The sequence below is a fragment of the Lysinibacillus sp. KU-BSD001 genome (assembly GCF_042920265.1).
GTDB lineage: Bacteria > Bacillota > Bacilli > Bacillales_A > Planococcaceae > Lysinibacillus_B.
Window position 1 is genome coordinate 1 of record NZ_JBDQZI010000015.1, and the last position, 102,370, is coordinate 102,370.

General features: G+C 36.0%; 95 protein-coding genes and 3 pseudogenes. 37 read left to right on the forward strand and 61 right to left on the reverse strand.

What is annotated here, in order from left to right; genetic code table 11:
• Positions 1-364 precede the first annotated feature (364 nt).
• Entirely contained in the window at positions 365-976 is a 612-nt protein-coding gene (locus AAGS61_RS17440; protein ID WP_391374825.1) for a hypothetical protein, read from the reverse strand.
• 154 nt (positions 977-1,130) lie between these two features.
• Between AAGS61_RS17440 and AAGS61_RS17445 the strand changes: the two genes are divergently transcribed.
• Positions 1,131-1,253, forward strand: coding sequence for a hypothetical protein (locus tag AAGS61_RS17445; protein ID WP_391374827.1), 123 nt, complete (start codon positions 1,131-1,133; stop codon positions 1,251-1,253).
• A 228-nt stretch (positions 1,254-1,481) separates the two neighbouring features.
• Here the strand turns inward: AAGS61_RS17445 and AAGS61_RS17450 are convergent, their stop codons facing one another.
• The 16 genes from AAGS61_RS17450 to AAGS61_RS17525 all read right to left on the reverse strand — a co-directional run bounded on the left by AAGS61_RS17450 (position 1,482) and on the right by AAGS61_RS17525 (position 16,355).
• Positions 1,482-1,991, reverse strand: a complete 510-nt coding sequence (locus tag AAGS61_RS17450) for a hypothetical protein (protein WP_391374830.1) — start codon at positions 1,989-1,991, stop codon at positions 1,482-1,484.
• Positions 1,975-3,084 (reverse strand): hypothetical protein, encoded by a 1,110-nt coding sequence (locus tag AAGS61_RS17455; RefSeq protein WP_391374833.1) that lies wholly within the window; start codon positions 3,082-3,084, stop codon positions 1,975-1,977. The genes AAGS61_RS17450 and AAGS61_RS17455 overlap by 17 nt, the downstream gene beginning before the upstream one ends.
• 211 nt (positions 3,085-3,295) lie before the next feature.
• Positions 3,296-3,850 (reverse strand): hypothetical protein, encoded by a 555-nt coding sequence (locus AAGS61_RS17460; RefSeq protein WP_391374836.1) that lies wholly within the window; start codon positions 3,848-3,850, stop codon positions 3,296-3,298.
• 174 nt (positions 3,851-4,024) lie between these two features.
• The gene (locus tag AAGS61_RS17465; RefSeq protein WP_391374839.1) at positions 4,025-5,113 is read right to left on the reverse strand and encodes a peptidoglycan DD-metalloendopeptidase family protein; all 1,089 of its coding nucleotides are present in this window, start codon (positions 5,111-5,113) and stop codon (positions 4,025-4,027) included.
• A complete protein-coding gene (locus AAGS61_RS17470) occupies positions 5,110-5,796 on the reverse strand; it encodes a hypothetical protein (protein ID WP_391374841.1) in 687 nt (228 codons plus the stop codon). Before AAGS61_RS17470 ends, AAGS61_RS17465 begins: the two co-directional genes overlap by 4 nt.
• A 65-nt stretch (positions 5,797-5,861) precedes the next feature.
• A complete protein-coding gene (locus AAGS61_RS17475) occupies positions 5,862-8,288 on the reverse strand; it encodes a CD3337/EF1877 family mobilome membrane protein (protein WP_391374844.1) in 2,427 nt (808 codons plus the stop codon).
• Positions 8,269-8,955: a hypothetical protein gene (locus AAGS61_RS17480; RefSeq protein WP_391374846.1), complete on the reverse strand. Its 687-nt coding sequence runs from the start codon at positions 8,953-8,955 to the stop codon at positions 8,269-8,271. The genes AAGS61_RS17475 and AAGS61_RS17480 overlap by 20 nt, the downstream gene beginning before the upstream one ends.
• Positions 8,956-8,967: 12 nt before the next feature.
• Positions 8,968-11,595, reverse strand: a complete 2,628-nt coding sequence (locus AAGS61_RS17485; RefSeq protein ID WP_391374849.1) for an ATP-binding protein — start codon at positions 11,593-11,595, stop codon at positions 8,968-8,970.
• Between the two features lie 107 nt (positions 11,596-11,702).
• Entirely contained in the window at positions 11,703-12,215 is a 513-nt protein-coding gene (locus AAGS61_RS17490; protein ID WP_391374852.1) for a TcpE family conjugal transfer membrane protein, read from the reverse strand.
• Positions 12,216-12,230: 15 nt separating this feature from the next.
• Positions 12,231-12,452, reverse strand: coding sequence for a hypothetical protein (locus tag AAGS61_RS17495; protein ID WP_391374854.1), 222 nt, complete (start codon positions 12,450-12,452; stop codon positions 12,231-12,233).
• Between the two features lie 24 nt (positions 12,453-12,476).
• Entirely contained in the window at positions 12,477-13,595 is a 1,119-nt protein-coding gene (locus tag AAGS61_RS17500; RefSeq protein WP_391374857.1) for a conjugal transfer protein, read from the reverse strand.
• Between the two features lie 16 nt (positions 13,596-13,611).
• Positions 13,612-13,833, reverse strand: a complete 222-nt coding sequence (locus tag AAGS61_RS17505) for a hypothetical protein (RefSeq protein ID WP_391374860.1) — start codon at positions 13,831-13,833, stop codon at positions 13,612-13,614.
• Between the two features lie 46 nt (positions 13,834-13,879).
• Complete coding sequence (locus AAGS61_RS17510; RefSeq protein WP_391374863.1) at positions 13,880-14,485, reverse strand: thermonuclease family protein; 606 nt, start codon at positions 14,483-14,485, stop codon at positions 13,880-13,882.
• Positions 14,486-14,490: 5 nt separating this feature from the next.
• Positions 14,491-14,985 carry a hypothetical protein gene (locus AAGS61_RS17515; RefSeq protein WP_391374866.1) on the reverse strand — a complete coding sequence of 165 codons (495 nt, stop codon included), beginning with the start codon at positions 14,983-14,985 and terminating at the stop codon, positions 14,491-14,493.
• Positions 14,986-14,996: 11 nt separating this feature from the next.
• Positions 14,997-16,049 carry a hypothetical protein gene (locus AAGS61_RS17520; RefSeq protein WP_391374868.1) on the reverse strand — a complete coding sequence of 351 codons (1,053 nt, stop codon included), beginning with the start codon at positions 16,047-16,049 and terminating at the stop codon, positions 14,997-14,999.
• A gap of 15 nt (positions 16,050-16,064) precedes the next feature.
• Positions 16,065-16,355: a hypothetical protein gene (locus AAGS61_RS17525; protein WP_391374871.1), complete on the reverse strand. Its 291-nt coding sequence runs from the start codon at positions 16,353-16,355 to the stop codon at positions 16,065-16,067.
• Between the two features lie 785 nt (positions 16,356-17,140).
• On the opposite strand from AAGS61_RS17525, the gene AAGS61_RS17530 reads away from it, so the two are divergent.
• Positions 17,141-18,025 carry a cation diffusion facilitator family transporter gene (locus tag AAGS61_RS17530; RefSeq protein ID WP_391374873.1) on the forward strand — a complete coding sequence of 295 codons (885 nt, stop codon included), beginning with the start codon at positions 17,141-17,143 and terminating at the stop codon, positions 18,023-18,025.
• Positions 18,026-18,205: 180 nt separating this feature from the next.
• On the opposite strand, the gene AAGS61_RS17535 is transcribed toward AAGS61_RS17530, so the two are convergent.
• The 5 genes from AAGS61_RS17535 to AAGS61_RS17555 form a co-directional block, all read right to left on the reverse strand.
• Complete coding sequence (locus AAGS61_RS17535; protein ID WP_391374876.1) at positions 18,206-18,619, reverse strand: hypothetical protein; 414 nt, start codon at positions 18,617-18,619, stop codon at positions 18,206-18,208.
• A gap of 258 nt (positions 18,620-18,877) precedes the next feature.
• The gene (locus AAGS61_RS17540) at positions 18,878-19,123 is read right to left on the reverse strand and encodes a helix-turn-helix domain-containing protein (RefSeq protein ID WP_391374879.1); all 246 of its coding nucleotides are present in this window, start codon (positions 19,121-19,123) and stop codon (positions 18,878-18,880) included.
• 410 nt (positions 19,124-19,533) lie between these two features.
• Entirely contained in the window at positions 19,534-21,033 is a 1,500-nt protein-coding gene (locus AAGS61_RS17545) for a VWA domain-containing protein (protein WP_391374881.1), read from the reverse strand.
• A gap of 84 nt (positions 21,034-21,117) precedes the next feature.
• Complete coding sequence (locus AAGS61_RS17550) at positions 21,118-22,230, reverse strand: AAA family ATPase (RefSeq protein WP_391374884.1); 1,113 nt, start codon at positions 22,228-22,230, stop codon at positions 21,118-21,120.
• A gap of 105 nt (positions 22,231-22,335) precedes the next feature.
• Complete coding sequence (locus AAGS61_RS17555) at positions 22,336-23,268, reverse strand: DUF6744 family protein (protein WP_391374887.1); 933 nt, start codon at positions 23,266-23,268, stop codon at positions 22,336-22,338.
• Between the two features lie 33 nt (positions 23,269-23,301).
• Between AAGS61_RS17555 and AAGS61_RS17560 the strand changes: the two genes are divergently transcribed.
• The 3 genes from AAGS61_RS17560 to AAGS61_RS17570 all read left to right on the forward strand — a co-directional run bounded on the left by AAGS61_RS17560 (position 23,302) and on the right by AAGS61_RS17570 (position 25,176).
• A complete protein-coding gene (locus AAGS61_RS17560; protein ID WP_391374890.1) occupies positions 23,302-23,544 on the forward strand; it encodes a hypothetical protein in 243 nt (80 codons plus the stop codon).
• A gap of 199 nt (positions 23,545-23,743) precedes the next feature.
• Positions 23,744-24,211, forward strand: coding sequence for a RidA family protein (locus tag AAGS61_RS17565; protein WP_391374893.1), 468 nt, complete (start codon positions 23,744-23,746; stop codon positions 24,209-24,211).
• Complete coding sequence (locus tag AAGS61_RS17570) at positions 24,208-25,176, forward strand: threonine ammonia-lyase (protein ID WP_391374896.1); 969 nt, start codon at positions 24,208-24,210, stop codon at positions 25,174-25,176. The genes AAGS61_RS17565 and AAGS61_RS17570 overlap by 4 nt, the downstream gene beginning before the upstream one ends.
• Before the next feature lie 79 nt (positions 25,177-25,255).
• Here the strand turns inward: AAGS61_RS17570 and AAGS61_RS17575 are convergent, their stop codons facing one another.
• The 5 genes from AAGS61_RS17575 to dptF form a co-directional block, all read right to left on the reverse strand.
• Positions 25,256-25,591, reverse strand: a complete 336-nt coding sequence (locus AAGS61_RS17575; protein ID WP_391374899.1) for a hypothetical protein — start codon at positions 25,589-25,591, stop codon at positions 25,256-25,258.
• Positions 25,554-26,408, reverse strand: a complete 855-nt coding sequence (locus tag AAGS61_RS17580) for a ParA family protein (protein WP_391374901.1) — start codon at positions 26,406-26,408, stop codon at positions 25,554-25,556. Before AAGS61_RS17580 ends, AAGS61_RS17575 begins: the two co-directional genes overlap by 38 nt.
• Positions 26,409-26,704: 296 nt before the next feature.
• Entirely contained in the window at positions 26,705-32,008 is a 5,304-nt protein-coding gene (gene dptH / locus AAGS61_RS17585; RefSeq protein WP_391374904.1) for a DNA phosphorothioation-dependent restriction protein DptH, read from the reverse strand.
• Positions 31,989-33,413 carry a DNA phosphorothioation-dependent restriction protein DptG gene (dptG, locus tag AAGS61_RS17590; RefSeq protein WP_391374907.1) on the reverse strand — a complete coding sequence of 475 codons (1,425 nt, stop codon included), beginning with the start codon at positions 33,411-33,413 and terminating at the stop codon, positions 31,989-31,991. The genes dptH and dptG overlap by 20 nt, the downstream gene beginning before the upstream one ends.
• A 3-nt stretch (positions 33,414-33,416) precedes the next feature.
• Positions 33,417-35,693, reverse strand: a complete 2,277-nt coding sequence (gene dptF, locus AAGS61_RS17595; RefSeq protein WP_391374910.1) for a DNA phosphorothioation-dependent restriction protein DptF — start codon at positions 35,691-35,693, stop codon at positions 33,417-33,419.
• Between the two features lie 156 nt (positions 35,694-35,849).
• Here dptF and dndB point away from each other — a divergent pair, with 156 nt between their 5' ends.
• The 6 genes from dndB to AAGS61_RS17625 all read left to right on the forward strand — a co-directional run bounded on the left by dndB (position 35,850) and on the right by AAGS61_RS17625 (position 43,070).
• Complete coding sequence (gene dndB / locus AAGS61_RS17600; RefSeq protein ID WP_391374913.1) at positions 35,850-36,899, forward strand: DNA sulfur modification protein DndB; 1,050 nt, start codon at positions 35,850-35,852, stop codon at positions 36,897-36,899.
• 26 nt (positions 36,900-36,925) lie between these two features.
• Positions 36,926-38,524 carry a DNA phosphorothioation system sulfurtransferase DndC gene (dndC, locus tag AAGS61_RS17605; RefSeq protein WP_391374916.1) on the forward strand — a complete coding sequence of 533 codons (1,599 nt, stop codon included), beginning with the start codon at positions 36,926-36,928 and terminating at the stop codon, positions 38,522-38,524.
• Positions 38,525-38,537: 13 nt separating this feature from the next.
• Positions 38,538-40,505, forward strand: a complete 1,968-nt coding sequence (gene dndD, locus AAGS61_RS17610) for a DNA sulfur modification protein DndD (RefSeq protein WP_391374919.1) — start codon at positions 38,538-38,540, stop codon at positions 40,503-40,505.
• Positions 40,506-40,516: 11 nt separating this feature from the next.
• Positions 40,517-40,891: a DNA sulfur modification protein DndE gene (dndE, locus tag AAGS61_RS17615; RefSeq protein WP_391374922.1), complete on the forward strand. Its 375-nt coding sequence runs from the start codon at positions 40,517-40,519 to the stop codon at positions 40,889-40,891.
• Positions 40,888-42,015: a cysteine desulfurase family protein gene (locus AAGS61_RS17620; RefSeq protein WP_391374924.1), complete on the forward strand. Its 1,128-nt coding sequence runs from the start codon at positions 40,888-40,890 to the stop codon at positions 42,013-42,015. The genes dndE and AAGS61_RS17620 overlap by 4 nt, the downstream gene beginning before the upstream one ends.
• A 71-nt stretch (positions 42,016-42,086) precedes the next feature.
• Complete coding sequence (locus tag AAGS61_RS17625) at positions 42,087-43,070, forward strand: HNH endonuclease (RefSeq protein WP_391374927.1); 984 nt, start codon at positions 42,087-42,089, stop codon at positions 43,068-43,070.
• A 25-nt stretch (positions 43,071-43,095) separates the two neighbouring features.
• Here AAGS61_RS17625 and AAGS61_RS17630 read toward each other — a convergent pair whose 3' ends face one another.
• Positions 43,096-44,004 carry a tyrosine-type recombinase/integrase gene (locus tag AAGS61_RS17630; RefSeq protein WP_391374930.1) on the reverse strand — a complete coding sequence of 303 codons (909 nt, stop codon included), beginning with the start codon at positions 44,002-44,004 and terminating at the stop codon, positions 43,096-43,098.
• 453 nt (positions 44,005-44,457) lie between these two features.
• Between AAGS61_RS17630 and AAGS61_RS17635 the strand changes: the two genes are divergently transcribed.
• From AAGS61_RS17635 to AAGS61_RS17655, 5 genes are all read left to right on the forward strand, one after another.
• On the forward strand, positions 44,458-44,739 hold the full coding sequence (locus AAGS61_RS17635; protein ID WP_391374933.1) for an AbrB/MazE/SpoVT family DNA-binding domain-containing protein: 282 nt from the start codon (positions 44,458-44,460) through the stop codon (positions 44,737-44,739).
• 40 nt (positions 44,740-44,779) lie between these two features.
• On the forward strand, positions 44,780-45,187 hold the full coding sequence (locus AAGS61_RS17640; RefSeq protein ID WP_391374936.1) for a plasmid-related protein: 408 nt from the start codon (positions 44,780-44,782) through the stop codon (positions 45,185-45,187).
• Positions 45,188-46,309: 1,122 nt separating this feature from the next.
• Complete coding sequence (locus tag AAGS61_RS17645) at positions 46,310-46,447, forward strand: hypothetical protein (RefSeq protein WP_391374938.1); 138 nt, start codon at positions 46,310-46,312, stop codon at positions 46,445-46,447.
• A complete protein-coding gene (locus AAGS61_RS17650) occupies positions 46,438-51,207 on the forward strand; it encodes a DNRLRE domain-containing protein (protein WP_391374941.1) in 4,770 nt (1,589 codons plus the stop codon). The genes AAGS61_RS17645 and AAGS61_RS17650 overlap by 10 nt, the downstream gene beginning before the upstream one ends.
• An 18-nt stretch (positions 51,208-51,225) precedes the next feature.
• Positions 51,226-51,786, forward strand: coding sequence for a hypothetical protein (locus AAGS61_RS17655; protein WP_391374944.1), 561 nt, complete (start codon positions 51,226-51,228; stop codon positions 51,784-51,786).
• A gap of 409 nt (positions 51,787-52,195) precedes the next feature.
• Here AAGS61_RS17655 and AAGS61_RS17660 read toward each other — a convergent pair whose 3' ends face one another.
• Positions 52,196-52,276 carry an IS66 family transposase gene (locus AAGS61_RS17660; protein WP_391375072.1) on the reverse strand — a complete coding sequence of 27 codons (81 nt, stop codon included), beginning with the start codon at positions 52,274-52,276 and terminating at the stop codon, positions 52,196-52,198.
• A gap of 100 nt (positions 52,277-52,376) precedes the next feature.
• Here AAGS61_RS17660 and AAGS61_RS17665 point away from each other — a divergent pair.
• Positions 52,377-52,873 (forward strand): annotated as a pseudogene (locus tag AAGS61_RS17665) (IS6 family transposase); the annotation flags it as partial.
• Between the two features lie 172 nt (positions 52,874-53,045).
• On the opposite strand, the gene hepT reads toward AAGS61_RS17665, so the two are convergent.
• Complete coding sequence (gene hepT, locus AAGS61_RS17670; protein WP_391374947.1) at positions 53,046-53,456, reverse strand: type VII toxin-antitoxin system HepT family RNase toxin; 411 nt, start codon at positions 53,454-53,456, stop codon at positions 53,046-53,048.
• Positions 53,449-53,859 carry a type VII toxin-antitoxin system MntA family adenylyltransferase antitoxin gene (mntA, locus tag AAGS61_RS17675; protein ID WP_391374950.1) on the reverse strand — a complete coding sequence of 137 codons (411 nt, stop codon included), beginning with the start codon at positions 53,857-53,859 and terminating at the stop codon, positions 53,449-53,451. Before mntA ends, hepT begins: the two co-directional genes overlap by 8 nt.
• Before the next feature lie 685 nt (positions 53,860-54,544).
• Here mntA and AAGS61_RS17680 point away from each other — a divergent pair.
• The 4 genes from AAGS61_RS17680 to AAGS61_RS17695 all read left to right on the forward strand — a co-directional run bounded on the left by AAGS61_RS17680 (position 54,545) and on the right by AAGS61_RS17695 (position 57,429).
• On the forward strand, positions 54,545-55,825 hold the full coding sequence (locus AAGS61_RS17680; RefSeq protein WP_391374953.1) for an RNA-binding domain-containing protein: 1,281 nt from the start codon (positions 54,545-54,547) through the stop codon (positions 55,823-55,825).
• A 29-nt stretch (positions 55,826-55,854) separates the two neighbouring features.
• Positions 55,855-56,112, forward strand: coding sequence for a hypothetical protein (locus tag AAGS61_RS17685; RefSeq protein WP_391374956.1), 258 nt, complete (start codon positions 55,855-55,857; stop codon positions 56,110-56,112).
• 414 nt (positions 56,113-56,526) lie between these two features.
• Positions 56,527-56,856: a hypothetical protein gene (locus tag AAGS61_RS17690; RefSeq protein ID WP_391374958.1), complete on the forward strand. Its 330-nt coding sequence runs from the start codon at positions 56,527-56,529 to the stop codon at positions 56,854-56,856.
• Between the two features lie 3 nt (positions 56,857-56,859).
• Complete coding sequence (locus tag AAGS61_RS17695) at positions 56,860-57,429, forward strand: recombinase family protein (protein ID WP_391374960.1); 570 nt, start codon at positions 56,860-56,862, stop codon at positions 57,427-57,429.
• A 94-nt stretch (positions 57,430-57,523) separates the two neighbouring features.
• Here AAGS61_RS17695 and AAGS61_RS17700 read toward each other — a convergent pair whose 3' ends face one another.
• Complete coding sequence (locus AAGS61_RS17700) at positions 57,524-59,638, reverse strand: hypothetical protein (RefSeq protein WP_391374963.1); 2,115 nt, start codon at positions 59,636-59,638, stop codon at positions 57,524-57,526.
• 660 nt (positions 59,639-60,298) lie between these two features.
• On the opposite strand from AAGS61_RS17700, the gene AAGS61_RS17705 reads away from it, so the two are divergent.
• Together AAGS61_RS17705 and AAGS61_RS17710 are read left to right on the forward strand one after the other, a co-directional pair.
• Entirely contained in the window at positions 60,299-61,273 is a 975-nt protein-coding gene (locus AAGS61_RS17705; protein ID WP_391374965.1) for a DNA/RNA non-specific endonuclease, read from the forward strand.
• A 422-nt stretch (positions 61,274-61,695) separates the two neighbouring features.
• Positions 61,696-62,655 (forward strand): hypothetical protein, encoded by a 960-nt coding sequence (locus AAGS61_RS17710; RefSeq protein ID WP_391374968.1) that lies wholly within the window; start codon positions 61,696-61,698, stop codon positions 62,653-62,655.
• Between the two features lie 255 nt (positions 62,656-62,910).
• Here AAGS61_RS17710 and AAGS61_RS17715 read toward each other — a convergent pair whose 3' ends face one another.
• Complete coding sequence (locus AAGS61_RS17715) at positions 62,911-63,954, reverse strand: type II toxin-antitoxin system antitoxin SocA domain-containing protein (protein WP_391374970.1); 1,044 nt, start codon at positions 63,952-63,954, stop codon at positions 62,911-62,913.
• Between the two features lie 779 nt (positions 63,955-64,733).
• Here AAGS61_RS17715 and AAGS61_RS17720 point away from each other — a divergent pair.
• Both AAGS61_RS17720 and AAGS61_RS17725 read left to right on the forward strand, forming a co-directional pair.
• Positions 64,734-65,639, forward strand: coding sequence for a hypothetical protein (locus AAGS61_RS17720; protein ID WP_391374973.1), 906 nt, complete (start codon positions 64,734-64,736; stop codon positions 65,637-65,639).
• Complete coding sequence (locus AAGS61_RS17725) at positions 65,620-65,808, forward strand: hypothetical protein (RefSeq protein WP_391374976.1); 189 nt, start codon at positions 65,620-65,622, stop codon at positions 65,806-65,808. Before AAGS61_RS17720 ends, AAGS61_RS17725 begins: the two co-directional genes overlap by 20 nt.
• Before the next feature lie 797 nt (positions 65,809-66,605).
• On the opposite strand, the gene AAGS61_RS17730 is transcribed toward AAGS61_RS17725, so the two are convergent.
• The 3 genes from AAGS61_RS17730 to AAGS61_RS17740 all read right to left on the reverse strand — a co-directional run bounded on the left by AAGS61_RS17730 (position 66,606) and on the right by AAGS61_RS17740 (position 68,101).
• Positions 66,606-66,857: a hypothetical protein gene (locus AAGS61_RS17730; RefSeq protein ID WP_391374978.1), complete on the reverse strand. Its 252-nt coding sequence runs from the start codon at positions 66,855-66,857 to the stop codon at positions 66,606-66,608.
• 18 nt (positions 66,858-66,875) lie between these two features.
• Positions 66,876-67,427, reverse strand: a complete 552-nt coding sequence (locus tag AAGS61_RS17735) for a phospholipase A2 family protein (RefSeq protein WP_391374981.1) — start codon at positions 67,425-67,427, stop codon at positions 66,876-66,878.
• Positions 67,428-67,918: 491 nt separating this feature from the next.
• Positions 67,919-68,101 carry a hypothetical protein gene (locus AAGS61_RS17740; protein ID WP_391374983.1) on the reverse strand — a complete coding sequence of 61 codons (183 nt, stop codon included), beginning with the start codon at positions 68,099-68,101 and terminating at the stop codon, positions 67,919-67,921.
• A gap of 4 nt (positions 68,102-68,105) precedes the next feature.
• Between AAGS61_RS17740 and AAGS61_RS17745 the strand changes: the two genes are divergently transcribed.
• From AAGS61_RS17745 to AAGS61_RS17755, 3 genes are all read left to right on the forward strand, one after another.
• Positions 68,106-68,855, forward strand: a complete 750-nt coding sequence (locus AAGS61_RS17745) for a hypothetical protein (RefSeq protein ID WP_391374986.1) — start codon at positions 68,106-68,108, stop codon at positions 68,853-68,855.
• A gap of 371 nt (positions 68,856-69,226) precedes the next feature.
• Positions 69,227-70,126 (forward strand): hypothetical protein, encoded by a 900-nt coding sequence (locus AAGS61_RS17750; RefSeq protein ID WP_391374989.1) that lies wholly within the window; start codon positions 69,227-69,229, stop codon positions 70,124-70,126.
• A 113-nt stretch (positions 70,127-70,239) separates the two neighbouring features.
• Entirely contained in the window at positions 70,240-70,680 is a 441-nt protein-coding gene (locus AAGS61_RS17755; RefSeq protein WP_391374992.1) for a hypothetical protein, read from the forward strand.
• Positions 70,681-71,508: 828 nt separating this feature from the next.
• Here the strand turns inward: AAGS61_RS17755 and AAGS61_RS17760 are convergent.
• The 11 genes from AAGS61_RS17760 to AAGS61_RS17810 all read right to left on the reverse strand — a co-directional run bounded on the left by AAGS61_RS17760 (position 71,509) and on the right by AAGS61_RS17810 (position 77,229).
• Positions 71,509-71,721 carry a DUF4314 domain-containing protein gene (locus tag AAGS61_RS17760; protein ID WP_391374995.1) on the reverse strand — a complete coding sequence of 71 codons (213 nt, stop codon included), beginning with the start codon at positions 71,719-71,721 and terminating at the stop codon, positions 71,509-71,511.
• Between the two features lies 1 nt (position 71,722).
• Positions 71,723-72,106, reverse strand: a complete 384-nt coding sequence (locus AAGS61_RS17765) for a DpnD/PcfM family protein (protein WP_391374998.1) — start codon at positions 72,104-72,106, stop codon at positions 71,723-71,725.
• A 9-nt stretch (positions 72,107-72,115) separates the two neighbouring features.
• A complete protein-coding gene (locus tag AAGS61_RS17770; RefSeq protein WP_391375001.1) occupies positions 72,116-72,469 on the reverse strand; it encodes a hypothetical protein in 354 nt (117 codons plus the stop codon).
• Positions 72,470-72,480: 11 nt separating this feature from the next.
• Entirely contained in the window at positions 72,481-72,828 is a 348-nt protein-coding gene (locus AAGS61_RS17775; RefSeq protein WP_391375004.1) for a hypothetical protein, read from the reverse strand.
• A gap of 100 nt (positions 72,829-72,928) precedes the next feature.
• Positions 72,929-73,345, reverse strand: a complete 417-nt coding sequence (locus tag AAGS61_RS17780) for a hypothetical protein (protein ID WP_391375006.1) — start codon at positions 73,343-73,345, stop codon at positions 72,929-72,931.
• A 16-nt stretch (positions 73,346-73,361) separates the two neighbouring features.
• Positions 73,362-73,706, reverse strand: coding sequence for a hypothetical protein (locus AAGS61_RS17785; RefSeq protein WP_391375009.1), 345 nt, complete (start codon positions 73,704-73,706; stop codon positions 73,362-73,364).
• A gap of 117 nt (positions 73,707-73,823) precedes the next feature.
• Positions 73,824-74,528 carry a PD-(D/E)XK nuclease family protein gene (locus AAGS61_RS17790; protein ID WP_391375012.1) on the reverse strand — a complete coding sequence of 235 codons (705 nt, stop codon included), beginning with the start codon at positions 74,526-74,528 and terminating at the stop codon, positions 73,824-73,826.
• A 92-nt stretch (positions 74,529-74,620) separates the two neighbouring features.
• On the reverse strand, positions 74,621-75,133 hold the full coding sequence (locus tag AAGS61_RS17795) for a single-stranded DNA-binding protein (protein ID WP_391375015.1): 513 nt from the start codon (positions 75,131-75,133) through the stop codon (positions 74,621-74,623).
• 85 nt (positions 75,134-75,218) lie between these two features.
• Positions 75,219-75,887: a hypothetical protein gene (locus tag AAGS61_RS17800; RefSeq protein ID WP_391375018.1), complete on the reverse strand. Its 669-nt coding sequence runs from the start codon at positions 75,885-75,887 to the stop codon at positions 75,219-75,221.
• A complete protein-coding gene (locus tag AAGS61_RS17805) occupies positions 75,884-76,216 on the reverse strand; it encodes a hypothetical protein (protein WP_391375021.1) in 333 nt (110 codons plus the stop codon). The genes AAGS61_RS17800 and AAGS61_RS17805 overlap by 4 nt, the downstream gene beginning before the upstream one ends.
• Before the next feature lie 14 nt (positions 76,217-76,230).
• On the reverse strand, positions 76,231-77,229 hold the full coding sequence (locus AAGS61_RS17810; protein ID WP_391375024.1) for an ERF family protein: 999 nt from the start codon (positions 77,227-77,229) through the stop codon (positions 76,231-76,233).
• A 479-nt stretch (positions 77,230-77,708) separates the two neighbouring features.
• On the opposite strand from AAGS61_RS17810, the gene AAGS61_RS17815 reads away from it, so the two are divergent.
• Both AAGS61_RS17815 and AAGS61_RS17820 read left to right on the forward strand, forming a co-directional pair.
• Positions 77,709-78,086 (forward strand): hypothetical protein, encoded by a 378-nt coding sequence (locus AAGS61_RS17815; protein ID WP_391375027.1) that lies wholly within the window; start codon positions 77,709-77,711, stop codon positions 78,084-78,086.
• Positions 78,083-78,478: a hypothetical protein gene (locus tag AAGS61_RS17820; protein WP_391375028.1), complete on the forward strand. Its 396-nt coding sequence runs from the start codon at positions 78,083-78,085 to the stop codon at positions 78,476-78,478. The genes AAGS61_RS17815 and AAGS61_RS17820 overlap by 4 nt, the downstream gene beginning before the upstream one ends.
• Before the next feature lie 53 nt (positions 78,479-78,531).
• On the opposite strand, the gene AAGS61_RS17825 is transcribed toward AAGS61_RS17820, so the two are convergent.
• Positions 78,532-79,230, reverse strand: coding sequence for a hypothetical protein (locus AAGS61_RS17825; RefSeq protein WP_391375031.1), 699 nt, complete (start codon positions 79,228-79,230; stop codon positions 78,532-78,534).
• A gap of 167 nt (positions 79,231-79,397) precedes the next feature.
• Here AAGS61_RS17825 and AAGS61_RS17830 point away from each other — a divergent pair, with 167 nt between their 5' ends.
• Complete coding sequence (locus tag AAGS61_RS17830) at positions 79,398-79,646, forward strand: DUF7669 domain-containing protein (RefSeq protein ID WP_391375034.1); 249 nt, start codon at positions 79,398-79,400, stop codon at positions 79,644-79,646.
• Positions 79,647-79,688: 42 nt separating this feature from the next.
• Here AAGS61_RS17830 and AAGS61_RS17835 read toward each other — a convergent pair whose 3' ends face one another.
• A complete protein-coding gene (locus tag AAGS61_RS17835; protein WP_391375037.1) occupies positions 79,689-80,549 on the reverse strand; it encodes a 30S ribosomal protein S1 in 861 nt (286 codons plus the stop codon).
• Between the two features lie 71 nt (positions 80,550-80,620).
• A complete protein-coding gene (locus tag AAGS61_RS17840) occupies positions 80,621-82,366 on the reverse strand; it encodes a type IV secretory system conjugative DNA transfer family protein (RefSeq protein WP_391375039.1) in 1,746 nt (581 codons plus the stop codon).
• A gap of 322 nt (positions 82,367-82,688) precedes the next feature.
• Here AAGS61_RS17840 and AAGS61_RS17845 point away from each other — a divergent pair.
• A pseudogene (locus tag AAGS61_RS17845) lies at positions 82,689-85,685 on the forward strand (Tn3 family transposase).
• 215 nt (positions 85,686-85,900) lie between these two features.
• On the opposite strand, the pseudogene AAGS61_RS17850 reads toward AAGS61_RS17845, so the two are convergent.
• The 4 genes and pseudogenes from AAGS61_RS17850 to AAGS61_RS17865 form a co-directional block, all read right to left on the reverse strand.
• Positions 85,901-86,187, reverse strand: a pseudogene (locus tag AAGS61_RS17850) (tautomerase family protein); the annotation flags it as partial.
• A gap of 232 nt (positions 86,188-86,419) precedes the next feature.
• A complete protein-coding gene (locus tag AAGS61_RS17855; protein WP_017474135.1) occupies positions 86,420-88,549 on the reverse strand; it encodes a heavy metal translocating P-type ATPase in 2,130 nt (709 codons plus the stop codon).
• On the reverse strand, positions 88,542-88,910 hold the full coding sequence (locus tag AAGS61_RS17860; protein WP_017474136.1) for an ArsR/SmtB family transcription factor: 369 nt from the start codon (positions 88,908-88,910) through the stop codon (positions 88,542-88,544). The genes AAGS61_RS17855 and AAGS61_RS17860 overlap by 8 nt, the downstream gene beginning before the upstream one ends.
• A 200-nt stretch (positions 88,911-89,110) precedes the next feature.
• Positions 89,111-89,686 carry a recombinase family protein gene (locus AAGS61_RS17865; RefSeq protein ID WP_017474137.1) on the reverse strand — a complete coding sequence of 192 codons (576 nt, stop codon included), beginning with the start codon at positions 89,684-89,686 and terminating at the stop codon, positions 89,111-89,113.
• 146 nt (positions 89,687-89,832) lie between these two features.
• On the opposite strand from AAGS61_RS17865, the gene AAGS61_RS17870 reads away from it, so the two are divergent.
• Positions 89,833-92,799 carry a Tn3 family transposase gene (locus tag AAGS61_RS17870; RefSeq protein ID WP_017474138.1) on the forward strand — a complete coding sequence of 989 codons (2,967 nt, stop codon included), beginning with the start codon at positions 89,833-89,835 and terminating at the stop codon, positions 92,797-92,799.
• A 455-nt stretch (positions 92,800-93,254) separates the two neighbouring features.
• Here AAGS61_RS17870 and AAGS61_RS17875 read toward each other — a convergent pair whose 3' ends face one another.
• From AAGS61_RS17875 to AAGS61_RS17885, 3 genes are all read right to left on the reverse strand, one after another.
• Entirely contained in the window at positions 93,255-94,592 is a 1,338-nt protein-coding gene (locus tag AAGS61_RS17875; protein ID WP_391375044.1) for a helix-turn-helix domain-containing protein, read from the reverse strand.
• A 308-nt stretch (positions 94,593-94,900) separates the two neighbouring features.
• On the reverse strand, positions 94,901-95,992 hold the full coding sequence (locus tag AAGS61_RS17880) for a hypothetical protein (protein WP_391375046.1): 1,092 nt from the start codon (positions 95,990-95,992) through the stop codon (positions 94,901-94,903).
• Between the two features lie 16 nt (positions 95,993-96,008).
• Positions 96,009-96,611, reverse strand: coding sequence for a type IV toxin-antitoxin system AbiEi family antitoxin domain-containing protein (locus AAGS61_RS17885; protein ID WP_391375048.1), 603 nt, complete (start codon positions 96,609-96,611; stop codon positions 96,009-96,011).
• A gap of 1,010 nt (positions 96,612-97,621) precedes the next feature.
• Between AAGS61_RS17885 and AAGS61_RS17890 the strand changes: the two genes are divergently transcribed.
• Together AAGS61_RS17890 and AAGS61_RS17895 are read left to right on the forward strand one after the other, a co-directional pair.
• Positions 97,622-97,888: a type II toxin-antitoxin system Phd/YefM family antitoxin gene (locus tag AAGS61_RS17890; protein WP_391375051.1), complete on the forward strand. Its 267-nt coding sequence runs from the start codon at positions 97,622-97,624 to the stop codon at positions 97,886-97,888.
• A complete protein-coding gene (locus AAGS61_RS17895; RefSeq protein ID WP_391375053.1) occupies positions 97,881-98,141 on the forward strand; it encodes a Txe/YoeB family addiction module toxin in 261 nt (86 codons plus the stop codon). The genes AAGS61_RS17890 and AAGS61_RS17895 overlap by 8 nt, the downstream gene beginning before the upstream one ends.
• A 292-nt stretch (positions 98,142-98,433) precedes the next feature.
• Here the strand turns inward: AAGS61_RS17895 and AAGS61_RS17900 are convergent, their stop codons facing one another.
• Positions 98,434-98,736: a hypothetical protein gene (locus AAGS61_RS17900; RefSeq protein WP_391375056.1), complete on the reverse strand. Its 303-nt coding sequence runs from the start codon at positions 98,734-98,736 to the stop codon at positions 98,434-98,436.
• Positions 98,737-99,072: 336 nt separating this feature from the next.
• On the opposite strand from AAGS61_RS17900, the gene AAGS61_RS17905 reads away from it, so the two are divergent.
• Positions 99,073-99,285: a hypothetical protein gene (locus AAGS61_RS17905; protein ID WP_391375059.1), complete on the forward strand. Its 213-nt coding sequence runs from the start codon at positions 99,073-99,075 to the stop codon at positions 99,283-99,285.
• A gap of 3 nt (positions 99,286-99,288) precedes the next feature.
• Here the strand turns inward: AAGS61_RS17905 and AAGS61_RS17910 are convergent, their stop codons facing one another.
• A complete protein-coding gene (locus AAGS61_RS17910; protein WP_391375062.1) occupies positions 99,289-99,579 on the reverse strand; it encodes a DUF5839 family protein in 291 nt (96 codons plus the stop codon).
• A 139-nt stretch (positions 99,580-99,718) separates the two neighbouring features.
• Between AAGS61_RS17910 and AAGS61_RS17915 the strand changes: the two genes are divergently transcribed.
• Entirely contained in the window at positions 99,719-100,495 is a 777-nt protein-coding gene (locus AAGS61_RS17915) for an acetoin reductase (protein WP_391375065.1), read from the forward strand.
• Positions 100,496-101,223: 728 nt separating this feature from the next.
• Here the strand turns inward: AAGS61_RS17915 and AAGS61_RS17920 are convergent.
• Positions 101,224-101,439 (reverse strand): hypothetical protein, encoded by a 216-nt coding sequence (locus AAGS61_RS17920; protein ID WP_391375067.1) that lies wholly within the window; start codon positions 101,437-101,439, stop codon positions 101,224-101,226.
• Between the two features lie 21 nt (positions 101,440-101,460).
• Complete coding sequence (locus AAGS61_RS17925) at positions 101,461-102,087, reverse strand: hypothetical protein (RefSeq protein ID WP_391375069.1); 627 nt, start codon at positions 102,085-102,087, stop codon at positions 101,461-101,463.
• Between the last annotated feature and the right edge of the window lie 283 nt (positions 102,088-102,370).

Genomic DNA, 102,370 nt, shown 5'->3' on the forward strand with positions numbered 1-102,370 from the left:
AGAGCGTTACTTCATCATTCGACTCCTTGATAATATCCTTCAATTTAATTCATAAATTGCCTAACCTTTACCGAGATTGTGTTAACCACATCTCATTTGAATTAGGAACGTGTCGCACCAATAAACTGGCCCGATTGTGGAATAAGAAAAGAACCTGCATATCAACAGGATCTTTAATCAATCTTTATTTTAAATAATCAATCTTTTTATAAACCTATACGAGACCCTATGTAAAAAAATAATGTTGATTTTTAAATAAGACAGAGTAACTCCATGATTATTTTGGAGTTACCATCTGTAAATATTGCCTCTTATTGAGCTTCAATTTCACTGGCTTGTCGTGCTTTACATACACGACTTCAGCTTACGATTTCCTCTTAATAAATTCAGCGACCGCTTCCCTAAGCCTTGATAGAGGAACGCTCACCTCATCTGCAATTTGAGATAATATCACAGCCCAACTGTGATGCTCACTGTCCTGTTTATTAAGAAACTTCATTAAATCCCTTAATTCTCTCATTTCCCGCTCACTTAGCTGTTGTGCCATAAATTGTTTTATAAGGCTATTGATAAAATTCATATCTTTCATACTCGCTTCTATTAATAAAGAACCGGCTCTTGCAGTACTACAATCCAAAGCATAAGCAAGTTTACGAACATCTTCGTAATCATCTTCTCTCAATCTCGTTGTAATTCTTTCACATTCTCCTTCAGCCCTTTTACCAATAGGACCATCGATTAAATGTCCGCTATACCAAGTGTTGTTCAAATAGATTTCACGCTTGAAGTGGCGTGATAGACTGTCCAGAATCGTTTTATTTTGTATTGAATTGAGTATTAATTGCTCTGCTATATCTTTGACTGGCGTATATGTGAGAAAAGACAATCTATAAATAGCATCCTTTAATTCTATTAAAATGTAGGGCTTCAAATCCCGTTTTCGGTTTTTCCTTCTAAATGTTGCTCCCCTATTCACCCTCGACACCCCTCATTTCCATTGTTTTTCGGTAGCACCCTATCTTTTAGTCCCAGGGTTTGCTCTCATCTTATGAGTAGGGTAGCGGATCTATTCCACTTTGTATATAAGTGGAAAAAGGTGTCAAGAATACTTGTTAAAGGAGGGATCTTGAATGGATGAAAAGAGAAAACTAGAGCTGGTAGAAGCTTTACGGAATCAATCAAAACGATATGGTTTCCCTACTATTCCTAAAAAGAAAAAGAAAGCGAAAAAAGATGATCGGGCAAAAAATTAAGCCTGCTCATCTTTTTTATTTCCTCTCAACAATGTCATCTGCTAACGTTGCTATAAGCATATAAAATAGTGTTTGCTGGGCTAGCTTCTAAACAAAAAAAGATTCATGCTATTAAATGCACGAATCCTTTTATATACGCCACCATGATTATAATATATTTAGGGGTTCCTTCAGAATTATACTCATTTCCACTTTAAGAAAATTATTTTTTTCTAAAAATCTATTTATCTAAATTTCTCCTTCTTTTTCATACTCAAAACCTAGAGAAAAGAATACATTTTTCTCATCAAGTTCCATCTGCTCACGCTCACGTTGGCTAATACGCCACTTCGCACTGTGCTTCTGATTTCCTCGCACCTTTTTATAATTTGATTTCGCTCTGAAATAAGCAAATATCCCGTAAAAAACAATCATCGCTAAACATATGACAATTAATAAAATCATGTCTTGAACAGGCATTGACTCCGATTGCCATGTAATTTTGATTAACCCTGCAAATAGAAGAATCACGTGTGCCCCTATCACAAACAGCATTGCCATTTCCTTTTTTTGATTCTGCTCATCTACTCGTGTATGAAGCACAAATAAACTTGCTGAAAGGAGAATCAATAAAAAGGATAAAAAGGCTGGTGGGACAAACCACCCCATTACACTACTAATTAAAAAGGCATAACCCGTGGCAAAGCAAACGTCGTAAAGTAACGCTCGGATAATTTGATTTTTAGTCATTGGCTGCATCTGATGCTTCCCCCTTTAAATGAAAGACCTTTAAAACTTCATTCGGTGCTACTCGAATCGGTTCAATAAAGTTCCGCTTCACAGCAACAAGCTCTTCCTGCAATTTCATAGACGTACAAACCAATAAATTCATCCCATGCCTTCTACTATCCGCTTCACTATATGTTTGAATCGCTTGGATTTTCTTAATATCGAGATCCATTATATTCACATAAAAATACCGCTTGCCCTGGTATTCTATAATCGTTTTGAAAACGGAATGTTCGGCAGTCGATTGATTTAAAAGATCCTCTGCAGTTGTACCCTTTTCCAATTCACTATAAATTACTTTAAAACCGTATACAGAAGCAAAGTGATATAAACTGTGCTGCTCCCAATCTTCAAAGCTTGAAAACGTCTTTAGAATTTGTTGTCCTAGCTTGAACGGGATTACTTTTATGGAATAGCCCGTATATAGAAAGTCTTTTGTTGTCGTTTTACTCATGGCTATATGCATGAAGTCCTCGATTCCCTTCTTTCCTTTTCCAAAAACCACATACTGACGAATAGAGCCAGCTCGTTCCATGATTTCGCTCTGAATTTTACCGATTGTCTGTGTTAATGGCGCTTCCGTCATTACATACATGGCATAGCTTTGTTGATTATCCTTACTAATTAGAGCACCTTGTACTTGTGTACGGCTACCTAATCCAAATAGCTTTTTAGTAGCTCTGCTATCATGGACTTGCCAGTTCTCCATTGCTCTTACTAATAAATCATTTGCTGTTAAGACATAATAGCGAAGCTGCTCAGTTAAATAATTATCTGCAAAGCTTTCATCAACAAAGTGCTGATTATAATGTAGTGCTCCTATACCACGCATTGAAATTGCATGAAAGGAATGACCCTTCTTCTGACCACGTGAGCCTGATTGTGTAGAAGAACGAATCAATCCTGCTTTACGTAGCTGATACAACACTTTATTTAAATACATCGTTGTCACATCAGCATTCCTCTCCCCTAGTTGTTCCGTTGTCAGCACGCGAAATTTACAGAGGTCTAATAATATTTGTATTTTTCTTTCGGATAATCGCTTATAAATCGTTTGTGTCATTTTCTATGGGTGGCTCCTTTATACTGGGCTTGTTTATCTCTCGGCTCTGTCTGGCTATCCCTATCCTCGTTCTAAACTGCAAGAATCGAATTAAAGTTGTAATCGGTGAAAAATCCTGATATATCACTGTTTTAGAGCTTCCATTTTTGTCATAAAACTAGGTCAAAATTGAGATCGAAAGAAAAAAGCAATTTTGACCCTCTGAAAGCACCTAAAAAAATTTACTTTCATCAAGCAATCGAGCACGCGCTATCTTTAAAATTTCCTCATTCATACGGATAATTTGAGCCGGTTGCTGCTGTAATTTCGGTATTACATTAGAATCAACAAATTTAGATAAATAACCGCTTGGTATCAAATAACACTCCAACATATCGACTTCTCCTTGCACACCAGATGTATACAAATCTAGGTAATGAAAGCTGTCATCCTCAATAATTTGAAGTGATTTCACCGCATCAATGACATATTTATAATCATAGTTATCTAAATCAGTCGCTCTTTTCGTTGAGAAATGATGGATGATGATACAAATTGCTTTTGAAAACCTAAAATAATCAGCTGTGCGATCCAATTGCTTATGTGTTTCATTAAAAAACCACTCTCTTAACGTGCTTTTTTCAAGTTTTGCAATACGCTGCCTATCATTACGAGTAGATTGTGCTCGCATTTTCAAATCACTATTTTTAAAGCCTATATATTTAAAGGAATAGTAAGGAATCCTGATTTCATTTTCCTTAAAATTTATGTATTGTAATGCTTGCACATCTATCTTCCCTTCATATTTTGTAAACATTCGTAAACACTTGATATATCAGCTTTCTTATTTATTTTTCTAAGATTTCCACAGCATTCTTCGTAAACAAAATCATTTATGGAAAAAATGTTTACAAAAAGGGCTGAAAATTCCCGGCAAACGTTGATACATCAAGTGTTTACATTAATTCAATAAATCTTGTACATATGGAATTGGATTTTTCTGAACACCATTAATCCAAAACTCTAAATGTAAGTGAGGTCCCGTTGAACCGCCTGTACTTCCTACATAGCCTATCACTTCACCTGTTTTGACTTTTTTACCGACAGGAACACCTTGCTTATTCATATGAGCATATAGCGTTTCAAGTCCATCTCCATGATTAATCCTTACATACCAGCCCCAGCCAACTTCTTTACCGTCACTATAAATCAAATTATATTCTGACCTAGTTATAACACCTTCTGTAAAGGCTACAATCGGTTGTCCTTCAACACCATTTACCGCAATATCTATCCCCTTATGTTCTCGACCCCAACGTGGACCAAAATGAGAAGTAATTTGTTTTGTATAAGGTACTGGCCATGCTTTCCCATTTCTTATCGTTGTCGCAACAGAGCCGTCAAACTCTTCCCAACCATCTGTATAGCCAATAAAACGATCATATACTTCGTTTACATATTGCGAAGAATGATTATAGGCAAAAATAGCAGCTTGTATTTTGTCTATTTCCGTTGAACCCTTCATATTAGCCGATAAATATTTCGCAGCTGAATGTATAGCATCTTCCTCATTCCAGGGATCTGCTTTACCGTCACCGTTACCGTCAACACCATAGCCCCCGTACTTACTAATTTGAGCAGGCGACATCAAAATATCTTTTGGAATACCACCATTCCCTAAACCATTGCAAGTTGGGTAAGACCATCCAACAAATGTACAATCCATGAACTGCATCGCTCCAATTGCACCCGCTGAAGATACAGTCTTATTTTGCGAGAAATTCGTTTCCTGTCTATGAATCGAGGCTAGTAACAGCCAATGGATACCATACTTTTCTCCGGCTTCCTGATAAAACGGAATAAATTCAGCAGGGATTTCATTCTCAGCGATTACTGACATATCGGTTGAAAATGAGCCACTAGGAAAGGCATTTTCATTATTTCCGCCGACAATTACTGCTACCATCAACAGTACAAACACAACACAGCATACAATTAATACAGGTATTAAACCGATTGAAAGCGAACCAATAACAAGCATCTTTTTCATCGACTATTTACCTTTACAATGCGCACATCTGACACTTTAAATTCTGATACAAGCTTTTCCACTTTCACATAATAGACGTAGCTTTGCTCTTCAAATAACGAACCATCTGAGCCAAATACCTTGCCATCAATAAATGCAGAAAATACCATGTGTGTACTAACTTGGTCATAGGTTTCGAGCAATTCAAATTTAGTAATTTCAGCTTTATACGCACTATTCGTGGCTCTACCTGTTTGAGCAATTAATGTTTCATATAATTCAGGGGCTGTGATGGATTGAACAGCTTCAATATGTGCCTTTATCTCATCACCATTAAATGAATAAATAGAGGTTGAAAATTGAGTAGCAATATCTTTTGCTGCTTGAATTTCATCTTCAGTAAAATAATCTGAAATGGTATATGTTCGTTCTTCTTCTGGTGCATCTTCTAAGGGACGCACATTTTGATCTAGTTCACTTTCTGACATTACATCATGGGTGTGGCTAGGATGACCCTCCTCGTGCTTATCTGCATCTTCTAAAGGGCTTACTGAATCCATTTCGATATGTTGCTCTGTTACAACATCATCTTCATTTGCTTGCTTTTCTTCCTTTTCGACTTTTTTACCTGTCATGTACATAAAAACAAAAAGCATGATAGCCAACGCTACCATGCCATTTGTTACGATTTTCCGCTTACTCATCTCATGCTCCTATCACTAAATGGGTATTCTCGTAAATATGGCATTGTCTAATAGACTGCTGCCTTCTAATTTTTTGGAGAAAGCTCTTTTGCTTCGATATTTGGGTCAGCGACCATCTCTTTTATTTTTTGTATCATAAATTCATCTCTAGATAATGGCTCTGTGCTATTTCGAGCTGTACGTGAAGTAGGATAATGTTCAAGATAGCTGTTATATTGCTTATAAATCTCTTGAATTCGTTCCTCAGTTACTTTTACTTCTACAACACCACGAGTTTCATTAATAGATGAAGATTGTTGAGAAATTTGATTAATCTTTTCAATTGTTCTTACCTGTAAGTGCATTTGCTTCATCTTCTCTGCATTCGCATGAAGATTCGTATCTAAACACTCTGTCAGCTGCTTATACTCGACTTTTTCAATGACAAAGTCCGTAAATGGTTTCGGTAATGAACCGTTTTGAACCTGTTGTTCAGCATACAATTTATGTTCATGCACATATGTTTCCATATCAATTAACGAAATGTCGTTAAAATAATCCCCAAGGGTATCATAAAACTGGTTTGCACCGACTGTGCCCAATTCTTCTACGATAATTTGTTTTTTACGTGTATCCTCTACTTTACCTGCGAGACTAGAAAGGACTTTCGTTTGCTCTTGATGATGAACTAAATTATCTGTTGCCTCAGCATTTCGTTTTTTCACAATATGACGTGCCATGTATTCACTCATGCTTTGACCATGCGTATTATCATTTTCATAGGCTTCTAAATATGCTGTTTTCGCGTCATTTAATTCTTCTACGGAAACATCTGATAAACGGTGGTCTTTTAATTGATGTTTCAATGCGTCTACTTGCATTGAGTCAAGCTGTTCATTGTCACTAAATTCCTGTAGATGATTAAGTGAATTGATATCAAGATTCGATTTAGCCATTTTATCTGAAAGCATCTTATAACCAAGAGCTGATGTCGCAATACTTTTCGTAGCGTCACCAATAGAAACATCTCCTGTCATAGCCTTTGTCGCTTCTCTTGTGGCATTAGCTGCTAACATAGCTGGAGCCACAGCACCACCTGTTGCAACCGCAACGGTCGTACCAATAGCTGCCGTTGCTGTATTTTGGAATCCTTGCTTAGCTGGATCAATTAATGAAGCGTGCATTTGCTCTCTCATTAAGGCTAACTGTTCTGAACCTTTCGTGAAGATTCCACCAATTCGCTTTCTTAATAGGAACATCGCCATGATTAAAATGGTTTGTAATACAATCGCTAATACAAGCCCTTTAGAGCCACCACCTGCAATTGCGCTTAGGCTATAAATCACTTCTGTTAAACCAAAGATTAAAAGGGCACCAATGCTAACAACTGATTTTAAAACTAACGGTAACGAAAACTCGAATAGATATCGTTTTAATACACCAAATTGTCCTGGCAACGCAGCCCATAAAAATACAAATGGAGCCACCATCGCCATGATTAAAAACCATACTTGGAACAATAGCAATGATAGAGATAACAAGTAGACTGGAATTGATGCAACAGCATTGCCGATTATCATAATGCCTGTGTAATTATATCGTTTCCAAATTGATGAAACGAGCATTGTATTATTTTGTTCGTTATCGATTTCATTAATTACTTCATTTTTTCGTTCTTCCTCATTAGTTTGTGGGTCTAGAGTTAAAAGCCTTAAAGCTCTTTCTTTTGATACATCTGTTCTTCCATACTGTAGTAATAGGTAAGGTTTATGAACAAACGTATTAAAAAGGTTGTCGTACATTTGAGTCTGAATTGTATTGGACTTCACTACACCTGTCGTTTCATCTATAACTGCATCACCTGTTGTCCCCGACAATATTAATGCTGAAAATTCATTTGAAATGGTATGTGCACCCTTTAAAAAAGTTGTGTAATTGCTAAAGAATGCTAAAGCCAAAGTAAATACAATAATCGATTTTAACAAGCTACTAAACGCACCAATTGAAGCACGTTTTACTACAAATTGATACAATGTATATAGCGCCACTATTATAGCAATCAATCCACCAAATGAGCCAAATAAGCCGCCAACTGTAATTGAACCATCACCTAACCCAGAGATACCTATTACAGTCCCTGACATAGAATCAATCAAATCATTTACTATATTGATGTCATAAGCAAAATCAAGAATACTAATCATCAAATTAGTCATGAACATATTAAATGAAAAAGCTAGTTCAAGGAGTAAGAAAAACACATAATAAATGGCTTCCATTACCCCTTCACTAATATTTGAAATATCAAAGGCATTGATTACAGTTGTTAAAAAGCCTTCTGAATCATCATTTGCTTCTTTCTCAGTAATAATATCTAAATCGTAATAAATATCTTCATTTTTAAACTCGCCATAATTTGCATCAAACATCTCGTCTTCTGCACTTACTTGATACATTGGCAGGCAAAAAAGGACCATCATACAAATAAGTATTTTATTTATCCAGCCAATCATTATAAGACTCCCATGCATCAAAATACGGCTGTAATTCTATACGCTTTTCCTCTGTCATACCATCATAAAATTCCTTAGTTTCTTCAAATGTAACTAATTTAGTGGCTTGCTCGGGATACAACTCAATTAAATCTTTAATTATCGGCCCTTTGACCTTTCCTCTTGGAAAATGAATTTCTAGCTTTGGTGAAGAATAACTGTACGCTGCACCATAACGAATTTGCCACTTATCATCTATTTTCTCAGCAACAAATGGTGCAGCTTTCATAGAATCTGTTCTTTCGTGATGGTAACGTAAAACATATAACAGCAAACCATCTTCTTCATAAAGGTTAGTACGCCAAACTTCATAATTATTCCCTACATTTCGATACTGGAAATAGTAGCGAATATCATCCCATTCACTTGGCAAGAAATCGCTAGAATTTTTAGCCTTGCTATATTTTTCTAAGTCGCCCTCGTAAAACATCCCCTCTAATGCTTCTCTATTGCCAATCACATAGGTAACCATATATTCATGCATTTTTGCATCAATTTCTGCAAATTCATCCTGCTTCACATTCTCCTCAATTACTTTTGAATCCTCCGTATTTTGAAAAGCCTCATTACCACAAGCTCCCAACAATAAAGCACTTCCAAAAGCTAACCCTAGCCATAATTCCCCCAATTGACACGCCTCCTATGATGTAATCTCTGTTGGTGTTTCCTTCTGGCCGTATCGTTTTAAACGCTCACGTTCACGCTCTGCTTCACTCGAAGTTGAGCTATCAAATGCTGTATAAAGGTCTGGGAAAATTGGGTCGATTTTAATTACTGCTGAACGCCCATAAATATCTTGGAAGATACAATTCCCTTTACTCAATTCACGAATTTTATCTACATTCGCCTTTGTCTCAGGAAGGTTTAAAAACTCTAGCATTTCCAAAGCTTCATCTCGTGTACGTAGTCCGAATGAAAACTTCATCCCCATATTTGCCACATCATTTTTATGGTCTGTCGCATTCTGAGAACCTTTTAAAAGTGTTGTATTGTAGTAACGACCCTTACGAACGATAAAATCCATTAGCTTGCGACCTGTCGCATTACGGTCAATTGAGCTTGCTTCATCTTGTAACACGATTTTATGAATACCACGATCCTGCTTGAACATGTATTGCTTTGTAAATGCTGTAATCGAAATTAAAATGGCTTCTGAAATTTTCTCCTGTGGCAATAGCTTCTTTGTCGCCTCACGCTCTAAATCAGGTAATTCAAGGTTTTCTACCATTAATATTTGAATCGGCTTATTGATTTCAAGCACCTTATATTTCTGATTACGCTGACCAATCAATAAACGAGCGAGATGTACCTTTTGCATAGAATTTAAGCCTTCACGTAGCTGTTCTAAAGCTTTATAGCGTTGCTCAGACATATCCTGAATGTTTGCCGAAACGTATTCCTGCTCAATTTTTTCAATAACAGCTCCTAAACATGGATCTTCTTCGTTTCCTACTTCCTCAACGGCACTACTTAAAATCGCGTAACGAAAATCATCAATATCTACATTTGATAGGAATGATAAAATGTCGATAGCAATCGTTTTACCTTCATCTAAATTGGGGCTTGTACGGAACGGGTCAAGACTTCCTGCATCATCTTCATCGCTACCAAGCGTCCACTTTGAAATAAATTCTCCTGGTATCAACGGTAGGCTATCCCAGTCTTTACGGTCGCCTTTGGGATCAATACAAAGAGCTCGTGAACCTGTTAAAACCGATAAATACATATACAAGTTCATATAGAAGGACTTCCCTTTACCTGTCGCACCTGCAACAAGGGCTGAAATCGAATCTTCCAAATTACCGATGCCCTCATAAGCCTTTGCTGCAAGATCTGGTTGAATGAAAACAGGCTTGTTTAAATTATGGGTATAGCCGATAAAGAACCCTCGATTGTCACCGATATTTGAGCTTGCACCGAACATCATGCCAGCTAAAACACCCGAGTCCATTTCAATTTGATAATCACTTGTAAATTGCTTTGAGCCTAAGATTTTTTCCATCATTAATGTAAGTTGCTCGCCATACGGAGCCACAGCTTGTATGCCATAGTTCATTAAAAGCTGTTTCAATTCACTTGAACGAATATCTAAATCCTTCGTTGTTTCTGCAGTGATTTTAAAAACAATCGAACTTGCATAGGCAGGTTGGCCCGTCTTTTGGAAATAGGCTTCAGCTTGAATCGTACCGGCTTCCGACTGATTTAAAGCTAAATCTGTACTAGAGTCGGCTTTCATTGCTTCTTCCTTCTGATCTCGATATTCCAAACGCTTATTTGACAGGCGCTTTACAATTCGTTCATTCGCTTGATGATACGCACGAATACTCGTTGAAATCGGGAATGAAAGACGCGTTTGTAATGTATATAACCATTCAAAGTTTGGGAAGTAATTAATGGATTCCATCGAATGAACAACTAAATAACGAACAAATAAATGCTTTTCCTGATCGTTCACCATACGGCTAAATTTCAATGTAGTTGGACCGTATTCCTCAATATTCGTTTCTCGTAGCTCTAAAAAGCTTTTTCGATGTGGGCGATAACCAACTTGGATTTCGCCGTCATCTCCAACAAATTCAACACGCTCTGCAGGAGAAAAATCCTCACGTAAGCTCACGTCTGCATTGTTCGGTAATACCGAGAACTCCTTTTCAAGCAGATAAATCGTTTCTTCTGTTGAAACTGCCTCCACACGACAACGGAAAGCTGTACGAAGGGATTCGAGTAAAGTATCTGCTTGTACCTGCCACATTTGAATTTCAGATGCCAATACATCCGTAGCATGTAAGCCGACTGCTCGATGCGTTTGTTGGGTTAAACCATTAATAAATTCACGAATAGACTGAATCGTATTTAATCCTACGTTCGTATCTTTAAACCGCTTCTTTTCGGCATTCAATTGAATACCGAAATACTGGTGATAATCACTCGCCTCTGTATTTGCACGCTGTTGAGCTAAAGCTTCCTTTAATACTTCCATATACATTAAGCCGTATTCTTTTAGCTCATAGTCCTTCGCCTTCATATCTTCCATTGTGGCATCTAAAATTTGCTCAATATCTGTTGGAAAAGGCTCTGAAACATAGTGCAAATCATATTTATTGTTATACAGCATGGCTCTCTGTGCATTGAAGGGACCATACTTATCATCCTCAGATAAAAAGTCGTAATTAAAGCCTGCAACTTTAAAATACGCTGTCACTGTGCCATCAATTGCAAACACTAAGTTCTTGTCTACATGACGGACAGGAAAAGTTAACACTGACATATGTCTCATCTCCTTTAGTCATTCGTAATCGCTATTTTTAAAAGAAAGGAGAATACCTTGTTTTTGCTCGATATTCCCCAAAAATAAAAATATTTTTTTCTAAAAATCTATTTATCCTTTTTTCTTTTCTTATTCAATCGTTTATTTCTTTTAGCTTGCTGTTTCTTTAGCCTATAAAGCTCTTGTATACGCCCCTTCTCTGCTTGAGATTGTGTGGTCGTAACAATGCTATACCCCTTTATTTGATGAACTTTTGGCTTTGGTAAAAGACGGTCTCGTATGTACGTCACCTTTTGTTGCTTTCTCCATACATACAAAAGGACTGAACGGAAAAAGGCTACAGAAGAACGTCCCTCCGTTTGCACATCTGCTAAAAGGTAAGCTAACCCGATTGGAATAGCGATTAATATCACGAAAGGAAATAGCTTTAGTACATTACCGATTACTGGGGTAATATATATAAGCATTTCGATTAAGAAAATAACAATAAAGTAGCCCACTGCTTTAAAAGCTATAGGGCGACCAAGTGGTACACCAAATACTTGATAAATCTTCTTTTCAAACTTCAAATAATCATTTAATACATGAAGGGCTGTATGGTTGGTTTTATGCTCCTGCATCAGTATCCTCCCTAATTAGCCACCGATATTTACCTTGTCGCCTAACCAATCGGCAATATCTGTAATCACGTTTGGATTACTAATAAAAATGGCGATAATACCAAATCCGATAATTAAACCGACCAACTGAATCCAAGCACGCTTAAAGCCAAGTACAAGGGCTCCGATAATGACCCCGATAAATAAAATGTACATCGCTTGCTCTTTGATCCAATCAAATAACCCTGATAAATCCACAATGAAAACTCCTTTAAAATCTGTTTATTCTGCTGCTGTCTTTTGTTGAGCCAATGCTTCAGCTTGTTGCTTTGCCATTAAAGCTTCTTTTTGTTGTTGTAAGCTTAAAAGCTCTTTCTCTACATCACTTGCTGACTTTGATTTGATTTCTTTCCCTGTCATATCGTCCATTGCCTGCACAACAAACTTATCTGCACTTTTCTTAATCGAAAGCTGGTAGTTCATTAAAGTTTGAATCGACGTTACAGGATTCGTAACTAGCACGTCTACATTAGCAATAAAGCCTGTTTCTGCTTCATCTTTTAAGACCTCTACCTCGCCAACTTCATTAAATACATAGGTCGAATTTAAGCCTGTTATCTTGCTATCCTTCACTAGTAAATAACGTAGTTGTTCATACTCGCCTTCTACATAAGTTTTAAAGAACGTTTCCACAAAGGCTTTAATCTCGTTCGATTCGTCTGTACTAGCTGTTTTTAGCCGTTTATCTGTAACTATCTTTACCGTCGTATAATCTGTAATATCTGTAAATTTCGGTAGCCCATATACACCGAATGTTTCACCGTCAAAGGCAATAGGCACAATCATAAACTGCTCAACAACTTTTTCTGCTTCTCCGTTCGAGAGCTTACTATTTACCTGAAATGTAATTTGACCAATTCCTTCCTCAATAGTTTCAACATCACGAACTTGTGATGATAAATAGGTCGAATCCCAATTCACACTTTTTGTAACAAGCCCGGCATTCACATCCAAGCCATTTGCTAGGTATGGTGCTAAGGCTTGCTGACGTGCTACAATGCCTTCGTCTGTTCGTTTCCATGTAAAATATGCTTTGATAAAGTTTTGAGCAAATACGGTGGCTTCTTGTGAAGCTACTTTGTCGTATAAAATCTCGTCTTTTACATCCGAATCATCTGATCCATTAGATAAAACAAGTAGCCCTACAAATAAGAACATGCCTACAAATAAAGTCCAAAACGTATATACTCCGACACGGCGAGCACGATAGCCTTTAGGCGTAAAATTATTTAGCTTTTTCCCTTTACGCTCAAGCTTTCGTTGCTCTGCTTTTTGCTTCTCATCATCTGACAATCGCTTAAAGCCCTTCAAAAGAGCTTTTGTTTTTCTTTCTTTCGCCACAGCCCATTTACCTCACTTATCGAATACTGCTTGAACCAAATAGAATTGCAATTCCAGCAATAAAAATGACCGTTGTTAAAACACCGTATTTTACTTTGCTTGATTCATAGAAATCGCCTACAACTGTTTTAAATTCCTCCCAAATTGGAGCTAGTGTTGGGAATTGGTCAATTAATGTACTTCCCACCACCGTAATTACTAAAATCATTGCTACAACTACTAATAAATTCTTAAACATATATCCACATCCTTATCTGTATCTCATGTTAATTAGGCAGCAATCCTTACTGCCATATATTTAGCTTCTGGCTTTGGGCTAAAGCCTGTCCTTCGTAAAAGGCTTCAACATACTTTGTATTGGGATGCTCTACATTTGAAATTCGAGCAAAACCTTCCTGTACAAGCTGTAAGTTGACATTTTGACTATCCTTCCAGATATAAACGAGTAGATTTCCTTGTTTATCACGAGCCATTTCACCTTCCTCAACCTCCACAACAGAATCCTTAATAATTAGCTCTCGTAATCGCTGTATAGCTTGCTCTGAATAAGGCTCTGACCCAATCGGTGCACGGATAAGCAGTAGTTTCACCGTTTCAATTCGCTTCTCGGCAAACTGTAATTCAACGGTATTACCATTAATAATTTGGCGAACAACCGCTTTTTTTAAATCTTCTTCTTCAAGCACTAGGTTTGAAGGGGCTGGTTCGTCAGTGGTAAGCATATTCTTTTCAGAAGGTACTTCCTCCATTTGTTCTGGTATAGCTGCCTTTTCCTCAGATGTTTCATTTGGCGCCGTATCACGAAAGAAAAACGTAAGTAATACTAAAATGCCGAGCAAAATGTATCGAAGTTTGCCAACTACTTTTTCTAAATCAATAGTGAACTGCATGAGCTTCACCAATCATCACTTTCAAATAGCGATAGTCCTTCTTTGAGGCTAGCGGTGAACACATCTTGATCGAAAATACTATCAGTTGAAGTTGATGACTGTGTAGGCACTAAATTAGGCATTTCATCTTTTGAAACTAGCTGCTTTAATAGCTGCATCATTTCATCTATCTTCGATTCCTGTGTTTGTTGCATTTGAGCAAAGCCAGTTTGAGCCTGCTCAATCATGTAGCCGATTTTTAAAAGACGTTTTAAATGTGCTTCCTGTGATGCTGCATCAAATTGGTTTAAATAATTTAGGATTTCCTGATCTTGCTTCGTAAATGAGACGACATATCGAAAATCACCTTGATTGCCCTGAGCTTGTACAGTAGAAACCCCTAAATATAGGAGTTTCTTCATTTCTGTACCTTGCCTTTTCAAATCGAATTTGTCTAAATAGTGGCGCAAGCTTTCATCTTTTCGATTTAATCGAATCGCATAGACTTCTTTAACTGTCATCGCTCACACCTCTAGTTCTCTTGTCCAAGTCGCTCACCTAAAAGCATTTTGCCTAATCGGTAATAACCAATGGTATTGGCGAACTGCCCATCTAAAATCGTGTCGTATTCATTCGTGAAATATGAGTGGAATGTGCTACCGCCACCACCAAGTAAGAACGTAGCATCAAATGTATCTGCTTCTTCCTTCCAAAGTGTTGAAATACGGTCCTCAATGGCATTCACTACGGATTGGTGAGCCTTTTCTACTTCTGCAGTGAAATCAACAACTTTACCTTTGTACTTCATCTGCTTCGTTGAAAGGATACGCTCAATCTTACCTTCACTTAAATTAGACCCGCCTGTTTTATCCTTGTAAGCCGTTTTAATCATGTCTTGTAGATTGACTACACCAATATCAATCGTGTCACATAAAGCTAATAACGGACGGAAGCCACCACCTTGCTTCATTTCAACTACACATACATCTGTTGTACGGAAGCCTATATCAATGACTGCAATTTGATTCCCTTCTTGCATTAGCTCAGGGTGAACCACTCGTCCTTCTGCATTAATCAAAGTCGCCCAAATAGCTGATAACGCTTGAGGGAACACTTTAACGGCTTTCATCACCTTATTTGAGCTTTCATTTGAGCCACCACTGATCCATTTAAATGCAGGGAGAGGCTCTTTTAATTTCGCCTCAAAGTCCTTTACCTGTGATTTGTAGTAATCAAGTGGCAAGCCCGTAAATAATACAAATTCTCGTTCTTCAGGACTTGCAACAAGATGAATCGCTGTTTGCAATAAAATCATTGTGTACTCATGATTAAAACGAACGCGTTCGAATACACGAGAATAATCTGTTGCGTTTCGTTGAGCCATCTCACCGACGTAATAATGTTTTCCATTCACCTGAATATGCAGTTCATCTAGCTTTTGTTCATCTATTTGACGGTCATTACCTAACGCAAAATTCATCCCTTCACGGCCAGAGCCAACAACTGCCGGGAAAATAACCCGCTTTCCATTTGAACTAATTGCTTTTACGAACCCATATCCAATATCCACTGACACATATTCCATTGATTAAATCTCCAATCATTCCGGCAGTACAATGCCTTCTCTCTCTAGGTTAAATTTCATCTGCTTTACTAAACCCTCGTATTGCTGTTCCTCAGCATGTAACAATTGAGCGAAAGGAACCGGTGTTTCAGAAGGTAATTCACTTTCATGCAGCAAACGCATTAGTAATTGAAGTTCTGAAATTGTCACACCATCAATCTCCTTCAACTCGTTTAAGACCTTAATCTTTGCTTCCATATCACGAGCTAGATCCTCGTAATATAAGTGCATTCGTAGTGCGTAAAGTTGTTGTTCATTCATTTCCATGTTTGTTACCTCTCAGATTTGTTTTTATCATCACTATGTATAAAATATTTTTAACGATATTTCGTTATATTAGATTAAAAAAATTTCAAAAGAGCTTTTAAAATTTTAACCTCACATTTTAACGATATTTCGTTAATTTAAACTAAAAAATTTTAGCCAAGTCCAATTGACTGGCACAGCAACACCTGCTGCATAAAATCACAGAGCGTGTAAACAGTCGTAAACATTTGCTCTGTGAAAAGAATAGTCGATATTTGATTATAAGTCAACGGTATTTCGTTAAAATTATTAATGTAATAAGTAAGGTTTCAATGGCTACTCGTAATAAGTAGTAGATTGAAATTATATTTTACTAAACTGTTGTTTCAAAAATGTGAAGTAAGTATTAAATGCATATGGACGCTTACTGTGAAATAAATCAAAACAAAAATACCCATGTTATTTGGGAAGATTTGAACAACATGGAGAAATAGTGAAGATACCTGCAAAGTTAATGGGTAATTGTGTATGCTTCAAATACCTTTAGCCCTTTGACATCTAATACCATTAAAGAAGCAGAGGTAGGTTCGACTAATTTCAAATTTCAAATTTCAAATTTCAAATTAGTATTTTAGAACAAATGATGAAGTAGTCGAAAGACTGCTTCTTTTTTTATGATGAAATTTTCCTATGAACAACTCTTTTGTACCTTCTCTACTTATGTAAGTTTAGGCAAAAAGGTTGCTATAGACCCACTCGTAGTTGGGTTGTTATTATAAAAAAGTACTAAGTAGGAGGTAAGAAATTTGGAATCAGAAAAATTTAATAATCTTAAATTAGGTGAACGAGGAGCAATTATTAGCATTAGTGCTTATATAGTTTTGTCCATTTTAAAATTAGCAATTGGTTACATGAGTGATTCTGAAGCTTTAAAGGCTGATGGTTTAAATAATACTACTGATATTATTGCTTCTATTGCAGTACTTATTGGGCTTAAACTCTCTCAAAAACCGGCAGATCATGATCATAAATACGGACATTGGAAAAGTGAAACAATAGCGTCCATGGTGGCCTCATTTATCATGATGGCAGTTGGTATTCAGGTATTAATAGATGCTTTTATCTCAATTTTTCAAGGCGGAAAAGAATCTCCAGATATTTTGGCAGCGTATGTAGGTCTAGGATCAGCATTGGTTATGTATTTTGTGTATCGTTATAATAAAAAATTAGCTGAAAAGATTAATAGTAAAGCAGTAATGGCTGCTGCTAAAGATAATTTGTCAGATGCTTGGGTTAGTATAGGAACAGCCATTGGAATATTAGGGTCACAACTACATATGGCTTGGTTGGATACAGTTACAGCTATTGTTGTAGGATTCTTAATTTGTAAGACAGCTTGGGATATTTTTAAAGAATGTTCACATGAACTTTCTGATGGTTTTGATGAAAAAATACTTCAAAATTACAAAGATATTATTCTAAAACTGGAGGGAGTGAAAGGGATAAAAGAAATTAGAGGAAGAAATTACGGTAATAACGAGGTTATAGACATAGTAATCCTGGTTAATGCGAATTTAAGTATAACGGAAGCGCACAATGTAGCTACTAATATTGAAGATATGATGATTAACGAACAGGGTGTATACGAAGTTCACGTTCATGTAGAACCAAATGATGAAAAAAAGTGTTAATTCACTAAAATTCGTTATACTATAAGAGGCAGGACGGAGCGGAACTAATCTTTGGGTTAGTGCTGGACTTCGTCCTTACTATTTACGAAAGGCTTTTTTGTCATAGCAATTCGTTTACTACAATTCTGGTGCGGTTTCTTTTTGCGTATCAGAAACAAATTGCTTAGTAAAAAAAGTGAACTACCTTGTATTTTTGGATAGTTCATCTACTTCTTCTGGAGTAATATCTTTTGCTTTATAGGAAATCACTTTCATTCGCTTGTCAGAATAATGATCAGGTATACGGAAAGTAATACGGATTAGTTTATATGGTGGATTCATTGCACCTTCGTAACCGACAACTCTTAATGTAACATCGTAGGTATCCTCATCGATATTACGTTTAATTTTTTCGATTCGTTCAAAGGTGAACAATTGTCTATTTCCATGTGCGGACATTGCATCCAGTATAGGTAGCCCCAAGTCACGCAGAAACGCTAATTCTAATATACTAGGTGGTTGATCTTGAGGGAAATATTGAGTATTCGATTTAGCGAAAGCTGAATTTGATACCAAGAGGCACATTAATAACGAGATGGTGAATATTTTCTTCATGACATTCATTCCTTTTTGCCTTTTAATTAATTGTTAGCATGGAATAGCATTTTTATGTATGAACCAATATGCATACTAGGCATTAATTTACTAAGCATTTCGAGTATGTATTAATTAATAACAATGAAATAAAGTATTGCATCATTTATTTCGAATATCTACTTAAATTGCCCCCAAAAAAAAGAAACCAGCCACACAAGGTACTAGTTTCAATTCATTTATTTTTCTATAAATCCCTTTTTAGACAAATATATTTTTCTATACATATTGAAAATACTTTTTCCAATTAAACATATCCAGTTCAACACCTAGTTGTCGAAAAATATAATACACATTTTCAAAAGTCGGATTGAATAATTTATTTTCCTCTATATCGCGATATGTATCTACATCTACTGGTATTTCCTTGCATACTTCCTCAATCGTCAACCCTTGCTCAAGGCGAATACTTTTTAGAAAATCCCCAAGCTTTTCAGGGTGAGTGACGGTACTAACCAATTTCATCCCCTACCTTTTCAAAATGCCCTATAACCATCTCCGTTACTTTAACGAAGCAATAAATTTTAGCTAGTATCGTGATAATTTACCTGTTGGCATTTTACATTGTTCTACCAAACTAAAACAACATTATTCAAGAATAATATACTTACTTTTTCTACCTTTAGCGTAATAAGACCTATAAAACATATAAAACCCTACTATTATTCCTCTCAAAATCAAGATATAAATTAATAATTTTCTCTTAATCACATTAATTTTCTACAAATAATACATCAAATATAATTATTCTTTTCCTAACTGTTACAATTGATTACAAACATTACAAACAAGGTCTTTTGAATCATTTTCTTAAGAAAATAGCTAAAAACACAAAAAACCTACTCCAAAGGAAGTAGGCTCAAATAAAATTCCTTTTAAAATAAAAATACATCTGTCGCTGAAAACAAATCATTTACTTGCACAACCTTATCAGCAAATTGCTTAACGATATTCACGTTTGCCGAATTACCGATAACAACAGCTGTGCAATCGAAACCTTTCTTTTTCTTTACTGTTCTAAATGCCTGCAACAACCCCTCTGATATATTGCTTTCTCCATCTGTTACAAAGATCATATCTGCTTGCTTAAAACGAGCCTTCTCAATTAATTGAAGGGCTGCTTGTAATGGCTCCTCAAAAACGGTGCCTCCCCCCATGAAACGACTACATAAGTCCTTTAATTGTGTAACTGAACACTTACCTTTCGGAAGTATTTCAATCTGACCAACCGTACTGGAAAATGGTATAACTGCAAAATCTCGATGTTGCTTTCGAGCAATACTCATTAAAGCGATTAAAAAAGCTTTACTTTGTGTATCAAGTTTACGCATCGATCCACTTTCATCAATACAGCAAATAATAGGTCCTTTACCTAGCTTCGATTTCCCCTTTTTATCATAAATAAGAGTTTGCGCCTCACTAAAACGCTTCATAAAATCTACATTCGCTTGTGGTAAAAGATATTGCATGTATTCACTAGGTAACAGCCGTTCAAGCTCATTCCCAACTGTTACACCTTTACGGGCAATCGCTTCCTTATGAAAAGACTTTTGCTTATCCTTCGCAATTTGTTTAAATCGCCCTGCTAATAAAGCAATTTCCTTCATCTTCGGATTGGCTTCACAAACCTGTGCAAGTAGAAACTGATCTCGAATCGGTAACTGACTATAATCACCTTTTCCTGAACCAGTACCCTCTCCCATTAATTGATTCATTTGCTGTGTCGTTTCATTTGAACGCTCAGCTGCTTGTGAAAGCATTTGTCCTAGCTGTTCTTTTGAAAGATTATCTGTTACATTCGAAAAATCCTGCTGTAATTGATGCTTGGCTTCCTGTGCACGACTTAATCGCTTTTCAGCCCGTTTTAATAAGCTTTCCATCTCCTTTTGAATAGCAAGTGATGAAAGATTGGCTAATTGATTTGTCGCTTGTTGAATATCCTGCTGTGCCTTATCTTCACGCTCTTGAATTTTCTTTAATTGCTTATGGTACTCTTTTGCTTCCGGTTGCTGCTGAATCCAATTTAAAAGCTCTTTTGACATATGAATTGACGTCACTGTAGATAATAAATCATCTAGCTTCGTATGCTCATGCTGACTCTGATAATCAGGATTGATTAATAGCTTTTCGATTAAACCTCTATTTAGCTCCAACTCAGGCTTCACATCTTGTAAGGAAGGGGCTGACTTATAAAAGCTCGCCCATACATCTCCAACTAAATTCGTGAACTGTGGCACCTGTTGATTGGCTTCACACAGATTACGAAGATTCCCTGCCATCTTATAAAGTTCGTTGAAACGACGTACATCATATTTATCCGCATTCACCACTGCATCTTCTTGCTTATAAACTAAATCTTTTCTTATCAGTTCCATCAAATTCTCTCCTTAATAGAAAAAGCCAAAAGTGATTACTCACCTTTGACTTCCTCATGTATATATTGATTTTGAATACCGTAATTAAAATCCAATCACAGCCGATGTTAATTTTAAAAGTTCTTCCTGCATACGGGCTTTTAATTGTACAAGCTCTGAACGGTTCGGATGCTTCTCCTGGAATTGTTGCACTTCGCTAGAAAGAGCCTTCCCTTTTAGCAACAATTCGCTAATTTGGTCCTGAGAACGCTCACGATTCATTGCTGATACAGCTAATTGTAAAATTTCATTGAATTCATCATTCACTCGATCAATAAACGATTGTACTACATCCTGTGAATGCTTTTTCACAATGTCTTTCGTCATCCCTTGTTGGTCTGCATTTTCCCATAGCGAGTGTGCCAAAATACGAAGGTCGCCAACCGATACCTCATTACGCCCCTTTAAATAAGCTGAAGCCTGTAATAACGAAAGGGACTGCTTGAAGCGACGGTCACTTGGACGAATCCCTTCATCTATTAATTCCTGTCGAATTTGAGCTAAGGCATCATAAATGACATCTCCAATTTGTACTTGGTCAACGGACTGCTGATGAATCAGTAGTTCCTCTAAAGTCATTGTTGGAATAAATGGCTGCTGTTTTGATTTCATCATCGCAATGAAGTTCTGGCTTTCCTTGATGTACTGCACCTCATAACGTAAAAGGAATCGGTCAAATAATGCTTCAAGACCCTCTCCTTCTTCGATATATTCGTTAGATGAACCAATAATCGTCATTAACGGTGAGGCAACCGGTACGCCATTGTTATAATATAAACGCTCATTAATCAGTGTCAGTAAGCTATTTAAAATCGCTGAATTGGCTTTAAAGATTTCATCAATAAAACCAAAGTGGCTCATTGGTAGCATTCCATCAATATTACGCACATAGCGACCTTGCTCTAAATCCTTTAATGAAAGGACACCGAATACTTCCTCCGGTGTTGAGTAAGGCGTTAATAGCTGTTGGAAGTAGCTTGAGCCAGATACGATTTTCCCTAGCATGGATGAAAGAGCTGATTTTCCCGTTCCTGCAGGCCCAATAAACAAAACATGCTGGCGAGCTAAAACACCTGTTAAAAGTGCTTCTATTTCAGCCTCTCGATCAAAAAATGTTGCGTTTAAACCATCTTGAATTTGCTTTAATTGTGTATTCATGCTGTAATCCCTCTATCTATCAACGAATGTGACAGGCTTTCTTATTTTAGATTTTTAGTTTTTTCTCTTTTTCTATTTATCTTTTTTTAATATAAATAGACTTCTCTACTTTTCTAAATCTGCTAATTTATTGAGTACACCCATTACTTGCAAACGAAGGTCATCTACTTTGCTATCCAGTACATCTGTCTGTAATTCCAAAATAGCTTTATATTCGTTATAGGTTTGAGCGACTTTTTTCGCATTGGTCATCGCCTCTTTCAAAGCTGACTTTGTAACCCCTGGCTTATGAACAATGCTTTCACAGCTTAAAAGTGCTTTCTTAATATCCTCAGTTATCTGACGATTCACGAGCTCATGTGAAGATTTAATATCGAATAACGGAATACATGTAGCAGTACTTTCTGATAAGTCGTTAATTAACTCCGAAAGAGCCAGAAGCTGCTGATCATACGTGTACGGCACAAAGTAAATACCACCCGAAGGACGGACACTTGTGGTTGCCATGTGCTCCAAAATACGACCGACAAATTGGCGAATGTTTTGAGAATCGTATAAGGATTTATACTGCTCATAACGTTCCTTCGCTTCCTCTGCTAACTGAATGGCAATACGATCAGTTGTCGTCGCATCTACTGATACCGTATTATCTGACTTTCTTAAAACTAATTTGACCGCCTCGGTTTCGTAAGCTAGCTTCTTACCGGCTCGGTCTACACTCTCTACAACAACGTTACGCTGTGTAAATTGCGTATCTGTCATCACCTCTCGCGTTAAATAATTGAGATACACATCACGCTGCATTGTCGGTACTTTTGTACGCTTCAGCTCCTGTGTGGCTCGACGAAATGCATCGGCTGGTCGAATTGGATTGGGAAGATATTTCGTATCGATCTGGAAAGTTTGCATCTTTTGCTCTAATTCCTCACGAGAAATTTTTACATGTTGAATGCTGTACCAAAATAAATGACCAATACTCCCCTGCCCCTCTGTCTTGGCAACGACTTGTCCTGTTTGTAATTGATTACGTAATTTCACGAAATCTCTCTCCTTTATAAATGGGTTTTGAAAATGCAAAAAAGCCAATCCAGCTACTACGCCAAATTGACTTCTTGTATATATGACACGCTAAAACGTGAATATATCCATATGGATTTTTTAAAAATAGGCATGCTAAATAAACATAAGATTTTTGTGAAATTCATTCACAGCTGCAATACTCCAAAAGAGCTTTTAAATGCAGGAAACAACGGTTTTATGCAATCACTTTTAATAATTGAACGTTCAATTAGAATTGCCAATGCAAAGGTATAGCGTAGGCTATGGGCATTGAGGAAAGTTAAATACCATTTTATCTTAACGAAATTTCGTTTAATTTACAAGTGGGACAGAAAACCAATCAGAATATTAGAAAGATAATTCTGAATAACTTTACAACTAAGAATGAAGAGTAAATAATATTGTTATGTAAAAACGGAATAACTATATAACAATCTGAGAGGAGATTAGCAAAATGATTGAACAACGTTTAAAGGAGCTCGACATTGTATTACCTGAGGTAACATCACCACTTTATGAGTATGTGCCCGTGACGACTCACGCAGGTGTTGCATATATTAGTGGACAAGTGCCACGCATTAACGGGAAAATTCCTTACCCTGGCAAGGTAGGACAAGAGGTAACTGTAGAGCAGGCACAGGAGCTTGCTGAATACTGTGTACTAAAGGCACTTAGCTGCCTGCAAGCAGAAATTGGCTCGCTTAATAATGTAGAAAAAGTATTAAAGGTAACCGGCTATGTACAGGCTGCCGACGATTTTTATGAGCCGTCTAGCGTTGTAGATGGTGCATCCCGTCTGCTAGAAAAAATCTTCGGCGAAAAAGGAAGACATACACGTACCGTTATTGGTGTGGCTGTACTTCCAAGCAACACACCTGTTGAAATTGATTTCATCATTGCCATAAAGGAGCGTGCTAAATGATTACTTTACAGGATGTTAAAGATGCGAAAGCGCGCATTCAACCGATTATCCATGAAACACCGACCCTTCATTCAGAGCAGCTATCCGCCATTTGTGGCAATTCATTATTTTTAAAGGGGGAGCACCTGCAAAAAACCGGCTCCTTTAAAATTCGCGGCGCAGCGAATAAAGTGATTCACGCAGTAGAGCAAGGTGCAAAATATGTAACAGCCGCATCCTCTGGCAATCATGGACAGGCTGTAGCATACGTCGCAAATCACTATAGCATCTCTGCAACAATTGTCGTTCCAGAAAACGCGAGTCTCTGCAAAATTAACGCGATCAAAGGCTATAACGGCAACGTAGAGAAATGCGGGACAACATCAAATGAGCGACTGCCACGCGCTAAGGTTATTGCTGAGGTAAAAAGCGGCATTTACATCCCACCCTATGACGATCCGTTTATTATGGCTGGTCAAGGAACCATTGGGCTTGAAATCCTACAGCAGTTGGACGACATTGACGTAGTGCTTGTACCAATTGGTGGTGGCGGACTCATCTCCGGCATCCTTACTGCGATTAAAGAAACTAAGCCAAGCATTCAAGTCATCGGCGTAGAACCAGCTATCGCGAATGATACATATTTATCACTGCAAAACAAAAAAATTACCACTATTCCTGCAACGAACACAATTGCAGACGGCCTGCGTACGAATCAGCCAGGTGACCTTACCTTCCCAGTACTACTAAACTATTTAGATGACCTAGTGCTTGTAAGCGAGGACGAAATTCGCTATGCGTTTAGCTTTGTATTGGAGCGCACGAAGCAGATAATCGAGCCATCTAGTGCGACAACTGTAGCAGCGGTGCTCTTTGATAAGCTAGGCTTGCGTGGGAAAAAGATCGTCTCGGTTATTTCAGGTGGTAATGTGGATATCGACCAAATAGAAGAATTTGTTGTGGATACAGCTCACTTTCCAAAATAGTATCTGTTAGAACCGCCTTTATACCCTTAAAAATATACTGATAAAAATATGCCCGCCAAATATTTGGTGGGCATAAATATTATTCACTAATATACTTCTTCAACATCATCTTCTCTTCATCCGAAAGTGTTTCAAAATACACCTTCACCATGTCGCCCATTAAATCGTATTGTTTAATCCCACGCATAGAGCTTAATAGCTTAATGAAGTGATAGTCGTTTTCGTTCGCTTTTAACGAACCACGCTTCATATAAGCCTTTTCGTGTGGCTTTTGTTCAACAGGTGCTGCACCACCGAATAGTGAGTTTAATACGTCTGCCTCACCACGTTCTACAGCCCCTACTTTTTGTGCTAGTTCAGTTAATTGTGGATCTCCTTTAGAAAATGGAGATGGATTTGGATTGTCCTTTCGCATAGTCAATACCCACCTTTTCTAGAATTTCATTTAATAATACTTCATACATTTGCAATGCATTCTTATCGTGATGATCTAATTTATTATCTAAATCTAACGGCGTTTTCGTATAGCGCTCGATACGGTCACGAGCTTTAATAATATTGTTATACGCAAGCTCACCAAATTCTGTACGAATATCCTCTACAACCTCTTTACGTAGCGTACCTTGACTAGAGAACAGATAAATAATAACACCAGCAAATTGGACTGGCTTTAGCTGCATAGCCTCCATGATCTTGCCAAGCGTATTTGTTGTGTCCTGAAAGTCCTTTGCACCGTTAAGAGAAGAAGTTTCGCACTTCACTACACCGATTGCATAATCAGAAGCAGCTAATGCATTCTTTGTGTATGTATTTTGTGTTGGCGGTGTATCCCAAATAATAAAGTCATAATCACCTTCAATTTCACTTACTAGTTTACGTAAGTAGAAGTTGAACGCTGGATGCTTTTCATCACCTAACATTTTATAAAGGAAAATATCAATACCATCTAAATCCTTACCGTTCGGAATAATATCTACGTTCTCACTTAACGGAAGAATAGCAGAACGGAAATCTTGATTTACGATTGCATCTTGAATCGTTGGTGTATTTTCATTTAATAAATGTAACTTATTGAATGTATTAATCAGCCAATGCGTACTATTTGCTTGCTTGTCCATATCAATTAAAAGCACTTTATGACCTCGTAACGATAGTAATAACGTGAATAGATAGGAACACGTACTTTTACCGACGCCACCCTTTTGGTTACCGAAAACCATCTTAATTGCCATACGGGGAGTACCTCCTTTGAATTACTTACTCTCTTTATTATATACGATTTGGGTCAAGATTGAAGGTATAAAAATAAAAAAAGATTTTTAGAAAAAGATATTTTTCTATTATAAAAATAGCCCGAATGGACGATTTGTCCATTCAGACTTTAATAAGAACATATTCAAGTCGTTTTTTATATAAATAAAGGCTCTCAGCCAAACTACAGTTGCCACTCCATACTCCATATACTTTGAAATCAGCAGTTAAATTTAGAAAGCATTAATTTTGATGTTAGCTCTAAATACATGTATTTTTAATAACGCTCAGGTAAAGGTGTAATATTGACAACAATTGTTTTTGGTTTAGACAGCTTGCCATTTGCCTCTAAAATCGGTCCTTGTACAATACATTGACCTTTCTTTAAACCTAACAGCTGCTCTTCCCAATACTTTTTGTCTCCCACTTCATTTGCTAATGTATTAGCAATATACGTGACATCTTCATCTGATTGTGCAAAATAAATTTTTTGTGATGCATTTTGTAAACGTGCTAGCTCACTCGAATCCATTTGTGCCTTTAAGAATTGTGTAGCAAACCAAGCAGACCAACCAAATTTACGCCCTTCTGTCAGCACACGTGCAGATGGTGCTCCCTCTTTATGGTCTAGGTTTTGCGCCTCATCCATAATAACCGGCATTGGCATATGCTTATTACCGTTACGGATTGAATAGTTCCATAAATCCCACAAAATAAACTCTGTAATGATAAGCTGTACATCACGCGGATAGCCTGTTAGCTGAATCACAAAGACGTCGCCACGCTTGTCGATTAAATCCTTCCAATTAATTGATTCTCCATCCGCAAATGGATTTCGATCAATTAATGGACGAATTTGAGAAAGCGTTTTAATCGCTGTACCGGAACCTTCCTCTTCTAGCAAGTCCTTTAGATGCATTAAATTCATCTTCTCATCATAGCGTTCCAGTCCGATTAAAATACGATCATATAGCATGTTCAACTGCTGAATACCAAGCGTGCTATAGACAGCGGAAAAGACACTTTTAATACGTTCTGCAATATCTGTATTAGATTCTTTTAACTCACGACCACTAATCTCACGTACTGTACGAGTAAACGGATTAATCGGTAACTTTTCAAAATAAACGATTCGCTCATTGAATCGCTCCCCTAGCCCACCTAAAAACTCTGGCTCCAGCTGCGTTTTCGAAAAACCTTCCGTATAATCGATAATAATGCTTGATATGCCTTGACGTGACTTTTCAAGTAATAGACATTGCATAAAATACGTTTTCCCTTGTCCTGATTTTCCTGAAATCAATAAGTGACGATTCGCTAACTCCGAATGACCATACTCCCAATAAATTTCTTTATTTGAGTTGACAGCTGTACCAATTTTTATACGGATATCCTCTAATTTTGGTAGTACATTTCCCTGCACTTCCATATTTGGCTCCTCTTTTACTAGCTCACTAGTTTCTAGCTCTTCCATTGTAGCAGCCACTTCATCAATCAGATCATTTCCTACTTCTATAATCTCAAGCTGTGGTGATGGAGGTGTAACAATCTCAATTTCTACCTCTTTTGAATCTTTTATAGATTGGGAAGAATGTTCCGGCTCTTCAACAACTTCCTCTGAAGCATCTTCATCTTTTTGAACAGGTACCACTCTAGCTACTACAGCTCCAGACGCATCGTATTGATTTTTTAAGAAACGATCTTTTATAAAATCTGTTTCCTCCTCATGTAGCCAATGACAAATATCCACCATCGCTTTGACAATACCATTAAATCCATCCTCTAACGAGAACTCAATCACATTAATCCACTGCTCATCTAAATAAGACGAACGCGCTGTACAATCTGTACGGAATGAAATGATCGCACCTTCTCCGATATGTGAATGCAAGTGGTCTGTAATTTTGAAATCAAGCTTCACAAGCTTTTCAACGACTTCACTTGCCAAGGCATAATCTTTTTCAGGCCAAATATCACCCTGTACCATTTTGTTTGCATTGGCAATAAGCAGCTGCACAAAGAAGTTTTTATAAAACTTTTCTTTAAATGTTCCAGCATAGTCTTTTACTAATGCACTTAGCAGAACCTTTTTCGTCTGCATTACTTGGGCTTTCGCTTTGGCAATGACATTGTTATTATTTACACCGATTTTCACTTCAACTGGATAGAAATGAATGTATAGTTGCTCATCACTTGTTTCTAAGCCAATTAATAGCAGGTCATCACTGGTTGGCCCTTGAATGCCTAGATTTTTCGCTGAGAAAATTCCCTCTGCCTTCGATAAATTAAAGACGCCAGCAACGCGTAAAATTTCCTCTAATGAAATCGGAATCCATTTAATGTTCGGATGATCTAAATACGCCAGCACATATTTAATAGCAGAAATGATGCTTAGCTTTTCACGATCTGCATAACCCTTTGTGCCAATAATGCGGAGCAGCCATTCTCCGTTAAAAGTATTAAACGCTTGAATCGTGTTTTTAATATTATTTTCTGTTCCTTCTATTCCTTTGTTGTGCAAAAATTCTTCTATCACTTTGTAATACTGGTCTGATTTATTTGTCACTGTAATGGCATCGAACTTGTTAGAAGACGTGTACTGGTCACTATAGTGAATGACTACAATATCATTGTTGAAGTTTTTGAAAAACTCAAGGTCTACTGTCGGGTCGATAAATGTTACCCAATGTGAATGATCAAAAATTTCAAGTAGCGTTGTTTCATCAGTCGTGTTGACACGAGATAACACGGTATTCCCTTTTACATAAGAGTCATTTCCCTCATTACGCGAGTTCGCAATAACCTCATTTACATAGTAAGCCGTTCTAATTAAATAATCGTCCGCTTCTATCAAATAATTTTTGATACCGAATCCCGATTTATAAGTTTCTGCATCACGCATTGCCGGCACACTTGCATAAAGACCTGACAATGCCACATCCGATTTCATTTCATGCATTGACTGCATGGCAGAGCTTTCTTGAGCATGCATTTTATAAAACGTAATGTGTGCATAACGTAAATCCCATTTTTGCTCCTGGCTTGTTCTACGATAGAAGAATAAACTTTCACGTAACACTTTTAGCACAACATCAGCTTCTACATCTTTTATTTTCTTAATTTGGGTCAGCTTCGTATAGTCGATAACTTCCTCTACAGTTGTTAACTGTGCAAACTTTTCAAAGGCACTATTTACTTGAGATTCTTTATAAAGCGTTACTTCAATCGATTTCACCGATTGAGCACCTTTCGTTTTCACCTCATGTAAGATGAAATTCAAAATCCCAATTAATACTTCATAATCATCCGGTAAATTCATCACGTTAATCAAAATCGGTGCTTTAGACGTTTGTGTAAATAAATAGCCGAAGTGTTCTTTAAATTGCTTAATTTTATCGGTAATCACCTTTGACAAATATTGAACAGAATCCGATGCTGTCACTTGATTTACAGATTTAAATACGAGCCATTCTGGTGCATCATCCTGATACTGCGGTCGGTATAACTCGCCTTTCTCAAGGAATGGTAACAATGCTTCTGGTGTCAGACGATTTAAAATAACATTATCCATTTCCTCATTACCTAGCTGCTCATACACCTTTAATTTATATGCAACCATCAATGGATGAAACGGTGTCATATAGACTATATCATTTGCTTCTATTGTTCCTAACCGATATAGGCTAACACCCTTTTTCCCAGCCGGCACACCATTTTGGAAAGCCTCTACCTCTTTATGATACGCCTCTAAATAGTCTCTTCCTCGCTGAGCATACTCGGCTGAAACGTGTGTTAAGCTTGAAATCATCGTCGGTGTAATAAAGTAAGATAAAAATCGGCTGTATGCCTCTCTTAGCTCTTCGCCTAGCTCCAATGTTTCGGAAACTAACACCCCCGACTGCAATTTCGCAAATCGCATACCTTCCTTTAGCCATTTATATTCCCACTCGAAAAACTCTTGATAGCTGCTTTGCATGTAATATTCTCGGTGGTTGTGTGTCAGACGATTTAGCTCTTTAATCCACGTCATATCAAGCATGCTTTCGCGTACAAGCTTCCAAATACGTGCGCCTTGAATCGGTGTAGAATCTATTAACTCACTATCAATGCGAATCGGAATAACTGACTCCTGAACCTTTGCTGAAAAGGTCAATGCATCTTCTTCATCAAATAGGCTTGGATCAATCGTTATAATCGTCTTGCCAAGCTCCTCCATTGATAACATAGCTTCATTCATTGTTAAGTCTATATTGGTAATCGGATAATTCGTACCGAATGACAATCTTCCTGCCGTTGCCTTTAAAACTAACGCTTTCTTTTTAGCATCTACGCCATAGCTTGAGCTTGACGCTTCAAATAAGTACGAGCCAATCGGTAGCACACAAATATTAAACTCCGCTCCTAAAGAAACTTTATTATCATGCTCATAATTAAACTTCACAAACGCAGGCTGCACGTCGTTTGGCGTAATCTTTACGTGAATCGTTGAATTTTTCACCTCAATCTCCGCTGGTCCTAAATATTTGTCAGGATTAGAAAGAAACTCTTTCCTTAATGTTTTAGCAGCACCTTCAAGCTCAAACTTGATGACTAGCTTTACTTCCTGCTCCTTCATCGGATTAAAGACGATGATGTTACGCTTTCTTTTACCAGCTGCTGAGTCTGATTTAGGCTTGTCCCAAACTACTAGGCCATTGTCTGCTGAAACTTTCTCATATGTGACTTTTACAGCTTTATTGTGCTCAATAAATTTTTTGTGCTCTTTTTGAATTTCGGTATACGGTTTTATTTCCCAGCCTTCTTCTTGCATTTTTTTCGCAAAATCAGCGTTGAATTTTTTTTGTAGTTGCTCTTCTGTATCGTTAAATTCATTTGCTTGGCTGACGAAGTCATACATTTCTCGGTTTTCTTGAATTCTATTTTTCAAATTTTTACCAGAGTATGTCGGAAGCTCAGGGTCCATAAACATACCAAGCTCTTTATAGTCATCCTGATCGATTTTGCCCTTTTCTAAAATCGTTAAAATTTCTTCAAATTCAAAAATCGATAGCTTCATAAACTGATAATCTTGCAGTAACTTTTCAAGATTATCTTCTAAAATTAATTTTTCAGCCTTCCCTAACATACTGTTATGAATTTCTTTTTCTAGTTGATCTGATAATGTTTTTGGATGCAATGGCATTCCTTCACTTTGCATATCTAAGCTACCACCAGGAATCGTATCAAGCTGCTCTGATACGATACTTATTAACGCCGTATTCTCCCAACCTGGCTGCTGTTCACTTACTAAGTTACGAATTAACGCTAAATAATCCGTTTTGACAACTTCGTCCGTATTTGCAATGACAATTTTAATATCACCAAAGGCTAAAGAAAATGTTTCATAGCCCGCGCCTTGCTCATGCATATACGTAAAGTTGCTTACTTTATCTGGTTGAACTGTTTTTAAGGCTGTTACCATATCAAGCACTTCCTGCAAAGTGTCTAGCCTTAAAAAATACCTGTTGCCTCGTTGGATTTCTGTTTGATCCCAATAGGCGATTAATTCATTTGCGATATAATTATAAAATTGGTTTGACATATTGAGCATCACCACTATCACTTTTTTTGTCTAAAATATTATGATTGTTAAATAACGTTATGATTTCCTCGATGGAATGTCGGTCGAATGCAATACCGCGCTTCTCAAATTCTTTTAGCAACGTTTTAAATGGCATACGCCCGTCCTTCACAATAACAGCCGTCATCATCATTAAGAAATCATGGTTAATATTTAATAAATAACCTAAACTACCTCGCTGCTTTAAAAATACACCTAGACCTAAATTTTCGATTGAACGACCGTATTCTTTTCTTGCATCATCATTCATTCGATCTTTCACCAATGCTAACAATACTTCAAATAACTCTTCTGCTGTATTTGGTAATTCACTTGTAGGTCGTTCCTCTGGATTTCTATAAGACCAATTAATATAGTCCTTCACCCATTCCTTTAGCTCCTGTACAAACTGTTGTTTACCATTTTCACCTCGTGACTCCACATCATGAAGCAACTGGTGATAACTACGTACCTCATAGCCTGCATCTTTATCTTTATTAAATATGTTGTAGCTTAAAGAACGCAATACAAATTCATGTGAGAATAAATTAATCGCATTATCTTTTACTACTTTGAATCCTTTAAAATCATCGGCAACTGGTCGCTTCTTTCTAACTGCTTCCCAATCTAGTGCAAAGTACAACGGATGTGCTTCCTCGAATGTACCTTGTGCCATCTTTTCAAGTTGTACAACGCCTTGACATACGTACATGAATGCATAATAATGTAAAAACATTTCGAAATTGGCGATAAAAAATTCCTTATGCTTTACTAAAAATTGAATATCTTGCTGGAATAGCTTTGTAAAATTAGGGAACAGGTTCGAATACTGTCTTTTAGGAGCAGTCTTTTTCTCTTCTACTAACTGGTCGATTTCTTTAATAATTAGTCGTGTTAAAATATCGTCTGTTTCCTTATTTTTAAAGATATTTTTAATCTCCTCATTGTCCCCAATAAATACACTCGCAATGAACTCTGCTAAGTGATTAATTTCTGTTTGACCCGCTTCACTTTTCCCTATGAAATTATATAAATACGTATGTACAACTTTCATCTGTTGATCGCTAAATAAATACGTATCAATTAATCTTAAGAAGTTTACTCTTGCCACATCATCCGGGAATTCTACTTCTTTTGTCCCAGCAATAAATTCACTCAATTTATTAGCCCCTTCAAAATAATAAAAATCCAATTCCTCAAGTTTACGTGGTTGTAAGTCATAATGTGTAATATTTCTTGCTAGCTCACTGATTACTATTTTAAAATTCCCTTGAAGATATTTCGTTTTCTTCGTTGTAAAAGGAAATAAGTAACTAGGCTTATTTAATGTATGTACAACACCACTAGGTAGATGTTGCTCGGCATTTATGTGTAAAATTTTATCCATTTGCTACTCCACCTTTTCAAATACATAGCCATCGAATTCATCATATTTCAATCGATATTTCATACTCTCATCCTGGAAGTTAAATAATAGCTCGTTTTGCTTTTCCCCAAACAGCATAATCTTACCTAAAAACTCAACAAACGTTGTTGCATCTTCCTCATCCCTCTTATTTGGACGATAGCCGTTTGTCACTTTTTTTAGCAGTTGGTACAACACAAAATCGATATCTAATAGCTCCCATTTACTTTTCGAATTGTTATAATACTTTACTGTAATAGACGGCTTAAACGACTGTAGCTTCAGACCTGGCAAAGCTTCCAATTGATCCGCTGCTGGATTTAGTCTTAATTTTTGCGCAATCGTTTTTTCACCTTCTAAACACTCTAAATTGATATAGTCGTTCATCGGCGAGCCCTTCCAACTGAAAATAGCGAACTTCAGCTCTTTATAAAACGTTCTAACTTCGGACATTTCTTTTTTATTGAATGCATACAAATATTCCACATATTCATCATAGACAGTATTTCGAATATTTTTGGCAAAATGCGCATCTGTTAAATACAAAATCGCGATTAAATTTTCTACAAATAAGTCAAACGATTCTTTAATAAGCTCTGCTTCATTTGCAAACGGCATCAACCATTCTTTTGCACAATCTACATGTACTTTTTGATTTAAAAGTTCTTCCCAATTTGACAATGTATTTAACGTCACGAGCAATTCATCAATTGCACTTGTACGTGAATGAATTGGGTTTAACTGTCCAATCACATCTAATAGCTGTGAGCGACCTTTACTCTGGAATAACATATTCGGTAAAGTCTTTGTCAGCTTGTCGTATTCATTGTGCGTACGATATGTACCATCCTCTACTTCATTTGGCAAAATTAAATCCGCGATAAAATTTAAATAATGACGCGATGACAAATTAATTTTGTACTGAATAATCGCCTGCACGACAAGATTGATAATTTGCTCCTGTACAAATTCATCTGATAAAAATTGATAATTTTCATGGATAATCGTTTGTCTGTTTTCTCCAATGTCCCTCAAATAGGCTGCGTAAAACGGATTTTCATCTGATTTATCACAAATCTTTTTCAAAATTGATGATAAATAATTCGACTCCGCCCCTGAAGCCGTTAATTCGTATACTTGATAATCTGCAAACGAAACAATATCAAACGTGTTGTCTGCTGCATGCGTTAATATTTTAGGCGTAAATAAACCGCTTTCCTCAACAAACTTTTTCAACTTATTGTACGTATAAGTGGAATGTTCATGGTTAATAAAGTTATGCAGAACGCCTAAGTTAATCGCAATAATCACTTTCTCTGTCGTTTCATCAAAATGCTGGTCCGAAAAGTTTTTCAAAATTTCTTCTAATGTCTCTAACGCCGTTTTATTGGGTGAAAAACTTTCTGTAGCGTCATTGTAAATTGTGTATCCCTCAATCAAATCTTTTCGTTCACGATTTAAATAGGCTAGTAAATGTGATTTTCCGTCCCCTACGCTACCACAAAGTAAAATTAAATTACTGCTTGTTTCTTCTTTACGTTGTTGTAATATACTTTCAATCGTACTTTGAATTGGTCGTGTTACGTGCAAATAATTTTTAAAATCACTAAATGACTGTGCATTTTCAACTGCTTCTGCTGATGAAATATGCAGTCGTGCGATTTCACGCTCTAAATAGCTGTCGTTTAACAATTCAAGCTGATGCTGCTTGCTTTCGATAGCTTTAAATCCAGGTGTATCTTCCTGCGTGTTTATGACAGGCTGAATTCTTCCTGAATGTGCCTCAATCATCTTCGCTAATTTGGCTTCCAGCTCTTCTTCAGTCAAAGTTGGCTTCACTTCGGGTGGCTTCGGTACTTCGTAAATCGGTAGCACCAATTCCTCATGTGTATAAATTTCAAAATACCAAACCGCAATATTGTACATCTCTCTATGAACGAGGTATGCTTTGTTCATATCGCTATATGTCGCATCATGAGACGCCTTGTTCCCTGCTCGACGAATAATATCAAATGATTGATAAATTTTAGATGTAATGTACTTCTGGTCATATAAAAAATTTATTTTTTCATTTAAATTGCTGTATGAATGACTGTCTAGCTCCTCAATTTCCCAAACTCGCTTTACAATATCCTCTATATATAAACGCGCTTTTGCAACAGCACCACTTTGGTCAGAGAAGAAAATCTCCTCCATTTTTTTAGCGCAAAGTGCAGCGTATGGTAAAGAGCTACTTAAGAAACTTAAAAAAGCCTTTTCCATCTGCTTATCAACTCCTCATTTTAAATAATTAGTTCCATTATTACAGAGAATCCCATATTTATCAGCCCTTCTATCCACTTTACACAATAATATTTTCTTATTTTGGCTACAATGATATAATTTTTATTATTTACGTACGTAATCGGAGGATTGTTTATGGATTTATCATTTAATTATAATTTTCCAGCTCTACGTGGCCGACAAGCAAATAAAGAATATTTCGTAGTCATGTGTCCATTAAGGCTCATTCCTAAGATTTTCTTATTTGATGAAGAAGAGATTCCAGCTGCGTTTCGTGCACAGCGAATTTTAAATCGTGCTCGGATTCCTGAGTTAACAAATTATATTTTAGATAACACTGAAGACTATGTTTTTTCTTCCATCACAGCATCAATTGATGGAGAAATTTTATTTGAGCCTTTAAGCTCAATGAAGGCTGCTCAGGACCTCGGTATGCTAAAAATATCGATGGATGCTAAGTTTTTGATCAATGATGGTCAGCATAGACGTGCTGCTATAGAAGAAGCATTAAAAATCTCACCCGAATTAGGTGACGAAACTATTTCTGTTGTTTTCTTTCATGACACAGGATTGAATCGTTCTCAGCAAATGTTTTCAGATTTAAATCTTCACTCGATTAATACAACATCTTCCATCGGTATTCTTTACGACCACCGAGATCCTCTCGCTTTAGCTACGAAAGAAGTTGTTAACAGTATAGATTTTTTAAGTCGCTATACAGATAATGAACGCGTTTCCCTCTCTAAAAATTCGCCAAAGGTACTTGCACTCAATTTCATCTATAACACGAACAAACGCTTGATTTGTAAAAGTAAAGGAAATGATATAAGTGTAGAAGAACGACGCTTCCTACTAGCTTTTTGGGAAACAGTTACCGAATCGATTACAGAATGGCAAGAGGTACTTCATAAACGTCTGTCTCCTCGTGATTTAAGAGGTCATTATATCGTAGGACACTCAGTGTTTATCGAAGCTGTTGGAGAGGTAGGGAAATCTTTAAAAGAAGAATATGCAAGCACATGGCCAGATGAATTAAAAAAATTGCGTTATATTGATTGGAGTCGTACGAATACGAAAGATTGGCTTGGAAGAACATTTTCAGATAATGGACGCATACAAAAAACGAACCAAAACATTGCACTCACTGCCGAACGAATAAAAGAATTGATTAAACAGCACCCTTAACAGCTGTTAAAAAGGAGTCACTCACTATGAGTACAGGACTTATTTCAGACTTATTTTCAAATGAACAGTCACTTGTAGATTTAGCAAAAGAGCAAATTAAATTAGCATACAAAGAAGATGATCGCCCTTGGGTTGTCGGTTATAGTGGTGGTAAAGATTCAACAGTTGTTGTCCAGCTTGTATTTGAAGCTTTAGCAGAAATGGACTCGATGGACTTAACAAAAAAAGTTTACGTCATTTCTTCTGATACATTAATTGAAACACCGTTAATCATCAACTCGATTAATAGGACATTAACACGTATTCAGGATGCTGCACTCAAAATGGGACTTCCTATTGAAACACATAAAGTAAAGCCTGAGCCTAAAAACTCATTTTGGGTTAACCTAATTGGTCGTGGCTATCCTTCACCAAACCAAACATTCCGCTGGTGTACAGATCGTTTAAAAATTGAACCAGCGAACTCGTTTGTCATGAATAAAGTATCAACGTTTGGAGAGGTTGTTATGGTACTAGGTGTGCGTGAAGATGAGAGTGTATCCCGCGGCAACAGTATTCGCAATCATTCTATTGAAGGTAAGCTTTTTATGCGTCATTCTACGTTACCAAACGCTTACGTCTACGCACCAATTCGCAGCTTTACTTTAGATGATGTATGGAATTACTTATTAAATGCTCCTTCTCCATGGGGTGATGACAACTATGAGCTACACCGTCTGTATCAGGATTCGAGCAGCGGTGAATGTCCTTTAGTTATCGACAAAAATATCAAAGAAAGTGCCGGCTCATGTGGTAACAGTCGTTTCGGCTGTTGGGTTTGTACAGTTGTAACAGAAGATAAAGCGTTAACAGGCTTTATTCAAAGCGGTCATGATTGGATGAAACCACTGCTTGATTTCCGTAACTGGCTAACAACGATTCGCGATGATCGTACAAAGCGTATGAAATACCGTATGAACGGTCAAATTTACTTCCGTGATGTTAAAATTGTAGAAGAAGACAACATACGTTGGCTTATTATCCCTAAAAAATCAGGTCGTGCTGCATCTCGAGAATATTTAGAAGATTATACGATTATTGAAAAAAATGAGTTACAGGATTATATCCAAAAAAACAACATCGACTTAAGTGCAGCCGAAGACCAAAAAGTATTAATTCGTTACGAAGAAGAAACGCTTGATGGTGAAATTGTTGAAAAACACGCGCAGCTCGGCTTAGGTCCGTATACAATGGAAACACGTCGTGAAATTTTACAACGTTTATTAGCTGTGCAACGTACAATTGTCCATCCTGAGGACCCTTCATATGAGCTAATCTCTGTCGATGAGCTAAAAGAAATCCGTCGTGTTTGGCTAAAGCAAGGTGAGTGGGAAGATTACGTCCCAATGATTTACGAAAAAGTATATGCAAATCAAAAAACGATCGATTGGGAAAAAGACGATCGTCCACTATTAACATATGAACAAATGAATCAGCTTGAAATGCTTTGCCAAGAATTCAATGTAGATGTCAAGGTCATGCGTAAGCTCATCAATGCGGAAAAAGAGTTTGCCGGCTACAAAGTTCGACGTGGATTAAATGATGAAATAGGGAAGATTTTAAGACAAGATTACTTACACCTATAGAAGAGGTTTTATTATGTATTTGAAAAATATAGCACTCGTAAATATCGGTGCATACAAAGGCTACAATTTCTTTAATTTCGAAACAGAACCTAACAAAAATGTATTATTGATCGGTGGTGAAAACGGCGCTGGTAAGACGACATTACTAAATGCGATTAAACTCGGTTTGTTTGGTGCTTACGGTTTTGGCTATAAGACTGAAAACAATGAATACTTTAAGCACGTCAGCAGTGTTTTAAACAAACAAGCAAAACGTGAAAAGCTAAACGACTTTAACGTGACGATTCAATTTTCAGTGGTAGACAACTTAGAAATATTCAATTATGAGCTAAAGCGTGAGTGGACATATTCTAATGAGCAAATTAAAGAAACATATTATTTAATAGAAAACGGTCATTTTTTAGATGAGCAGCAAAAAATGCTCTTCAATGCCAAGCTCAAAGACTTTATGCCACCACAGCTACTCGATTTCTGCTTATTTGATGGGGAAGAAATTGCACAAATCGTTACGCAAAATAAGCTCTCTTCTTACATTAAAAAACTTTCAAAAGTAGTCTTCAACTTAGATTTATTTGAAAAGCTAGAAGCTGACCTTGAAAACTATTCAAAGCAGCACGTCGATTCTGATAAGCTAAACACAATTGAACATGATTTATATAAAGCGAACACACGTGAAAAAGATTTACGTACCCAAATCGCCACTACAATACGTGCTATTGAATATAAATCTACTGAACTGAAGCAAATGTCCGAGGAATATTTAACAGTAAAGGATACATTTGAAAAATACGGTGGTCTACGCAAGCAAGAACGTGAAGAATTATTATTACAGATCAATCAAATCGAAACAGATCGTAAACATCGTTCAGAGCAAATTAAACAATTTGTTAGCTCATATCTGCCTTTTTTCCTTGCACAAAACTTAGTGCAGCGTACACGCGAACAGCTAAAAAATGAAGAATCTTTACAACTTTCAAAGCAGCTAGAGGAAAAGCTCTCAACAGATATTTTACAATCACTGCTGCTGCAATTGAACATCGAAGGCTCTACAGTACAAGCAGAGCAAATGAAAGAGCAGCTAGTGAATCTTGTAAAACCAGCAGAGCAAAGTGAAATCATTCACGGTGCATCGTTTGCTGAATCTTTTAAAGTAGAGCAAGCTTACAATATTACTCAACAAGATTTACCTGCAAAATATTTAAACTTGTTAAACCAAAATGCTATGGATTTAGCTATATCAAAGCAGCTACGTGACAAAGTAAAAATCCATGATACAACGGATGAATTTGGACAAATTATCAAGGAAATGGATTGCTATAACGCAAACATTCTACAACTTACACAAGCTCTAGAAGCGGAGCAAAATACACTAGCCGAGTTAAAGCAGGAATTAATAGCATTGCTAGAGCAAATTGAAAAAATCAAATTGCAATTACGCAACTACGAAAAAACATCTGGCTCATTCCTAGAAGCTCAAAAAATTATCGCGTTAAGCCGTAAATATCAGGATATACAAATTACACAACGCTTGCAAGATATACAAATTCAAGCAACAACAAACCTAAAAAAGATGCTGCATAAACATGATTATGTTTCACTCATCAAAATTAATCCAGACGATTATGAAGTAACGTTAATCGATGCTCATAAAAATGAAATTGAAAAACGTACATTGTCAGCTGGTGAAAAGCAAATTTTACTCATCTCGATTATTTGGGCAATTTTCGATTGCTCAGGTCGCCAGGTACCATTCATTTTCGATACCCTACTAGGACGACTTGATAAAACACATAAATCCGCTGTTTTAAAAACATTTATTCCGAACTTTGGTAAGCAAACTATCATTCTATCAACAGATAGTGAGATTGACCAAGCACATTACAAAATTTTAGAGCCAGCCATTGCACGTGAATATACACTTGAATTCAATTCAATCCAGCAACAAACAAGCATTAAGAAAGACTATTTCAAATTTAGCTAGGAGTGACAACTATGAACTTTCGTCTCAAAACATCTAAACAAACAGGTGAAACCTTAAAGTCCCTCCAAAACTCTACTGGATTAACATGGAATATTTTATGTCGAATCGGTGTGGCATTATCGTTAAATGACTCTACACAGCCTGGCCCCGTACCAGATACAGCCGGCGTAGAAATTCATCGCAATACAATGACAGGTGAGCATGATTATGTCTATAAAGCATTGATTCGTCAGCATGCAGGTTATCACGTACCAGAGAAAGATTATTTCCCTGAGCTCTTTAATCGTCATGTAGAACGTGGCATTCAAATTTTAGAAGGTGAATACAAATTAGCAGGTAACTACGAAAACTTTTTAACTAACCTATTCAAATACGAAAACGGGTGATCACTTTGTTATATTTAGATAATTCAGCGACTACACAAATTCATCCAGAAGTGAAAGAAGCAATGCTCCCTTTTCTTCTGGAGCAGTTCGGCAACCCTTCAAGTAAATACTATGAGCCTGCTACATACGCTAAAAATGCTGTAAATGAAGCCCGTCAAAACATTGCAAAGCTTTTAGGGTGTAAAACTGATGAAGTGCTTTTCACAAGCGGCTCAACCGAGAGTAATAATTTTGTTATTAAAGGCATTGCAGATCGACGTAAAAATGATGGTAAACACATCATCACAACAGCTACGGAGCATCCATCCGTTTTGGAAGTTTGTAAATACCTTGAAACGATTGGCTTTGAATTAAACATTTTACCTGTGGATAAATACGGACGTGTGAGCCCTGCACAAGTGGCAGCTGCTATTCGTCCTGAGACGATTTTAGTAACGATTCAATGGGGGAACAACGAATTAGGTACACTCAATCCGATTGAGGAAATTGCGGACATTTGCTTACAGCACAAAGTCTTTTTCCATTCTGATGCTACACAAATCGTTGGAAAAGTAGCCTTCTCGCTTGAAGACATACCAGGCCTGCAATCTATTTCGATTTCAGCTCATAAATATTTCGGTCCTAAAGGCGTTGGTATAACGTTCTTACGTCAGGATCAGTACAATTTGTATCCATCCATTACTCCCCTTTTACATGGTGGCGGACAAGAGCACGGTCTTAGAAGTGGTACATTAGCTGTTCACAACATCGTCGGCATGGGCGTTGCGAGTAAAATTGCACATGCTAAATTAGCTCAAAATATTCAACAACTACAGGAGCTAGAAGCTTATTTAATCGAGCTGTTAGTAGCGAAATTTGGTCAAAATATTAAGTTCAATCAACCAAAGGAAAATAAAATTCCTGGTATTGTAAGTGTGCAGTTTATCAGTTTAAATAATGAAATCCTTGTGAAAAAGCTAGCACCGATTATGGCCGTTTCAACTGGCTCTGCATGCAGCTCTGCTAAGCCGTCCCATGTACTAACAGCCATCGGATTAGATTTAAATGAAGTACGTCAAACGATTCGATTCTCCCTCTCTCCTTATATTTCAAAGGACGATTTGAATATTTTCAAACAACTTTAAATGATAAAGCTAGTCTGTTTTCAACAGACTAGCTTTTTGTTGTATAATTTTTTAAAAATGGAGGTGAGAAAATGAGCTGGGACTTAAAAGTAGCGGAAATACAAAAGCCATATCTGACGGACAAAGACATTTGGCAGTCTGTTCATCGTTTTTATTATCATGGGAAAACAACAACTACATATAAATATGGATTTTTAAAGGCTCTTTTAGAAAGCGTTCCCTCTGCAAATGAACAATTCGAAATTTCGTTTGATCATTTATTTTACTCGTTTACCAAAATTTATTGGAATCTCGTAATCCATAACAATCTTTGTCAATCTAACTCACAAAAAGCCCCTTCTAGCGTTCAAAAGGTGCTCGAAGCATTTGCCGCTACTCATGCTATTCCTAGAGAATGGAGCTTTGACCAACTTCCTGCTAGCCAGCAACTTCAACTCATAGCAGCTGTAAAAAAAGTCGGCAAGAAGTATGTTATTGGCGCAACGTATAGTGATTTCAATGGTGAAATTTATTCCTTTGATTTGAAAAAGGAATACCTGCAATTGCACCCGACCTACTATAGGTTCTTCCAAACACATAAAAGAATGTTAACCAACATTACCAACTACCAGCTTGCCCTGTTTTTAGAAAAATTCAATGAGGCTGAAAAGGTATCGAAGCTGTTAACAAGAGTAGAAGTCGTCACACAAAGAAAATCATTGCTACAGTTTTCACAGCTACTACAAAAAGCAGGCATTGAGCATTGCTTCTATTGCCATAAAAAAATAAGTAAATCGAGTCACGTCGACCATTTCATCCCTTGGAGTTACATTCAAAGCGACCATCTTTGGAATTTCGTGCTATCTTGCTCTACCTGCAACACAAGGAAAAACAATAAGCTTGCAGCTGAAAACTTTTTACAACAGCTCATCACACGCAACAATCAATGGATTAAAGAAGAACGTTATTTACTACAATTCGAAAACTACACTGAAAAAAAGTTAACGGAGTTTTATCAGTACTCACAGTTAAATGGATTCATTCATGATTGGAAACCTAGCCAATTAAGAGAATAGTTGTTAATCAACCAATTGGTCTCTCTTACAAATATTCCTCAACATCCGCATTATCAACCTCTAAATAATGCTGTGTAATGGTTTGAAGCGACTTATGCCCCGATTGCTTTGCGATTGTGGCTAAGTCTGCTTTTTTTCTATGCATGTGCGTAATTTGTGTTTTGCGTAACGTATAAGGTGCGAAGCCAAGCCATTCATGAATGAGCCTGTTATAGCTACGTTCCGTAATCATACGATTTGTGTAGTTCCCCCAACGATCTGCTGCACCTACAAAGTAATCGTCGCCACTTAGCTGAGAGAACTGGATATACTTTTGCACAGCCTTCACACATTCTAACGTTAAACGCTTTTCCTTCATCTCACCTTGCTTCTTCAACATTACCGATACTGTACGATTTTCTAAATCAAAATCAGATACTTTTATTCGTACCATTTCTGAAGGGCGATTGGCCGTAATCAAATTCACAAGACATATTGCACGTTTACGTATGTCAGCTTTATTATTCGTATCGTACTTATTTATAATAGAAAGAACTTCATCCTGCTTCTCAGCTCGAACACCACGCATCGGCTTTAAACGTAAGTAATCCTCTGTATTGTATAGTTGGCGTATAATTTGAATTCGCTTTTGCTGCTCAGGTGTCTGCTCTAAATTCAAAACGTCTTTTAAATAATATTGAATGCCTGCTGCACGACGGTTAAATGTTGAATATTTAACGCCCTGCTCTACGATTGATTCATGCAGGTACTTCTCCATCGCATCAAAGCTTGGCTCACGATGTTCCATTTCACAAAAACGGAGAAAACGCTCAAAGTCTGGACGATATACTTCCTTCTTTTGCTCAATTACCTTCTCAATCGTCGCATCTACCTTCAAATTCGTCTGCCAGGTGTTTAAACGAATCACTGAACTTTGATTATTCGTCTTATCCATATGCTCTCCTCCAATTCACTCAGTCCATTTCTCTTTTGATAAAATTATATTTTTAGAAAAAGAGATAAATATATAAAAGGTAAATTATTTTTATATTATTTTATTTTTTGGGATAAAGAGAATTTAATTATTTTCTACTTATATTATTATATTTATTTCTTATTTTATCTTTTTCTATAAAAATAATTAAATAAAAATATTTTTATCTATGATTCTATTTTTCTATTAATTAGAGCATTTGTTCTTACTTTTTCATTATACGTTTTACACGTCTAAAAAGGAATCTTTTTTGTCTTTGAATAACCATTCATTTTTTAATCATAAATAATTTATAATGTTTTATTACTTATTATTTATAATAATTTATTATTAAATGTTTTATAAATACCTATGATTGTTTTATAATTAGTAATATATAATTAATGATAACTAAAAGTTAAGGACTGATACCTAATGAATAATGAAATGATTAAAAGTAAAAAAATTAAAGTGTCCGGACAACGTCATTTAGTGATCCCGAAAGAATACTATGACGCACTTCATATCGGTGAGGAAGTAACGATTGAATTACATGAAGGTCATTTAGTCATTAAACCGGTCGTCAAAGTAGATGAAGATTTTGCAGAGAACTTATTAGAGGAACTGATTGCAGCTGGGCTAAGTGGCGAGGAACTCGTGGCGAAGTTTAAAGAAGTGAAGCAAATGGTGTTAAATGGTGAAAAGCCGTATTTGTAATACTATATAATAGAAGAAACTACTTGTATGAGGTATCAAAATGACCTATCAAATCAATCCAACAAGCACCGAAACGCAGATAATTGGACTTGTTCCACAGTGTATTATTGATTATTATTCCCTTAAATGTGCTTCCGCCGAAGTTTATCTACCACCAGGGGTGCTTAAACATTTAAAAAAGCGTGGTCATTGGGACGATTTTATTAAATATTATGAAGATATCCCTGCGATGATTGCACTTCCTGATTACGTTGGACAAAACCCTAAAGAGCCACATACCATTGAAATATATAAAGTAATTGCCGATCATGTCATTCTTCCAATTAAACTAAATGAAGCAGATGGCATGTTCATGAGTTCTTTCTACATATTAGATAATGGTGCTGATAAAATTGCAAAGCGTTTACGAACTGGGCGTTTACATCCTTATTCTCATTTCAAACCATGATCTAATATATACTAAGTGTGTACATTTTAACGATTTTGACGTATAATATGATTGAAACTTGAATAAAGTGAACTTACTAAAAGCTATTTGAGGTGGGAAAGGTTCCCCACGCGCTTATCCTTGTGATAAGTCACCAGAGATCAGGATTGCCGCCCTGCTAATAGTTTTTAGTAGCTATACATCCTCTTTACCTATTTTGGTAAAGAGGATTTTTATTACTTAAGTTTTCCACAATTTCTTCTACAGTCTCTTTCATTGGCTTCCCCCTATAAGATGTCTTGAAATTACATTTATAGTTCAACTATTATTTTTAAAATCTCTTATTTAACCAATATTTCCTCTCACTAGTTAAAGTAAGAAGCTTCCCAAAGCTACATTTGGTAACATCTCTCTTATATTCAAATATATTATCGTATAAGATTTCAATAATAATGTAGGCTTTTTTAACTTTATCATCGTATTACATATAAACCGACATTTGATTATATCTATTGTGACGAACTACTACATTAAAATAGCAGCCATTTTGTGTTCAGCCGTGTAATTAAGTTTGTCTAGTTTAAACTGCTTCATTTCATTTGTAGAATGTTTTAAAAATGACTCTCCACTGATATGTTCCTATTGTTACAAACAAGTTAAGAGATACCGATGTAAACCACTTATATCTGTTGCTACAATTCTTGCACTTTCTTGTTCTCTCTAAACAGTCATAAGCAGCTACTATTTTTTCCGTTGCTTGAATTTTAGCTATACAAATGACCTCTTATACAATTGACAATAACAGCTAGCCTTTTCAATTACACTTAAACTAACTTTCCTCTTTTCCTCCTATTTATTAGACATATCTCCCTCTGTAGTAATAAGTAATCTCTGCTTTTATGCTATATATTTTTCCTCATAATAAATAGAAAAACTTCAGGAATTTTTAATTCAGTAAACCAATTTTAGATTGAAAGTAAATTTATACCGTTAAATAAAATGGAATTTTTTTAAAAAAACACATACTAAAGAATTAAGTTTATATTAATAAAATGATTTTTTATGACCATTTAATTAAAAATATAACAAATATATAATAAATCGGATTGTATAATCTAATAATATATTTAAAAGGAGCACAATATGTTCAAAAAATCTCTTAACCTTTTAATTGTCTTCTGTATGCTACTTGCATTTATTCCATTTGGGAATTTTGCTGAAGCAAAAAGTAAGGACGATTTTAAAGAAAAAAAGAAACAACGAAAGAACGGGTGGAATTAGTAGAAGAAAGAACTGCACTTTCCAAAACGTATGATAATTTAGATGGCACCTTGTCTACCGAAATTACACAAATCCCTCAACATTATCAAGACAATAATGGACAATGGAAAGAAATAAAAAATGACTTAGTTCCTAGTAAAAAAGGGAAATTCAAAAATGCAGATAATGCTTTTACAGTTGAATTCAATGAAAAACTAACGTCTCAATCAACAGGGTTACAAGTTCATGAAGATACCTACAATGTAAATTTACAGCTAACCGAAGTCGTGAATAATAGTATAGAATCTTTGCAACCTTCCACTGGCGAAGTTAAAGATAATCAAATTTCTTACTCTGAAATCTTCGAAGATATTTCAGCTACATATACGGTTGGTGAGAACTATGTCAAAGAAGACATTATTTTAGAATCCTATCCGAAAAATGGCTTACCAGAAAAATTTACCTATACATTAGATTTAAAAGGATTATCGTATAAAGCAATAGATAACACCATTTATTTATATAATCCAGAAACAAATCAATCCGTCTACATGATTGAAGCTCCATTTATGTATGATGCTTACAAACCAACAAATTTTAAAACAGTAGAAGGAGTCACTTCTGTCCCAGAAGAAGCAAAATCTTACGATATTCAAATGAATACACGTGAAAAAAACAATCAACTTTTCATTGATTTAATACCTAATCAGAAATGGCTTTCTGCTAAAGAACGTCAATATCCTATTGTTATTGATCCAATGATTGTACGTCTACAAGATGCCTCAGAGAATGAAACAGATGCAACAGTATCTGACACAACCATTCGTAGTAACTTTCCAACTACGACAGGTGGAAATGACTTTGAGTTAGGCATTGGAACCGCCTCAGATGGAAATATCGTGCGTAGCTTATTAAAATTTAACCTTACTAGTATTCCAACAGCTGTAAATATATTATCAGCTGATCTAAGTTTGCACCTAACATCTACTAATAATGCTGCTACGGGTATAAATATTAATGCACACGCAATGACAAGCACCTGGGAAGAAAATGAAGCCTCATGGACATATCGTGAAATTACACCTTATACAAAATGGGCAACAGCAGGTGGAGATTATTCTTCTACCCCATTAAGTACTGTTTCAGGGATAACAGCAGTTCCTACTATTGAAAATGGTTTGACAAGGTGGAACATCCCTGTAAGTTCTATTGAAAAATGGGTAAATACGCCTTCTAGTAACTATGGTATTTTATTAAAGAGCGCAAATGAATCAACAAAGGTTTATAAGAAGTTTGCGAGTAGTGCCTACTCCACAACTACACAATACAAACCTAAATTAGTAATTACCTATAAAACACCAAGTCGTTTAGGCTTAGAAAGCTATTGGGATTATACGTCTCATCCATTAAATGATGGTACACAGTATATTAACTTAGGTACGTTAAATAATATTTTACAATATAATGATGTGTCTCTTTTAAACTATGCGGATTTCGGGTTAGATTTCACACGTACTTACAACAGTAAAGATGTGGAAACTTCAGCATTTGGTGTAGGTTGGTCATTTACAGGGGATCAAAAACTGTATATTGGCACAGAGGACAATGGTGTTTACTACAAAGATGAAGATGGAACAACGCATTTGTTTGAAGATACGAGTACGACTTCAGTACCGAATTACAAATCGCCTGTAGGTATTTATGATAAATTAACCAAAATATCAAATACAGAATACCTTTTAACATCTCCTGAAGGAATTAAGACACTCTTTACAGTAAGAGAATCTGCGAAAGATACAGACGTAAAAATTGCCTATATTACAAATCAACAAGATTTGAACGGAAATACAATTACGTATAGTTATAATACAAAACATCAATTAACAAGTATTCATACAAATGCGGATTCGACGAATCAAAAGATTACATTGACTTATAACCTAGATGGATATATTGCTTCTGTTACTAAAAAAGATAAAAAATTTACGTATAGTTATACAGATGGATTTTTAACAAGTGTAACAGAGAAAAAATCAGCTACAGAAAATTTAGTTACTACATTTACTTATGAAAAGACAGCTAAAAAAACGCAAATAAGCAAAGTGACAGATCCATCAGGATATACGACGACCTTCACATATACAAGTAATTTAGATATTGCTTCAGTATCTGCAAATGGCTCAATTGATGCTACTACTAAGTATGTATTAGATCGTACAGTCGGTGAAATGCTTGTTACGTCACCAGAAGGATTAGCAACAAAATACTTCTTAAATAGTAACTTTGTTATAACAGGAATTTTACTTCCATCAGGTGAACAAAAATCGTATACTCTAGACGCTAATTATAATGTAACGAAAGAAGTAACGAATCATTCAGACGGGACGAGCTACACAAAAAATTACACATATAATGGCAGTGGCAACGTTTTAACAACGCTAGATTCTTCAAATGTCAAAACTGCCACAACGTATAATAGCTTTCAATCGCCTTTAACATCTACGGATGAGCAAGGTCATATAACTACTTATACGTACGATAGTAAGAACAATTTAGTGAGTACAAAAACAACGAATAATGAGATCACGACCTTTGCCTATAGTGCAAATGGTGAATTGGTGAAAATTACTTCACCAAAGGGAGATATACAAACATTTACAACCGATTTTGTTAATGGTGGTAAAACAACGACAAACACAGACGATGCATTAGGGACGTCTTCAACAAGCGTAACAGATAGCGAAGGAAATCTAATTTCTTCAACAGATGGGAAAGGCCAAGTCACAACATACACGTATAATAGAAGTGATCAATTACTGACAGTTAAAGATGCTGCGAATAAAATCACAAATTACGTTTATGATGCGAATGGGAATTTAACAACAGTTACAAACGCAGCGAATGCGCAAACGAAACTCGCGTACACTGCTAAAAATCAAGTGCAATCGGAAACGAATGCATTAAATCAAGTTATAACATATGGCTATAATGAAGACGGGGATCTCACTTCAATTAAAAAGGCCAATGGTGATTTGATTTCATATGAAACAAATGTAGAAACAGGTCAAAGTAGTACGAAGTTAAACGGAGTAATAGCCTATACTACAACTGAAAAAGATTTAGTTACAACAAGTCAACAATTGTTGAATAATCAAACAGTCCAGTATAAGGCTTTAGAGAATGGACTATTGTCGACAATTCGCTTCAATAATCTAGACCTTAATCAAATAACGTATACATACGATAATGAGCAATTAGCAACGCTTTCTTATGGTTCAAATAGTTTAATTTATGCGTATGACGCGAACAATCAAGTAACGTCATTAAAAAATAACGCAACGCTTTTAGCCACTTTCAATTATGATGCGAATGGATTAAATACAAAAACAGCATTTGGGAACGGGAAATCTGCAATCGAAAACGATTATGTCCTTACACAAGCAGATGGAACGACTAAAAATAGTAGCCAGTTACAGAAAGAAAAAATGTATACCACAAGTAGCACGACACCGTGGTTAACCAATACCTATAAGTATGATAAAAACGGGCAAATCTTAGGTATTACAAATACACGTGGCACTACAAATTATGTCTATGATGAAGTAAACCAATTAACACAAGAGCAGTTGGCAGATGGACAAGTGATTAATTATAAGTATGATGCAGTAGGCAATCGTACAGCAAAATCTATTGTAAAAAATGGTGTAACGACGACAACGAATTATACATTTAACGCAGCGAATCAAATGACAAAAGCTGGTTCACAAGCCTATACAGTAGATGTAAATGGTAACTTAACAAATGACGGTCACTACCAATATACATGGAATGTATTAGATCAATTAACAGCGGTGAAAACTACTGCAGGAGCTACAGTCGCAACGTATCAATATGATGAAAATGGTCGTCGTATCTATAGTAAAGTTGGCAGCACTGAAACGTACTACCGTTATGATGGGACAAGTAACCATGTATTGTTTGAAGAAAACGCAAGTGGTACGGTGACAAAAGCTTACACATATGACCTAAATGGGCATCCGTTAACGATGACGTACCATAATCAAACATATAACTATTTAACGAACTATCGTGGCGATGTATTAGCTTTAACAGATGTAAATGGTACAGTGGTTGCTGAATATACGTACGATGCATGGGGCAATATCTTAACACAAACAGGTACAATGGCAAGTGTGAACCCTTACCGTTACGCAAGCTACCGTTATGATGAAGAAACAAAGCTGTATTACTTAATGGCACGTTACTACAATCCAGATACAGGTGTATTCTTATCACTCGATGCATATAGAGGTGATAAGGAAATGCCCATTACAATGAATGGATATAATTATGCTAATAACAATCCAATTATATTTGTGGATACAGATGGTAATAACCCTGTCCTCATTAAATTACTACAATACACAGTTATACCGATTTTAAAATATTTAGCTAAGAGGTATGGACCAAAATTAATGAAAGAATTAAATTACATTGTATCAAGCAATATTAACAAATATATCAAAAAATACACAAAAGATTACAATATAAATTTCGGAAAAGGTAATTTAGTAAGTATTGTTAAAAAATCTGGAAAAGGTGATAGACGTATATTTTCGTTTGAGTATGCGTCTGTATATTTCGGAAAACGTAAAGAAAATGCATGGCATTATCATCTTGGAAATCCCAAACAACACTATGTTTTCAGATGGAATGAACAATATAGAAAAGGTTACACATTTAGTAAAATACAAGCAAAAACGCATTTTTGGGTTTGGTAAAAACAATGAGGTGATTACATGATTTATTTTGAATACTCGGATATAGAGAATGAAAATATTCAAGGGTATTTTGAAAATATGCCGTTTATTATCGGTGTCCCCACTCGATATACTATTGATACTTTTGGTTTTAATTTGCATGATTGTCATAAAGATTTTATACCTATTTGGATGAAAAAGATTAATGGCTACCCACTATATTTTTGTATACAAATCGAGAATTTTATAAAAAAAGAATTTAAAGAGGTATGTGCTCAACATAATATAAAATATGAGGATTATAATAAATTATTTAAAATTATAAAAATTGAAAGCGAAGATCAATTGAAACAATTCCTTACTTTAGCATTGACAATAGCTAGTATGGGCTTAGTAGTTTCGTGGGCAACTAAGTATAATATATTTACTGACATTGAAAACTTAGCACAAACAGAAATACAAATTCCAGAAGATCAAAGCTTCATTTGTATTGGTCATGACTGTGAAAGCCTATTGATTTCAACTAATAATCATAAATTTAAAAGTAAAAGAGAAATCATTAATAATTTTTTTGATGAATATGAGTATCAAGTCGATTAACTATTAGTTTTATCTAGACTAGGCATTTTTACTTATCAAATAGCGTTATTTTAACTACAGGAGACAGCTATTTAATTTTTAAAATTTCGATACTAAATTAAATAAAAATTTAATCGCACACTACTACACTGTAAGGTAAGCCTGAAATATAAAAATTAACGCACTTTTACGGTACGCACAACAAATAGCCAGCTTTCTGTGACAATTTTCAGAAAAGCTGGCTATTTTGCACATGTAGTATGGATATTTTCAGGTCAAGGCAAATAATTATGTAAAATTTCAGGTTCCTAATGGACCTGGAAATTTGGCAGTTCTATCATCAACTTCACCAGATATCTATAAAAATCAATTCCTTTGGCTGTTTCCGTCAAACTTAAACAAATGGCATTCACTTTCTGACCTGCTTCACTCACTGAAAAAGCCAATTTTTTTGACCGATGACATTCGCGCGAATCGCATTTTCAACAAGGTTGTTATCGATTGTGACCAATCCATTGTTAAAGAAGGCTTTTAACTCATTCGCTCAGCCCAATGTGTATTCCACTGCTTTGGTAATCGTGTTTTTACCGAAGAAAGGAGAACGGTCAATCCATTGGAAAAATCCCTCTACTTCTATGAGAGTCGATGAAACATACATCAAAGTAAAAGGACAATGGATGTATCTGTATCGTGCAGTCGATTCTGAAGGGAACAAAATTGAATTTCATCTAGGTAAAACAAGGGAGAAACAGGCTGCAAAGAATTTTCTCAAGAAAGCTTTGCAGTCTAGTCATGTGTCTGAGCCTCGTGTTATCACCGTTGATAAGAACCCAGCTTATCCAATAGCAATAAAAAAGGATAAAAGCATTCCAGAGCGTATGCGGACCCAACAGCTGAAGTACTTGAATGATATCGTGGAGCAAGATTACCGCTTTATAAAGAAGCTGTCCGTTCTATGCTAGGTTTAAAAACGTTTGGAACAGCACAACCGATTATCTGTGGCGTAGAAGTGATGCATATGCTCAAAAAAGGATAACTTCCCCAAAGGGAGAATTCTGTCAAAAACGAGATTGAATTCATACATAGATTATTTGGGGGAGTATCATAATTCATAGATGATAAGGAGCATTAGGTGTTATGTCTCTAACAAATTATATTTGCACCAGAACCCATTAAAAAGCGTTCAGACAATCTGAAAATGGAGATGGTGAACACCCCCTCCATCTTGATTCATCTGAACGCTATCTTATCGTTTTCCGACTTGTATAAATGGGGTTAGTTCAACTTTCCTCCATTTGTAAAACCACTTTTGTGAATTTCTTAAAATCATCAATATGCTTTTCTAAAATGGCTTCTAATATATCAAGCTCTAACGCTTGGTAATCATGTACAGCAATATTACGAAAGCCGACCATGTTCATTAGTGTTTTCGCTAAATTAGAATCAATCAACCCAGCCTCTTGTAATAACTTAAAGCCTTCGCGACTGGCTTTCGGTATGCCAAGCTTACGTTCGCTGACGATATGCATCGCTAAATCGATACTCGCTTCACAAGCGCGTTGAATATTTAAGATGATACTATCTTGCTTTGTGAAATCTGTTAAGTTAGCTGGGTTACCTTCGTACACCTCATGAATACGCTTCACACAACGTTCGATCGTTGTTGTTTTATTTAGAATCACATCATTCATCGCCAAATACACTTCCTCGTTCTTTAATTGCCTCAATAATAGAGGCTCGCTGCTCATTTAGTGTGGCATACATACTGTAAGCGCGCATTTTTTGACGAGTAAATTCGTTATCGTCTTTTATATAAATCGGTACACCTTCAGAAAAAATTTGCATCGTAAATACGGTATCGATTTGTTTAAGATTGACTAAGTCCACTTCTCGACCAGCAATCGCAGCTAAATCGCCAACAAGCGTAAAACGTTCATAGGATGATAGCTTTTGATCGCTAAAATAAGCAAGATCGATATCACTATCTTCGCGTGCAGTCCCTTTTGCGAATGATCCGAACAAAATGATGAAATCGGTATTTAGTTGTTCATTTATCGTATTGATTAATTGCTGCAGGGTAACTTTATTTAGCATGCTATCACCGTCCTTTTCTTCATTATAAAGCTTAGACGAAGAAACCGCACTTATACATGTCATGAAGAAGATTCTGGTGCAAATATAATTTGTTAGAACCATAAAAATCAGAGGCGACAGTTGATTAAATTATCTGTTGCCTCTAGTTCTTAGCAAATATCTTCCCAAATACCCATTTTGGAGCACGAACTGATTGATATTCAAAACTTTTAAAGACACCTATATTTAAAATCGAGATAGTGTGCAATCCCCCATCTCGGTCCATCTGAGCGCTCATTTTATAGCATAGAATGCCCTAAAATAGAATACAAACGAAGTAGAAAAGGATAGAAAAGTTTTGCGTAGAATAGCGCAACATGAAGTGTGAGAGAATGCGAAAGAAACGAATGAAAGAGAAGATAATAGAGATGCTACAAGATATCCCTCTTTACCCTGTACTATGTGTTCCCCAATAGAAGGAGCACCGTATACTAATCCCTCTACCTAACAGACATTATTGAAAAGTAACTCTATTCTGCATCGGAAGTAGCCGGTTCGTTTAATTAATATTTAAATATACGCATGTCAGAGCGCGTTCATATGTTTAATTCTTCCATGCATATTAACTAGAGAATCGAATTAATTGATTAATCGATTATAATCGATTACCATTTATATATACAAATAATCGATAGAGGTGAGAAGTATGCAGATGAAAGAATCACCGACCGTTGAATTTAAACGTGAATTAACAGATGCCGTTAAACGTGAAATCATTGCGTTTGCCAATACACAAGGTGGCGATTTATATATCGGGATTGATGATGATGGGACAATTCTTGGACTAGATCATGCACATAACGTGTTAGAATCCGTTTCAAGTATGCTACATGATAGTATTCAACCCGACATTTTAGTGCACACCTACTTAACAGTGGAAACAATGGAAGAGAAGGAAGTCGTGAAAGTTTCGGTATCACGTGGGACACGTCGTCCGTATCATTTGAAAAGTAAAGGGATGAAGCCATCTGGTGTGTTCATTCGCTATGGGACATCTGTCACCAATGCCTCGGAGGAAAATATTCGTCAAATGATTATGGAATCAGACGGAACGAACTTTGAAACCATGCGTAGCTTACACCAGGAGTTAAGCTTTACGGAAGCCACTGCTGTATTTGAAAAACAAGCACTGAAATTTGGTCCTGAACAGCAGCGTACACTTGGTTTAATCACAGAGGATGGTTACTATACAAACTTAGGTCTGCTTTTCTCGGATCAATGTGAACATACGATTAAATGTGCTCGTTATTTAGGGAATGACAAGCTAGAATTCCAAGACCGTAAAGAATTTAGTGGGTCAATCCTTACACAAGTAGAGCAAGCCTTTGAATACATGAACCTTTACAATGCTAAGTCTGCTCATTTTGAAGGGCTTCAGCGTGTTGAACAAGAAAGCTTCCCATCATACGCGCTACGTGAAGCGTTAATTAATGCCGTAACACACCGAGATTATAGCTTTAGTGGCAGTATCTTAATTCATCTATTCCAAAACCGCATTGAAATCGTATCTGTTGGTGGACTGGTGAAAGGCTTAACAGCAGAAGATATTGAACTTGGTATTTCACAAAGCCGTAATCCAAAACTAGCCAATGTCTTATACCGCTTAAAATGGATTGAAAGCTACGGAACAGGCTTACAGCGTATGATTGAAAGCTATAAAAATCGTCCTGTAAAACCTTCATGGCAAATTGGGCCAAATGCATTTGTTGTGACATTACCTAAAATAACACCACATACACCGACGACCGAAGATGAATTACTGCTCGATTGGTTAAAGAATCATGCTGAATTTACTTCAAAAGAGCTGGAGGTATATTTAGATAAGAGTAAAGGAACTGTCCGAAAGATACTAGAAGAATTAATGCTGAATGGTCGTATCATTCGCATTGGTAGCGGACCAACGACAAGGTATAAAGTAAAGGACTAAACTACGCCTAACTAGAGGAAGTGTAATAAATGATTGATTATATGAAATTTGATGTGATGTGGATGGATGATGTAATTGCTACGGTAGATTTAAAGCCTGCAAATGGCGGAACACCCTACGTTATAAACTACATTACAACCTTTAATAAGCAGTTTTCACCGAACATGGAAGGTCATATTACGTTAGAAGAGCTAGAAAAATGGTTGAAGTGGCGTACGTTCCCCCCTACTCGAGCAAATGCAAAAGAGCTTTTGGAAAGCCTAGGGATGCAAGCTTATAATCGCTGAGGCATTGTGAGACAAACACATGGTGTCATGGCAGATGATGAGATTTGGCTACGGTTTAAAGGGGAAAATTTGTGTCATAAGGATGTTTGTCTGCGAAAAGAACTATATTATCCTGAAACTGTTGAATAAATGAAATGCGTATATAACCCCGTTACCTTTCATGGTGACGGGTATCTTTATTGATTAATCGATTATTAAAAATTAGATCAAATAATCAATAAACAAGGTTAGTCACAAATTTTAATTACTTCAGATTACAACTTCATTCCATTTATCCACCGTTTTATAGACGAATTCAAAGCCCTGCTCAAATCAACGTTTGAGCAGGGCTATTTTAGTTGTTTTTGTCTATTTACTCGTCTATAATTAATATTATATAAAACGTATAGTTATAGACAAAAAGGAGGCTATTTTATGTCTTTTAATGATTTGAAACAATCTATCATACCTGGATTACAATTTGAAAAGCCAAATGTACAAAGTTCCATTTTGAAAATGGACCAAGAAGGATTTTATTATTCAATTGGGCAAAATGGAAATTCAAAAAAAGTAACATATGACGTCCTGGAAAAATGCTATCACCAACTTGAATCCACTAATACATTTAGCAGGGAATGGTTTAATGCAACATTTCCTTCAATTGCTAAAGCAGCTCCATGTAATTTCACAACAATCGGTGGACTATTCCAACACTTCGGATTCGCTGCCTATCAAAAATCTACCTATATTAAAAAGGAAGTGTAGTATATGTCCCGCATCATCGGATACGCCCGTGTTAGCACAGACGATCAAAATTTAGATATGCAAAAAATGGCCATTGAAAAGTACGCCCAGGAACAAGGGCTCGAACTGATTATGTATGTTGAAAAAATCTCCACACGCAAAACAGAAAGAATCGAATTGCAACACGCACTGAAGGCAGCGACAAAAGGAGATCGCTTTGTGGTTTATAAACTCGATCGCCTCGCACGCAGCACAAAAGAGCTTTACCAACTCACAGATGAAATGAGTGCGCGTGGCATTGACTTTGTCAGCATTCACGATCATTTCGATACAACTACCCCTACCGGACGTGCCATGTTTGGCATGCTTGCCGTCTTTGCCGAGTTTGAGCGCGATATTATTCAGCAGCGTACAAAAGCCGGTTTAGAGGCAGCACGAAAACGTGGTCGTCTTGGTGGACGCCCTGCTATCGATGCCGATACAAAACGCCGGATAATCAAACTGTTTGAAAGTGGTGAAAGTGCTACTGATATTGCGAAGGAGTATGGGATTGGGAGAAGTACAATTTATAAAGTATTGAAAGAATTCAATTAAATATCTTATATTATTAATTATACAAAAGGAGTAAACGCCTAAAATCCCAAGGTATTACTCCTTTAAAAGTTATATATCTTTTTTATATCTTCACTTAAATAACTACAAATGATTTATTAATCACATGATTTACAGCAGTTCTCCATTCTTGAACTAAGATTTCTAAAAATGCATCTTCTTTGAAGATTTCATAAAATGCTTTTTGTACTTCCCTTAAAGATTGGTCATATGATATATATTTACAATATGCTTTCTCTAGAATATGACGAATATCAGGATTTTCATAAGATAAACGATATGCAACTGTAATCAATATCGAATAGTATAAAAATACCTTTTCATCTAAATAATTTTTTATCAACACTTCCAAATAGTTCCTTAAATCGTCTGAAGATTGGTTAGAAACAAGCTCTTGTTTATTGAAGAACACTGTAACTTTTTTTAATTCTTCTTCAGTTAAATTAGATGTATCAATTTTTAATGCATTAATTAAAGTAGTTTTCAACTGATTTGATTCAATTACTTTCCTAATTAAACCAGACATATTCAAATTGAAATTTGCATACACTCTTGACCTTGTTTTATGTCCTTCCCCCTGAGATAACTTACGCCAATAAGTAGAAACAGCTCTACCATGATATCTATACTCATTATTAACAATTTTATTATAGTATTCGTCTACATTATTAGGATATTTTATCAATAATTCTCGAATGAACTGAATATTTGGTAAAACTTCCTCTGGCGATAAGACTACGTTAATAATATCTTTATAATAGTTTTTAGGTGTTACAAGTAACGGATGCTCTTGGCCCATTGGTAATAATTTCAACTGACATTCCTTAGCGATTTTATTTACAAAATTATACAATCCCTTTGGTTTAAAACGATTTAACCATTGTTCTTGATCTTTTAAGGCCTTTTGCGTTGGATCAATTTCTAATTCTCTATATCGCAATGATAACCAATGCGTATTAGCTTCCATTGTTTTAAATTTTGCTCTCCATTTTGCAATAGTTTCTTCAACTTCATTAATTACATTTAAAATATGTTGATCATAATCAGATTGAGAAACCGTTAAGCTATCTTTCCTACCATCTATCTTTGCTTCAATTAATTTATCTGCTTTTGTAAATAAGATATATATAGGTTTTTCTGTACCCTTACGCTTTTTTAAGTCTGCTAATTTAGCATGCACTGCTTCTAAACTTGTTTGAATAACATCATCACGCTCTTCTAGGCTGATTAACATAAAAATTGAATCCGAATCAAAATTAAATGCTACTTCTAATGCTGAATTGATATCTTCAGGATCAATTCCTCCTTGTGTAATTCCCATTGTATCTCTAATTGCAAATCGGAATGGGTATTCATCATTATGGACTTCAATTAACTCTGAATGAGGTTTACATGCAAATTTTACATCTTTAACCACTAAACTATAAACAGATGTAGAGTCATATAACTTTGTTAAAAATATTTTTTGCTCATCATTTAAAATCCGATTAGTAATTAATATCTCTTGATTTTCATTTGCTTTAGATTTTGTTAAACTTACTAGTTCTGATTCAATATTCATTTCAACTTCTTTTAGCCAATGTAATAAAGGTTTCTTATCTTCTTCACTAGCACTATCCCATAAATCTTCAAAAACAAATCTTCGAATTTCTTTAAGCGAGATATTCTTACTGTCAATATTTTTCCTACGTTCCGATACTAGCTCACTAAATGATTCTTCAATATGCTTAAGAATAGGACCTAGCGCTTTCACAAGTTCTTCTGTATTCAAGGCATTTTTTATTTGCGAAAGATCATATAAGGCATTTTCTGGTGAGATAATCTTCTCAAGAACTTCCTCATCAAAGCTCTCTATAGAATCATCACTACTAAATCCATTTTCTAAAAATATCTTACAAACGTTTGTTATAATTTCTTGTTGAATCACTTTTAAATCCACACTTTTTTTTTCCAATAACAATGAGAATTCATTTTCATTATCAATACGTGAATCTAATATAAATTGCGTTGATAATTTTGTTGTTTGACTTTTCTCGCCAACCCCTATAGATAAAACAGAAGCAAATTTTGAATTTATTACTGTATTACAAAGCGTAGACTTGCCTGTACCAGTAGGTGCAATTACAACTGTAGACGGTACACTATTTCTCCGTTCAATAGCATCTTTAGAAGAAAATTTAACTTTTTGCATTTTTATAACCTCCAAATATTTGTTTGAATATATATGAGGCTAAACAAAAAGCCACACTGTATAAGCACAGTGTGGCTACTAAGTCCAATTATAAACTGTGCATCATTATCACTTACGGTAGTAGTAAGTAATATAATGTCTTGGTTACACTCAATGCTTTCTTCTTCGTGCATATCTTGCAATAACCTCATCATATATTCTTGTAACATTAATTTACATATAATTAAAATAAATGTCAATATTTTCTTTTTTTAAAAACCTCAAAACAGATTTTACAAAAATCAGCTCTTAGTGAGTGGTGTGGTGGTGCAGGTTTCCACCACGCCAATCGCTTAGAGCTGCACAAGTATGTTAAAACAGCGAGCACAAGCGAGGCATAGCCTTGCTTGCGTAAGTCGTTTTAAAACATACTTGATGTCATTTTTGTCAAATCGCGTGTTAGAACCAGTCACTATTTCGTTCGTTTCAGTATTAAAATCCCTTTTCTTTAGAGGTTTTCCGGGCGCATGTCGCAATCACGTGATGCCATTTCAATTTATTTACCCCTAAGATGAACATCTCCGAGTGCTAGCTGCTTCAATACTATAGAAAACAAAACAAGAAAAATCATATGATAGAATATACTTTAGTATTATTAAATCTATTATAGGGAGTCCTGAAATGAAAAAGAAAATAAACTATCTAGTCTTACTTTTAACACTTATCCTTATGGTTGGTTGTACCGAGGTAGAGGATACATCCGTTACAGATAGCGAAACGGAGTCACAAGAATCAAGCACAGTTGATACGGATGAAACCAGCCAAAAAGAAGAGCCGATCACTACGGATATTGATGATTTAGCAGAAGAAGAAGCAGTAACAAAGGAAACTTCAGCTCAATCAAATGATGAACTGTTCGCAGGATACAATTTGATTGAAGTAGATGGTTGCAACAAATCGGGTCATCGTGAAGCCAAAGTTGTTGTTGATATTGGTTATGGCGAACGTGAATATTGGGCATTTACCAATGAATACGGCCAATTAGTACGTGTCATTGCTGATGAAATTATCCTGCAAGATGATAATAGTGAACGTGTAACATCTCAGGGTAGATATTGTTCTGACGAGGCAAAGGTTCCGGGAGTTGAGCGTTCTGATTTAGATGAAGGGCATGTGATTGCAGATTCTTTAGGTGGCGTATCAAATGCATATAATATCACACCTCAACAGTCTGTACTTAACCGACATGGCGATCAGGCTTATATGGAAGATTCTATCCGTAAAGCCGGCGGGGCTACAAATTTTGAAGCCATTATCACATATCCAAATACGTCAACGCAGATACCTTCTAGTTATCAGTACACGTATACGATAAAAGGTAACAAGGTTGTAGATCAATTTGATAACGTGAACCCTGACGAAGTAAATGCTTCCAGTGGTCTAACAGGTAGCAAACCTTCAAACTCAAACCAAACTAATACCAACGTATCTAATGTAAATCAAACAGGTGATATTTCTAGTGTTGATACAAATGGTAATGGACAGGTTACAATAAAAGAAGCAAAAGATGCAGGTTATAGCATGCCAATAACGCGTGATCACTGGTTATATCCATATATGGATGACCGAGATGGTGATGGTATGGTGGGCGAGTAAGCATCTACCTTGAAGCAAGTAATTCATTTTAAAACAGACTGGATGTCGTTTTTGTCAAATCGCGAATGATCTTCACATCCAGAAATAAAATCCCTTTTCTAAAGGAAGGGGCGCATGCCGTGATAGTCATTCGCTGAAACGCTTTTCTTTAGCGAGTGACGGTGCTGGCTGTTCGTCGAGTGATTTTCTCGACGATCTGCTAGCAATCACGTGATGCCAACATATTTTTATTATCCCTTCTTGAATTCCCCTTCCCTCCAAAATATAGTTAATGTAACAAACTATATCGAGGGGGCATGGTCATTATGAAAAACGGCTATTCGTAATTAGTGGTGAAATGTGATAAGTGATTATTACATTTTACAAAGCATTTGACCGGAATTAATCGATGATTTATTGTCATAAAAAAGGGGTGGTTAATTATGGTAAATTTTACTTTCAAAAAAAGAAAAGAATTGCTAGAGCTTCTTACAGAACAACAACGGGAATTTATTGAGGAAAATTTGAAAGTCGGACGAAAAACGTTATTTATGAGATTCATGCAGTCTGAAAAAGTAAGCGTTATAAAAATGACCGATGATATTACATTAGAAGAAATTGAAAAGCAATCGCAGGATTGGAAGATTGTTGACTATCGTGATTATGGTTTAGGCAATCGCGCAGGTAAATGTGCTTGTGGCAAAACATTACGATATGAGTTTATAGTTGAACATGCTATTACTAAAAAACGCATTCATTACGGAAAAGATCATTTAGCTGATTTTTTAAATATCGATGTGTCGGATATTGACGCAATCATTAACGGCTTGCATGAAGTAAACTATGAAGCAGATGAACTGCTATTAAAGATACAAAACAACGAATATGGTTATGAGATAATAGAGTTATTATCGAATGAAGTAGTCATCCCAACAGATGTCCAAGTGCATTTAGACCACAATGTGCCGTTATTAGATCGTCAAATAAAGCGGTTATTAAAAATGTTAGAGGTTCAGTATTTGGAAGAGCAACGGCGAACACAATTTGAAAAATTCAAACAAATTATGGAGAACGTAAAAAAACAAAAATATAAGGATAAACTTGATGTTGTTCAATCTGTGAATGAACAATTTATTTTCACGAATAAATTAACAACAGTTGATATTGCAGAAATAGCTTATCAGTTTGTCGTAAATGGTATATCAAGTGCAACAACCATTAGCCATATCATCAGAGACCATTATAATGTACCAAAAGAATATTCAAAGAGCGTTAGTCGTAGACCAAGAATTTATGCCGATGTGTTACGTGCGCTACATTCATACGCAGAAAAAGGATTAATTTATCACGACAAAGAATCTTCTGGAATTAAAGACAGCTATTTCTTCCCTAGTCCTTTATAAGTAAGAAGCTTTATTAACAGTTTCTAATGTACGTAAATTTTAATACGCATTTTGAAAAAATTGTTTAATAGAGAAAAGTAAAATCAAGGGCATTCCACTATTTATTACGAATGCCCTGAAAAACTTCTTCACATTAGCGCAGAGTGGAAAAATACAGAAAATTAATATTTAGAATAGAAAAGAGTAACGAAGATTATCATAGAATAGGAGGTCGAACAATAGAAAAATCCCGCTTATAAACGGGATTCATCTAGTTTAATAGGCGGATCTAATTAATTTTATTGCCTTATATACATTTTTAAAATAATTATGGATTGCTTCTTTTGATATGATTCGATTAGATCCATCAATCGGCGTTAATCCTACGCGCGCTTTTACCCAGGGGCCTTCAATGTGGCTTAACTTTTCTAAATACTGAGCATCGAAATGATGATATTTGTCCCATACCCAATCTAATATAGCTTCTTGGTACGACAATAAACCAAGTTCTACTATGTTTTTATTTACTGGTGGCAATGGATTAGCGCCAAGATGCTGATGCTTATGATAGGATTCATGGATAACTGGACCATGACGCCAAGCTTCAAAATCATTAGATATTAAAGGTTCATCTGTAAATGCAAGATGCCAACCTTGCGTAAAATAGGAGAGATTTTGTAGCTTTTTATTTGTTATAAGTGTATCGTATTCATTCTTCGATTCTTCATATCCTCGTATAATAAAGTATTCTTCCATTACTTGATATGGAATCATTGATATTTCTTCCGCCCTTTTTAGTTCAGGAAATTTCAATGGTGTATCTGTTGTCGTTAAAATCTTTTCCATTCTAAGTGCCTCTAATAAAAAATCTAATCTCTCTTTTAAAGTAAAGTATTCACTTTCTTCTAACTTCGCTTTATTTTTTTCAACATATTGGACCATAATTGTAGGATTTCGTAACAAACGAAATGTCATCTCATGCTGTGGTGTCTGAATGGCACCCTTTTCATATTTTGTAATGGTTGCAGGACTACAACCAATTATTTTCGCAAATGTTCTTACCGTAATTTGATATAGTGCAACACGGATATAACGGAAGTCTTCGGCTAATAAAAGTTCATTTTTTTCTTTATATACTCTATACGCCTGCTGTAAATTCATCGAGTACAGTTCGTCATCGGGGACATCCATCCCGCATTCGGAACAAATATAGATTTTAGCATCATAAGTAATATCTATGTTATGAAGCGTCTGTGTTCTTTTCTGGGTAGTAATGGTGACTTCTCGATCTTCGCAGCATTCAAGACAGAACTTTTTCATCTTAGTGCCTCCTCGTATATGTATAGCGGAACTCCATCCCCCCCTTATGCAAGAGAGGGATTGATTAGAGAATCAGCTTTGTAGAGTGATACACAAGCAACAAAATCCGTTGCATTCAGTTTGGCGCAGCAAATTTTTATATAGACTCCAACCGGCTTTCCAGCAAAATCTTGCAGTCGTTTACCCAAAAACCACACACCGCCTTTTTAAAAGCTTCCGACAATTAGTACTTGTATTTATTTCTGGCCCACTTGAATAATTTTCAAGCTTTAGTTGGCGAATAACATTATAAATTTTATGGAAATCAGTAAAGGCTAATTAAGCTATTAATTGAGTGGTTGGGTGGTCCTCACGCTCTTATATAGCTTGTATTCGTATGTTTCAGCATCGGGAGTCAATCATTTTCAATACTCTCCCTCTGCATGGCTAACAAATTAGCTGTAGTCTATGAATTTAAAAGAGGAGCCATCGCACAAATACTTTCTCTATCTATGGATAATATTACAAACACACCTGTTATCCATCGATAACAAATTATATCATATAACATCTGTCACGTATTGCAATCATAGAAGAAACACAATAGAGAAGCACTCAGACGATTGAAAAATTGAGATAGTAATTACTCCCCTATCTCGATTCGTCTGAGTGCTAATTTTTATAATCATTTATCTCTCCACGCATAGAATCTCGTAGAATAGAATACAAATAAAGTAGAAAAGAATAGAAAAGTTTAGCCTAGAATCGAATGAAATGGAGTGTGAAGGAATGTGATCGAAATGAATGAGATGAAAGAAAAGATAATCGAGTTACTGCAGGATGACCCTCTTTATTCTGTACTACAAGATACCCCACTAGAAGAAACACTATATACCGATCCCTACCTAGCAGACATTATCGAAAAGAAGTTTTATTCCACGCCTGAAGTGGCCGGCTGGTTTGACATAACAGATGGACAGCTACGTTACTATATCAAGCCGTTTGAACATTATATTTTCGACGATACAACAGACAATCCCACGACTGCGACTATTATTCGGTTGAATCTCAAATCGATTTTAAAACTCCGGATGATTTTATTATTAAAAGATGAGTATCGCGTAAAGGGCCTGAAGCGCTTACTTGGCATCGATGAAAATGGCTATATCGTCAAACAACCACCCGCTGCCACAACAGCACTGGCACCACCAGATGAACTCGCCAATAAAGTAGACGTGCTCAGTAATGTCCTGCAGCAAATGATGCAAACCGGGCTCTTTCATATGCAACAAGACGATGAAAATGGCGCGATGCAAATTACCCTTAACCAGGACTATCTCGCGCAAAATATCCAATTGCTTTCATTAGAATCCACCCAGCAGCTGAGCGAAATACAGGAAAGAACAGAGAAGCTTACAGAAGAAAGCAAAAGCCTACAACAGCAAATCACAGAATTGAAAGAAGAAAAGGATATCGTTGTAAAGATCCGTGAACGACAAATTGAAAATGAAGTCGTATCCACATTACGTACAGAAGCGTTAGAACAGTTCTCCACGCAAAAAAAGTCCGGTATTTTCGCAAAACTTTTCCGTTCTACGCAAATCGAACTGGAAAAGGAACGCTTTATTAATCAGTATTTAGCTAAAAATCTATCCAAGCGTTTAGAAGAGGCGTTAACGGAGTATCATGAAGCTCCTTACAAATGAACAACACCAAACTGAATTAAGCATACTTACTGAGAAAAAAGACATCGAGCGCGATAAAGCATTAGTAGCACTCGAACGCATAAGCCAGGAACAACTCACAGCAGCCAACGAAAAAATCCGTGCCCTTTACGATGAAATCGCACAGCTAAGAGCTTCATATGAAGAATAAATAGGGGGCTTGAAGCAGGAGATAGAGAAGACTAGGGTAAAGGAAGATAACAACGAATAGTAAAAATGAAGCGTGCCATCACGAAAATTGGCCACGGCTTTTTATCTTCATTTTTGCGACAGTCAGTTTTATTATTAATTATTATAAGTATATAAGAGATGGTCTACGAGACGATTCGCAATGCTCACTCCCTTATATACTTAGATTTCAAGACATCTTATAATGTGTTTGACAACGCTACTTCCATCTGTTGTTATAAACATAAACTGTATATTAATTGTATAATTTTTAAAGCTGTTCACATAGCTACATTCATTCGCTTTCCATCGATTCGTTGGATAGATTCTCGTTTCATTGTTAGACTAGACAAGGTGCTTCTTTTCCCTTCTGCACAAAGGGAAAAGAAGCACCTTTTTGATAAGAAAGTAAGTTTTAGTTGTAAAATATAAACATAAACCATAATTTTATGAAACATTTATTATAATAATGTATAATTAAACTTTACTTTTGGTAAATGATTTGCACTAGTTTTTTGCATGTTTTAATGTCATAGAGTTAAGCCGACCAAAAGGACACAAACATTTTTTAAAATTAAAGATTGAGATCATCACGGCAAAATATTTTTTTGTTCGATATCTCAATAAAAAAACGCCATCTCCCTTGTATAAAAGGAAGAAGACGATTTTGTAACACTACCCGTAATATTCTAACAATAATCATTACAACTCAAAAATTAAGGTTTTAGTCGTTTACTAGATAAAATAAACCATGCTTATTTTTTCACGGAATCACTATTATTACATCTGGTTTATTAAAAAATCTAAAATATAACCTAAAAACATTACTATAAAAAAACTAAAGAAAGTTATGGTGTTCCCTATAATTAAAATGTTAGATTTAACACTCACCGATAAGAGAATACCAATCCCGGAAAAAACAAACGTAAAAATCCATAAAAATGATGCTTTTTGAAACACAATATTAGGTACCCAAAGCAATAAAGAAATGATTATCGTACTTACAGCTAAAACCTTAATAAATTTAACCATACATGTCCTCCCTCGCTATTAGAATGGATTACATAAGGTGTTATTAAAATATGTTTTTAATGCAGTAGCAGCGATTTTTTCTTTAAGACCCATCTTATGGAAATAAGTTTCTATATAAATAACAAGCTCCCAATCACAAGAACAGGTAAAATAACCTTTATCCTCATAACACTTATCATGTATCTGACAACCTCTATCTAATAAATCTTGTGGAGTACCAGAACCATGTCCGGGACCACACCAATTCCCCCAAACAGGTATACTTATTTTAGCTGCCTTTATAGTGTTTGCTTGATCATTAGAGTAACTACTACTAATCTGATTTACCATAAGTCCAATTTCAATATATTCCTCTGCTAAACCATCTGTTTCTAATTTTTCGATATCAACAAACGGTTTTCCATCTTCATAATAAATGTAAGCCCCTAACTGTTCATCAGCATTTAAAAGTTCTTCATTTGTCAAAGATGACTCTTCCCCTGTTGTTGCAAAAGCTTTTGTACCTCCCCACAAAAAAACTGAAGAAATTAAAAATGACATTGCAACAAATAATGAAAATATTTTTTTCATCTAACTTTATCTCCTTTGTATACTTTATTAGGCCCAGTACCAGCGTAGCTGCGTTGAGGAGCAAAGTAATTTATTTCGTAACATAAACGTTCATTTTTGTTACATGAAGTGTTTAAAAACAATAAATTCTATAACCCCTAAATTCGTTGTAACAAAATACTGTATCAAATATAATTCGTAACATTATTCATGTAGCAACTTTTTGTTACTAAAAAACATGTGTATATTAAGCATTTATTTTGCCCTTGGTTACAACAATACCGGTATTAGTCCTATTAGGTATTAATATCATTATTATGATTCAACACCGCAACTTGGGGTTGATCATGTAAAAAGAATTTAAAAGTTTTGCATTTTAGTATAGTAGCGAAAACTTACATATCGTAATTGTTGTCCAGACAAACTATCAAATCTATTTATTACTATAGCAATTCATTTACCCTCGAGTTACTCTGAGTCTATCATTTGTACAACCGACATTACAACCGACATTAAAATTGTCGGTATCTGTCGATATTGTGTCGGTATCCTACACCATTGAAGAAGGAAATTTCAGCTGTAGCTGTTTTCATCACGCAGCTTGGGACAGATTGTTGTTGCGGGCTTTGTAAGGATGTTGTGTGATGGATTGGATTGCGTATTACGGGGACAATTGTTAATTTATTTGTAGGCATAAGAATGACACTTCCTTCATTTGATAAGTCTATAATACCGGAGGTGCCAGGTGTTTTATATACATTATTTGATTACGGGCTTACGGACAACCCCACGACGGCGACGGTTATTCGACTGAATCTCCCATCGATTTTAAGGCTACAGATGATCTTATTGCTAAAAGACGAGTACCGCGTAAAGGGTCTCAAGCGCTTGCTTGGCATCGATGAAAATGGTTATATCGTCAAACAACCACCCGCTGCCACAACAGCAATCGCCCCACCAGATGAACTCGCCAATAAAGTAGACGTGCTCAGTAATGTCCTGCAGCAAATGATGCAAACCGGGCTCTTTCATATGCAACAAGACGATGAAAATGGCGCGATGCAAATTACCCTTAACCAGGACTATCTCGCGCAAAATATCCAATTGCTTTCATTAGAATCCACCCAGCAGCTGAGTGAAATGCAGGAAAGAACAGAGAAGCTTACAGAAGAAAGCAAAAGTCTACAACAGCAAATCACAGAATTGAAAGAAGAAAAGGATATCGTTGTAAAGATCCGTGAACGACAAATTGAAAATGAAGTCGTATCCACATTACGTACAGAAGCGTTAGAACAGTTCTCCACGCAAAAAAAGTCCGGTATTTTCGCAAAACTTTTCCGTTCTACGCAAATCGAACTGGAAAAGGAGCGCTTTATCAATCAGTATTTGGCTAAAAACCTATCGAAGCGTTTAGAAGAAGCGTTAACGGCGTATCATGAAGTGCCTTGATTTCTTTCATTACACAAATATACTTTTCAATGGTTAACCTAAGATAACTAGGTTAACCATTGATATAACAATCTTTATAAGTTAACTATAAACAATTAATTCTATCATCTACCTTTCCTTGTTATAAAGGCAGCGCCCCCTCTAAAGAAAAACTAACCCCTTAACTCACGCAAATTCCAACTTTTCATAAAACAATTCATTCTCCCAAACCACTAAACCCTAATATCAAACAAAACACCCTATTTAATGTTTCCTCATTGTTTCCTTTTCCAAAAGAAGGTATAATATAAATAACAAAGGTTAACCATAGTTAACTAGGTTAACCTATTGATATTACTAGTTTTATTAGTTAACTAAAGGGAGGTCATCATATGGCAGATAAAACACTAGGAATCAAAGTAACTGAGGAAGTTTACGACAAAGCCAAAGCAACAATCGAAATGAGTGGTTTAACAGCGAAGGATTGGTTGGAAAAAGCAGTAGCCTTGTATGAATTAAACAGTCTAAAGGACGGCATTTCCGGTGATTATTCGAACGATTTAGCTGAGTTAGAAGTGCATACGACACGTATCTACTCACTTATTAGCAACATGGTCGCTCGTTCCACATATTTAAAGGACCACGCCGTAAAAGAAGTAACAGATAAACTGGAAAGTAAGGAAAGCATCATTACCGAACTCCAGGAGCAAAACAAGCTATTAAAAGCGAACATTAGCAACTTAGAGGAACAACATAAAATAGATACGGAAAATGCCGTAGCGCTAGAAGAAAAGTTAGTATCCATGCAAAACTCGCTGGATAATAACCAGGCGCTTATTAACGAATATAAAGAAAAGAATGATACATTAAGCGGGCTTGTAACGAAATATCAGGGATATGCTGAAGAAAATGAAACATTAAAAAAGAGTTTTTCAGCTGAAAAGGCATCACTTGTACAACAATTAAATGAACAACAAATAGCCTCTACAGAGCAAATTCATCAGTTAGAGCAAGCGCAACAGCAAGCTAACGAACGTGTACGTGAATTAGAAAAGGCTTTAGAAAATGCCCAGTTGAACTATACTCGCGAACTCGAAATCATGCAGGAACGAAAGGACCTTGAACGCGAGAAGGCACTTGTAGAAGTAGAGCGTGAATACCAAGCCAAGTTACAGGCTCAAAATGAAAAGTACAACGATAAAGTAGCTGGAATGCACGCAGAAAATGAGCGAATCCGTGCTAATTATGAAGCGAAATTAGAAGCTATAGAAAAGAACAAACCGAAGCAATAATTCAGAACAGGTAGCAAAACAGCACCATTTTCTCATGAACGTGGTGCTGTTATTATTGTTGCAACGACTGCGCTTTACGCTTTACCTAATATGAAAAATAAGGACAACTCGATATGACATCATTAAAGACTAAAGCACTTGATTGGCTTAATTCTCAATGCGAACTTTATTCCATAACTGATCCAATGAATGTTTCAATGGACAAATCATTTTATTTTAAACTTGAAGGATTTGCTGATGAGCCAGAGGTATATATAAGAGCTACGGAGATAGGGCTTGAATTTGGTTATGAGACGATTCAATGGGAGGGATATATGATTAGTACAACTCCTAGTATTTTTAAAAAGCATACATTAATTTGGGAGGAATTGAATTTTTCAAATAAAATGGAGCAGCTAGATATTATTGTAAACTTCCTAATAAAGACGATTAACTCAAGAAAAAGGCAATACCGAAAATGCCAATTTTGCAATGAAAAGGTTACTTTTGAACACCGTTTTGATAAGGATACTTGCCAGACTTGTGCATCAGATCACTTGGGCGTAGTCTATTAAATAAACGCACTCAAAATCAAGCGTTAGAACAGTTCTCCACGCAAAAAAGTGGGGGATTTTCGCAAAACTTTTTCGTTCTTCGCAAATCGAACTGGAAAAGATAATAGCAAACGGCGCAGAAACAACGCCCTTTGCTATTTTTTATTAGAAAAGAGACAGTACCTGCTGCTGTTTTAAGGTACATCATTAAGAAGTGGATGCAGTATTTTTTCATCAATAAACTTTGATTCAAAGGACAATAAAAATCTTTCATCACTTGTACCTAACTAAAAAAAGCTCTTCATCGTAACGATGAAAAGCTCAGACTGTAGACAAAGTCGATTTTTTCGATTTTGTCTACTATTTTTATATTTAGGGTGCTTTCTTATCGTCATTTGGATTTATAAAGAATCCTGTAATAGCAATGTTTCTGAAAGCCTGTGAATTTTAAAAATCTGCATTAATCAATAAAAGAGCGTCCGACCGTGCTAATTTTCTGCTCAGAAATTAGTTTGTCGACGCTCTGAGCTCTTCATCGTAACGATGAAGAGCTTTACTCTTTTCAGAGTGACAAAGTACATCTATCTTAACACAAAAAATATGAAGAAAACCTTCTATATAGACTTGGATTAATTTCATTAATAGTACCCGTCACTTTACTAAACAATCTTTTCATCAACTAAGCCTATATTCGCTATCATAAATCTTTTTTACATCATTAGACACAGTAAATAGACGCACCAAAGATAAAGATTTTACGGAAAATTGAAATGTTTCTTGATCAGTAAGTAAATCTTCAGGTTTTACAAAGTAAAAATCCCCTAGCACAAGTTTCTAGAGGGCTTCTATCTATATCAATTCAATTTTATCTTCAAGGACTGCGCCTAAAGGTGAGCCATTCTCCCAATTTATATGGACAGTGCCAATATCATCAACATAGCGAACTGTACCCGTTAACCCCTTTTCTAAGGGCGTATACGGGTCGTTCATTCGCTCAGTTAATCGAACCCAACTTCCTGGTACAAAAATTCGTTTACGGGCTAATACAACATCACAATTCATTTCAGCAATCCCTTTCGTAAGAAGTATAGAATAAATAGCAATCTGTATGCTCCGTATCTAAAGCAATCGCCAGTTCTGCCTTCGTCATGCCTTTGTACCAAGCATCATGAACCATAGCCAGCCATGAATCATACCATTCGCCAGTCCATTCATTATAAAAAAGAGAATCGCCATCTTTTAAAAGGCGTTTTGTGTCCTTTGTATAAGTTAAACTGCAATCCTCTAAAACTTGAAATTCCACTTGAACAAAGTTTTCTGTATCCAAAATGATTTCCTGGTTTAAATATTGGTTTTTAATATTAGCAATTGCTTCTTCTCTTGTTTCAGCTTGAACTGAATGAATAGCTGCTAATGTTTCCTTTACTTCGATTTTAAATGTTTTCATATCTATCCCCTACTCACCATCATGTAATTGTTTTAAATGCTTGCGAATATTTGTGATATAGCCAATTTTTTGGCGAAACTCTTGAACAAACGCATAAGCTTGATGTACTTCTGTTGTGACAAGCAAAACCTGCCCAAATTCGAATCCTAACAGATCCACTGATGCTAAAGATTCTCTAAACAAAAGCCCTTTCTTTTCATTAATTAACGAAACAATAAACGTGCAATTCACATTCACAACATCTAAAGCGGTATATTCGATTAATCGTTCTGAAGCTGGTGTGCAATTGAAATAAGTACGTTGCTCGACAAAACAAGTCGTAGCTGATTGGTGTTGCAAAATATAATCAATAACCTTCTCCATCATGCAGCCACCTATTTAAAAGCACTTTCATTTGGAGATACAAATATATGCTCATCATCAATGTCGATAAAATCACATGAGTAGATAAATAACTTTTCGCTTTTACCCTGTAAGACAAATACATATTCGTGTTCAAATACATAGATTTCTGCAGGTGTATCACAGCCAGACTTCTTTAGTTCCTCCATATGTGTATTCCCTAAACGGTAAGCTAGATGCTCTAATTCGAATGGTGTCATTTCAGATGAAAGCCATACGATTAATTCGCTTGCTGATGAGAAGTAAATGAACTCGCCTAAATACACAAAGTATTGCTCTCTCGCTAGTTGTTTGATTTGTTGTTTCAATGACAGATTCATAAGATGTCCTCTTTCTGTTTTTAGATTTATATACTTTTTGTTTTTTAGAAAAAAATAAAAAGGTATTTATAGAATTATCTATAAATACCTCTAGGGATTTTTATCGTACTCGACCTATGATTTCTATATCTAGCTCAGCTAAATCAACAAAATCAGCAGGTTGAAGTGGAACAGTCATCAATCCTTTATATTTACAATACTCATTTCGACCAATTGCAAATCGACCTGCAATTTGTTGAGTAATACCTTGAAATGTAATTTCGTATACAAGATTTTCTGATTTCAATAAACCCTCATCATCAACAATTAAACAAAAATCCTGTGTAAAATCGATGATATCGATTGTATCTACCTCTATCATATTCGCAAACAGCTTATAATGCGGCAATTCTTCACTCACATGACTGTAAAAGAAATCTTCTTCTACGATTTCTACATGGAACATTTGAAGCATTGGAACAAAGCCTAATGCCATAAAAGCTGATTCATTTGAAAGGACTTTATTTAACTTTGCCATATATAAAATGACCTCCTTACAATTTTGTACAACGGAAGCTTTTCGTTAGCTTCTTCGTTGCAATTCGTTGTAAAGTTTCTTCTGACCAAGCTAGCTTTTTAAGAGAGGTAGCAGACACTGACATCATTTCAAATGGATTAAATCCTTCTAAGGCAACCCATTGCATAAATTCCTTCATGTGATCTGCTTCAATTTTCCATGAGATTGATTCTGAATAACCCCATTGAACACCACCTGCTTGTACCTGACCATGCTGGTCTACAAATGCCTTCAGTCCATCTTTCATTTGTTTTAACGTAGACTCAATTTGAGCAATTTCATTGGCTACTTGCTGAGCCTGTTCCATCGTTGTAATTTCCATATATATCCCTCTTTCTTTGATTATATATTTATCTCTTTTTCAAAAAATATCTTTATACCTTTAAATATTTTTAGAAAAGAATATTTTTCTTTTTTTATTTTTATCTATTTTTGTATATTAAGCAGACACGATCACGGTATTACAGCGGCTCTGATAACACGCTATTGAGAACGGACAATAACGACATTTCGAGGATAATTGAGGTAGAAAAACATGCTCGTAATACTCGAAATCTAAACGTCCTAGTTGTTCTTGAATCTCAAGTGCTAAATCTAAAGCCCATGATTTTGCATAAGCAGTCGTTTGTCTGTCATAAACAAACTTACTTTCTTTTCTAAATCGTAAGAAATACATCCGAGCTTTTACTTCGTCATAGCCATACAGCTGTTGAAGCGCATCTGCATATAAAGCCATTTGCGTTGTGTCATGAATAGAAAACATTTGTCGATTAGATTTCCAATCAATAATTTCGTCTGAATTCACAACATCAATAAAACCCTGTAAAAAGATTGTTTCATTATGATTCAAAGGGATTTTGAAATAGACTTCCGTTTCGCCTGTAACCGCATCTGGCACATTCCCTAGCATGAATTCCATATCTTGATAAGGTACTTCTAAATTAAAATCGACAGATGCCATACCTTGAACCAATGCAGATTCAAAACTATCCCCTGCCATTTTACGTTCCACAGCTGCATGAATTGCTTTACCAAGTAATAAAGGCACGGTCTCTTTTTGTTCCATCTTCTCGATATATTGATAATAAAAACGACGAGGGCAATCCTCATACGTTGTTAATCGACTATATGAAAATGTATCCATTAGTTTCTATCCTTCTTTCTCTATTAAAAATAGAAAAAAGCACAATATAGCAGGTTCATGCTACATTGTACTTCCATGATTTTTATTTCAGCCTAAAACGGTAAATCCTGATTCACAGCATATTGTGCATTTGCCGGTTGCTGTTGTTGAATTGGATTCCCTTGTTGCACATACTGCTGTTGTACCGGCTGTTGCTGATACATAGCTTGTTGTGGTGCCATCTGGTATTGTGGCTGTGCAACTGGTGCTTGCTGTACATTCTGTGGCTGTTGCCCATTTTGATTGGTCTGTTTAGACTCTAAAAACTCTACTTCATTCACCACAATATCCGTCGTATACACTTTTTGGCCCTGCTGAGTTTCGTAGCTGCCCGTTTGAATACGACCTTGCACTCCGATTTTAGAGCCCTTTGTAGTATAGTTTGCTACGTTTTCAGCCGTTTTGCCCCAAGCGGTGCAGCGAATGAAGTCCGCTTCGCGTTCTCCTTGAGCATTCGTAAATGGACGGTTTACTGCAAGCGTAAATACTGCTTTCGCTTTTCCATCCTGTAAATACGAAATCTCTGCTGGCTTTGTTAAACGACCTGTTAAAATGGAATGATTCATGATTAGTTCCTACTTTCTTCGATAAATATCTATTTATCTCTTTTTATTTTTATATTTATTTAGAATTATATATTTTTCTAAAAATCTATAATGATTGTTCTCGATGTGGAATCTTTAGTATTTGACACACAAATTCTTCTAAATCCCAACGATCCATATCACTATCTATTCCTTCAGTTGAAAAGTATTGAAGGACCTGTTGCATTAACGGAACTCCAATATCTTGTTCTAGTTTTTTCACATCTGCAAAGCCTAAAGCAATATCCCCCTTTAGCATTTGAAGCCAAAGCTTTCGATACGCCACCTTTACTTGTGCATCAACAAACCGTTGCCAATCATCCCAAACACGCTCTCGATAAGCTACATACAAGTCGTAATCGAATTTACGATTAGCCATCCAATTAATGCGACCATAGCCGATTAATTGAAGTTGTCTTGTCGTAAGCTTTTCTGCATTATGCTTTTGATAATTAGAGCGTTTGTTTTCATTCCGTAATCGCTCTAAGATAGAACCTTCAGCTTCACCAGAAAGCAATGAAAGGAAACGTAGCACGCCACCTTGTTCATTACAGTACCAGCAACGAAAGACGTTCCTATCCTCATTAAGAGATAAATAATACCTTCTCGTTTTTTTATGATGGCCATTATCGCAAAACGGACACTTTCCTAACACCTCACGCTTACCTAAAGTACGGGGATCTATATCGATTTGATATTCCTGAGCTACGTTAACAATGTTTGGCAATATACTCATACAAAGTCCTCCCTCGATACAGGTTTCATATCTAATGATGGAATTGGAATCTGATGCCAATCTAGCTGTAACGTAACCTTTTCTTGTACCCAATTAAAGCCTGTGATTCGCTTTTTATGATGTACCGCCATATACCAAATGATGGACTGAATGATGGGACACTCCTCACGATAAAATCGGCAGCATTGGCATTGATGAGTAATTTCTAACACGCTATCTGCAACATTCTTTGCAATGACTAGCGTATTGCCCCCAAGAATACCCGGATACACACCCACCAATTCATCATTTTTCGTCACAAACATTGCTAACGGTGTCGATCTACTCATGTACATCACCTTTCTTACACTAGGAAGAACATATTATTTTGTTCTTGTAGCGATAAATTGTAATTCGTGCCTATTACTAGACTCTGTGCTTTAGCAAAGTTTTCATCACGAGCTAAAACGGTGAGTGTTTGCCCCGTTGTAGACTGCACTTGCATTTCCATATAGTTTTGACCATTACCAGAAACGCGAGGAATTAATGAAAGCACTTTATAAGCTTCTTTCGATTGATCAAATTCAGGCTGCTGCATCACCTGTGAAGCAGTTTGCACCTGAATAGGTTGAACTTGATTTTGAGAGGCTGGTGATAATGGAGTGACAGGTTGCTGCCCTGCTGCACTCGCTTTTTTCAGCCAATCCTTTACTGCCCGTTTGGCAGCACCGAAATAATCCGTTGTCAGCTTATCTAATGATTTCACTTGGAATTCATAAGAAAAGCGTTCCATTACTGAACTAAAATCAGCCTGACAAACTGTTGCTAATTGATTTAAAAGACCTTTCAATTCATTGACCTGAGCTTCTAAAATATAATCTACTGACAGCTGACCCGATTTCTTTTGAAAAGCATCTGGATCGTCAGAGTCTGTAGGTATATTAAAACTCTTGAGCAGGAAATATTTCTCCCCATAGGTCATTGCTTTACCGACACCTTTTTCTTGGTTGGTATCAATGCCTTGTGAATAGAAAGGAACAACATATGACTCTCCTGATTCACTATCAAACCATGTGAATTCAAAAAATAACTCAGTAAAATAGGTAATCGAATTTTTAATGTTGCCATACTTGTCTTTGTTGCTTGCAACCGTTTGAGTTACCTCGCGTGAAATAATCTTCGGAAACAGAACTAATCCCATTTCATCTAATTTGTCACGTACAGCTGCTAATACATTGGAAGAGCCAACGTACGCATATTGATATCCGTTTTGTGACTTCTGTAAATATGGAACTGCCTTTCTCACTTCCACCAATTTCTGTAATAACTTGGTCGGTGCTATTGTTGTCTGAATCTCTGTCATGCTGACATCTCTCCTTAAAATGAATTTTTTGCAATAAAAAAACGACCATCTATGTATCTACACATAGAAAAGTCGTTTAATATTACGCTATAAAAAAGACGCACTGAAATAAGTACACCGATTTAACAAAAGTTTTTGCAAGTCAATACTCACAAGGCCACTTTACTCCATAAAGAGCTTTCTAAATGGCAAAACAAAGGTTTTCGCTAGAACATTTTATAGATGAAATCCATCTGCCTAGCCATCAGCTATTTCAAATAAATTGAATATCCAAATTGGATAAATAAAAGCTTGATGATAAAGTAAAGTACACTATTCATTTTAACGACTTTTCGTTAAAAGTCAATCATTTTACATTTCTATAAATATATTTTTCTATAAAGGGAAATTTATCTGTGTTTATTTAATTTCAAAAAGGTAATAATATGTACAAACATTTGTACATATTTTGTACATATACTATACTAGGAGGTGAAAACATGAGAGAAGAGGGTGAGTTCATGCCAGCACTTATGGAACAGTTAGACATTAAACGTATCGAAAACGAATTACCGAATCGTAATCGACTTCAAGCTTCTGATTTACGTCACAGTAAGAAGTGGAAAGAATTGTTGCAGGACTATGCGACAATTGAAATCATCTCTAGTGGTGAAACGATTGCTCAACTAAATACACCGGATCTAATCCCTTCATTAATCCATAAAATTAAATTATTGGAGCAAGAAGTGGAACAGCTTAAAATTGAACGTTTATACAGTGAACGATTACAAGAGAAACAATTACTGAACGGAGCAGCTCTTGAAGATGCAGCAAACGCATTATTAGATCAGTATTTACAAAACGGAGAAATAAAATGACAGTTTCTGAACAATCCTTGCGAAATGCAATTTCTACAATTGCGAGCATTAAAGAAATATCCATGAATCCACAGCATTTACTATTAGATATTTTAGCTTTATCGAAAGTACCTGCATTTGCTGAAGATGAAAAATTTAATTCTGTACTTCACACCGTTACAAAGGCTCTACTTGAGATTGTTCAAAATCCCGCAATTGGTGACAACCTGAAAAATGATTTTGCCGGGTTTAAGTCGCTTCATAAAAAATCAGACTATCCAACGGACCCACCACATGATGACTTACGTATCGTTTATCATCCTGAAACAGGGCAAATTTGGATTGTTGCATTTGGTCATCGCTACTTACCAGATGACTTTTACAACCGTATTCGAGCAAGTAAAAGGGTATGACAATTTGACGTCATACCCTTTACTTTTATCTCTTTTTCTAAAAATATATTTTTCTATTTAGATAAAACCCAGCCACCTTCATTTAAGCCATAAAACCCAAACCCGCATACCTGTTCATACAACTGGCTATCTGTAACAGCTCTCACCTTAATATCATTCGTCTTCAAAGCCATTAAAAGACCATTCAAATGATTAATTTTCTCCGCTACTATAAATAAACGTCTTTCCTTACAAACACTTTGGTAACGCTCAATAAAATGCAGAAGCTCCGACGTATCCCCTCGGTCTATATACACCTCATACACATGTTCATTCATTTCAATTTGATAAACAAAGGGTTGAATGCTCGCTAACAGCTTTAATTCAAATGGAAGTTTCTGATTTAATTCATAATAGAAATCGACACCAACTAATCGTTTCAAAACGTCTTCTGTTTCATAGCCCAGCCAATAATTACTGGTATTGGCCAATGTATAGATCAACCATTCCTGCCCATTTTTTAGTAAGCAGTGCTTTACTAATAGCTTTTTACGCACCATATTTTCAATTTGCTTCTCGCCTGCTTTAAATCGATTCCTTAATTGCTTCTGTGTAATCACCTGAAATATTTTCAAGTGTCGCAGTATATGTTCCTCTTTCTCCATACGTCGCTGCATATCTCGATTAATAATACGGTCACTCATGACATTCCACTTAACCGACCACTCATGTCGTCCTAGAGAAAAAGGACTGACAAATGGCTTCTTCCCCATTTACATAGTCCCTTCTACTTTTATTTTTTCTAAAAATCTATAAAAAGAAAAATATATTTATCGCTTTTTATTTATTTCTACCTTTAAACACACCACATACTCACAATACACGCTTACTAGACAGGACTTTAACGACAAGCTATATTGATAGAAAAGGAGGGAGTCGAATGAAAGCAACGACTTGTCGAGAACAAATTTTAACTGCTGCTGAACAAATCACACAGTCTAAAAATCTAAATGAATTTACCATCTTAGACGTCCTCAACTATCTAACACATCAAAATACGCCGTATAAGGAAAGCACCATTCGCACACATATCACTTCAAAAATGTGTAGCAATGCACCGAATCATCATGCTGTTACCTACAATGACCTCACTCGTATTAAACCGGGTGTATACAGTCTAAATAAATAAAATTCTATATTTCTATTTATATTTTTTTCTCTTTTTCTACTGTTAGTATAACGGGCTCATCACTCGCACAATTTTCGCATGAATCTTATTCGAGCCCTTTGATTCTACTTTTGTAATGCGTACAAGCACTTTACTACCCTTCTCAACATGCTGGAACTTTAAATGCTGTGCTAAACAATCGACACCTTCTTCTAACGCCACAAATACACCGTACGCTTGTACACCTGAGACAGTTCCAACATATTCACCATTTGGTACATAACGAGATAAACATTCCGGAAATGGATTCTCCATCAACGGCTTTCTTGATACTTTAATCTTATCTAAATTCATTTCTACAACCTGTACGCGAATATGATCACCAGGCTTATACATTGAACGTAAATCATCTACCCAACCATATGATAATTCAAAGGCTGGAATATGAACGTCGATTCCCCCAATATCACCAATTAAATGACCTTTTTCAACTTCACGCACAACACAATAAATATTGTAGCCTTCTTTGATTTTACTTAACGTAATACCAGCTGTAATTTCACGGGCTTTCTTACGAGAAGCAACAAACATCTCAGCTTCCATGCTATAACGTAAAATAATAAACTGAATTTCACGATTTGCTAAGGCTCTGAACTTATTTAATGCGTAAGGGTCCTCTGGATTAATACCTGATTCATCTAAAGGAATTAAACCTTTCACTTTTCCTATACGCACAACACCGCAAACAACCTTTTGTTCGTTAATTTTGTGTGTTTCAAAGCCAATTAGTTGTTCACCAACAATACGCTCTGTTTGCTGAGCCTTCGCAATATCGTTCCATACATCATACTGTCTTTCACGTTCTAGCTCTGCTACAATTTCAGGATTAAACCCTTCGATTAAAATATCATTTAGACCACTCATATTAAAAATACCTCTTTCGCTTTTTCTAGATGACAATCATGCTGTCATTTCATTCATATGGGATTTTAAATTTAAAAGAATGTATCGCCATTCTCATACGCTTCATCATCTGATACGACAAATTTAGATGAGTCCGTTGAACTGCTATCACCAGCAGTCGCTTTCTCTACTTTTGGAACAGACGTTGGCACGACTTTCTTACATACATCTACCTGTTCTATAGTTGAAAGCACTTCTAAATCATTATTCTGTTTAACTAGCTCTTTTGGAGATACTTCTTGCAGCTTACTTTGAATTTCTTCTTGTACAGGCACTTGCTGAACGACAACTTGTTTATGCTGTCCTAGTAAAATCGCATTTTCCTCTACAAATTCACGACTTCCCTCTTTATCTGGATTCACTGAAAAAATGGCTGATTTAGTAGGAAGTACTTTTGTTTCACGTGAAAAACTATGTGAAAATAATTTTTTAATTAACCCACGATTTTCTTCTTGGATAGGCTGATTAATGGGCTGTTCCCAGCTTCTTTGCTCTTTCCAATTACGAGGAACAAATGCTCCAACCCCTTCAATCGGCTTCTGAGGAGTCCCATCATTTAAGATTTTGCAGATAAAATGGAATCGCTTCATCTGATCCTGTAAGTAGGTCGGTCGATACCGATATTCTTCTGTTTCTGTATCTCGGTAGCTCTCTGGGAAAAATTTTGACGTCAGAATCTTATTTTTGTAAGTAGACTGCCGCATAATCACAACATCCTTACCGAATTCCTCTGCAAACTCTTTTGCATCAGCTGAAGATAAACCACAGAAAGCAATTTTGTTTCGACAGTTCGTCATAATGGCCTGTTTCATTGCCTTCGCACCAATGCGACCAGATTCAATTTCTAATTGGCCAAGTGATTGAATCGCAAAAATACCAGCCACACGAGAGCTCGCTGCAACAGATAAAAACATTTCTACATCAGGATTAATGTATCGGGCATATTCATCCACAATCATAAAATGCGGTGTACGTGTTTTCTCCATACCAGGACGACGTAATGCAGCTGATTGAATATGCATCGTTACAAACATGCCAAAAGCATCTCCAGCCTTCTTTAAACGCCCTAAATCCGTATTAACAAGTAAAACACCACCATTGGCTAAATGCTCATCTAAATTGATGCTGCTCTTACCTGAAATAATATGACGTAACTGTTCATTACCGGTCATATTTTCAAGTTGTGCACGTAATCCGATGATTAATTTACGATACTGATCTGCAAGTGAACCAAACATTTCATTTTCAAAAAATGAAAGTAAATCTGAAGCTTCACCTTGATCCCTTAAATCCTCTACATAGCGCCTTAACAGCTTTTCATCACGTAATGTTGCCAATAAATCTAATAAGGTTAAATTATCACCCTTCAATAGCTTTAAAAGCTTCGTAACATTACGTGTAGAGAGTTCAGCTAATGTTTGGAAAAACGCCTCCTGCTTACCAAATAAAGATTGTAAAACAGCTACTGTCGCCTCTATTACTACATCCGTATCGCCTTCCATTACATTAAAGAAATCAGTATTCGAATTAGATGGATCAAGCAATACATAAGGAATATCCATCTCCTTACAAAACTCCTCAACCTCCCAAATCAAATCACCTTTTGGCTCCACTAATGAAAAACCTAATTTCTTTCCACGCTTCTTTTGTTCTAATAACTGAAATATTGTCGGTAACAAAATCGTTGATGTTTTACCACAACGTGTAGGACCAGTAATTAAAAAATGCGTAAACGGATCATTGCCACCAATAATTATGGGGTTATCTGTTTTAGCCATACTATTATCCCTCTTTTAACGAATTTTCGTTATTTTTAAATAAAAAAATATAAAATACTCACTAGAACATTCATTACTAATATTTTAACGAATTTTCGTTATTTTATTCTAACACAATGATTTATCTAATGTAAATATGCTAAGATATACTTGTCTGAATTTCTGGAACTGACATATACAATTCGTATTGTATACTCATTCTTGAAAGCAAAAGGGCTTAGTGACAGGGTAGCTGCTCTAGACCGCAAAGTATTGTTTTCATCCTCCAATCAATAGATTACACTCAAATTAGTAATTACTTTAGATTAGGGGAAGAGGATTTATGAAACGAAATTGGAATGAAGACGAACTTCTAGAACATTTTACCTTATTACCAATTGAAAGAAAGCTGATTGGAAATAAAACAGGGGCAAGTCGTTTAGGCTTTACAGTATTATTAAAGTACTTTCAGCAAGAGGCACGATTTCCTGCAAAAAAACAGGATATTCCCAAAGTGGTCATTGAATTTATAGCACATCAATTAGGATTTTCTCCAACGCTCTTTGAAGAATATCGTTGGGGAGCAGAGGAAAGAAATTTTACTTATCATCGAAAGCAAATTAGGGAATTCTTCGATTTTAGAGAGCTAACGGCAAAGGACAATGATCTTTTGACAGATTGGTTAAACGAACAAGTTCACTTTATACATGATACTGACTATTTAAAAAATCAGGCATATAGTCTGTTTCGCAAGTGGAAAGTCGAACCTCCTTCAAACGGGAGTTTAAAGCGAATGATTGATTCTGCCATCGATATTTTTGAAAAGAATTTGTACGAATCGATTTATCAGCAGCTATCTCCTAAGACTTGGTCACGATTAGATGCGTTACTGGAATCTTTTGCTGATGAGGTATCAGCAGAAGGCTTTGAAGAAGAATTTCATAAGGAAAGGGAATCCGATATTTTAACTTTTCGCCAACTTTTATCTTCTCCTAGCAAACCAAGTGTAAACACTATGGAAATAGAAATTTAAAAATTGTTTGCGATTCGGCATCTACACATTCCTCCAAGATTATTTCATCATTTGACTCCGAAATTAGTAAAGAAATATCGACTTCGTGCAGCTACAGAAACTGTAACGGAATTGCGTGCACACCCTGCACCCATTCGCTATACCCTTCTTGCCATTTTATTTTCGCATCGTCATGAGGAAGTTATTGATTATTTAGCTGATTTATTGGATGAAATTACGCTTAAATTCGGAAATAAGGCCAAAAATACAACTCGAAAAGAAGCAGTAGAAGAATTAGAAAGAGTCCAAGGAAAAAACAAATATATTGTCAATCTATTAAAAGCATCCGTAGATCATCCAGAAGGGGTCATTCAAGATACCTTATTCCCTATTGTTAGCTCTGATATGATTCGAGATATTATTAAGGACATGACAAAAAATAACCGGGAGTACAAAGAAAAAATCTATACAAAAATGCACTCTTCTTACCAAGGGCATTATCGGAAGTCTCTTTCTAAAATTTTAAACAACCTTACTTTTCGCTCAAATAATCAATTTCACCAGCCGATTATTGAGGCTATCCAACTTATACGAGAGTATGGAGAAAGTGGGCAACGTTATTTTGCTGCTGGGGATGAGGTTCCCGTTGAGGGAGTCATTCAGCCTAAGTGGAAGGATATTATTGTTGAAACGGATAGTAAAGGGATGGAGAGGGTGAACCGAATCAATTATGAGATTGCTGTTTTACATTCGCTTCGCACTCGACTTCGTTGTAAGGAAATTTGGATCGAGGGCGCTGATCGTTATCGAAATCCGGATGAAGATCTGCCTCAAGATTTTGATGAGCACAAGGAAGAATATTTTCAAGCACTTAAAGCTCCTCTTGATGTAGAGCCTTTTATCAAAGATATTATACAGATGATGAAAGATAAACTCCAATTATTGAATCAAGGGATAGAAGATCAAAGTAATGAAAAAGTAGCGATTACTACCAGAAATAACAAGGGATGGATTAGAGTTACTCCACTCGAAAAGCAACCTGAACCTCCACATGTGACAATGCTTAAACAGGAGATTAAGAACCGTTGGACCGATATTAACCTATTGGATTTATTAAAAGAAACAGATTTTCACACGGAGTTCACCAAACACTTTAAGACCACAGCCAATCGAGAGATTTTAGATCGAGAAACTGTCCAACGACGGCTTCTTCTAAGTTTATTTGGATTAGGAACAAATACAGGTTTGAAAACTGTTTCAGCAGGGAACCGCCTAGATGGTTATCGGGAACTTCGGTATATACGTCAAAAATTTATTCATAAGGATCATTTGAGAAAAGCCAACGCAGAGGTTACAAACCATATCATCTACAATCGAATGAAAGAGGTATGGGGAGAAGCTACCACTGCATGTGCTTCCGATTCAAAACATTTTGGCTCTTGGGATCAGAACCTGCTCTCGGAATGGCACCCTCGTTATAAGAAACATGGAGTCATGATCTATTGGCATACAGATCGAAAGTCAGCTTGTATCTATTCTCAGCTTAAGTCCTGCCTTTCTTCGGAGGTGGCAGCAATGATGGAAGGGGTTCTTCGTCACTGTACGGACATGGAGGTTGACCGAAATTATGTCGATACACACGGACAAAGTGTTGTTGCTTTTGCTTTTTGTCATCTACTTGGTTTTAAGCTGATGCCACGTTTTAAAAATATTGGGTCTCAAAAGCTATATCGTCCAGAAGCCGGCATGAATGAGGAATATCCTCATCTACAACAGGCTTTAAGCAGACCGATTAACTGGGATCTTATTCGGCAGCAGTATGAACAAATTATTAAGTTTGCAACTGCTCTACGGTTGGGTACTGCTTCTGCCGAATCCATATTAAAGCGATTTACAAGGGATACGAAACATCCAACCTATCAGGCTTTATGTGAATTAGGAAAAGCTATTAAAACAATCTTTTTATGTGATTATTTACACTATGAAGAGATTCGTAGGGAGATCCATGAAGGATTAAATACAGTGGAACAATGGAACTCGGTGAATACCTATATTTTCTATGGAAAAAACAGTGAAATTCGTTCCAATTCGATAGAAGATCAAGAGGTGTCCGCCTTATCACTTCAATTGTTGCAAAATTGCTTAGTCTATATGAATACCTTAATGGTGCAAGAAGTTCTTTATGACAATAATCAATATTGGTTGAAGAAAATGACTCCGGAAGATTTTAGGGGAATAACACCTTTATTTTATCATCATGTCAATCCATACGGAACTTTTGAACTTGATATGGATCAGCGAATACCTATTAAGTTGAAAGTCTCATAGTTGTCATAATTTGGGACGGTAATAAAACCAGCTAATAAACACCTGTCAAGATATTAGCTGGTTTCCCGTTAATCAGAGACTAATCCTTACTTCAGAAAAGCGCCCTTTAACAGAAGACTCAATTTCAAGATAATATTAAAGACAATTAATTCCTTTTCACTTAATGCTGTTCGTTACTTAAAAAAAGAAGTGGTCAGTAAATGACCATCTCGAATTTATACATTAACTTTATAACTCAGCTTTAACTCATCTCCAGGTAATCCTCTTATACCCCAGTTATGTTTTGGTGTTTCAAAAATTGTAATCTCAATATCTTGTGGAGATATATTCAATTCACTATTAATACGTTTAAATAGTAACTTTAGTAATTGCTTTTGGCTTCTACCGAACGACCTTCGAACATACTAACTTCAATTACTGTATATGATTCAGTTCTTCCACTCGCGAAATAAAAATCTTCCTTATCCAAAGGGAAGAAACGATGAAACCTCTTATCAGATGGAAAATCAAGTGCTTCCACCATACACGGGGTAGCGTCAGGAAAATGCGGATTTACAACGCTAAGGAAATTCCCATACTAAAAAGCCAAATTTCTCAACATCAATTGAGAAATTTGGCTTTTTCCGTTGCTCAGTTAAAGCGTCCTTTAGTTGTATATTTCCTGTTAATATCCCTTTTGAAGCATAACATTGTTTTCAATGATCGCACCCGATAGTTGACGCCCATTTTAGAACCTATTCTTTGATTTTCAATAAGCGTAAACTGTTTAATGTTACAAGTAAAGTTGCTCCCATATCAGCAAATATAGCTATCCAAAGTGTTAACCAACCGGGCATGACCAAAAGTAATGCCACTAATTTAATCGCCAAAGAGAAGGTAATGTTTTGCTTGATGATTGCTAAAGCCTTACGGCTTAATTTTATTGTATATGGCAATTTACTCAAATCATCAGACATTAAGGCGATGTCAGCCGTTTCTAAAGCTGTATCAGTTCCAGCACCACCCATTGCTACACCAACGGTAGATGCCGCAAGGGCTGGAGCATCATTCACGCCATCTCCGACCATCCCCACACTTTGATGTTTTTCTCGAAGTTCTTTAATAAAATTAAGCTTATCTTCTGGAAGTAAGTCAGCTTTAATATCCGAAACACCAACTTGTTTTCCGATGGCTGTTGCCGTTCTTTGGTTATCGCCTGTTAGCATCACTGTTTCGATTCCCATATTGTTCAACTTGCCGATAACTTCTTTAGACGATTCCCTCATTTCATCGGCTACGGCAATAAACGAAAGAATTTCTTTTTCTGTTCCTAACACCATCACCGTTTTACCTTGAGTTTGCATATCGGCAATTTTTTCTTTCCTATCGCTTGAAATGCTTCCGTGTAATTCCTCAAAAAGATTTGGACTTCCCACATAATACATTTCATTATTTATTTTGGCTTTAACGCCTTTACCTGTAATGGATTGAAAATCCTCTACTGTTACTTCGTTGAATTTTAATCCATTTTCTTCTGCTTTTCGCATAATCGCTGAAGCAAGAGGGTGCTGTGATCCTTTTTCAATGGCTGCTGTTATGGTCATTAATTCATTTTCATTTCTACCATATGTCACAATGTCTGTTACAGCAGGAATCCCTTTGGTTAATGTTCCTGTTTTATCAAAGGCTATCGCTTTTAAGTGTCCTGCTTCTTCTAAATGGATACCACCTTTAATTAAAACACCATTTTTCGCTGCATTTCCTATTGCTGTAACCACAGCAACTGGAGTTGAGACTACTAAGGCACAAGGACAACCAACCACTAATACAGCTAAGCCTTGATAAATCCATTGGCTCCAGTCTCCGCCAAATAATGGTGGAACTACCGCAATTAAAAGAGCTAGTATGACAATAGCTGGTGTATAGTATTTTGCAAATTTATCGACAAACGCTTGAGAAGGGGCCCGTTCTGCTTGGGCTTCTTCTACCAAGTGAATGATTTTTGAAAGAGTAGTATCTTCAACTCGTTTTGTTACTTTAACCTCAAGTAACCCTTCTTCATTCAAGGTTCCTGCAAATACTTCATCATTTGTGGTTTTCGTTACTGGAACACTTTCACCTGTAATCGCAGCCTGATTTAATGTCGATGTACCTTTAACCACTATTCCATCCATTGCTAACTTTTGACCGGGCTTAACAATCATGATGTCTCCAACTTGAATATCATCAACATGAATCATCATTTCTTCATTGCCTCGTCGAATTAACGCTTCTTTTGGGGCAATATCCATTAAAGATTCAATAGATTGACGTGCTTTATCCATTGAATAACGCTCTAATGCTTCACTAATCGCAAATAGGATAACAACGGTTGCCCCTTCACCCCATTCACCAATGATTGCAGCTCCTATAATTGCAATAGTCATAAGCGTATTCATATCGAAATTTAATCTGCTTAGATTTTTGAGACCTTTAATGAATAACGAATATCCACCGATTAAAATGGACGCTGCATAACCAATTGTCGGTAGAACATGCTCTTCACCATACTGCTCTCCTAAGAACCAGCTAACTACAAGTAAAAGAGCTGATATATATACCTTAATGTTTTCTTTCTGCTTCCAAAAAGGTTCTCGTTCTACCCTTTGTTCTTTTTCATCTCGAATTTTTAAATTTTCAAATGCTCCTGCTTTTTCTAATTCTTCAATGGTTGTCGTCCCTTTAACATAAACTTTAGATGCTCCGAAATTTACTTTCGCATCCTGAACACCGGGAAGTTCTTTAACATTATTTTCAAAAATGGCTGCACAGTTAGTACAAGTAAATCCTTGAACACGATAGGCTTTCATTTCTTCTTCAGACAGTTTTGCTTTCCCACTAGACATTGATCTTCACCTCTTTCTTATGTGCCAATGCAATCATCATAATTTGTCTGATATGCTCATCATCTAATGAATAAAATGCAAGTTTTCCCTCTTTTCGAAACTTAACAATCCCTTGCTTATGGAGCGTTCGCAGGTGATGAGAGGCATTTGCAACCGTAACACCTATAATATTTGCTATATCACACACACACAGTTCGTCATCTTGACATAAAGCATAGGTAATTTTTGCTCTATTTTCATCTGCAATAGCTTTTAACATTTGGGCAACACTAGAAATATCTACTGTCTGTAAATTACCTTGTATTCGATTGACCTTTTCTTCGTCATAACAATAAATTTCACAAGTATCTTTCTTAATCACATTCTCACCCCAATATCATTCAAGTGTTTATTTGAATATAGTATAACCATTTTTAATAATTCATTCAAGTGTTTGTTTGAATGAGTAAAAAAATTCATAAAAAAAGAATTGGAGTACCCAATTCTAATAACAAAATAACCAAACTGCATAAGACTTTAAGTACATAACATTATCTGGCCAATTAATGGAATAGGACTGAACTATTTGTTCTCTTCCGATAGCTTTCTATATAATGAAGCCCTAGACACATTTGTAATTTCACAAATTTGATTTACAGTCATATTTCCTTCTTTATATAGCTTTACTGCATAATTCATTCCCGCATGATTTTTATGATATTTCTTTATCCGACCTTTAAACTTTCCTTCTTTCTTAGCCAGCTCAATCCCTTCACGTTGACGCATACGGATAAGATCTCTCTCTAACTGGTTAACACCAGCCATTACTGTAATTAAGAATTGGCTGTATGGATTATCCTCTGATAAATCTAGCCATGTATCCTTGAGTGATTTTAAGCTGGCTTTTTTCCTTCGTATGTAATCGATCAATTCAAATAAATCTTGTGTACTACGAGTAATTCGAGTTAAATCTGTAACATAAATGGTGTCACCATCTTGTAAGTCCTCTAACATTTTTTGAAGTTGCTCACGTTCCTTCGTTGCCCCAGAAACTTTTTCTTCGTATATAATATCCATTCCGAATTCGCTTAGCTGCTGAAATTGTCTTGAAGGGTTTTGACTAGTTGAACTGACACGTACATAACCAATTTTCCGCAAAATATCACCTCACTTTTGAGACAAGTCTTATGAGACGCTCTTAACTATGATTTTACCAGTCTACTTCATTTGTATCAATAGAGTACACTCTATTGATATATAATTGAACTAATAAATTGAAAAATACAGAAATGGGATGATATTGAATGAAAATTGCGAGAGGTAGAGAATTGCTTACACCGGAACAGAGACAGTCTTTTATGCAAATCCCTGAAGATGAATGGATATTGGGGACCTACTTCACTTTTTCCAATCGTGATTTAGAAATAGTTAATAAGCGAAGGAGGGAAGAAAACCGTTTAGGGTTTGCCGTTCAATTAGCTGTTCTTCGGTATCCCGGTTGGCCATACACTCATATCAAAAGCATCCCAGATTTGGTCATACAATATATATCGAAACAGATTGGTGCTAGTCCATCCTCGCTTGATCATTATCCTCAAAGGGAAAATACACTTTGGGATCATTTGAAAGAAATTCGAAGTGAATATGACTTTGTAACTTTTACCCTGAGTGAATATCGAATGACGTTTAAGTACCTTCATCAATTAGCTTTGGAAAATGGTGATACTATTCATCTACTGCATGAATGCATAGATTTTCTAAGAAAAAACAAAATTATACTGCCTGCTATCACTACACTTGAAAGAATGGTGTGGGAAGCAAGGGCGATGGCTGAAAAGAAGCTATTTAATACAGTTAGTAGATCTCTTACAAATGAGCAAAAAGAAAAACTTGAAGAGATTATTACTTCGCAGCATCCATCCGAATCCAATAAAACGATATTGGGTTGGTTAAAGGAACCACCGGGTCATCCTTCACCCGAAACTTTTCTAAAAGTAATAGAACGACTTGAATACCTACGAGAAATGGAATTAGAAACAGTGCAAATTAGCCATTTGCATCGTAATCGTCTATTACAGCTTTCTCGCTTAGGTTCAAGATACGAACCGTATGCGTTCCGTGACTTTCAAGAAAATAAACGTTATTCGATATTAGCCGTCTATTTATTACAACTTACTCAGGAGCTAACAGATAAAGCGTTTGAAATTCATGATAGGCAAATACTTAGTTTGTTATCAAAAGGCCGTAAGGCTCAAGAGGAAATCCAGAAACAAAACGGTAAAAAGCTAAATGAGAAAGTTATACACTTTACGAACATCGGACAAGCATTAATTAAAGCAAGAGAGGAAAAACTAGACGTTTTTAAGGTTTTAGAATCAGTTATTGAATGGAATACCTTTGTCTGTTCAGTAGAAGAGGCTCAGGAGCTTGCACGTCCTGCCGACTATGATTATTTGGACTTACTGCAAAAACGATTTTATTCACTTAGAAAATATACGCCAACGCTATTAAGGGTACTGGAATTTCATTCTACAAAGGCAAATGAACCACTTTTACAAGCCGTAGAGATTATTCGAGGAATGAACGAATCCGGAAAGCGAAAAGTGCCTGATGACTCACCCGTGGATTTTATTTCAAAACGATGGAAAAAGCATTTATATGAGGATGATGGTACAACAATTAATCGTCATTACTATGAAATGGCTGTTTTAACAGAACTTCGGGAGCATGTTCGTGCAGGAGATGTTTCCATTGTTGGCAGTAGACAATATAGGGATTTTGAGGAATATTTGTTTTCGGAAGATACATGGAATCAATCGAAGGGGAATACGAGATTATCAGTTAATTTATCATTCGAAGATTATATAACGGAGAGAACCAGCAGCCTTAATGAAAGGTTAAAATGGTTAGCTGCCAATTCCAACAAGTTGGATGGAGTTTCTCTTGAAAAAGGAAAACTGTCACTTGCACGCTTAGAAAAAGATGTTCCAGAAGAAGCAAAAAAGTTTAGTGCAAGCCTTTATCAGATGCTACCAAGAATAAAATTAACCGATTTACTCATGGATGTTGCTCATATAACAGGATTTCATGAGCAATTCACCCATGCTTCCAATAATCGAAAACCAGATAAAGAAGAAACAATCATTATCATGGCTGCCCTTTTAGGGATGGGAATGAATATTGGCTTGAGCAAGATGGCCGAAGCCACACCCGGACTTACATATAAGCAACTAGCTAATGTATCTCAATGGCGCATGTATGAAGATGCAATGAATAAAGCCCAAGCCATTTTAGTAAATTTTCATCATAAATTACAGTTGTCCTCCTATTGGGGCGACGGTACAACATCCTCGTCAGATGGTATGAGAATGCAGCTAGGTGTTTCATCACTGCATGCAGATGCAAACCCACATTACGGGACTGGAAAAGGAGCAACTATCTACCGTTTTACTAGTGATCAATTCTCTTCTTATTACACAAAGATTATACATACAAATTCAAGGGATGCTATTCATGTTTTGGATGGATTGTTGCACCACGAGACGGATCTAAATATAGAAGAGCATTATACAGACACAGCTGGTTACACAGACCAAATATTCGGACTGACTCATTTATTAGGATTTAAATTTGCTCCTAGAATAAGAGATTTATCAGACTCGAAATTATTTACAATAGATAAAGCAAGTGAGTATCCAAAATTAGAAGCCATTTTACGTGGACAAATAAATAAAAAGGTCATTAAAGAAAATTATGAGGATGTTTTGCGATTAGCTCATTCTATAAGGGAGGGAACAGTTTCAGCCTCCCTTATAATGGGGAAACTAGGTTCCTATTCAAGACAAAACAGCTTAGCTACCGCCTTACGTGAGATGGGCCGAATAGAAAAAACGATCTTTATTTTGAATTACATTTCAGATGAATCATTAAGAAGAAAAATACAAAGAGGATTGAATAAAGGAGAAGCCATGAATGGATTAGCAAGGGCTATTTTCTTTGGAAAACAAGGTGAGCTTAGAGAACGAACCATACAGCATCAATTGCAAAGGGCCAGTGCCTTAAACATAATCATTAATGCCATCAGTATCTGGAATACCTTACATCTAACAAAAGCAGTTGAATATCAAAAACAGTCTGGTAGTTTTAATGAAGAATTATTGCACCATATATCGCCTCTAGGTTGGGAACATATTAATTTACTAGGAGAATACCATTTTAATTCCGAGAAAATAGTCTCGTTAGATTCTTTAAGACCATTGAAATTTTCTTAACGTTGTTAAAAATGGGGGAATCGTCTCGAAAATGTGCTTAGCGTTGTAAATCCGCATTTTCCTGACGGGACCCCAACAAGGGCTGGTGCTAATCGCACCGTAACGCCCTAAAAGAAAATGAAATACTTGCTCCGCATTATTAATATTTGCTTAATAAATATTCAACCCATTGTAGACACAACAAGTGTACAAAACATCCAATATCGGAAATTTGATGTTATAGACCTAACGTAGAATACATAGAATCCTATATATATTGTTAATTAATAAGCCATATTATCAATTGTTATAATACGTGTACTAATCCTCTAGTTGTTAGATTCTTCTAGTTCTATCGTATGGTTCTTCTTGTTTGTTAATTTCTCTATATTCGTTTTCTATTAGTAGAGTCGAGCGAGTAGAGCCTAGACAGCGGACACCCATCTTATATAAAGAGCATTTCGTGACCCCCCCCCTTAAATCGCTCTACGACAACGTTTTACAGTAGATAAAGAAATATCTAGCTTATCGGCTATTTGAGCATTCGATAACCCTTTTTCATGTAATTCCTTTACTTTAGCAACAAGCTCTTTTTTAGCAGCTTCGCGTGGCGTTAAACCGTCCTCATTTCGAGGTGTTCGACGCTCATTATTTCGCTGATACTTAACCTCTTTGCTAATAATAGTTTTGAGGTACTTTTGCTCCTCAACAGTGATTGCTAGCAATTCAATAAGCTTACGATTACTAAAATTATAACCTCGCATTTTATACACGCCTGCTTGCAATTTAAGCTCCTCTGGTGATTTACCTTGTATATCTCTGAACATTTTAACGGATGATGACACATAAGATTTAACTTCATCCTCTGTCAAAGGCTCTAAAAAGCTGTCATTAAGATTTAAAGTATTGTACAACGCTGTTTTTTCGTCTTGATGCACCAACAACATCCAATAGTGATAAATGTATATCAACGTATCCCTAAAGCCCGTTACATCATAATTTCGCAACTTACAGAGCATCTCGAAATCTCTCGCTCTCGTAATATTTAGATTATAAACATTGTGTAGGTGCTTAATATTACGCTTCGTATGTTGAGCAAGCTTGTCCTTACGTCGTCTTTCATTATCAGCTAACATCTCCTCATATTGACCATCAAAATTAAGATACTCTTGCATAATACGCATTGTGTACGTTGCTTGAGGATTGAATGTTACTATCTGAACACGTTTATCCGCTTTCGTTTTACTTCCAGGCACACGTAACACCCTTGATACATCTAATGCTTGTGCATCAGCACCAATATCCTTGAAAATGTCGTACAAATAGCGTTGGATATGCTCATATAGCCGAGTTACTTTCGGAAATTTACCAGGAGCAGATTCGGTTTTCCAAATCGCATAATAACCATTCCCCGAATCAATGATACAAGTTGGTTCGGGCACAGTTTCACGCTTTACTTCATGTTGGATGGCTCGTAGAGCATCCTCCTTACTCACGCCTATTTTTAAGCAATCAATGTCCAAAAAGAAAGCATTTAAGTGTCGTACATTACGCTTTGCACGTGACGGACGGAAGAATGTATTGACCGACAAATAGCACGTACCCTCCAAGTTCAAATAATAAGCCAACAAATCAAGTGGCACAGATGTTTGAGTAAATTTACCTCTCTCTTTTTTAGCGACAGCAATATACCCACAATCATCCTCGTACATCGTACTAATATAATTATCAAGTGTAATTGTTGGCAAAGCACTTGATACATATGTATCCGCCATATCTATTGCTGTTAAGTTTTCTGGTTTTAACAATCCCATAAAAAAAACGACCTCCTTTCAAATTTGAAAAGAAGCCGTCCCAAAAATCATTTAAATAAAGACTAAAAATGCTAATAGTTAAGAAGTATTAATACATTAATAGTTGTAAAAACACTTAAAAACACATATAATAGTCTTAATTTATGGAGTGCCGTACATCTAATCTCAACAAACTTTGGTCAGGGCGTTGATTCTGGTGGAACGGCTTCTTTTTTTTGTCTGTTTTTCTAGTATTATACTATATCTCTATCAAATTAATATATTTTTTAGCTATCGGCTGCACCGATCCATTTGCAAAGCAAATGGATTCAAGCTGCTTCCCCTACTCTTCGAATAGATATATTTAAAGCATCCGTAAGCATTACCCCGTTTTTGCTCAAATCAATTTCCACTCGTGATTCGCCATTATCATTTTTTTTATTCGCTGCTGAATTAAATTTAGAAAGTTGTAGTTCGTTGACGAATACAAGTTTAATTTCGAAATTTAAAAGCGATTCACGAACGAATAAAGAAAATAATTTATAGATTACAGATAGATTTTTTACAATCTTTTTGTATTCGGCTTTTTCCTGGGTTACTAAGTAATCCACGTCAATTGTTAATCGCTCGTCATCCCACACAACGCCCGCTATATCCATGTTTGTCAGCACTTTAGGGAGTGATACATCCTCATGCCATTCATATGTTCGAGGTTCTTTAAATACTGCGTCGATTTCTTTCAGTTCTGCATCAAGTGTCCCACCCTTGTTGTTTTTGCTCTTTTGCCCAAATTCCAAAGCTTTATTTTTAATATCCTCCGATTGCTTAAGATAACGTGTGTAATCATTAGTAGGTTCAAAATGGATGTAATCCAACGGCATAGATCTAAACACATTGATAATCTTCCTAAAATAAAGCAGATTCTGATTTTGTTTGTAAGCATAGCTGGAGGCATTAGACCGCCAATGCTTTACTAAGTCAACAATTGAATGTTTTGTTAAGAACATTTTAAATCGGTCATATATCATCGCAGCTCGCAACACACGTTTTTCAATCTTATTCGGAGAAAGGTGCTTACGGTTGAGAGTATTAGCTCCAATCGTATTCGGCAGCCTCATAAAGTGTGCTGTAGCGTATTTTGACAGGTACAAAATGCGTGTGCGAACTGGATTATAACTTAATGAAATATACTCTTGCTGCAAAACCTCCTCTTTGACCAATTTCGATATAAGCTTTTGAGCTTTAGAAAAATTCATTTGTGAATCAGTTAAGCATAAAAAATCAATCAGAACCGGTGCGGAAATTAATCTATCACCAACATAATAGATTATGTTAAGCACGTCACGATGTTTGGTACATAACATATTGCGAACTTCATCTTTTCGCAGCGTCTCACGCTGCTTTTTTTCTTCATAATTCAATGGTATCACCTCCTAATCAGATTCTTTGTGGTTCGTATTTCAACTTCATCACTTGTACAAACTCAGCTTTGGCTTGCAGTTCGGCATGACCGTAGCTATTGGTAGCGACTTCGTAGCCAATTCGTATGCCTTCTTCCGTTTCGTAAACTGCATCTACAGCCGATATATCTCGTGATTTATAAGCAGCTTCTAGCTGATCGGCACGTGCAACATCTCCTTGATTGCGTAAATCTTCGATATGGGCTAAAAATTCGCTCCGAATTTCAGATTCGGTCATCCATGTACTACGCTCATGTTCACCAAGCGAAAAATACTTATTAGCAATCGCGATATCGTGTTGAGGCGAAACGGATTGATAATAGCTATGCTCACGACCATCTCGATGGTCATAAAAATCACGTCCAACCTCCGTCAATTTGTAGCAATGATCTAGCTGCTTAGATTGATTACGATAGCTCACTTTTTCCAGGTATCCTTGCTTAACAAAGTTTCGGATGCGTTTATCGGACATACCACATTCATTGAGTTGTTCGGATGTGATATGACCGACTTTCGAAATGGCTGATAATGCAGTCGCATCAGTAGCCATATATGTTTTGATGTATTGTTTTTTGGCCAACGATAACACCTCCTTTAGTGTGATAAATTTGGGGCATGAGCCACGATGGAGCGATGCAACCGAATAGGGAGCATTGATTTATCGTGGGCAACATGCAGAGAAACGGTGATTCGAAATGTGACCGAATAGGGAGCATTTTGAGCCACTGTTGAACGTAATGTTGCAACTCCAATAGCAGAGAAATGTGACCGAATAGGGAGCATTTTTTTGCTATTGGGCAATCGTAGATTGCAGGCAGACCGAAACGAGTGACTGTACGTTATCCAGCCACAACTTGTTGGGGTACGCTTTGGATAACGACAGGCGTTTACGAGTGGAGGTCTGCCATGCTCGACACTTTGAAAAAGTGTTGATGCATGAATCTTTTGAGTGGTTTTTGTGAGCAAAAATCATGCTCTGTTGACTTGCGACTGCTATATTATAGATTTTTGGGCCTCATAATATTCCAAAGGAATGTTATGAGGCCCAAAAAATCGAATAATATAAAGCAAAAAGATACAAAAATAGACGGGACGGCTGTTTTTGTATCTTTTTCGCAAGGCAATAAAAAAGTACCTGAACAGACACTTTTTCCTCTTCTTTTTTGTGCTGTATTAATCAAACTGCAAGTGTTCAGACAAATATATTTAACGAATCGACTTGCGTCTATTAAGAGGTAACTTCATAAAATTCCGAAATCTGGCGAAACCCCTTAGTGCTTATTACAAAGATTTCTTAAATGTTTTCAAAGAAACTTTCTTTATTACAGGATTTTTTAAAATGTTTTTAACAAAGCTTGCTTCTTTACAAGGGTTTTTTTAATGCTTTTAACAAGGAGTCAGCCACCAAAAATCGGATATTATACGCTAAGAGATAACCAAAAACGAACGTTTATAAAATATACGTTTTAACAGTGCTTTCCCTAAATGGAACGTAAAAAATTATATAAAGATGGGCTTTTTGCTTTTGCAAAATCAAATGGTATGCCATATAATTAATTGTACAACATATTGTACAATGGAGGTGTGGAAATGGAAGCAGTAACGTACTCAAATTTCCGTCAAAATTTACGTGGCTATATGAAACAAATCAATGAAGATTCAGATACATTTATTGTGACAAGTAAAGACGTAGAAGATACGGTTGTTGTCATGTCTAAGCGTGATTATGATGCGATGCAAGAAACGCTGCGTACCTTGTCAAATGCGTATGTGATGGATAAAATTCGTCGAGGCGATGAACAATTCCAAACGGGTGAAGCGAAAATTCATGAATTAATTGAGGTTGAAGATGATTAAAGTTTGGTCAGATGATGCTTGGGCAGATTATATGTACTGGCATGATCAAGGTGATAAAAGCACCATCAAAAAAATAAATCGGTTAATCAAAGACATTGACCGCAATCCATTTGAAGGAATTGGGAAGCCTGAGCCTTTAAAATATGAATTGTCAGGGAAATGGTCCCGTCGTATTACAGATGAACATCGTTTAATTTATCGTATAGCCAATGACATGATTTATATTTATTCCGCAAAAGATCATTATGTTTAAAATGTTAGTTAAAACTGTCATAAAATCAGGCTAAAAATATGCATGATTTTATGCACAGGGCTCCAGCTGCCACATGCCAACAATCACGCTCAAATTGCTGGTATTCATGGGTTTGTAGAAAACTGCATAAAAAGCTGTATAACAAATGTTCCACTTAAAAAGGCAAAAACGCTGTTACATCAACGTTTTTGCCTTTTTGGTGTGTTCCCAAACTTGCATTTGGGAACGTTATTTTGTATGTGTTTGTATAATTTAAACTAAAGGATTCCATTAGTTTAAAAAGCTAATATTATTATATGTTATTTTTAGGTTCATTTAATAATAATGGCTTTTTACTTTGTCGGTTTATTAAAAGAATTATCCCAGCTTGTATAGTCATCGATAAAACAAGAAGGATTAAATGTGTAAAACCATGACCAATCCATGAAAAAATATAGTAAAGTGGTGCTGATGAAAGGTACGAAATATATTGATTTTTAGTTAAAATAAAAATAATTGTTGAGATACAAGAAGTCACTAATAAAACCTCTAAAATAATTCTAGCAAATTTAAAATCAAAAGAATTCATGTAATAAAGTTCATTAAATAATTCCATTTTTATTCCTCCTGGTTTATTTTTTAAAGAACACCCTCTCTTTAAATATATTTTAACATTTTTTGGGATAATGGTGAAAGGAAAGATAAACATTCCCAAAGCGACGTTTGGACACACATCAAAAAGCCACGAATGTTGTGATATCAACGTTTCGTGGCTTTTCTTGTGAACATTGTTTATGCATCTTTTTATACAAACCACATAAATGTTGATGTAGCAGCCTTTTTACTTGTTTGGTTTATTCTTCACTTTGCATAAAATCGTGTATATTTAAAGAACTACAAAAAAGGCATAAAGAGCATTTTTTGCTTCTAAAAAACACAAAGAGGTGTAACGATGAAACGAGAAGATATTGACTTAATCCAACGTTGGTTATACTACGATCAAGTAAGTGAGCAAGATGTGCATCATCGAATTATTGAATATCGTCTCCAAAATTTTGATGTATCCGCAGCCATCGAAATTGCCAAACTACAAAAGCAGTATGAGCAAGGGCATCTTTCATTAGAGAAGCTACAAGAAGTGTATAAACAGTACCAAGTGAAATAGGATCTATTCGATTGCTCGCATCGGTGCTTTCTCTAAAAGCCGAATAACCCTTTCATATTGTTTCTCTGTCTCTTCAAACTCTTTTCGAAAAACTCTTGTGACCAAAAATGACGCCAATGTTTTCCCTACAGCCACAATATCACCTGGTTGAAGATTGACATCACGTAAATGTTTAGGAATATGCCAAGTATAGGGTTTAGGATATAGCTTCAGTATGTCACTATCTTTTTTTCTTTTATTTACCGTACTTCCTTGAAGTTGCTTGCCTTTCCACTTAAAAAGGAAACTACTCAATCTGCTAAGGCTACTCTTTTTTTGATACTGTTTTGAATACAAATTATTGTATTTTTTTAAGTTATATTGTTATAGTGACAAAAGAGAAAATTTAGATAAAGATTTTCTGAAAAAAATATTACAACGAGGTGTATTCTCAATGAGTAAAGTTGCAGTTATTACAGGTTCAGCTGGTGGTTTAGGTCGTGGCATTGCAGAACGTTTAATTAAAGACGGTTTCAAGGTAGTATTGCACGATATTAATCAAGAGTTATTAAATACCACTCTAGAAGAACTAAAATCTCAAAATGCTGATGTAATTGGCGTTGTAGGAGATGTTTCAAAACAAACAGATCAATTTAATCTTGTTCAAAAAGCAGTAGAAACATTTGGACGTTTAGATGTATTTATAAATAATGCCGGTATTGACGCAGTTAAACCTTTCCTAGAGATCGATGAAAAAGAATTAAATCGCTTATTTAACATCAACGTAAACGGTGTTGTATTTGGTACACAAGCTGCTGCTAAACAATTTATCGTACAAGGCTCAAAAGGTAAAATAATTAATGCTTGTAGTATCGCAGGACACGAATCATTCGAAATGTTAGGTACTTATTCTGCCACAAAACATGCAGTACGTTCATTCACACATTCAGCTGCAAAAGAACTTGCAAAACATCAAATTACAGTTAACGCCTACTGCCCAGGTATTGCGAAAACAAAAATGTGGGATCGCATTGATGAAGAAATGGTGCATTACAGCAATGGCGCTTTAAAACCAGGAGAGGCATTTGCTAAATATTCTGAAGGTATCGCGTTACAACGTTACCAAACACCAGAAGACGTAGCAAATCTTGTTTCATTCTTAGCTTCTGATGATGCAGATTATATTACAGGTCAAGCAATCTTAACAGACGGTGGCTTAGTTTACCGCTAAACTGCAAGACAACTACTTATGCTTTATTGAGTTTACGAAAGGTTGTCAATAAAAAGAGCAGGGTTCCAGGAACTCTGCTCTTTTTTATGAGATTTATTCTTGTTGTGATGAAGAAACAGTCCTGTAATTAGTTGCTAAATAACTTAATTTACTTAATATAGCGATTTACTATCAGAAAGTATGCTGTAGCACTAATGAAGATGAAATTAAAAATCACCCCTTAACAAGCTCTTTTAAACGTTGGGTGTTACAGACCTTAAGTGCAAACCAATAGGTCTCACACAGACGTTTTTCTACCTTATTTTTACAAGAAATTAACTATTCACAATAACATTTGATTAAAACCATTTTTATAGGGCTTTTACACTTAATTTTTAAAAATTAAATAAATAAATAAAAAAATAGCTAAAAAAACCTTTAAATAAGCCTTTTGATAAAAAGAATTCATTATCAGGCTAGGTCTCTTTTACTTCGTAAAAGAGACCTAGCCTGATATCGTCTTTAATTTTATTTTCATTTTAAAAAACAACAAAAGCCCTTAAAAGCCTTTAGAGGGCTTTTAAGGGCTTTTTTAATTATTCTTGATAAAATATACATTTTTATTATTTAAACGCCTTACAGACAATCCTGAACGGTTTTAATGACGAAATAATTCATTACTGTTAAATCACCTTTATTTATGTTCATTTGATAACAAATCCACAAAAAAAAGCTTAAGTCAATTCAACTCAAGCCAAATCATCATCTGCTGATGTCACTAAAACACTAAGCCCCTTGTCACCATAATCCCACATTTTAATTTCTGGCGTCACACCCTCTGGTAACGTAAAAAAACATCGCTCTGACGGTCTGATAATGTCTCTATCAGCTGTGCATCCATATACATAGGTAGCTGGATGTATCAATACGTCTCGCCCTGTATCATTGTAATAGAGAAGTTGCATTCACCTTATCACCCTTTCTCTTCAATAAGCATCTAAAAACGCTTCTAAAGCTAAATACATAACATCTGACTTATTTAATCGCTCCTGCTCACAAAATACGTCTAAACGCTCACCAATAGCCTTATCGATCACAATAGTTTTACGTGTTTTTTCTCCTTGTGGAATCCCCTTTACTCGTTCATGAACAGATGGCTTCGCTTCCAAAACATTTATACCCTCTTTAGAATTACGCCACTCCTGAAGCATCTCCAAAATCATATTTACTTCATCTGAGGTGAACTGCATGGGAACAGTAGATGAAATAGAGTTCACAGCAAGTTCACCTCGACGCACACCTAGTTCACCCGTAGTCATATGCAATTCACCTTCACTCATATTAGTATGAACTTTAGATGAATTACGTTTCACCTGAAGATTACCTTGTTTCACATAATCAAAAATCGATTTATTTAACGGTTCTTCACCTGCTCCAACATAATGCCATCCTTTGGGAGCACGATTACTAAATTCATAACCAGCAGCCTTTAAAGCAGCTCTAAAAGGCTTTTCAGAAATCCCCTCAATGGCTTTTGCAACATCCCCTGTTTTAATACCATCCATCTTTAAAGCAACTAAAATTGATTTAATTGTTGTATCAGGTAAAAACATACCCTATTCATCCCCATTTCACATCAGATCATCTATGTATTACTCTATATTATTCTAGGTGAAATCAAATTCACCTCTAATTCACAAGTAAATAGTCGGCATAGTCTAATCATATAAAACAAGTATAAAAGCGTATGGCTACGCCGCGATGCTCCCCAACAAGGGGTAGCGTCAGGAAAATGCGGATTTACAACGCTAAGGAAATTCCCATACTAAAAAGCCAAATTTCTCAACATCAATTGAGAAATTTGGCTTTTTCCGTTGCTCAGTTAAAGCGTCCTTT

What these genes read in the sequence shown, in the direction of transcription:
- hepT (WP_391374947.1), bottom strand. Translation starts at nt 53,456, where the DNA reads ATGAATGATGTGATTCTAAATAAAACAACAACGATCGAACGTTGTGTG.
- AAGS61_RS17875 (WP_391375044.1), bottom strand. Translation starts at nt 94,592, where the DNA reads ATGGGATTGTTAAAACCAGAAAACTTAACAGCAATAGATATGGCGGAT.
- dptH (WP_391374904.1), bottom strand. Translation starts at nt 32,008, where the DNA reads ATGTCAAACCAATTTTATAATTATATCGCAAATGAATTAATCGCCTAT.
- AAGS61_RS17535 (WP_391374876.1), bottom strand. Translation starts at nt 18,619, where the DNA reads ATGAAGAAAATATTCACCATCTCGTTATTAATGTGCCTCTTGGTATCA.
- AAGS61_RS17475 (WP_391374844.1), bottom strand. Translation starts at nt 8,288, where the DNA reads ATGATTGGCTGGATAAATAAAATACTTATTTGTATGATGGTCCTTTTT.
- AAGS61_RS17445 (WP_391374827.1), top strand. Translation starts at nt 1,131, where the DNA reads ATGGATGAAAAGAGAAAACTAGAGCTGGTAGAAGCTTTACGGAATCAA.
- AAGS61_RS17810 (WP_391375024.1), bottom strand. Translation starts at nt 77,229, where the DNA reads ATGACAGAGATTCAGACAACAATAGCACCGACCAAGTTATTACAGAAA.
- AAGS61_RS17770 (WP_391375001.1), bottom strand. Translation starts at nt 72,469, where the DNA reads ATGGAGAAGGTTATTGATTATATTTTGCAACACCAATCAGCTACGACT.
- AAGS61_RS17800 (WP_391375018.1), bottom strand. Translation starts at nt 75,887, where the DNA reads ATGAGTATATTGCCAAACATTGTTAACGTAGCTCAGGAATATCAAATC.
- AAGS61_RS17895 (WP_391375053.1), top strand. Translation starts at nt 97,881, where the DNA reads ATGATTAAAGTTTGGTCAGATGATGCTTGGGCAGATTATATGTACTGG.
- AAGS61_RS17470 (WP_391374841.1), bottom strand. Translation starts at nt 5,796, where the DNA reads ATGAGTAAGCGGAAAATCGTAACAAATGGCATGGTAGCGTTGGCTATC.
- dndB (WP_391374913.1), top strand. Translation starts at nt 35,850, where the DNA reads ATGGATTTATCATTTAATTATAATTTTCCAGCTCTACGTGGCCGACAA.
- AAGS61_RS17920 (WP_391375067.1), bottom strand. Translation starts at nt 101,439, where the DNA reads ATGCAACTTCTCTATTACAATGATACAGGGCGAGACGTATTGATACAT.
- AAGS61_RS17905 (WP_391375059.1), top strand. Translation starts at nt 99,073, where the DNA reads ATGAAACGAGAAGATATTGACTTAATCCAACGTTGGTTATACTACGAT.
- AAGS61_RS17840 (WP_391375039.1), bottom strand. Translation starts at nt 82,366, where the DNA reads ATGGCTAAAACAGATAACCCCATAATTATTGGTGGCAATGATCCGTTT.
- AAGS61_RS17630 (WP_391374930.1), bottom strand. Translation starts at nt 44,004, where the DNA reads ATGGATAAGACGAATAATCAAAGTTCAGTGATTCGTTTAAACACCTGG.
- AAGS61_RS17740 (WP_391374983.1), bottom strand. Translation starts at nt 68,101, where the DNA reads ATGCCTACAAATAAATTAACAATTGTCCCCGTAATACGCAATCCAATC.
- AAGS61_RS17570 (WP_391374896.1), top strand. Translation starts at nt 24,208, where the DNA reads ATGATTACTTTACAGGATGTTAAAGATGCGAAAGCGCGCATTCAACCG.
- AAGS61_RS17465 (WP_391374839.1), bottom strand. Translation starts at nt 5,113, where the DNA reads ATGAAAAAGATGCTTGTTATTGGTTCGCTTTCAATCGGTTTAATACCT.
- AAGS61_RS17795 (WP_391375015.1), bottom strand. Translation starts at nt 75,133, where the DNA reads ATGAATCATTCCATTTTAACAGGTCGTTTAACAAAGCCAGCAGAGATT.
- AAGS61_RS17745 (WP_391374986.1), top strand. Translation starts at nt 68,106, where the DNA reads ATGACACTTCCTTCATTTGATAAGTCTATAATACCGGAGGTGCCAGGT.
- AAGS61_RS17705 (WP_391374965.1), top strand. Translation starts at nt 60,299, where the DNA reads ATGAAAAAGAAAATAAACTATCTAGTCTTACTTTTAACACTTATCCTT.
- dptF (WP_391374910.1), bottom strand. Translation starts at nt 35,693, where the DNA reads ATGGAAAAGGCTTTTTTAAGTTTCTTAAGTAGCTCTTTACCATACGCT.
- AAGS61_RS17645 (WP_391374938.1), top strand. Translation starts at nt 46,310, where the DNA reads ATGTTCAAAAAATCTCTTAACCTTTTAATTGTCTTCTGTATGCTACTT.
- mntA (WP_391374950.1), bottom strand. Translation starts at nt 53,859, where the DNA reads ATGCTAAATAAAGTTACCCTGCAGCAATTAATCAATACGATAAATGAA.
- dndE (WP_391374922.1), top strand. Translation starts at nt 40,517, where the DNA reads ATGAACTTTCGTCTCAAAACATCTAAACAAACAGGTGAAACCTTAAAG.
- AAGS61_RS17755 (WP_391374992.1), top strand. Translation starts at nt 70,240, where the DNA reads ATGACATCATTAAAGACTAAAGCACTTGATTGGCTTAATTCTCAATGC.
- AAGS61_RS17815 (WP_391375027.1), top strand. Translation starts at nt 77,709, where the DNA reads ATGAGAGAAGAGGGTGAGTTCATGCCAGCACTTATGGAACAGTTAGAC.
- dndD (WP_391374919.1), top strand. Translation starts at nt 38,538, where the DNA reads ATGTATTTGAAAAATATAGCACTCGTAAATATCGGTGCATACAAAGGC.
- AAGS61_RS17680 (WP_391374953.1), top strand. Translation starts at nt 54,545, where the DNA reads ATGCAGATGAAAGAATCACCGACCGTTGAATTTAAACGTGAATTAACA.
- AAGS61_RS17655 (WP_391374944.1), top strand. Translation starts at nt 51,226, where the DNA reads ATGATTTATTTTGAATACTCGGATATAGAGAATGAAAATATTCAAGGG.
- AAGS61_RS17760 (WP_391374995.1), bottom strand. Translation starts at nt 71,721, where the DNA reads ATGAATTGTGATGTTGTATTAGCCCGTAAACGAATTTTTGTACCAGGA.
- AAGS61_RS17640 (WP_391374936.1), top strand. Translation starts at nt 44,780, where the DNA reads ATGACCTATCAAATCAATCCAACAAGCACCGAAACGCAGATAATTGGA.
- AAGS61_RS17560 (WP_391374890.1), top strand. Translation starts at nt 23,302, where the DNA reads ATGCAAAAAAGCCAATCCAGCTACTACGCCAAATTGACTTCTTGTATA.
- AAGS61_RS17550 (WP_391374884.1), bottom strand. Translation starts at nt 22,230, where the DNA reads ATGAATACACAATTAAAGCAAATTCAAGATGGTTTAAACGCAACATTT.
- AAGS61_RS17510 (WP_391374863.1), bottom strand. Translation starts at nt 14,485, where the DNA reads ATGCAGTTCACTATTGATTTAGAAAAAGTAGTTGGCAAACTTCGATAC.
- AAGS61_RS17545 (WP_391374881.1), bottom strand. Translation starts at nt 21,033, where the DNA reads ATGGAACTGATAAGAAAAGATTTAGTTTATAAGCAAGAAGATGCAGTG.
- AAGS61_RS17685 (WP_391374956.1), top strand. Translation starts at nt 55,855, where the DNA reads ATGATTGATTATATGAAATTTGATGTGATGTGGATGGATGATGTAATT.
- AAGS61_RS17485 (WP_391374849.1), bottom strand. Translation starts at nt 11,595, where the DNA reads ATGTCAGTGTTAACTTTTCCTGTCCGTCATGTAGACAAGAACTTAGTG.
- AAGS61_RS17515 (WP_391374866.1), bottom strand. Translation starts at nt 14,985, where the DNA reads ATGACAGTTAAAGAAGTCTATGCGATTCGATTAAATCGAAAAGATGAA.
- AAGS61_RS17900 (WP_391375056.1), bottom strand. Translation starts at nt 98,736, where the DNA reads ATGGAATTATTTAATGAACTTTATTACATGAATTCTTTTGATTTTAAA.
- AAGS61_RS17565 (WP_391374893.1), top strand. Translation starts at nt 23,744, where the DNA reads ATGATTGAACAACGTTTAAAGGAGCTCGACATTGTATTACCTGAGGTA.
- AAGS61_RS17785 (WP_391375009.1), bottom strand. Translation starts at nt 73,706, where the DNA reads ATGGAAATTACAACGATGGAACAGGCTCAGCAAGTAGCCAATGAAATT.
- dptG (WP_391374907.1), bottom strand. Translation starts at nt 33,413, where the DNA reads ATGGATAAAATTTTACACATAAATGCCGAGCAACATCTACCTAGTGGT.
- AAGS61_RS17830 (WP_391375034.1), top strand. Translation starts at nt 79,398, where the DNA reads ATGAAAGCAACGACTTGTCGAGAACAAATTTTAACTGCTGCTGAACAA.
- AAGS61_RS17575 (WP_391374899.1), bottom strand. Translation starts at nt 25,591, where the DNA reads ATGCGAAAGGACAATCCAAATCCATCTCCATTTTCTAAAGGAGATCCA.
- AAGS61_RS17505 (WP_391374860.1), bottom strand. Translation starts at nt 13,833, where the DNA reads ATGTTTAAGAATTTATTAGTAGTTGTAGCAATGATTTTAGTAATTACG.
- AAGS61_RS17490 (WP_391374852.1), bottom strand. Translation starts at nt 12,215, where the DNA reads ATGCAGGAGCATAAAACCAACCATACAGCCCTTCATGTATTAAATGAT.
- AAGS61_RS17700 (WP_391374963.1), bottom strand. Translation starts at nt 59,638, where the DNA reads ATGCAAAAAGTTAAATTTTCTTCTAAAGATGCTATTGAACGGAGAAAT.
- AAGS61_RS17915 (WP_391375065.1), top strand. Translation starts at nt 99,719, where the DNA reads ATGAGTAAAGTTGCAGTTATTACAGGTTCAGCTGGTGGTTTAGGTCGT.
- AAGS61_RS17750 (WP_391374989.1), top strand. Translation starts at nt 69,227, where the DNA reads ATGGCAGATAAAACACTAGGAATCAAAGTAACTGAGGAAGTTTACGAC.
- AAGS61_RS17765 (WP_391374998.1), bottom strand. Translation starts at nt 72,106, where the DNA reads ATGAAAACATTTAAAATCGAAGTAAAGGAAACATTAGCAGCTATTCAT.
- AAGS61_RS17725 (WP_391374976.1), top strand. Translation starts at nt 65,620, where the DNA reads ATGAAGCTCCTTACAAATGAACAACACCAAACTGAATTAAGCATACTT.
- AAGS61_RS17775 (WP_391375004.1), bottom strand. Translation starts at nt 72,828, where the DNA reads ATGAATCTGTCATTGAAACAACAAATCAAACAACTAGCGAGAGAGCAA.
- AAGS61_RS17805 (WP_391375021.1), bottom strand. Translation starts at nt 76,216, where the DNA reads ATGAGTAGATCGACACCGTTAGCAATGTTTGTGACGAAAAATGATGAA.
- AAGS61_RS17690 (WP_391374958.1), top strand. Translation starts at nt 56,527, where the DNA reads ATGTCTTTTAATGATTTGAAACAATCTATCATACCTGGATTACAATTT.
- AAGS61_RS17625 (WP_391374927.1), top strand. Translation starts at nt 42,087, where the DNA reads ATGAGCTGGGACTTAAAAGTAGCGGAAATACAAAAGCCATATCTGACG.
- AAGS61_RS17825 (WP_391375031.1), bottom strand. Translation starts at nt 79,230, where the DNA reads ATGGGGAAGAAGCCATTTGTCAGTCCTTTTTCTCTAGGACGACATGAG.
- AAGS61_RS17695 (WP_391374960.1), top strand. Translation starts at nt 56,860, where the DNA reads ATGTCCCGCATCATCGGATACGCCCGTGTTAGCACAGACGATCAAAAT.
- AAGS61_RS17890 (WP_391375051.1), top strand. Translation starts at nt 97,622, where the DNA reads ATGGAAGCAGTAACGTACTCAAATTTCCGTCAAAATTTACGTGGCTAT.
- AAGS61_RS17540 (WP_391374879.1), bottom strand. Translation starts at nt 19,123, where the DNA reads ATGAAATTGGTTAGTACCGTCACTCACCCTGAAAAGCTTGGGGATTTT.
- AAGS61_RS17780 (WP_391375006.1), bottom strand. Translation starts at nt 73,345, where the DNA reads ATGGCAAAGTTAAATAAAGTCCTTTCAAATGAATCAGCTTTTATGGCA.
- AAGS61_RS17835 (WP_391375037.1), bottom strand. Translation starts at nt 80,549, where the DNA reads ATGAGTGGTCTAAATGATATTTTAATCGAAGGGTTTAATCCTGAAATT.
- AAGS61_RS17710 (WP_391374968.1), top strand. Translation starts at nt 61,696, where the DNA reads ATGGTAAATTTTACTTTCAAAAAAAGAAAAGAATTGCTAGAGCTTCTT.
- AAGS61_RS17520 (WP_391374868.1), bottom strand. Translation starts at nt 16,049, where the DNA reads ATGGAATATGTGTCAGTGGATATTGGATATGGGTTCGTAAAAGCAATT.
- AAGS61_RS17455 (WP_391374833.1), bottom strand. Translation starts at nt 3,084, where the DNA reads ATGACACAAACGATTTATAAGCGATTATCCGAAAGAAAAATACAAATA.
- AAGS61_RS17450 (WP_391374830.1), bottom strand. Translation starts at nt 1,991, where the DNA reads ATGCAGCCAATGACTAAAAATCAAATTATCCGAGCGTTACTTTACGAC.
- AAGS61_RS17720 (WP_391374973.1), top strand. Translation starts at nt 64,734, where the DNA reads ATGAATGAGATGAAAGAAAAGATAATCGAGTTACTGCAGGATGACCCT.
- AAGS61_RS17855 (WP_017474135.1), bottom strand. Translation starts at nt 88,549, where the DNA reads ATGTCTAGTGGGAAAGCAAAACTGTCTGAAGAAGAAATGAAAGCCTAT.
- AAGS61_RS17730 (WP_391374978.1), bottom strand. Translation starts at nt 66,857, where the DNA reads ATGGTTAAATTTATTAAGGTTTTAGCTGTAAGTACGATAATCATTTCT.
- AAGS61_RS17790 (WP_391375012.1), bottom strand. Translation starts at nt 74,528, where the DNA reads ATGGATACATTTTCATATAGTCGATTAACAACGTATGAGGATTGCCCT.
- dndC (WP_391374916.1), top strand. Translation starts at nt 36,926, where the DNA reads ATGAGTACAGGACTTATTTCAGACTTATTTTCAAATGAACAGTCACTT.
- AAGS61_RS17820 (WP_391375028.1), top strand. Translation starts at nt 78,083, where the DNA reads ATGACAGTTTCTGAACAATCCTTGCGAAATGCAATTTCTACAATTGCG.
- AAGS61_RS17925 (WP_391375069.1), bottom strand. Translation starts at nt 102,087, where the DNA reads ATGTTTTTACCTGATACAACAATTAAATCAATTTTAGTTGCTTTAAAG.
- AAGS61_RS17525 (WP_391374871.1), bottom strand. Translation starts at nt 16,355, where the DNA reads ATGGAAATGAATGAACAACAACTTTACGCACTACGAATGCACTTATAT.
- AAGS61_RS17735 (WP_391374981.1), bottom strand. Translation starts at nt 67,427, where the DNA reads ATGAAAAAAATATTTTCATTATTTGTTGCAATGTCATTTTTAATTTCT.
- AAGS61_RS17715 (WP_391374970.1), bottom strand. Translation starts at nt 63,954, where the DNA reads ATGAAAAAGTTCTGTCTTGAATGCTGCGAAGATCGAGAAGTCACCATT.
- AAGS61_RS17870 (WP_017474138.1), top strand. Translation starts at nt 89,833, where the DNA reads ATGAAAATTGCGAGAGGTAGAGAATTGCTTACACCGGAACAGAGACAG.
- AAGS61_RS17635 (WP_391374933.1), top strand. Translation starts at nt 44,458, where the DNA reads ATGAATAATGAAATGATTAAAAGTAAAAAAATTAAAGTGTCCGGACAA.
- AAGS61_RS17580 (WP_391374901.1), bottom strand. Translation starts at nt 26,408, where the DNA reads ATGGCAATTAAGATGGTTTTCGGTAACCAAAAGGGTGGCGTCGGTAAA.